Raw genomic sequence first — 113,616 nt, forward strand, 5'->3', positions numbered from 1 at the left:
GAGGCCCCCAAAGCCACTACAAAATCTGCCTATACCACTATCACCGGCTTTTGCCCCAACGCCACAGAACCTTCGCACAGCCTGCCTAGCATGGCCCCCATCGCTTCGATGAGGACTCGCCATGAACCACGTCACCCCGGGCGCACAGATGAAAGTGCGCGGCATCCACAAACGCTTCGGTGCCTTCACCGCGCTCAACGACGTGTCCCTGGACATCGCCGCTGGCGAGCTGGTGTGCCTGCTCGGCCCCTCGGGCTGCGGCAAGACCACCCTGCTGCGCTGCATCGCCGGCCTGGAACGCCAGGACCGCGGCACCCTGTACATCGGCGACCGCGACATCTCCGAGCTGCCGCCCCAGGCCCGTGACTACGGCATCCTGTTCCAGTCCTACGCGCTGTTCCCCAACCTTACCGTCGAAGCCAACATCGCCTACGGCCTGACCGCCAGCAGCCGTGACCAGGTGCGCCAGCGTGTCAGCGAGATGCTCGAACTGGTCGGCCTGTCGGGTAGCGAAAAGAAATACCCCGGCCAACTCTCCGGCGGCCAGCAGCAACGCGTGGCCCTGGCTCGCGCCCTGGCACCCAAGCCATCGCTGCTGCTGCTCGACGAGCCGATGTCGGCACTCGACGCCCGGGTGCGCGAACACCTGTGCACCGAGCTGCGCCAGCTGCAGCGCCAACTGGGCATCACCACGCTGATGGTGACCCACAACCAGGACGAAGCCATGCTGATGGCCGACCGCATCGCCGTGATGAACAACGGCCAGGTCGAGCAGTACGCCACCCCGCAGGCAATCTACGACCAGCCGGCCACGCCGTTCGTCGCCGAGTTCGTCGGCCAGGGCAACTGGCTGCCGTTCCAGCGCAGCAGCGACAGCCATGCCCAGGTCGGCAGCATGAACATGCGCCTGGCGGCCAACGCCGGCCATGCCAGCAGCGGCCGTTTGTTCTGTCGCCCCGAGGCGATCACCGTGAACCCGGTGGTGCACGAGGAAAACCTGTTCCCGGCCAAGGTCCGCGAGATCACGTTCCTCGGCAACCGCTGCCGCATGAGCTTCGAGCTCAAGGCCCTGCCGGGCCATGCCCTGCTCGCCGAGCTTGCGCCAGAAGCCATGCCGCGCCTGGGCTCGCAGGACATCTGGGTGGCCCTGCCACCGCAGAGCCTGCAGGTGTTTGCCTGAGATGGCCGCGCCCATGACCCTGCCCCTGAACAGCGCCAAGGCCGCGCCGCGCAGTGGCGTCGCCTTCGGTGACCGGCTGTTCGTCGTTGGCGGCAAGAGCCTGCTGCTGATCCTGCTGGTGCTGGCGGTGCTGATGCCGTTGCTGGCGATCTTCTGGAAAGGCTTCAGTGCCGATGCCGGCCAGGGCGGCGGCCTGGTGGCGGCCCGCGAGCTGTTCGCCAGCGCCAACTTCCACTGGCTGCTCGGCAACAGCCTGTCGGTGGCCTTCACCGTCGCGGCCATCGTCGTGCCGCTGGCCTACCTGTTCGCCTATGCCCTGCAACGCACGCTGATCCCGGCCAAGGGCCTGTGGCGCGGCATTTCCTTGCTGCCGCTGCTGGCGCCGTCGATGCTGCCGGCCATCGCCCTGGTGTACCTGTTCGGCAACCAGGGCCTGCTGCGCGGGCTGCTCAGCGACAACATCTACGGCTTCTGGGGCATCGTCCTCGGCGAGGCCATCTACACCTTCCCCCATGCCCTGATGATCCTGCTGTCGGCGCTGTCGCTGGCCGATGCCCGGCTGTTCGATGCCGCCTCAAGCATGGGTGCCGGGCCAGCCCGGGCCTTCTTCAGCATCACCTGGCCGGCCACCCGCCAGGCGGTATTCGCCGCGTTCTGCCTGGTGTTCACCCTGACCATCACCGACTTCGGCGTGCCCGTGGTGGTCGGTGGCGACTATCAGGTGCTGGCGCTGGAAGCCTACAAGGCGGTGGTCGGCCAGCAACAGTTCGGCCGCGGCGCGCTGATCGGCATGGTGCTGCTGGTGCCGGCCTTGTTGAGCTTTGCGGTCGATGCCTGGCTGCGCCGCCGCCAGGGCGATGCCATGAGCGGCCGGGCCCAGGTGTTCGAGCCCAAGCCTTCGAGGCTGCGCGATGCCTGCTTCCTGGCCCTGGTGTTGCTGGTGTGCGCGGCGTTGCTGGCGGTGATCGGCATGGCGGTGTACTCCTCGCTGGTCAAGTTCTGGCCCTACAACCTGTCGCTGTCGCTGAACCACTACCAGTTCGACGACACCGCCGGCGGCGGCTGGCTGGCCTACCGCAACAGCGTGACCATGGCCCTGTGCACCGCGCTGATCGGCAGCGTGATCATCTTCAGCGGCGCCTACCTGATGGAGAAGACCCAAGGCCAACGCCTGCTCAACCAGGCCCTGCGCCTGCTCAGCTTCATCCCCATGGCCGTGCCTGGCTTGGTACTGGGCCTGGGCTACGTGTTCTTCTTCAACCTCAACGGCAACCCGCTGCATGTGTTCTACGGCAGCATGGCGCTGTTGGTGGTGTGCACCATCGCCCACTACCTGACCACCGCGCAGATGACCGCCACCACCGCGCTGCGCCAGCTCGACGGTGAGTTCGAAGCCGCCGCGCTGTCGCTCAAGGCGCCGCTGTACAAGCACTTCATGCGCGTCACCGTACCGATCTGCCTGCCGGCGCTGCTGGACATCATCCGCTACCTGTTCGTCTCGGGCATGACCACCGTGTCGGCGGCGATCTTCCTCTACAGCCCCGACACCATCCTCGCTGCCGTCGCCGTGCTGAACATGGATGACGCCGGCAACGTCGGCGGCGCCGCCGCCATGTCCACCCTGATCCTGCTCACCAGCGCCGCCGCTTCGCTGCTGCTGGCCGCGGCTTCACGCGGCCTGCTGCGCCGCTCCCAGGCCTGGCGCCAACGCGCCCCCGGCCATTGACCGACTGCCCACAACGATAGGAACCGCACCATGTTCAAGCCCCTCGCACTTGCCGCTGCCGTATCCGCCGTGTTCAGCCTGCAGGCCTCGGCTGCCGCCACCCAGCTGACCGTCTACACGGCCCTTGAGGCCGAGCAGCTCAAGAGCTACAAGCAGGCCTTCGAGAAGGCCAACCCGGACATCGAGATCAAGTGGGTGCGTGACTCCACCGGCATCATCACCGCCAAGCTGCTGGCCGAAAAAGACCGCCCGCAGGCCGACGCGGTGTGGGGCCTGGCGGCCTCCAGCCTGGCCATCCTCGACCAGAACGGCATGCTCGATGCCTATGCGCCCAAGGACCTGGGCAAGATCTCGCCGAATTACCGCGACGCCGCCAACCCGCCGGCCTGGGTCGGCATGGACGTGTGGGCTGCGACCATCTGCTTCAACACGGTTGAAGCCGAGAAGCAGGGCCTGAGCAAGCCGCTGAGCTGGCAGGACCTGACCAAGCCCGAGTACAAGGGCAAGATCGTCATGCCCAACCCGGCCTCGTCCGGCACCGGCTTCCTGGATGTAAGCGCCTGGCTGCAGACCTTCGGCGAGCCCCAGGGCTGGGCCTACATGGACGCCCTGCACCAGAACATCGGCCAGTACGTTCATTCCGGTTCCAAACCGTGCAAGCTGGCCGCTGCCGGCGAGTTCCCGATCGGCATCTCGTTCGAGTACCCGGCCGTGCAGCTCAAGCGCCAGGGCGCGCCGCTGGACATCGTGCTGCCGAAGGAAGGCCTGGGTTGGGAGATCGAGGCCACCGCCGTGATCAAGGGCTCGCCGAAGGCCGATGCGGCCCGGCGCCTGGCAGATTTTTCCGCCAGCCCCGCGGCGATGGAGCTATACAAAGAGAACTTCGCCGTGCTCGCCGCACCGGGCATCGCCAAGCCTCAGACCGAGTTGCCGGCGGACTACGAGCAGCGCCTAATCAAGAACGACTTCGCCTGGGCCTCGAAGAACCGCGACGAGATCCTCAGCGAATGGCGCAAGCGCTATGACGGCAAGTCGGAGAAAGTCGCCCAGCAGTAAGTCTGGTGGGGCCTCTTCGCGGGTGAACCCGCTCCCACAGGTAAAGCGCGACCCCTGTGGGAGCGGGTTTACCCGCGAATGCGTCATGACAGGCAGCGTTGAATTCAGCCGGAGCAAAGTTTGATGCCTTCGATCGACCAGATCTTCGCCCTCTACCAACACCACGGCAGCGCCGACTACATCGGCGAAGCCATCACCCAGCTCGAACACATGTCCCAGGCCGCGCAACTGGCCATGGCCGAAGGCTACGACGACGAAGTGGTGCTGGCGGCGTTCTTCCACGACATCGGCCACTTGCTGGGTGAAGGCGAAGCCAGCATGGGCGGCTTTGGTGTGGCCAGCCACGAACGCCTGGGCGCCGAGTACCTGCGCCGTGCCGGCTTTGGCGAGCGCATGGCGCGCCTGGTGGAGTACCACGTCGAGGCCAAGCGCTACCTGACCCTGCGTAAGCCGGGGTATTACGACCGGTTGAGCGAGGCCAGCCGGCGCACGCTGGGGTATCAGGGCGGGGTGATGAGCGATGCCGAGGCGGATGCGTTCGAGGGGGATCCGTTGTTTGCGCTGAGCCTGCGGATGCGCGAGTGGGATGAGTTGGCCAAGGAGGTCGGGGTGGAGGTGATGGACCTGATGGTGCTGAAGCAGAAGGCCTTGGCATTGCTCTGAGATTTTGATGGCCTCACCGGCCTCTTCGCGGGTAAACCCGCTCCCACAAGTTTATGTGCAAGCCCTGTGGGAGCGGGTTTACCCGCGAAGAGGCCAGCCCTGCTGACTCAAATTTGTAAAACCAACGCCTCCAGCTGCTCCTGGCACTCCGGCTGATTCACCTTGGCCCCCGGATTAAGCGTCGACCACTGCGGATGTGCCCGCGCCTTGCTCAGCGCCTCGGGCAGCTTGCCTTCGCGCCAGGCCTTCTGGTCCAGTGCACCCAGGCGAATGCTGTCCTGCGCCGCATGCCCGCGGCGCTCCAGCGCCACCATCAACTGCTGCTGACGCAGCGCCAGCAGGCGCAGCACGGTGTCATCCACCGTCAATTCCCGTTGGCCCTTGAGCTTGCCCATCAACCGCGCGCCATAGTTGCGCGCCGTTTGCAGCGCGCCGCCGGCAATGGCCCCGGCCAGCGCCGCGGCGCCCAGGGTCAGGCCGCCGACCAGCAGATCGACGCCGGCGCCGGCCGCGGCACCTGCCGCCACCCCACTGCCCAGGCGCACGCCCAGCAACTTCAAGGTTTCCGGGTTGAACAGGTCATCGCCCCAGCGGCCATCCAGCAATGGCAGGTCACCGGCATCGGCATCTTCGCGGCGGAAGGCATAGAGCTTGAGCAGCGCCTCGACACAGCGCTGCTCGCGCTGGCGTACGTCACGGCGCAGGGCTTCGATGGCATGGGCTTCGTCGGCGGGCTCGACACTGCGCCGGCAGGCAGCGCAATCGAGCAGCAATTCGGCGATCAGGCGTTTGCCGCTGTGCTGGCGGGCCAGGCGCTGCGCCTGCTGGTCGTCGATCAGCCGCTGCAGGGCCGGGCGGGCCTCTTCCAGCAGCAGGGCGAGGCTTTCGTAGAGGCGCCGTTCGCCGTCTTCCGGTGGGGCCACGCTGTCAAACCGCACCAGCGCGTGCAGGCCCAGCCGCGCCAGGGCCTCGCGCCACTCCGGCTCGCGGTGCTGCTGGCTTGCGACGAAGTTGAGCACCGGCAGCAGTGGCTTGCCGCAACCGGCCAGCACCTCAAGCTCGTCGCGGTACTTGGCCAGCACCGGCTCGCGGGCGTCGATCACATACAGCCCGGCGTTGCTCGCCAGTAACTGGCGCAGCACCTTGGCTTCCTGTTCAAAGCGTTGGCGCGCCTCGCTGCCCTGGAGGAAGCGCTCCAGCCGGGCCGGGCCGTCCAGCCGCTCGCCAGGCCGCTCAAGGCGTTCGAGGTAGTCGAGCAGGGCGATGGCGTCTTCCAGGCCGGGAGTGTCGTACAGCTCCAGCAGCGGCTCGCCGTCCACCGACAGGCGCGCGCCTTCGACATGGCGGGTGGTGCTGGGGCGGTGCGAGACCTCGCCAAAGCCGACATCGCGGGTCAGGGTGCGCAGCAGCGAGGTTTTGCCGACGTTGGTGTGGCCGACCACGGCCAGTTTCAGGGGCTCAGTCATGGCCATGCTCCAGCCAGGTCAGCGGCGAGGTGTCGGCGTGGGGCAGGCCCAGGCGGTCGAGGGCGTCGTGCCAGTCGCCCAGGCGTGCGGCATCCAGCGCCTGGCCGGGTTGTGGCTGGAGCAGCCAGATGCGCGTGGCGCCGGCATTGCGCGCCAGCTCCGCGAGCAGCGCCAGGCTGCCACGGTCCGGTGAGCGGCGCGGGTCACAGGCGATGGCCAGGCGCGCCGGGGGGAAGCGGCCAAGCTGTTCGAGCAGTTTGTTGCGCGATTCGCGGCTGTCGAGCACGCCGGCGTTGGTCACGCCCTGTGGCAGGGCCGGTGGCCAGGGCTGCCGGTCGTCCAGCTCCAGGCCCACCAGCAGGGCGCCGCTGCTGCCGCTGTCCAGTTGCCCGGCTTCGAACTGCGGGAGCGCTTCTGGGGCTGCGTCCTGTACGCCGATCCGCTCGCTGCGTGGCATCAGCGCTTCACGCAACTGCGCATAGCCGGGCAGGTTGAGGTCCAGGGTCAGCCGCCCGCGGCCCTGGCGCCAGCGCCACAGGCACAGCGCGGCCAGCACCAGGCGCGGCAACAGGCCGTACACCAGCACCACGCCGAGCAGCCAGCTGGCCCAGGCCTGGCGGGCCAGGTCGAGGGCCGGCAGGGTGTCGCCGCTGGCGCGGATCATTGCCTCGTCCGGCACGGCGAAGCCCAGCAACGAGGGCAGGGCGCCGAGGGCGTGGGTGAGGGCGATGAAGGGTTCGGCGGCAAGCAGCGTGGTTTCCCAGACGAAGCCGTAGCGCCGGGTCGCCAGCAACGCCAGCAACATGCCCAGCGCCGCCAGCATCGCCAACAGCCACAGGCCATGCACCAGGGCACCGAGCAGCCAGCGGTTCAGGCGCTGGCGCTGCAACAGCACCAGCAGCGCCGGGGCCAGTTGCGCGGCCTTGGCATCACGGGCCAGGCGTTCGCTCAGCCACAACCACAGGCGGCCCAGCGTTGCGCCCTGTTCGCCGGCGTAGCAAAAGCCGATGGCCCAACCGACCAATAGCACCAGGTTGAGGCCGAGCAGGCTGCCCAGGGCCCAGAACACGTTCACCGGGCGCTGGCCGTCGCCCAGCGCCGCCAGGCCCAGGCCGGCGCCGCTGAACACGGCCAGCACCATCAACGCCATCAAGGCCAGGCGGGCGCCTTGCTTCCAGTGGCGCAGGGCCTCGGCCATACGATCGCGTTCGGCCAGCCACAGGGCGCGGGTTTTGACGCGGGTGGCCAGGTCGCCACCCTGCTGGCGGGCGCGGCGGTTGGCTTCCTGGTCCTCCAGGGGGCCGGCGTGTTCTTCGCGCAGGCGCACCGCTTCGGTGAGCCAGTGTTTGTCCAGTTCAGTCAGTGCAGTCACAAGCTCGTCCATTGCACAGGTCAGGGCGCAAGCATAACCCACGTGCCCGGTGCTATCCTCGCCGCCATGACTACCTCACTCCCCCTCAGCCTGATCGCGGCCCTCGCCGAGAACCGTGTGATCGGCATCGACAACACCATGCCCTGGCACCTGCCGGGGGACTTCAAGTACTTCAAGGCCACCACCCTGGGCAAGCCGATCATCATGGGGCGCAAGACCTGGGATTCGCTGGGCCGGCCGTTGCCGGGGCGGTTGAACATCGTGGTCAGCCGCCAGCCTGGGTTGCAGCTGGCCGGTGCCGAAGTGTTCGCGTCGCTGGAAGCCGCGCTGGTCCGCGCCGAGCAGTGGGCCCGGGAGCAGGGCGTCGAGGAGCTGATGCTGATCGGCGGCGCGCAGCTTTACGGCCAGGCGCTGGAAAAAGGGTTGGTGAGCCGCATGTACCTGACCCGGGTCGAGCTGTCGCCCCAGGGCGATGCCTGGTTCCCCGAGTACGACCCGGGGCAGTGGCAGCTGGCATCGAGCCAGGCCCAGGCCGCCGAGGGCGATGGCCCGGCCTACCATTTCGAGGTCTGGGATAAACGCTGATCAGCAGCAATTGCGAATTCGTCTCATCTTCTGCTAGCGTGCGCACCTCTTGAGACCTAGAGCCAGGATGCGCCGTGTCTTCATGGAACAAGCAGATCGCCCGGCTGTTCACCGAGCACAAGAAGGCCCTTGAGGCCTTCGTGGCCCGGCGCACCGGCAATGCGCAGGTGGCCGCCGACTTGACCCAGGAGTCCTTCCTGCGGTTGGCGCGGCTGCCTGCCGACAAGCAGATCGACAACCTTTCGGCTTTTCTGTTCACCATCGCCAGCAACCTGGTGCGCGACCACCAGCGCCAGGCCATTCGCCGTGAGCGCCTGGACGCCGGCGAGCCGAGCGAGGAGCTGGCCAGCGAAGCCCCCGCTGCCGAAGACCAGTTGGCCGCACAGCAGGAGCAAGCCTTGATGCAGGCCGCCATCCAGGCCTTGCCCGAGGCGACCCGGCACATCTTCCTGCTCTATCATGTCGACGGTTGCACCTACCGCGAAATCGGCGAGCGCATGAACACCACGCCACGCAGCGTCGAGTACCAGCTGCGCAAGGCGCTGCTCGACTGCCGTGCCTTCATCAAGGCGCAGCTGGCCGGTGACCGGGGGAGGCAACGCCCATGAGCCAAGATCCCGAGAGCACGATTGCCCCCATGAGCGACATGCCCGACAGCGAGCAACTGTTCGCCGAAGCCACCGCCTGGTACTACCGCCTGCAAGCCGAGGATGTCACCGCGGCCGAACGGCAGGCGTTTGCCGACTGGCACCTGCAGGGGCCGGAGCAGGCCCAGGCCTGGGCCGAGGTGATCGCCTTGCTGGGCGCCCTGCAGGCCCCGGCCAGGCGCGTGCGCGAGCAGCAGCGCGGGCAATGGCGCACAGCGCCACGGCGTGCCTGGCCCAGGGTGGCAAGTGCTGCCGCCGCCGTGCTGACGCTGGGGCTGCTGCTCAGCCAGACGCCCTGGCTGGACCGCTGGCGCGCCGACTACGCCACCGCCACCGGCGAGTCGCGCAGTGTCCAGCTGGCCGATGGCTCGCGTATCCAGTTGAACACCGACAGCGCGCTGCAGGTGGAGCTGGCCCATGGCGAGCGGCGTGTGCACCTGTTGCGTGGCGAGGCCTGGTTCGAGGTGGCCCGTGACCCCGACCGGCCCTTCGTGGTGCGCGCCGGCGACGGTTGGGTGAAGGTGGTCGGCACGCAATTCAGTGTTGCCCTCGAGGGCGAACAAACCCGTGTGCAATTGGCCCAGGGCAAGGTGCAGGTGCGTGCGGGGGAAAGCCCCGGGGTGTTCCTGGCGCCGGGGCAGGCGGTGGAATACGCGGCCAATGGGCCGGGGGCCATTCACCCGTTCGAGCCGGGCCGGGCGTTCGCCTGGCGGCAACGGCAACTGGTGTTCAGCCAGCAGCCCCTGGCTGAAGTGGTGGCCGAGCTGAACCGCTATTGGCCGGGCCAGACCCTGGTGCTGGGCGATGCCCTGCGCCAGCGCAAGGTGTCCGGGGTGTTCGAGATCGACAAGCCGGAAGCCGTGCTCAGGGCCCTGACCCACACCCTGGGTGTCCACGCCGAGCAATACACCCCTTACCTGCGCATCCTGCGCGAGGGTTGAAAAAAGTTTCGGGGATTCCCGCGAGTCCGTCGTCCTTGAATGAGCAGGCGCAAATAATAAGCACTCTCAGATAGTGCAGCGCCATTCAATGACTTGGACGATTTCGGGGAGCTCCACTGATGAAGATTACCGCCACTCGGACCGTGCTCGGCCTGGCCATCGCGCTGGGCAGCGCAGGCCTGGCCGTGCCGTTGCAGGCGCAGGCCGCAGCGCAGGCACAGGTTTACCGTTTCGAGATCCCGGCGCAGTCGCTGGACTCGGCGCTGGCGGCCTTCAGTGCAGTCACCCGGGTGCAGGTGCTGGTGCCGGGCGAGTTCACCCAGGGCCTGCGTTCGTCGGGCCTGAATGGCAGTTATCCACAGGACCAGGCACTGGCCAGGCTGCTGCAGGGCACCGGGCTCAGCGCCAGCGTCATCGACGCCGACAGCGTCACCCTGGAGCGCCAGCGCGCGGCAGGCGACACCTCGATGCAACTGGGCGCAGTCAAGATCGACAGCAGCGCGCTGGGGGCCACCACCGAGGGCAGCGGCTCCTACACCACGGGTGCGCTGACCATCGGCAAGGGTGAGCAGAAACTCAAGGACATTCCCCAGTCGGTCTCGGTGGTTACCCGCCAGCGCCTGAACGACCAGAACATGAACAGCCTGCAGGACGCCATGCGCCAGGTGACCGGGGCGACGATCAAGAGCTACAACAGCGGCTCCAACCTCAACGATGTGTACATGCGCGGCTTCCTGGTCGACCAGGTGCAGGTGGACGGCGTTTCGCAGCTGACCGGGCAGGGCGACATGGCCACCAGCTTCGACCTGGCGATGTTCGACCGGGTCGAAGTACTGCGCGGCCCCTCCGGCCTGTACCAGGGCGCAGGGGAGCCGGGCGGCACCATCAACCTGGTGCGCAAGAGTGCGCTCGGCACCTTCGGCCTGAGCGGCGAGCTGTCGGCCGGCAGCTGGGACCGCTACCACTCCACCGTCGATGTCACCGGCCCGCTGAACAGCGACGGCAGCCTGCGCGGGCGTTTCGTGACCGCCTACGAGAACAACCAGTCGTTCGTCGACCATGCGCAGAACGAGCGGCCCATGGTCTATGGCCGCCTGGAATACGACGTGACCCCGGCCACCACGCTGTCCCTGGGCGGTGCCTATCAGCGCAACAATTCGACGCCGGCGTTCGGCCTGCCGGCCTATGCCGACGGCAAGCTGCTCGATGTGAGCCGCTCGAGCTTCGTCGACGCCAAGTGGAACGAGCTGGACGAACGCGTTTGGGAGGGCTTCTTCGAGGTGGACCACGCGCTGGACGATGGCGGCCAGTTCAAGACCTCGCTGACCTACCGCGATGCCGAGACCCCGACCCGCAACTTCACCTGGACCGATGGCGCGGTGGACAGGGCGACCGGCGCCAGCTCCGCAGTGGCCTACGCCTACTACACCCACATCAAGACCCTCGGCCTGGACAGCTTCGTGACCTTGCCGGTGGAGGCCTTCGGGCGCAGCCACGAACTGACCGTGGGCGCCGAATACCAGCACCTGGACAAGGACTTCACCTACGGCGGCCAGGAGTACTTCGACATCAATGTGTACGACCCGGGCAGCATCAACATCCCCAAGCGCAACTACGAGATGGTCAACGGCAACTGGGTCAAGTCGCAGCAGTACGGTGTCTATGGGCGCACCAAGATCAGCGCCACCGACTGGCTGGACGTGATCCTCGGCAGCCGGGTGACCTGGTTCGAGAGCGAAGGGCGTAACGCCAATGCCTTCTTCGACAACTTCACCAACACCGAGACCAACATCGACCGCAAGGTGATCCCGTACGCGGCGCTGGTGGCCAAGCTCACCCCTGAGCTTTCGGCCTACGCCAGCTACACCAGCGTGTTCAAGCCGCAGACCGACGTGGACGCCAGCGGCAAGCCGATCGACCCGCGCGAGGGCGAACAGTACGAGCTGGGGCTCAAGCGTGAGTTTCTCGATGGCCGCCTGAACGGCAGCGTGGCGTTGTTCCGCATCTATGACGAGAACCGTGCGCAGGCGGTGGAGCGCAGCACCTACTTCGAGGCGCAGGGCAGGGTCCGTAGCCAGGGTTGGGAAACCGAGCTGTCCGGCAACCTGACCGACAACTGGAGTATCAGCACCGGCTACGCCTTCACCATGCTCAAGTCGATGAACGAAGAGAACTACCAGGGCATCAGCATCACCCCCAAGCACAACTTCAACCTGTGGACGCGTTACGAGTTCAAGGATGGGCCGTTGGACGGTTTCAGCGTGGGTGGCGGTGTGCGGGCGGTCAGCCAGACCTATTACAAGCGTGACGTGGACTTCGTCCAGGGCGGTTACAGCGTGGCCACGGCGCAGCTGGGGTATCGTTTCAACAAGCACCTGTCGTCCACGCTCACGGCCAACAACCTGTTCGACCGCAAGTATTACGAGCGGGTGGACAGTGCCTGGGGGTCGAACTTCTATGGCGAGCCGCGCAACCTGACGTTGACGTTGCGGGCCAGTTACTGACTTGAAGCCTGGGGCTGCTACGCAGCCCTATCGCCGGCAAGCCGGCTCCCACAAGAAAATGCATGACCCTGTGGGAGCTGGCTTGCCAGCGAAAGGGGCGCAAAGCGCCCCCGGCGATGTCAGCTGTGACTCAGCTCGGCATGCTCATCCCCGCCCAGCACCTGCTGGTCAGTCTGTTTGAGCAACTGGCTGGTCACCACGCCCGCGGTCATCGAGCCGCTCACGTTCAAGGCCGTGCGGCCCATGTCGATCAGCGGCTCCACCGAGATCAGCAGTGCCACCAGCTCCACCGGCAGGCCCATGGCCGGCAGCACGATCAGCGCGGCGAAGGTTGCACCACCCCCCACGCCGGCCACACCGGCCGAGCTCAGGGTGACGATGGCCACCAGGGTGGCGATCCACAGTGGGTCGAAGGTGTCGATGCCCACCGCCGGGGCGACCATCACCGCGAGCATCGCCGGGTACAGGCCGGCGCAACCGTTCTGGCCGATGGTGGTGCCGAACGAGGCGCTGAAGCTGGCGATCGACTGCGGCACGCCCAGGCGCTGGGTTTGCGCCTCGATGTTCAGCGGGATGCTGGCGGCGCTGGAGCGGCTGGTGAAGGCGAAGGTCAGTACCGGCCACACTTTGCGGAAGAAGCGCAGCGGGCTGACGCCGGTCAGCGCCAGGATCACCCCGTGCACCACGAACATCAGGCCCAGGCCGATGTACGACACCACCACGAAGCTGCCCAGCTTGAGGATGTCGTCGAGGTTGGAGCTGGCCACCACCTTGGTCATCAGCGCCAGCACGCCATAGGGGGTGAGCTTCATCACCAGGCGCACCAGGCGCATCACCCAGGCTTGCAGCACGTCGATGGCCGACAGCGCGCGTTCGCCTTTGTCCTTGTCGTCCTTGATCAGTTGCAAGGCGGCCAGGCCCAGGAACACGGCGAAGATCACCACGCTGATGATCGAGGTCGGCTTGGCCCGCGCCAGGTCGGCCACCGGGTTGGTGGGGACGAACGACAGCAGCAGCTGCGGGATGTTGAGGTCGGCAACCTTGCCCGCGTAGTCGCTGTGGATCGCCTGCAGCCGCGCGCTTTCCTGCACGCCGGCCACCAGGCCCTCGGCACTGAGGCCGAACAGGTTGGTCAGGACGATGCCGATCAGCGCGGCGATGGCGGTGGTCAGCAGCAGGGTGCCGATGCTCAGCACGCTGATGCGACCCAGGCTCGATGCATTGTGCAGGCGGGCCACGGCGCTGAGGATCGAGGCGAAGATCAGCGGCATGACGATCATCTGCAGCAGGCCGACATAGCCGTTGCCGACCAGGTCGAGCCAGGCAATGGTGGCTTTGAGTACCGGGTGGCCGGCGCCGTAGACCGTGTGCAGGACCAGGCCGAAGCCCACGCCCAGGGCCAGGCCCAGCAGGACTTTCTTGGCCAGGCTCCAGTCGGTGCGGCGGGTTTGCGCCAGGCCCAGCAGCAGGGCCAGGAACGCCAGCAGGTTGAGAGACAGCGGCAGGTTCATTGAAGCTCCAGAAAAAGCAGAAGAGGCATCGCCTCTGATGAGCGATTGCGAACGGAAATGCTAACAGCCTGAAAACAAACGAATTTATATCTAAAAGGAATTTGCATAGTCGTTTATGGAATAACGCTGCGTCGTTATTGGCAATGCACATGGCGTTTGCGGCTGCGTCGGGGTCGGTCGCGAGCGTCCGGCTATCACAAAACGGGTCTAGGGTTGAGCGGCCACGTCTTTGGGAGAACTGCACATGATGACTGCTGCGAAACGGCTCGCCGGCGGGTTGGCCCTGTTGCTCAGTGCCAGCAGCTGGGCGGCCACCGAGCTCAAGCACTGGCCCGCCGAGGCGGCCAGCAAGCTGGACGCGATGATCGCCGCCAATGCCAACAAGGGTAACTACGCGGTGTTCGACATGGACAACACCAGCTACCGCTTCGACCTCGAAGAGTCGCTGTTGCCGTACATGGAGAACAAGGGCCTGCTGACCCGCGACAAGCTCGACCCCTCGCTCAAGCTGATCCCGTTCAAGGACACCGCCGAGCACAAGGAGAGCCTGTTCAGCTACTACTACCGCCTGTGCGAAATCGACGACATGGTCTGCTACCCGTGGGTGGCCCAGGTGTTCTCGGGCTTCACCCTCAAGGAGCTGAAGCAGCAGGTCGACGAGTTGATGGCCTCGGGCAAGCCGATCCCCAGCACTTATTACGAAGGGGATCAGGTCAAGAACATCGAGGTGCAGCCGCCCAAGGTCTTCACCGGCCAGGCCGAGCTGTACAACAAGCTGATGGAGAACGGCATCGAGGTGTACGTGATCTCGGCGGCGTCGGAAGAGCTGGTGCGCATGGTCGCCGCCGATCCCAAGTACGGCTACAACGTCAAACCCGAGAACGTGATTGGCGTCAGCCTGCTGCTCAAGGACCGCGCCACGGGCCAGTTGACCACCGCGCGCAAGCAGATCAGCGCCGGGCACTATGACCCCAAGGCCAACGAAGGCCTGGAACTGACCCCGTACCTGTGGACCCCGGCGACCTGGATGGCCGGCAAGCAGGCGGCGATCCTGACCTATATCGACGAATGGAAGAAACCGGTGCTGGTGGGCGGCGACACACCGACCAGCGATGGCTACATGCAGTTCCACAGCGTCGATGTGAGCAAGGGCGGCATCCACCTGTGGATCAACCGCAAGGCCAAGTACATGGACCAGTTGAACGGCATGATCGCCAAGCATGCGGCGGCCCAGGCCAAGGAAGGGTTGGCGGTGACGGCGGACAAGAACTGGGTGATCGTGACGCCGGAGCAGATTCAGTAACAGGTGGGTTGCCTGTTCCGGCCCCATCGCCGGCAAGCCGGCTCCCACAGGGTGATCACAGCCCTGGGGATCGCGCTGTATCTGTGGGAGCCGGCTTGCCGGCGATAGGGCCATCACAGGCATAAAAAAACCGGCGCACCAGGCGCCGGTTTTTTCATGCCATCAAAGCCTCACAGCCCTTCAAGCATCGCCTTGTTGCGCACCGCACCCTTGTCGGCACTGGTGGCCAGCAGGGCGTAGGCCTTCAGCGCGGTGGTCACTTTGCGTGGGCGTACTTCGGCCGGCTTCCAGCCTTTCTTGTCCTGCTCGACGCGACGCGCGGCCAGCTCTTCGTCGCTGACCAGCAGGTTGATCGAACGGTTGGGGATGTCGATCAGCACCTTGTCGCCGTCGCGCACCAGGCCGATGGCACCGCCTGCGGCGGCTTCCGGCGAGGCGTGGCCGATCGACAGGCCCGAAGTGCCGCCAGAGAAGCGGCCGTCGGTGAGCAGGGCGCAGGCTTTGCCCAGGCCTTTGGATTTCAGGTACGAGGTCGGGTACAGCATCTCCTGCATGCCCGGGCCGCCTTTCGGGCCTTCGTAGCGGATGATGACGATGTCACCGGCCTGCACTTCGTCGGCAAGGATGCCGCGCACGGCGCTGTCCTGGCTTTCGAAGATCTTCGCGTTGCCTTCGAACACATGGATCGACTCATCCACGCCGGCGGTCTTCACCACGCAGCCGTCCAGGGCGATGTTGCCGTACAGCACGGCCAGGCCGCCTTCTTGCGAGTAGGCGTGCTCGAAGCTGCGGATGCAGCCGTTTTCGCGGTCGTCGTCGAGGGTTTCCCAGCGGGTCGACTGGCTGAACGCGGTCTGCGTCGGGATGCCGGCCGGGCCTGCCTTGAAGAAGGTGTGCACGGCTTCGTCATCGGTCTGGGTGATGTCCCACTTGGCGATGGCCTCTTCCATGCTGGCGCTGTGCACGGTCGGCAGGTCGGTGTGCAGCAGGCCGCCACGGGCGAGCGAGCCGAGGATGCTGAAGATGCCGCCGGCGCGGTGCACGTCTTCCATGTGGTACTTCTGGATGTTCGGCGCCACCTTGCACAGCTGCGGCACCTTGCGCGACAGGCGATCGATGTCGCGCAGGTCGAAGTCCACCTCGCCTTCCTGGGCTGCGGCCAGCAGGTGCAGGATGGTGTTGGTCGAACCGCCCATGGCGATGTCGAGCATCATGGCGTTCTCGAACGCCTTGAAGTTGGCGATGCTGCGCGGCAGGACCGAGGTGTCGTTGTCGCCGTAGTAGCGTTTGCACAGTTCGACGATGGTGCGGCCAGCGGTGAGGAACAGCTGCTCGCGGTCCGAGTGGGTGGCCAGGGTCGAGCCGTTGCCCGGCAGGGCCAGGCCCAAGGCTTCGGTCAGGCAGTTCATCGAGTTGGCGGTGAACATGCCGGAGCAGGAACCGCAGGTCGGGCAGGCGCTGCGCTCGTACTCGGCGACTTTCTCGTCGGAAGCGCTGGAGTCGGCGGCGATGACCATGGCGTCGACCAGGTCCAGGCCGTGGCTGGCCAGCTTGGTCTTGCCGGCTTCCATCGGGCCGCCGGAGACGAAGATCACCGGGATGTTCAGGCGCAGGGCGGCCATCAGCATGCCGGGGGTGATCTTGTCGCAGTTGGAGATGCAGACGATGGCGTCGGCGCAGTGAGCGTTGACCATGTACTCGACGGCGTCGGCGATGATCTCGCGGCTGGGCAGCGAATAGAGCATGCCGTCGTGGCCCATGGCGATGCCGTCATCGACTGCGATGGTGTTGAATTCCTTGGCCACGCCACCGGCGCGTTCGATCTCGCGGGCGACCAGCTGGCCCAGGTCCTTCAGGTGCACGTGCCCCGGGACGAACTGGGTGAACGAGTTGGCGATGGCGATGATCGGTTTCTTGAAATCGTCGTCCTTCATCCCGGTGGCGCGCCACAGGGCACGGGCGCCGGCCATGTTGCGGCCGTGGGTGGAGGTCTTGGAACGGTAATCAGGCATGGAGCGCTCCTGGCGGCTAAATCACATCACGTAAATAGGGAGTGAGCTTCTCTTGTCCTGAAACGCCGAAGGCCGGTTGCCGCTGGCAAGGATGGGGGCCGAAGACCGCGCGGGATCGCCGCAGGCTCGACCAGAGCTCATAAACCCGCCGGGGATGACTGGCGATGAATAGGCCCGATTCTACACCGCCGCGTCCTTGAAGGAAGGTGTTGTGATAATTGGCCGCTGGTCCGAGCCGTAAGGTTGTGGCCTGGACGGGGAGGTTCGATCTACCCACACTGGCTGGGGACAGTCAGATCGAGCCTCTACCCGTAGATCGAGAGATCTCTGCTTAACGTAAATGCTTATGTTTGTAAGCGATGGCTCGTCGCGACCAGATAAATTCAATCAATTGCTTCGTGGTGCTGCGGGTTTCCGTATCCGTTGTGATCATAAGAATGGAATGTATAAGAGTTTTGCTAGATAGCTCGTGGGTTGGGATCTTGAATGTAATGTAGGGGGGATTTGCTTGTATGGATTGCTCAATAACTGTGCCCCATACGCTGCCTGCATCAAATAGCACTAAGTAAGCCGTGCTGCCAGGCGGCGGAGTAAAGTAAAGCGTGCTGTTAAACTCAAGATAGCCGCTCTCGTCAATGCGCTCGTAAAGTGAGTTTACTGGAAATCCTTCTCGTAAGATGTAAGTGGGGGTAGGCGGATTGGCCAGGGCTTCACACCAGAAGTTTATATGTCTTGAAGTGTGAAGGCTATTGTCCTTGTAAACGGTATACAGGACATGGGTCTCACCGCCTTGCATTCGAAGTGATTGGCTTGCAGGAATATTCGCGATGAGAGGCTGCTCAGAGTTTTCAACTTCCAGTGGTACCATTTGGCTTGCGTCGATATTTGCTGCGGCCACGAACAGGCGTACCTTATCCCCGGCAGCCATGTTTTCGTAAGGCGGGATCTGGACAGTGAAGCCCGATTCGATGAGCTTCAATGGCATTACGCCTTCAAGGATGCCATCCACGATGGGGAAGTAGAAGTCAGCTTCAAGTGTGTAGTGCACTGGAGGGCCATAAACAGGGCCGGTCATATTCACGTAGCCGAGTGTCACTTCGGTGCCCATGAAATGAGCGAGCTCATCGAATCGGAGTGTGCGTTCGAAATCATCCTTCGAGTCGGTAACAGTGAATATGAAATTTACTCCTGACATGCTTGGAGGTTCTAGCCAGACGATAATATTAGAGCCGGGGACGAATGTGTTTGACCAAGGGACGCGAATGGTGATTCCCTCGCGAAGTTTCGCCAAGGAGACCGTTTCGCCCGGTTCGATTCCAACGATCTCAGCCGCTTTTAAATTTTTGCCATTGTTATTTTTTTGTGTTGGCTTTGCCTTGGTCATGGTTTTTTCCTCAGGGGTGTAACATCTGTTATCTTTGGGCGCAAGAGTGGATGCGCATAGGCTGGTTGCCCTGCTCTCTTGGCAAAGATATGAATCGCGGTGACGACGAAGTTATAAACTAAGAGGCATTTGGGGACGTGACAACTGGCAGAATTAACAGTTGACGATAGAGGGAAGGTTAATGGGGCGCTGAACTGGCCGAGATACGTTTGTTGTTCTTCCTGGTGTCATGGCTATGGATGCGATGTCGCGTATGGGCAACCCTGAGAGGGTTACCCATACGGCGGGTTTCAGCTGTTAGGCACCAGCTGGCTGGTGATGCTCTTGATTTAACGGGTCTTGCTGACCGCCGGGTGCACCGGGTGGTCCGGGCCCTGGCCGCCGCGCTCGAGAAACTGCAGGTTGCGGCCCTGGTGGCAGTCGGCCCAGCCCGCACGTTAAAGCCCTTGGCATCGGTTGCGCAGGGTTCGGTAGACTGGCGCGCTTTGTACCCCACTGGCCAAAAGGATTTGCCATGCCGGCGCCTAATCGCTCGTTGTTGTATTACGTTGTCATCGGCCTGACTCAGGGCCTGATATTGCTTGCCACCGTGCTGGGGCGCGGTGAAGTGCTCGGCTTCGGCCTGTCGGTCGCGGTCTGTGTCGCGGTGGCGGTGGCGGGCCTCAACCTGCAGTTGCTCGGCAGCGCTGTGCGCCAGCGCGGTACGGGCTGGCTGGTACTGGGCCTGACCTTGTTGGTCAGCGGGATCAGCGCCTGGGTGTTCGCCGCCGAGCCCAGCGGCTGGCTGCAGATGACTTGGTGCCTGGCGGCGGTGGTACTGGGCTATATCGGCACCGCGTTCATTCTTGCCTGGCCGACCCGCGAAGGGCTGCGGCTACGCTACGAAGACCTGTTCCGGCATGCCTGGAACAATGTGTTCATCCTGTTCCTGGCGCAGATGCTGACCGGCCTGTTCTGGCAGTTGCTGTGGCTGTGTGCGTTGCTGTTCAGCATGCTGGGCATCCCGCAGGTGAAGGAGGCGCTGGAATCGCCGGTGTTCCTCTGGCTGGTGCTGCCGGTGGTGTTCTCCCTGGGGATGCGCATGGGCCGGGAGAACGAGAAGGTCATCGGCCTGCTGCGCGGCATCCTGCTGACGCTGTGCCGCTTCCTGCTGCCGCTCGGTGCGCTGATTACCCTGCTGTTCACCCTGACGCTGCCGTTCACCGGGCTGCAGCCGGTGTGGGACACAGGCTATTCGACGACCCTGTTGCTGATGCTGGCGATCATCAATCTGTTCCTGGTCAATGGTGTGTTCCAGGAGGGGCATCAGGGCAGCGTCTATCCCGTTGCGCTCAAGCGCCTGGTAAACGCCAGCCTGTTGTGCCTGCCGGTGCTGGTGGGCCTGGCGGCCTACGCCAGCTGGATGCGCATCGATCAGTACGGGCTGACACCATCGCGCATCCTGGCGCTGTTGCTGGTGGGTGTAATGCTGGCCCACGGTCTGGCGGCGACCTGGGCGGTGCTGGCGTCGCGCCAGGGCTGGCTGAACAGCCTGCGGGTGAGCAACCCGTGGATCGCCCTGCTCAGCGCGGCGCTGGTGGTGCTGTTCTACACGCCATTGCTCGCGCCACAGGCGCTGAGTGCGAAAAACCAGGTCGAGCGCCTGGTCAGTGGGCGTACGCCGGTCAGTGAGTTCGATGCGCGAAACCTGTACCACGGCCTGGGCCAGCCGGGGCGTAACGCCTTCGAGCAGCTTGAAAAACGGCTGCAAACGGATGAGTTGTTCGATGCGCCAGGGCGCGCGCAACTGCTGGCGACGCTGGAGGAAGTGCGACGCCCGGCAGCGGCCGAGGAACGCGGGCCAAAACTGGAGTGGCTGGGGCCGGTGCAGTCCAGTAGCGAAGCCTTGGCTGACTCGACCCTGGCCGAAAGCCAGTGCGGCGGCAAGGGGTGCTACCTGTGGGCGGTCGACCTGGATGGCGACGGCCACAACGAAGTGCTGATGATTCCGCGGCACACATACGCATCACGCCTGTTCGTGCTCACCTGGGACAACCGGGAATGGCGCGAAGTGGGGAGTTTGAGCGGCAAAATGGACAACCTGGAGGGGGTGGCCAAGGGCATTCGCGAAGGGGCAGTGAAGCTGGTCACGCCGCGCTACAAGACCTTGAGCATCGACGGGCAGGAGCTGATGCAGGACTTCAGGCGGTAACAGGGGTAGCAGCGCGGTCCCATGCTGTCAGGCCACCGGGTAACTATCTAACGCCTGGTCGTTCGCCTGCTTGATAGCGTGGCCGCACTACTCATAGTCCAAGGAGGACACCCCATGGGACCTTTGCGCTGCCTTGCTGGGCTGCTCTGCTGCCTGGCCAGCTCGGCCTTCGCTCACCTTGACGATGCCTACTCCCACGATGCCCACGATCCATTCACCGACAAGCACGCGTGGATGAGCATGATCCGTGACGATGTGCGGCTGAGCGAAATGGCACTTCCGGGCACCCACGATTCGGCGACCTTCGATGTCAGCCTGTTTCCGATCGTCACGGACATCGTCAGCACCCAGACCCTCGATTTCGACGAGCAGCTGCGCTACGGCATCCGCGTGCTCGATCTACGCATCCGGCAAACGGGAGATGCATTGGCCTTGCACCATGGCCCGGTCTATCTCGACAAGATGTTCGGCAGTGCGCTTGAGTCGATTCGACGCTTTCTCGAGGCCAATCCCAGCGAAACCGTGTTATTTCGCATCAAGCAGGAGCATACCCCCGACAGCAATGTGACCCTGAGCCTGGCGCAGGTCTTCGCGCAGTACATGGTGCAGTTCTCGGATATCTACCTGAAAGCGCCGGGTGCTGGTGTCACGCTGGGCGAGGCGCGAGGGAAGTTCGTCGTGCTGTCCAATATCGCCGAGCTCAACAACCAAGGGCTCGACTATGCCAGTTTCGACATCCAGGATGATTCAACCCTGAAAACCAACTGGGACCTGCACGAGAAGTACCTCAAGGTCCGGCGCCACCTGCACCGGGCTGCCGCGGGCAGCCCGGATACGTTCTATGTGAACTACCTGTCGGGCAGTGTCGGTTCGTTTCCCTACTTCGTTGCCAGTGGCCATGTCAGCCCGGGGACGGATGCCGCGCGGTTATTCACCGGGCTGATCGCGCTGGGGGACGTCGACTGGTACCCGTTCTTTCCCCGGACAACCTGTGCCATGCGGGTCTGCTCGATTTCCTTCGAGGGCACCAACACCCTGGCCCGCGACGACATCAAGGACATGAACGGCCCAGGGCCGACGCAAAGGACGGTCGGCATCATCATGGCCGACTTCCCGGGCGAGTCGTTGATTGCCAACATCATCGCCAACAACCACAACCCGACCCATGACTTGGGACGATGAGTCGGTCTGTGTTTCTACCGCTGCCTGGGCCATGCAGTGGCCCAGGCAGGGATTTGATCAGCTGTTCGGCAGCAGGCGGCAGGTAATGCTCTTGATGTAACGGGTCTCGCTGATCGCCGGGTGCACCGGGTGGTCCGGGCCCTGGCCGCCGCGCTCGAGCAGCTGCAGGTTGCGGTCCAGGTGGCGGGCGCTGGTCAGCAGGATGTTGTTCAGGTCGTCCTCGGGCAGGTGCATCGAGCACGAGGCGCTGACCAGGATGCCGTCCTTGTTGAGCATGCGCATGGCCTGTTCGTTGAGGCGGCGGTAGGCGGCCTCGCCGTTTTTCAGGTCTTTCTTGCGCTTGATGAAGGCGGGCGGGTCGGCAACGATCACGTCGAAGCGTTCTTCGGCGGCTTTGAGCTCGCGCAGGGCTTCGAACACATCGCCTTCGATGCAGGTGACTTTCTCGCTGATGCCGTTCAGTGCGGCATTGCGCTCGACGCCGTCGAGGGCGAAGCCCGAGGCGTCCACGCAGAACACTTCGCTGGCGCCGAATGCGCCGGCCTGCACACCCCAGCCACCGATGTAGCTGAACAGGTCGAGTACGCGCTTGCCTTTGACGTAGGGCGCCAGGCGCGCGCGGTTCATGCGGTGGTCGTAGAACCAGCCGGTCTTCTGCCCTTCACGTACCGGCGCTTCGAACTTGACGCCGTTCTCTTCCAGGGCGACCCAGTCCGGCACTTCGCCGTAGACGGTGTCGACGTAACGCTCGAGGCCTTCGGCGTCACGGGCGGCGGAGTCGTTCTTGAACAGGATGCCGCTGGGCTTGAGCACCTGGACCAGGGCGGCGATCACTTCGTCCTTGTGCGCTTCCATGGTGGCCGAGGCCAGTTGCACCACGAGAATGTCGAAGAAGCGGTCGACCACCAGGCCCGGCAGCAGGTCGGAGTCGCCGTAGACCAGGCGGTAGCACGGCTTGTCGAACAACCGCTCGCGCAGCGACAGGGCCACGTTCAGGCGGTGCACCAGCAGCGACTTGTCCAGCGGCAGCTTGGCGTCGCGCGACAGCAGGCGGGCGCAGATCAGGTTGTTCGGGCTCATGGCCACCACGCCCAGCGGCTTGCCGTTGGCGGCTTCGAGGATGGCCTGCTGGCCGGCCTTCAGGCCCTGCAGCGGGGTGGCGGCAACGTCGACTTCATTGCTGTAGACCCACAGGTGGCCGGCGCGCAGGCGGCGGTCGGCATTGGCTTTGAGACGAAGGCTGGGCAGGGACATGACGTCGCTCCGGGAAAAAAGAGCGGGAGTATACCGTGTCGGCCCCGAATTCGCTGGTAGCTGCGACCAAGTGGCCCGCTCCTGCGGTTAAAGAAATTCCTGAACTCAACGATCCACTAATTGGTGCCCTGCCGGCGTACAGGGTTAGAATCCCCCGTCCCCAGCGAGTGTGCACTTATGTCCCAGGAACTTACCGCCGAACAGATCCAGCAAGCCTTGCAAGGCATCACCATTCCGCCGCAGCCGCAGATCATGGTCGACCTGCAGTTCGAGCAGTACATGCCCGACCCGGACCTGGAGACCATTGCCAAGCTGATTTCCCAGGACCCTGGCCTTGCCGGCGCCCTGCTCAAGCTGGTCAATTCGGCGCAGTTCGGCCTGACGAACAAGATCGGTTCGATCCAGCGCGCCGTGAACCTGCTGGGCAGCCGCTCGATCATCAACCTGATCAACGCCCAGTCGATCAAGGGCGAGATGAGCGACGAGACCATCGTCACCCTCAACCCGTTCTGGGACACCGCCCAGGACGTGGCCATGACCTGCCTCACCCTGGCCAAGCGCACCGGCATCCAGGCGGCGGACGAGGCCTACACCCTGGGCCTGTTCCACGACTGCGGCGTGCCGTTGATGCACAAGCGCTTCCCCAACTACATGGAAGTGCTGGAAGAGTCCTACGCCAAGACCAATGACGAAGTCCGTGTGGTGGACACCGAGAACCGCGTGTTCAACACCAACCACTCGGTGGTCGGCTACTTCACCGCCAAGTCGTGGCGCCTGCCGGAGCACATCAGCGCCGCCATCGCCAACCACCACAACGCCCTGGCGGTGTTCCGCGACGAGTCCTCGCGCAACGCCCAGACCCAGCTGAAGAACCTGTTGGCGGTGCTGAAGATGTCCGAGCACATCTGCGCCTCGTACCGTGTGCTGGGCAATCAGAGTGTCGACCACGAGTGGAACATGGTTGGCCCGCTGGTGCTGGAATACATCGGGCTGTCGGAGTACGACTTCGAGCAGCTCAAGCAGGACATCCGCGAACTGGGCGGGCGCTGAACCATGCCGGAATTGCCAGAGGTCGAAACCACCCGGCGCGGTATTGCGCCGCACCTGGTGGGCCAGCGGGTCAGCCGTGTGGTGGTGCGTGACCGGCGCCTGCGCTGGCCGATCCCGGAAGACCTCGACGTGCGCCTGTCGGGGCAACGCATCGTCAGCGTCGAGCGCCGCGCCAAGTACCTGTTGATCAACGCCGAGGTGGGCACGCTGATCAGCCACCTGGGCATGTCGGGCAACCTGCGCCTGGTCGAACTGGGCCTGCCGGCAGCCAAGCATGAGCATGTGGACATCGAGCTGGAGTCGGGGCTGATGCTGCGCTACACCGACCCACGGCGCTTCGGCGCCATGCTCTGGAGCCTCGACCCGCTCAACCACGAACTGCTGCTGCGCCTGGGGCCGGAGCCCTTGACCGACCTGTTCGATGGCGAGCGGCTGTTCCAGCTGTCCCGTGGCCGCTCGATGGCGGTCAAGCCGTTCATCATGGACAACGCGGTGGTGGTCGGGGTGGGCAACATCTATGCGACCGAAGCGTTGTTCGCCGCCGGCATCGACCCGCGCCGCGAGGCGGGCGGGATTTCCCGGGCGCGCTATCTGCGGCTGGCGATCGAGATCAAGCGGGTGTTGGCGGCGGCGATCGAGCAAGGCGGCACGACCTTGCGCGACTTTATCGGTGGTGACGGGCAGCCGGGGTATTTCCAGCAGGAGTTGTTCGTTTACGGGCGCGGTGGGCAGCCGTGCAAGGTGTGTGGCACCGAGTTGCGTGAGGTGAAGCTGGGGCAGCGGGCGAGCGTGTTCTGCCCGAAATGCCAGCGTTGACCTCTGGAGGGGCCGCTGCGCGGCCCTATCGCTGGCAAGCCAGCTCCCACAGGTTACCGCGTGACCCTCTGTGGGAGCCGGCTTGCCGGCGATAGGGCCGGATCAGTCGACTACCGCCGCCTGCCCTACACCCCTGGGATCACTGGCCGCCTCGACAGTCCCGCCAGCCTTGTCCCAATACAGCACCTGCTGGTTGCCGTAGTTACGCCCCACATCCTTCAACCGATACCCGCGCGCCTGCAGCTCGGCTTTTTGTGCGTCGCTGAACGTCCCCGGCTCATGCTCCACCACATCCGGCAGGTACTGGTGGTGATAGCGCGGCGTCGCCGGCCACTCGGCCACGGGGCGGCCTTCCAGGAACCCCAGCACCGACAGCAGCACCATGCTCGGGATCCGGCTGCCGCCCGGGGTGCCGAAGCTGGCGAACTGGCTTGGGCTTTCGATGAAGGTCGGGCTCATGCTCGACAGTGGCCGCTTGCCCGCCGCCACGGCATTGGCCTGGCTGCCGGCCAGGCCGTAGCTGTTGCTGCCGCTGGGGTCGGCGGCGAAATCGTCCATCTCGTTGTTCAGCACCACGCCCGTGCCGGGCACGCTGAACGCCGCGCCGAACGGCAGGTTGACCGACAGTGTGGCGGACACCGCGTTGCCGTCGGCGTCGATCACCGCGAAGTGGGTGGTGTGGTCGCCTTCACGCCAGGCCGGTGACGGCGGCAGGGCGCTGCTGGGGGTGGCCTGGCGCACGTCGATGCTGTCGGCCAAGCCGGTGAGGTAGTGGCGCGCCAACAGGCGGTTGATGGGGTTGGCGACGTAGTCCGGGTCGCCCAGCAGGCCACGGTCGCGATACGCCCGGCGCAGCACCTCGATCACGTAATGGCTGCGCTGTACCGGCTCGGCGCTCTGCCAGGGCAGGCGCTGGAGCATCGCCAGGCTCTGGGCCAGGGCCACGCCGCCGGCGGACGGCGGCGGGCTGCTGATCAGTTCGCGCTGTTCGGCCAGCTTATAGCGCAGCGGCTCGCGCCAGGCGGAGTGGTAACCGGCCAGGTCCTCGAGGCTCCAGAGGCCGCCGGCCTGACGTACGCCATCGACCAGGCGCTGCGCGGTGGGGCCACGGTAGAAGCCATCGCGGCCATGCTCGGCGAGGGTTTGCAGGGTGGCGGCCAGCTCCGGCTGGCGGATCACTGTGCCCAGGGCCGGTACGTCATTGGCGCTGAGGAACAGCCGGGCGCTTTCGGGGTCATCACGCAGCGCCGCCAGGCGCATGGTGGCACGGTCGCGGTAGATGCGGTCGACGGCAAAGCCCTGGTTGGCCAGGCGGATTGCCGGAGCCAGGCTGTCCTTGAGCGGCAGTTTGCCGTGGCTGGCGGCGAGATCGGCCAGGGCCTGGGGCAGGCCGGGGATGGCCGCCGCCAGCGGGCCGTTGATCGACAGGCCGGGCTGGACCTTGCCGTCCTTGAGGTACATGTCTGCGCGGGCGGCGGCAGGTGCACGCTCACGGGCGTCGAGGAAGGCGTAGCGTGGGCTGGCCGCTTGTTCGCGCAGCAGGAAGAAACCACCGCCGCCAAGGCCCGAGCCGTAGGGCTCTACCACAGCCAGTGCGGCGCCGATGGCCACGGCGGCATCGAAGGCGTTGCCGCCTTGTTCGAGCACCTGCCGGGCGGCGGCGGTGGCTTCGGCATGCGGGCTGGCGATGGCGGCGCGGCCCGGGCCGTCGGCCTGGGCTGCCGTGGCCAGCAGCGCCAGGGCGGCGCCAAGCGCGGCGCGGCGTATCGCGGCGACGAACGGCATCAGGCCTTGCCGGTGATCCGGCGGTATTTGGCCATCAGCTCGTCTTCGGTTTCCGGGTGGGCTTCATCCAGCGGGATGCAGTCGACCGGGCAGACTTGCTGGCATTGCGGCTCGTCGTAGTGGCCAACGCACTGGGTGCACAGGTTCGGGTCGATCACGTAGATCTCTTCGCCTTGCGAGATGGCAGCGTTCGGGCACTCGGGTTCGCAGACGTCGCAGTTGATGCAATCGTCGGTGATGATCAGGGACATGGGGACTCCGGCCGGGGCGTCGGGCCCGGGCATGTTTCAATGCGATAGGCGCAATTGTGCCGGATTCGCGCCCGCAGTGCACGCGGGCGCGTCAGCGGGACGCGCCCCGGGCACACAGGTTACTTGCGAAAGCGCTCGGTCAGCGCGTCGGCCACCGCCGGGTGGACGAACTTGGTGATATCACCGCCCAACGCGGCGATTTCCCGGACCAGCGTCGAGGAAATGAACGAATAACGCTCGGAAGGCGTGAGGAACAGGCTCTCGACGTCCGGCGCCAACTGGCGGTTCATGTTGGCCAGCTGGAACTCGTATTCGAAATCCGAAACCGCGCGCAGGCCACGCAGGAACACATTGGCGTTCTGCTCCTTGGCGAAATGCGCCAGCAACGAGGAGAAGCCGATGACTTCGACATTGGGCAGGTGCTTGGTGACCTCGCGGGCCAGCTCTACCCGCTGTTCCAGCGGGAACAGTGGGTTTTTCTTCGGGCTGGCGGCCACGGCGATGATCACGTGATCGAACAGCCGCGAGGCACGCTCGACCAGGTCGCCATGGCCTTTGGTAATGGGGTCGAAAGTACCCGGGTACAACACTCGGTTCATCGCGTCATCCTGGCTGGAGTGCGTTGGGGAGTCGGATGGTAGCGCAGCGATTGCGCCCGGCCAAGTCGCGCGGCCGGCTGATGGCACTATAGACAGGGCGTGTAAGGCCTGTCATGCCCCCTGTGCCAGGCGCCCGACCAGTGCTTCGCTGAGCCGCGCAGCCAGGGCGTACACCGACAGCTGCGGGTTGGCGCCGATGCTGGTGGGGAACAGCGAGCCGTCGTGGATCGACAGGTTTTCCAGCTGATGATGCCGGCCCAGGCTGTCGCATACCGCCTGGCGCGGGTCTTCGCCCAGGGCGCAGCCGCCCATGACGTGGGCGCTGCCCAGGCGCATGCGGAACAGTTCCAGGGGCAGGCCGTCGATCATCGCGGCCGCTTGCGCGAGTTTGTCGACGTAGCGGGCATCGCCATGCACGGGCATCACCTGGCGGGCCCCGGCGGCGAACTGGATCTGCGCCATGCTGTGCCAGGCCCGGCGCAGCCCGTCGCGCAGGTAGTCGGTGACGGGGTAGTCGAGCACCGGCGAGCCATCGCTGCGCAGTTCCACCTGGCCGCCCGGGCTGTCCGGGTGGAAACCGTCGCGCAGCAGCGCCAGCATCACATGGGTGTGCGGTAGCTCGGCCATGCGCAGGGCGTTGTCCTGGCCATGGCCCCCGAGCAGGGTGCTGGCCAGGGCCGGGTGCAGCGGCGGCACCTCGAGCTTGTAGCCGACCGGCCCGTCGACGCCGCCCTGCCATTGGAACTGGTCGCTGTAGATCGACTGCGGCGCGCCGTAGTACGGGTCGATCCTGTCGGCGAATTGCGCGGCGCTGAAGTTGACCAGGTGCAGGAAGGTGCGTTTGCCCAGGCGCTGGTGCGGGTCGGGGGCCTCGGAGCGCAGCAGCAGGGCCGGGCTGTTGATGCCGCCACCGGCCAGCACGTAATGGCGGGCGCGCACCTGGATCTGCCGGCCGGTCGGGTGTACGCCCCGTGCATCCAGGGCCTGGCACAGCAGGTGGTCGATACGTTGGCCGTCATGGCTGAAGCGCTCGGCGCGGGCCAGGTAGAGCAGCGTGCCGCCCTTTTCCAGCAGGGCCGGGATGCAGGTGACCAGCATCGATTGCTTGGCATTGACCGGGCAGCCCATGCCGCAGTAACCCAGGTTCCAGCAGCCGCGCACATTGCGTGGGATCACCGCCCAGCGGTGGCCGAGCGCCTCGCAGCCACGGCGCAGCACGTCGTTGTTGGCGTTGGCTGGCAGCGCCCAGGGGCTGATGCCCAGGCGCTGCTCCATGCGTTCGAACCAGGGCGCCAGGGTGGCGCTGTCCAGGCCTTTGACGGCGTGCTCCCGGGCCCAGTGTTCCAGGGTTTGCGGTGGGGTGCGAAAGCTCGAGGTCCAGTTGACCAGGGTGGTGCCGCCTACCGCGCGGCCCTGGAGGATGGTGATGGCGCCCTCTTTGCTCAGCCGGCCCAGGCCTTCCTGGTAGAGCTCGGCGTAGGCTTCGTGCTCCAGCAGGTGGAAGTCGCTGCTGGTCTTCAGCGGCCCTTCCTCGATCAGCAGCACGTTCAGGCCGGCGGCACTCAGCGCCTCGGCCGTGGTGGCGCCGCCTGCGCCGCTGCCGATCACGGCGACGTCGGCTTCGAAGGTCAGGTCCTGCTCCAGGCGCGAGGCATCGTGGGTGATCCAGCCTCGTTCGAGGCCTTGGCGAAACGGGTCGGGGACGGGCATGGCGCGGCCTTTGTTGTTGTGTTGGGGGTTGCCGGTGCCGCGAAGCGGCCCCGGCAACCTGGTAAAACTCAAATTTTCGGTGGCCCCGGATAGCCACACGCAGCCCAGGCTTCCGGCCGCTCATACCAAGCCATCGACAACAATTGCAGCAACGACGCATGCCCCTGGCGCAGCAGGTTCAGCGAACTACCGCCCCAGCGTGCGAGAAAGGCCTCCACAGCAGTGTTGCTGGCCTCGCTCCAACTGCCCCAGATGCCGGTCAGCGGCCCCCGGGTCAGCGGTAGGCTGAGCACGTCGAACAACTGCCGGGTGAGCTTGAGCATGGCCGGCGACAGCGCCGCCAACTTGCCGTCGAGGCTGTGCAGCACCAGCGTTTCAGTGGCCTGGGTGCCGGCCAGCACCACGGGGATCAGGGCCCGCAACAGCGGCAGGTCGTCATCGCGCAGCACCTGGTAATCCGCTGAGGGCGTTTGTTTCGAGCAGCCAATCAGGCTGGCGGTGCCGAGGAACACGCTGGCGCCCAGGCTGAACTTGAGCAGGTCGCGACGGTGCATGCGCAGCCTTCCTCGCTCAACGGATGAACAGTTTGTAGACCAGGCGCTGCAAGGCTTTGCCATAGGGCGGATAAATCAGCCGGGCAGCGTTCAGGCGCTGCTTGGCCAGCACCCCTTTGGCTTTGCTGAACGTCTGGAAGCCTTCATGGCCGTGGTAGTGGCCCATGCCGGAGGGGCCGACACCGCCGAATGGCAGGTCGTCCTGGGCCACGTGCAGCAGGGTGTCGTTGAGGCACACCCCGCCGGAATGGGTGTCGCGCAGCACCCGGGCTTGCTGGCCACGGTCGTAACCGAAGTAGTACAGCGCCAACGGGCGCGGGCGTTGGTTGATGTAGGCCAGCGCCTGGTCTAGGTGGTCGTAGGGCACCAGCGGCAGCAAGGGCCCGAAGATCTCGTCCTGCATCACCTGCATGCTGTCGTTCACCTCCAGTACCAGGTGCGGCGGCAGGCGGCGGCCCAGGCGCGGTTCGTCGGGGTAGAGGTCGCGCACTTGCGCGCCCTGCGCGCGGGCATCGGCCAGCAGGCGCTCCAGGCGCTCAAGCTGGCGCGGGTTGATGATCGCGCTGTAGTCGGGGTTGTCGGCGATGCGCGGGTAGAGCCTGTGCACCGCGCGCTGGTAGGCATCGGCAAAGGCATCCAGGCGTTCGCGTGGCACCAGCACGTAGTCGGGGGCGACGCAGGTTTGCCCGGCGTTGAGGGTCTTGCCGAAGGCGATGCGCTCGGCGGCGGTGTCCAGTGGCACATCCGCCGAGACGATGGCGGGCGATTTGCCGCCCAGCTCTAGGGTGACCGGGGTGAGATTGTGCGCCGCCGCCAGCATCACCTGGCGGCCGATGCTGGTGGCGCCGGTGAACAGCAGGTGGTCGAAGGGCAGGCGGGCGAAGGCCTGGCCGACTTCCACCTCGCCCAGCACCACGCTGACCAGGTCGCTGGGGAACACCCGTTCCAGCAGGGCCTTGAGTAGCAACCCTGTGGCTGGCGTGGCTTCGCTGAGCTTGAGCATGACCCGGTTGCCGGCCGCCAGGGCGCAGGTCAGGGGCCCGATGGCAAGGAACAGCGGGTAGTTCCACGGCACGATGATCCCCACCACGCCCAGCGGCTGGTACTGCACGTTGGCGCTGGCGGGCTGGAAGGCCAGGCCGACGCGCCGGCGCGATGGCCGCATCCAGCGTTGCAGGTGGCGTTCTGCATGGCGCAGGCCTTGCACCGAGGGCATCAACTCGGCGAGCAGGGTCTCGTCGCGGCTGCGCCCGGCAAAGTCGCTGTCGATGGCCGCGATCAGGGCCTCCTGTTCACGTAGCAGTGCTTCGCGCAGGCTTTTCAGCCACTGCCGGCGTTGTGCCGCCGGTGGCATGGGGTTGCCGGAAAATGCCTGGCGCTGGGCGGCGAACATCGCCTCGAGCGTGCTGTCGCAAGTAACAGGGGGTGAGGTGATGATCGAGGTCATAGCGCAGGCACCCGTGGGAAAGAGTGAGTAGAGCCTATACTCTAATTCCTGCCAGGGTGAGTGATTTATCTGCCAGATCAGCGGACATTTGCGCTGCTGTGCCCTGACGCCACGAGGCTATAGCCCGTAAGATGCCCCATCACTTGAACGCACGGAGACTGGAGCTGAGCATGGCCCCGCGCATGAAGACCCGAGAACGCATCGTGCAGAACAGCCTGGAGCTGTTCAACCAGCAGGGCGAGCGCAGCGTCAGCACCAACCACATTGCCGCGCACATGGAAATATCGCCCGGCAACCTGTACTACCACTTCCCCAACAAGCAGGCGATCATCGCCGTGCTGTTCAGCCAGTACGAAGAACTGGTCGACAGCTTCCTGCGCCCGCCCCAGGGCCGCGTCGCCACGGTCGAGGACAAACGCTTCTACCTCAAGGCACTGCTGGCGGCGATGTGGAACTATCGCTTCCTGCACCGCGACCTTGAACACCTGCTCGAAAGCGACCCGGAGCTGGCCGCCCGCTACCGGCGCTTTTCGCAGCGCTGCCTGCAGCAGGGCCAGGCAATCTACCGTGGCTTCGTCGAGGCCGGCATCCTGGCCATGAATGCCGCGCAGATCGAATCGCTGACCATCAATGCCTGGATCGTGTTGACCTCGTGGGTGCGTTTTCTCAGCACTACCCGCGAACATTCCGCGCACTTGGGTGAAGAAGCCTTCAAGCGCGGCGTCTATCAGGTGCTGGTGCTGGAACTGGGCTTCGTCACGCCCGGCTCGCGCGCCGTTGTGGACACCTTGTGCGACGAATTCCATGTACCGTTCAACCAGGCCCTGGAGCACTGAACCAGCGCCTTCGAGCCCTTCATCAGGAGACTGTCATGCCCCTTGCGCAACTGATCACCCCACAGCAGCTGGCCGAGCAACTGGACGCGCCCGGCCTGGTGATCCTCGACTGCCGCTTTGCCCTGGAAGATGTCGATTACGGCCAACGCAGCTATGCCCAGGGGCATATCGCCGGGGCGCATTTCGCCGACCTTGAGCGTGACCTGAGCGGGCCGGTGGTCAAGGGCCGCACCGGCCGCCACCCGTTGCCGGATGCACAGCGGCTGGTCGAGCGCCTGCGTGAATGGGGTGTGGACGATGACAGCCGGGTGGTGCTGTACGACGACGGCCCTGGTGCGTTCGCCGCCCGCGCCTGGTGGTTGCTGGCCTGGCTCGGCAAGCGCGAATCGGTGTACCTGCTCGATGGCGGCCTCAAGGCCTGGCACGCGGCGCATCTGCCGCTGAGCCTGGATCCGCCGGTCAAGCGTGAAGGCCAGTTCAGCGGCGAGCCGGACATGAAGCTGCTGATCGATGCCGGGCATCTGCTCAAGCGTCTGGGTGAGCCTGCGCTCACGCTGATCGATGCGCGCGCCTTGCCGCGTTTTCGCGGCGAAATGGAGCCGATCGACCCGGTGGCCGGGCATATCCCGGGCGCCCAGTGCGCGGCGTTCACCGACAACCTTGGAGCGGATGGGCGATTCCTGCCGGCCGAGCAACTCAAGCAGCGGTTCGCCGAGAAGCTCGGCGGGCGCTCGCCGGAGCAACTGGTGGCCTATTGCGGGTCTGGGGTGACGGCCTGCCACAACCTGTTCGCCCTGGCGCTGGCCGGGTACCCGCTGGGGCGCTTGTATGCTGGGTCATGGAGCGAGTGGATCAATGATCCGCAGCGTGGGGTCGCGACTGGCGATTGACTGAAGCAACCATCGCGGGGCAAGTCGCAGCGACGAGGTCTTATCTGCCGTCCACCAGCCACTGCGGAATCCGCCGCTCCAGGTAATACCCCGGGTTGCGCAGGCTGCCGTCGACGAACCCCACATGCCCACCGCGGCTGTGCAGCTCGAACTGCGTCTGTGGCGCCAGCTCATCGGCGCTCGGCAGGCTGTGGCCGAACACGAACGGATCGTCGCTGGCGTGGATGATCAGCGTCGGCGTGCGGTTTTCTCTCAGGTAATAACGGCTTGAGGCGCGCCGGTAATAATCGTGCACGTCGTTGAAGCCGTTGAGTGGCGCGGTCACCTTGCCGTCGAAATCCCAGAAGGTGCGCAGGTTGCGCAGCGAGCCCAGGCGTTCGATCTCGGCCAGCCGGTCATGGTGGCCCTTGTCTCGAAAATGCCGCTGTTTGTTCTGCACGTACGCCAGCATCTCGCGCATGAAATGCGCCTGGTAGACCTTGGAGAAGCCCAGGCCTATGCGGTCGGCGCACTGGTCCAGGCGAAACGGCACCGACACCGCTACCGCAGCTTCCAGCAGGCTGTCTGCGCCGTGTTCGCCCAGGTACTTGAGCAGCACATTGCCCCCCAGCGAGTAACCGACCGCATACAGCGGTGCCAGCGGCCTGCGGGCACGCAGGTGGCGGATGGTTTCGGCGAGGTCTTCGCTGGCGCCGGAATGGTAGCTGCGCGCCAACAGGTTGGGTTCCCCCGAGCAGCCGCGCCAGTTGAGCGCCACGCTGGCCCAGCCGCGCGCCTGCAGCGCCTGCTGCAGGCCTTTGACGTAAGGCGAGTTGGAAGAGCCGGTCAACCCGTGCAGCACCAGCACCAGCGGCGCATCGGCCTGGTGCGGGCCGTGCCAGTCGAGGTCGAGGAAGTCGCCGTCGGCCAGCCACAGGCGCTCGCGTTCGCGGGGCAGTTCAGGGAGTTTGCGCCACAGCGGACCCCACAGGGTCTGCAGGTGCGGATTGGCCAGACCGGTGGCTGGGCGGAACGTGGCGGTGAGGCTGGGCATGCTGGGCGACTCGTGATGTGCCCGCCTAGAGTGCCATGAAACACCGCCACTGTAATTGCGCTATTGGTCGATTGCGGTCACGGCTGGCAGGGCTTTCTGCCCAGTGCGCGGGCCGATGCTGAGGCACACGCAGCGCTCGATGGCCAGCAAGCGCCTGGCCGCAGCCTGCACGGCCGCTGGGGTCAGTTGGGCAAGCTGTCGCAGGTGGACGGCATGGTGGTCTGTGGTAACCGTACCGGCGCCAAGGTCGGCCAGTTGCGATGCCAGCGCATTGTTGTCGGAAAGTGCGCGGAGCAGGCCACCTCCCAGTTGGTTGACGGCAAGTTCCAGTTCGTCCTGGCTCGGCCCGTGCTCGATGAAGCACTGGATGACCTGCTTCACCAATTCCACAGAGGCATCCAGGTAGGCGGGGTCGATGTCCCAACTGATGTACAAAAAGGTAGCCGCCCGGTAAGTGCGCAAATGGCTGTCGATGCTGTAGGTCAGGTTGCGGCGCTCACGGAGTTCGGCAACCAGGCGCGACTCGAAGCCGGCGCCGAGTAGCTCGTTGGTCACGACCATGGCCGTGTACTCGGCGTCAGAGCGCGTTACATCGAGGGGCAGGGCCAAGGCCACGTCGCAATTGCTGCCGGATTGCTCCAGGTGGACGGCGATGGCCTTGTCCAGCGGGGTTGCGGGTTGTGGTGGCGCAAGCGCGGGGCTGTTGCTTGGCAGTGCCTCGGTCAGCGTGTCGAGCATTTGCCTGGCCTCTGTCAGGCTCAGGTCGCCCACCAATGTGATCTCCAGGTTTGCGGCGGTATAGGCGCGTTGATGGAATGCCCTGACCTTGTCCACGTCGATATCGGCAACGCTGGCGCTGGTGCCTGCATAGTCGCGGCCATAGGCATGCTGCGGGAACAGACGGCTGAGCATTGCCACGTCGATGCGTTGCGCGGGGCTGCTTTCGCGCCGCTGCAGGTATCGCAGCACACGCGCCTGGATGCCGGAATAAGCGTCTGCTGCCAGGGCTGGCCGGGCAATCATCGCGGTGAACAGTTCGAGCGCCGCTTCGCGCAGCGGCGCCGCGCAGTGAGCGCTCAGGCCAATTCGCGCGTGGTCGTGGCTGATGTCTCGTTGCACGCTTGCCCCGAGGCCGCTGAGCCCCGCCGCGAAGCTCTGGGCGTCCAGGCTTTCGATGCCTTGATCGAGCGTATACAGCGTAAGCGCCGCAAGGCCCGGGGTGTCGCCGTCCTGGCAGGCGCCAGCGTTGAAGCGCAGGCGCAGTTCGAACAGTGGTGAGCCTTGCCTGGCGATGAAGGCCACGCGGCTGCCATTGGCAGTGTCCCAGGTGTGGACTGACTGGGCCGGAGCAAGCAGGCGGTGGGTGTCGATGCTGGCAGCCGACTGCAGTGCGGAGAAATCGGCCGCGGTAAGACGGCCGGCAAGGTCCGCGCAGGTCAATGGCTGGTGCTCGCTTGCTTCCGGGGCAGTGACTTGCGGTGCGAGCATGTGGGTAACCGCCATGCGATCGTCGGCCAGGAACCGCTGTGCGGCCAACTGGATATCTTCAGGCGTGAGTGCGATCAGCGCCTGCAGGACCTGGGCATGCAACTCGGGCTTCAACCTGCTGAGGGCATACGAAGCGATGGATTGGGCCTGTTTTTGCGGTGTATCCCTGGCGATGAGCTGCGCGGTCAGCAGCCGGAACTTGAGTGCGTCGAGTGTCTGAGCCCTGGGCGGCGTCTGTCGGACTGCATCGAGGATGTGCCGTATCTGCTCGATGGCCTGTTGTGGCGTGCCCTTGTCGGGGTTGCTGTAGGCATACAGCGTCAGCAATGTGTCGCCGCGGGTCAGGTGGTCATAGAAAGCTTCGATGCCTGTGAGCACTTGCCGCTCACGGACCAGGCTGGCGTACAGCATCGAATCGGCACCATTGGCCAGCAGTTCCGGCAGTAGCATCAAGGCCGCTGCCGTGGCAGTCGATTCGGCGGTCGCAAGGCTCGGCACATTGAAGGACAGATACAGGCCATCGCGCAGCCCTGGCAGCGTGATGGCTTGCTGGCGGGCCCGATGGCCTGCCGTCTGGCCCGGACCGGGCAAGGCCGGCAGCGCTGCTGCACTCCAAGGTCCGAAGTAGCGCTCGGCCCAGCCCTGCAAGCGCACCCGGTCGACGTTGCCAACCACCACCAGCGTCGCATTGTTGGGGTGGTACCAGGTGCGGTACCAGGTGCGTACGGTGTCGGGCCTCATGTATTGAAGGTCCACGGCATCACCGAAACTGGGCGCGGCGTAGGGGCTGCTGCCGTGGGCCAGGCGCTTATGGTGTTCGAACGCCTGTTGTTCGGGGTCGTTGTCGAATTTGAGCCGGCGTTCATCGTTGATGGCCTTGACGGCCCGCTCGAAGCCGTCCGCTGTGAGGCTGGCGTTGGCCATGCTGTCACCCAGGATCTCCAGTGCGATTTCCAGGCGCTCAGCCGGCAGCGTCACTTCGTAGACGGTGCCGTCATCCTGGGTCGAGGCATTGGCCACGCCACCCAGTCGGGCGATGACTCTCGAAAACTGTCCGGGTGCGAGCTTGGCGCTACCCTCGAACAGCATGTGTTCGAGCAGGTGGGCCAGGTTGGTATGCCCCAAGGGGTCGTGGCTGGCGCCGACGTGATAGCAGAGTTGGACACAGGCCAGGGGGCTGCGCGGGTCTTCTTGTAGATAAACGTTCAAGCCATTGTCGAGAACGAAATGTTGCAGCGGCGGCGTTGCCGCAGGGATCAGCGAAGAAAGGCTGACTGTCGGGGAGAGGGCCATGCTCGAAGTGCTCCGTCACGAGTGATGAGCGGAGCAGCTTCTGGCACTTCGGCTGGTGGGCGGTGTTACTTAAATCTGGGTGCGCTGCCAGAGCGCGTAGTGCACCTGGCCAGTCTTTTTCTCGCGGTGCAGGCGCCAGTTGCCGGGCATCGGCAGGCTCGATGGCGCCGCCTCGCTTTCGGTGTAGATCCACGCCTGTTCGCGCAGCCACTGGCCCTGCTCCAGCAGGTTGCAGGTGTTGGCCAGCAGGTCCTGGTGGAAGGGCGGGTCGAGGAACACCAGGTCGAACTGCTGCTTGGCCGGGCCTTGCAGGTAGCGCAGGGCGTCGGTTTGCAGGATCTGCCCGCGTGGGCAGCGCAGCAGTTCGAGGTTGTGCTTGAGGTTGGCGATGGCGGCCGGGTTGCTGTCCAGCGCCACGGCGTCTTGCGCGCCGCGGGACAGGGCTTCGAGCACCAGTGCGCCGCTGCCGGTGAAGGCATCCAGCACGCGGGCGCCCTCGATGTACGGCGCCAGCCAGTTGAACAGGGTTTCGCGCACGCGGTCGGGCGTTGGCCGCAGGCCGTCGCCTTCTGGGACAGCGAGGCGACGGCTGCGCCATTCGCCAGCGATGATGCGCAACTGGCCGGGGCCTTTGCTGGCGCCAGGGGCGCTGCGCGCGGGGGAGTTGGGGCGTGCCATTAATGCTCCGGTACGCCGAGCGGCTGCTCGGCGGGTTTGTCAGTGGGGGCCGGCAGCGGCTGCTGCGCCACCTTCGGGCCGACGGTGACGATCACCAGCTTGTCCGCCGCCAGGTGCTTGTTCATGGCGGCCTTGACCTGCTCGACGGTCAGCGCCTGGGACTGCTGCATGAAGTCCTCCAGCCAGCTCAGCGGTAGGTTGTAGAAGCCGATCGCGCCCAGCTGGCCGACGATACTGGCGTTGCTGGCATTGGACAGCGGGAAGCTGCCGGCCAGTTCGCGCTTGGCGTCGTCCAGCTCCTGTTGCGTCGGGCCGCTCTTGAGGTAGTCGGCCAGCAGGTCCTGGACCAGCTTGAGCGTGCCTTCGCTGAGCTCGGCACGGGTTTGCAGGTTGATCATGAACGGGCCGCGTACCTGCATCGGGCTGAACACCGAGTACACCCCGTAGGTAAGGCCGCGCTTTTCACGCACTTCGCTCATCAGCCGGGTACCAAAGGCGCCGCCGCCGAGGATCTGGTTGCCCAGCGACAGTGCGGGCCAGTCCGGGTCGTTACGGTCGATGCCAAGTTCGGCCAGCATCAGGTGGGTCTGCTTGGACGCAAAGTCGATGTGGGTCAGGCCTGGCTTGGGTTCAACCGGCTGCTCGGGCTTGGCCAGGGCCGGGCCCTTGGGCAGGCCGGCGGAAACCTGGGCGGCGATGGCCTCGGCTTCGCTGCGGCTGAGGTCGCCGACCAGCGCGATCACCGCGTTGCCGGCGGCATAGGCCTTGGCGTGGAAGGCGCGCAGTTGATCGAGGGTGATGGCGGTGACTGTCTGGGCCGTGCCGTCGCTGGGGTGAGCGTAGGGGTGGCTGCCGTACAGGTTGGCGAACAGGGTCTTGCCGGCGATTTTGCCGGGGTTCTGCTTTTCATACTCGAAGCCGGCCAGCATCTGGTTTCTGATGCGCTTGAGGGCGTCATCGGGGAAGGTCGGCTTGCCCACCACCTCGGTGAACAGCTTGAGTGCCGGCTCGCGCTTGTCGGCGGCGCTGAGGCTGCGCAGCGAGGCCACGGCCATGTCGCGGTAGGAGCCGTTGCCGAAGTCTGCGCCCAGGCCCTCGAAGCCTTCGGCGATGGCGGTGACGTCCTTGCCGGCCACACCCTCGTTGAGCATGGCGTTGGTCAGCGTGGCCACGCCTGGCGTCGTGCCGTCCTGGCTGCTGCCGGCGGCGAAGGTCAGGCGCAGGTCGAACATCGGCAGCTCGCGGGCTTCGACGAACAATACGCGGGTGCCTTCGGCGGTGGTCCAGTGCTGGATGTTCAACTGGCGGCGGCTTGGGGCCTTGCCGTCCAGTTCGGCCAGCGATTGCAGCGAGTTGGCCGGGCGGGCCGCGGTAGCGGGCTGGCTGGCGCTGTCGGACTGGGCCGGGCGGGCCAGCAGCAGGGCGGTGGCCACCACCAGCACGATGATGCCAAGGCCCAACAGGGTGTAGCGGGGTGCGCTGCGGTCACTCATGAGCGGACTCCTCGGGCAGTACATGGGCAACGCTCAGGCGTTCGCGGGTGAAATAGGTGCGGGCAGCGGCCTGGATGTCTTGCGGGGTCACGCGCTTGAGGTCGTCGAGTTCGCTGTCGATCAGCTTCCAGGACAGGCCGACGGTTTCCAGCTGGCCGATGGTGGTGGCCTGGCTGCTGATGGAGTCGCGGTCGTAGACCAGGCCGGCGATCACCTGGGCGCGCACGCGCTCGAGTTCTTCGGCGGTCGGTGGGGTGGTCTTGAGTTCGTCGAGCAGTTGCCAGACGCCTTTCTCGACCTCGGCCAGGGTCTTTTGCTTTTGCACGTTGGGGGTGGCCGAGATCAGGAACAGGCTGTCGCCCCGGGTGAAGGCGTTGTAGCTGGACGAGGCGCCGGCCACCAGCTCCTGGCCGCGCTCCAGGCGCGCCGGCATGCGGGCGCTGTAGCCGCCGTCGAGCAGTGCGGAGATCAGCCGCAGCGCGTTGACCGTGCGCGGGTCCTTGGCGGTGGCCAGGGCCGGCACGTTGAAGCCGTAGATCAGGCTCGGCAACTGCGTCTGCACGTGCAGGGTCAGCTTGCGCAGGCCGGGTTCGGCCAACTCCAGCGGCAGCTTGCTGGGGGGCACGGCGCGCTTGGGGATGGGGCCGAAGTATTTTTGTGCGAGGGTTTTCACTTCGTCGGGGGTGACGTCGCCGACGACCACCAGGGTGGCGTTGTTCGGCGCGTACCAGGATTCGTACCAGTGGCGCAGCTCTTCGACCTTCATGCGCTCGAGGTCGGCCATCCAGCCGATGGTCGGGGTGTGGTAGCCGCTGGCCGGGTAGGCCATGGCACGGAACAGCTCGAAGGCTTTGGAGCTGGGCTGATCGTCGGTGCGCAGGCGGCGCTCTTCCTTGATCACCTCGATCTCGCGGCTGAACTCGTCGGCCGGCAGGCGCAGGCTGGCCAGGCGGTCGGCTTCCAGTTCGAAGGCCACCGGCAGGCGGTCGCGGGCCAGCACCTGGTAATAGGCGGTGTAGTCGTCGCTGGTGAAGGCGTTCTCTTCGGCGCCCAGGTCACGCAGGATGCGCGATGCTTCGCCAGGGCCGAGCTTGGCGCTGCCCTTGAACATCATGTGCTCCAGGGCGTGGGACAGGCCTGTCTGGCCTGGGGTTTCGTAGCTGGAACCGACTTTGTACCAGATCTGCGAAACCACCACCGGGGCACGGTGGTCCTCGCGCACGACCACTTTCAGGCCGTTGTCGAGGATGAATTCGTGGGTGGGTTGCACATCGGCGGCGAAGGCCGCAAGCGGCAGGCACAGCGTGCCGAGCAACAGGCCAGCGGCGCGGCGGGCTAGAGCATTCATACGGTGTTTAACCTGTTCTGCGGCCCGCTTGGGTTTAGCGTCGGCGGGCCAGGAGGTGCTAGGATACTGATCCGGTTGCCTGGCGACCATGCCTGTCGCCGTTCTGGCCCGCAGGCCCTAAAGACAAAACGTTGCGCATGAACCAGTCGGTTACAAAATAGTCTGTTCTGCGTGACTCAAGAATTCCCGATGCGCCACTGCTGGCGCATCGCTACCCTGAGATAGCCGTCTTCCATGTTTGGTTCCAACGACGACAAAAAAGCGCCGGCTGCGGCTGGCGAGAAGAAAGGCCTGTTCAGCTGGTTCCGCAAGAAGCCGGAACAACCTGTCGCCGAACAGCCGCAAACCCCAGAACCGCAGGCCACAGAGCCGGCCGCACTGCAGGTGCCTGCTGCCGAGCCGCTACCGGTGGCAGTGTCCGAGCCCGTAGTGGTCGAGCCTGTGCTGGAGCCGGTGGTTGCCGCGCCTCAGGCTGTGCCTGAACCAGTGGTTGAGACACCGCAGCCAGTGTCGGTGCCGGAGCCGGTAGTTGTCGCGCCTCAGGCTGTGCCTGAGCCAGTGGTTATCACACCGCAGCCAGCGTCGGTGCCCGAGCCAGTGGTCGCCACGCCGCAATATGCGCCTGCCGCTGCCCCCGTGGTTGTTCAGCCTGAGCCTGTGGTTGCCGCACCTGTAGAGCCAACACCGGTCGAAGTGCCTGCGGCCCCGGTCAGCAACCTGGTACTGCCTGTCGCCGAAGAACCGGTGGCATTGGTTGAGGACCTTGAGCCCAAGGCGCCGCCTGCCATTCCCGCTCGCCCGCTCGTCGAGCCGGCTGCCACTGTCGCAGCGGCCCCGGCGCCGGTTGTCGAAGCCCAACCGGTCATCGCGCCGGCCCCGGTCGAGCCCGAGCCCGTTGCCGCGGCTGCCGCCGAACCGTCCAAGCCCGGTTTCTTCGCCCGTCTCAAGCAGGGCCTGTCGAAGACCAGCGCCAGCATTGGCGAGGGCATGGCCAGCCTGTTCATGGGCAAGAAGGTCATCGATGACGACCTGCTCGACGAAATCGAAACCCGCCTGCTGACCGCCGACGTCGGCGTCGAGGCCACCTCGGCCATCGTCCAGAACCTCACCCAGAAAGTCGCCCGCAAGCAGCTGGCCGACGCCGACGCGCTGTACAAGTCGCTGCAGGAAGAACTGGCCGCGCTGCTGCGCCCGGTCGAGCAGCCGCTGAAGATCGAGGCGCAGAACAAGCCGTACGTGATCCTGGTAGTCGGCGTGAACGGCGCCGGCAAGACCACCACCATCGGCAAACTGGCGAAAAAGCTGCAGCTCGAAGGCAAGAAGGTCATGCTCGCCGCCGGCGACACCTTCCGTGCCGCCGCCGTGGAGCAGCTGCAGGTGTGGGGCGAGCGCAACCAGATCCCGGTGATCGCCCAGCACACCGGCGCCGACTCGGCTTCGGTGATCTTCGACGCCGTGCAGGCCGCCAAGGCGCGCAACGTCGATGTGCTGATCGCCGACACCGCCGGGCGCCTGCACACCAAGGACAACCTGATGGAAGAGCTGAAGAAGGTCCGTCGGGTGATCGGCAAGCTCGACGCCGAGGCGCCCCACGAGGTGCTGCTGGTGCTCGACGCCGGTACCGGGCAGAACGCCATCAGCCAGGCCAAGTACTTCAACCAGAGCGTGGAACTGACCGGCCTGGCCCTGACCAAGCTGGACGGCACCGCCAAGGGTGGGGTGATCTTCGCCCTGGCCAAGCAGTTCAACATTCCGATCCGCTTCATTGGTGTGGGCGAGGGTATCGATGACCTGCGCACCTTCGAGGCTGAACCTTTCGTCAAGGCACTGTTTGCCGAGCGGGAACCTGCATGATCCGATTCGAACAGGTCGCCAAACGCTACCCCAACGGCCACGTCGGCCTGCATGAGCTGAGCTTCCGGGCGCGGCGTGGCGAGTTCCTGTTCGTCACCGGCCACTCCGGCGCCGGCAAGAGCACCTTGTTGCGCCTGTTGTTGGCCATGGAACGCCCGACCAGCGGCAAGCTGCTGCTGGCGGGGCAGGACCTGGGGCAGATCAGCAACGCGCAGATCCCGTTCCTGCGCCGGCAGATCGGCGTGGTGTTCCAGAACCACCAGTTGCTGTTCGACCGCACCGTGTTCAACAACATCGCCTTGCCGCTGCAGATCCTCGGGCTGTCCAAGGCCGAAATCGCCAAGCGCGTCGACTCGGCGCTGGAGCGCGTGTCGTTGAGCGACAAGGGCGAGCTGTTCCCGGCCGACCTGTCCACCGGCCAGCAACAACGCGTCGGTATCGCCCGGGCGATCGTCCACCAGCCGGCATTGCTGCTGGCGGACGAGCCCACCGGTAACCTCGACCCGCGCCTGGCCGCCGAGATCATGGGCGTGTTCGAAGACATCAACCGCCTGGGCACCACCGTATTGATCGCCAGCCACGACCTGGCGCTGATCGCGCGCATGCGCCACCGCATGCTGACGCTGCAACGCGGCCGCTTGATCGGCGATGGGGAGGCCGGGCAATGAGCACCACACGTACACCAAAGGTTTCCGAGCGGGTCGCACCCAAGCCAGCCGACCCACAACCTGCAAAGAAAAAGCGCGGTGACCACGACGACGATGGTCCGGACTTCAGCACCTTGCTGCACGCCTGGCTGGAAAGCCACCGTGCCAGCCTGGCCGACAGCCTGCGCCGCCTGGCCAAGCAGCCGATCGGCAGCTTCTTCACCTGCCTGGTGATGGCCGTGGCGTTGAGCATGCCCATGGGCCTGTCGCTGCTGCTCAAGAACGTCGAGAAGCTCGGCGGTTCGTGGCAGCGCGCGGCGCAGATTTCGCTGTACCTCAAGCTCGACGCCAGCAGTCGCGATGGCGAAGCATTGCGTGACGAGATCAAGGGCATGCCGGGCGTTGCCGAGGCCCAGTACGTCAGCCGCGAGCAGGCGCTGGAAGAGTTCCAGCAGCAGTCTGGCCTGGGCGAGGCCCTGCGCGAGTTGCCGGACAACCCGCTGCCCGGCGTGGTGGTCGTGACCCCGAGCGAAGTCGACAAACCGGCCCTGGAAGCGCTGCGCCAGCGCCTGGCAGAGCTGCCACGGGTGGAAGCGGCACAGCTGGACCTGGTCTGGGTCGAGCGCCTGGCGGCGATCCTCAAGCTGGGTGATCGCTTTGTCTTCGGCCTCGCGGTGATGCTTATTTCCGCCTTGCTGTTAGTAATCGGTAACACAATTCGTCTACATATCGAGAACCGCCGTGTCGAGATCGAAGTGATCAAGCTGGTGGGCGGCACCGACAGCTACGTGCGTCGGCCTTTCCTCTACATGGGGGCGCTGTATGGCCTCGGTGCCGGGGTGCTGGCCTGGGGGATCCTGGCGTTCGGCCTGAACTGGCTCAACGACGCGGTCGTCGGGCTTTCCGGCCTGTATGGCAGCGATTTCGCCCTGGGCGGGGTGCCGGCTGCCGATGGTCTTTCCCTCTTGATCGGCGCGGTGCTGTTGGGGTATATCGGTGCATGGATCGCGGTGGCTCGGCATCTGAACGAGCTGGCACCACGATAATGTTTCATCGCCAGCATTGACTTTTTTTCATCCAGGAACTTGTCTCGCGGTTCCGGGTCTATGCTGGCAGTGCCCACAAGGCACGAGTCTGTAAGTCGGAGGTACTTGAATGACCACATCGTTGCAACCTGCCTATGCCCTGGTGCCCGGTGCAAACCTGGAAGCCTACGTGCACACGGTCAACAGCATCCCGCTGCTGACGGTCGAGCAGGAGCGTGATCTGGGCGAGCGTCTCTATTACGAACAGGATGTCGAGGCCGCCCGGCAAATGGTGATGGCCCACCTGCGTTTCGTCGTCCATATCGCCCGTAGCTATGCTGGCTATGGTCTGGCCCAGGCCGACCTGATCCAGGAAGGCAACGTCGGCCTGATGAAGGCGGTAAAACGGTTCAACCCGGAAATGGGCGTACGTCTGGTGTCCTTCGCGGTGCACTGGATCAAGGCCGAGATCCACGAGTTCATCTTGCGCAACTGGCGCATCGTCAAGGTGGCTACCACCAAGGCCCAGCGCAAACTGTTCTTCAACCTGCGCAGCCAGAAAAAACGCCTGGCCTGGCTGAACAATGACGAAGTGCATCGCGTGGCTGAAAGCCTGGGCGTAGAGCCCCGCGAAGTGCGTGAAATGGAAAGCCGCCTGAGTGGCCAGGACATGGCCTTCGACCCGGCAGCCGAAGCCGATGACGACAGCGCCTTCCAGTCGCCCGCGCATTACCTGGAAGACCACCGCTACGACCCGGCTGTGCAGCTGGAGGACGCTGACTGGAGCGACAACTCCACCAGCAACCTGCATGAAGCCCTGCAAGGCCTGGACGATCGCAGCCGCGACATTCTCTACCAGCGCTGGCTGGCTGAAGAGAAGGCCACGCTGCATGAGCTGGCGGACAAGTACAGCGTTTCGGCCGAGCGTATTCGCCAGCTGGAGAAGAACGCAATGAACAAGGTCAAGGCACTGATCGCCATCTGATCGGCGCCCTGGCTGAATAAAAAAACCGCTGCTCTCGCAAGAGGCAGCGGTTTTTTATTGGGCATGGCGCTGCGCGCATCCAGCTGGAGCGCAGGCCCCTGTGGGAGCGGCTTTAGCCGCGAACGCCAGCGAAGCTGGCGCCGTCCACCGCGTTGCCTCTTTCGCGGCTGAAGCCGCTCCCACAGGTTACTTGATGCCCTTGCGAGCGCAGCTTAGAGCCTGCGCGAAGGATCCAGCTGCATCAGGTAGCTCGGCCCACCCAACTGGCTCATTTGCCGGCGAATCCACCCCGCGCGGCTGGCCACATAGGTACTTGGCCGGCTGGCGCTCCATTTGATCGGGCTTGGCAGCACGGCAGCGAGCTGTGCGGCCTGTTGTCGCGTCAGGCGGCTGGCATCCACGCCAAAGTGATAGCGTGCCGCCGCCTGGGCGCCGAACACGCCCTTGCCCCACTCGGCGCTGTTCAGATACACCTCGAGAATCCGTTCCTTCGACCAGAACAGCTCGATCAGCGCAGTGAACCAGGCCTCCAGGCCCTTGCGCAGCCAACTACGGCCGGACCACAGGAACATGTTCTTGGCCACCTGCTGGGTCAGGGTGCTGGCGCCACGGACCTTGCCGCCCCGTTCGTTGTAGGCCAGCGCCGCCTGGATGGCCGGGATGTCGAACCCCCAATGGTTGGCGAACTTCTGGTCTTCACCGGCGATGACCGCCACCTTGAGCTCGTCCGAGATCTCTTCCCAGGGTGTCCAGTCGCGCTGCAGGTCGATGGGCTCGCCACTGAACCATGACTCCACCTTGCGCTCGACCATCAGCGCCGTGCCGGGCGGCGGTACCCAGCGCAGTACCAGCACCACGGCAATGCTTGCGACAGCGAACCAGAGCAGGCCGCGGGTGAAGTGGCGCAGGAAGGATGACAGCATGGTGATGGCTTGGCCGGACCGTTGGAACGGGCCATTATACAGACCCCTTTCGAGGAGTCGTCCCATGCTTCGCAGCTTCCTGATGCTCGCCGCCTTCTTCGGGTTCACCGGTGTCGCGCTCGGCGCCTTTGCCGCCCATGGCCTGAAGAACCGCCTCAGTGCCGATTACCTGGCAGTCTTCCACACCGGTGTTACCTACCAGTTGGTGCATGCCCTGGCGATCCTCGCCGTGGCCGTGCTCTCGGTGCACCTGCCCGGGCGCCTGGTAGGCTGGGCCGGCGGTTTGTTCGCCCTGGGTATCGTGCTGTTTTCCGGCAGCCTCTACGTGCTCACGCTGACGGGCCTGGGCAAGCTCGGCATGATCACCCCGCTGGGTGGCCTGTGCTTCTTGGCCGGCTGGTTGTGCCTGGGCCTGGCCGCCTGGCGCCTGGGCTGACCGAGTGGTCCACAATCGCGACTAATGGCGCGCGCCACCCTTGGGTTGCAAGGCTGATCGGGGCTAGAATGCCTGCCCCAACGAACAATGGTGGCCGTGCGCATGCGCATTCAACTGAACGGTGAACCTTACGAACTGCCCGCGAGCGAGAGCGTCGCGGCCCTGCTCGGCCGGCTCGAGCTGGCTGGCCGCCGGGTGGCGGTGGAACTGAACCTGGACATCGTGCCGCGCAGTCAGCACGAGAGCACGCTGCTGAGCGAGGGCGACCAGGTTGAAGTGGTCCACGCCATCGGCGGTGGTTGAGCAAGCCCGGCGTTTCACCCGTAAGCCCCGTAACCTTTCCTGAGGAACATCGATGAGCAACGTTCGCAGCGACAAGCCCTTCATCCTGGCCGGGCGCACTTTCCAGTCGCGCCTGCTGGTCGGTACCGGCAAGTACCGTGACATGGAAGAAACCCGCCTGGCCACCGAGGCCTCGGGTGCCGAAATTGTCACAGTCGCCGTGCGCCGCACCAACCTGGGTCAGAATGCGGGCGAGCCGAACCTGCTCGACGTGCTGTCGCCGGACAAGTACACCATCCTGCCGAACACCGCTGGCTGCTTCGATGCGGTGGAAGCCGTGCGCACCTGCCGCCTGGCCCGTGAGCTGCTCGATGGTCGCAAGTCCCATGAGTCCCGCACGCTGGTCAAGCTGGAAGTGCTGGCTGACCAGAAAACCTTGTTCCCCAACGTCATTGAAACCCTCAAGGCCGCCGAAGTGCTGGTCAAGGAAGGTTTCGACGTGATGGTCTACACCAGCGACGATCCGATCATCGCCCGTCAGCTGGCCGAAGCCGGGTGCATCGCGGTGATGCCCCTGGCCGGCCTGATCGGTACGGGCCTTGGCATCTGCAACCCGTACAACCTGCAGATCATCCTCGAGGAATCCAAGGTGCCGGTGCTGGTCGATGCCGGCGTGGGTACCGCCTCCGACGCTACCATCGCCATGGAGATGGGTTGCGAGGCGGTACTGATGAACTCGGCCATCGCCCACGCGCAACAGCCGGTGCTGATGGCCGAAGCCATGAAGCACGGCATCCTGGCCGGGCGCATGGCCTACCTGGCCGGGCGCATGCCCAAGAAACTCTACGCCAGCGCCTCTTCGCCGCTGGATGGTCTGATCAAGTAAGAGCCCCAGATGACTGAATCGCAAGAAACGCCGATCACCGCCGACGGCGAAGATCGTCCGCACCGTCGCATCAAGAGCTTCGTGATGCGCGCCGGGCGCATGACCGAAGGCCAGCAACGTGGCCTGGAGCAGGGCGGCCCGCTGTTCGTCCTGCCGCTGGCTGACAGCCCGGTGGACTACGACCAGGTGTTCGGCCGTTCGGCGCCGCGCACCCTGGAGATCGGCTTTGGCATGGGCCATTCGCTGCTGGAGATGGCCGCCGCCTCGCCCGAGCTGGACTTTATCGGCGTCGAAGTGCACCGCCCAGGTGTCGGCGCTTTGCTGAACGGCGTGCTCACCCAAGGCCTGAAGAACCTGCGGGTGTACGACTGCGACGCCATCGAAGTGCTCAACCGCTGCGTGGCCGACAACAGCCTCGACCGCTTGATGCTGTTCTTCCCCGACCCGTGGCACAAGGCGCGTCACCACAAGCGCCGGATCGTCCAGCTGGAGTTCGCCGAGCTGGTGCGTCGCAAGTTGAAGCCCGGTGGTGTGTTCCACATGGCGACCGACTGGGAGCCCTATGCCGAATACATGCTGGAAGTGATGAGCGCAGCACCGGGCTATCGCAACCAGGCGGCTGATGGCGCCTACGTGCCACGCCCTGAAGAGCGCCCGATCACCAAGTTCGAGCGTCGTGGTGAGCGCCTTGGGCACGGTGTGTGGGACCTGAAGTTCGAAAAACTGGCTTGACCCTCTCCCTGCCAGAGGCGCCGGTGCGCCTCTGGCCCCTCATCACATCGCGTAAAGGATTGCGCCTTGAAGCCTCGGGTTCTGTTACCGCTGATAGGCCTGGTCGTTGCCGTCTGCCTTGTGCTCGTCGCGTTACTGCGTGAACCTCTTTCGCCCTCTGAGCAACACCTCGAGCGTGCCGTGGCCTTGGTACAACAGGCCAACGTGAATTTGCAGGCGCTTGCCGAAATCGAGGCCGGCGGCGAAGCCATCAGTACTGAACAGTTGATGCCGATGAGCGAATTGATGGATGAAGCGCGCGCGCACATCGAGCTGGCAGCGCAGGCGGGCAACACCTTGGCGCTGTTCTGGCAGTCCAACATGCAAACCTCTGCGGACCGGCGCGACATGGCACGCAGGCAGGCCTCCTGTGCGCGTTTGCATCAGGCTGTAGAGCAAGGGTTTCTGGCGGCAGCGGTCGCCTATTACTACCGTTGCGCGTCAGCCTCCGACAGCTTCGACTTCATGGGCGCAGAGCAAGTCGCCTTGCTTGAGGTGTTGAAAGCGGCGTTGCATCGGGATGATCCGCACCAGTCGCTCTATCCGCAGCTTTTGCGTGAGGTGCATTGTTTCAGGCCGGCTACCGACATTGCTTCGGCCCTGCCCTCGGTGTCACTTACAGTGGGCGAGATGCTGGAGAAGTCCAGACAAGTGTTTTCATACGACCAGTTCAAAGCCGAGGCGCTTTATTTGTTGGCCACTCATCCCGCCATCTGGCAGCAGACACCAATGGCCGAGCGGCTGGCGATGTTACGCGAGGCTGAGTCTTTGGGGTGCGGGCGTGCATCCGGCTGGAGGCAAAGGCTAGAAGCGAATGCGGCGCAGACACCAAAAGGGCGCTGAGCATGATGGGGGGCGCGCAGTGCTGGCGTTGCCAAGTGTTGGGGGCAAGCGAAAGACGAAAAAACCGCCTTACGAAAGGCGGTTTTTTTATGCGGGCTTCGGGTTACGAATCCTTGGCCTGCGTACTTCACTGGAGACAACCACAGCTGGATCTTAGGTTTGCCGGCAAAACGCGTCAATCAAGGAAATATCCGGCATTAGGTGTGACAACGCTGGAAACAGCTCTTGGCGATCGGCTCACGTAAGCTCGCTGGGCTCCCATGTGATTCATCCAGTGGCGGGCCGGGAACACCAACGGTTTCTCGGCCCCTTCGACGCGGCCTACGACCCGCGCCGGTGATGTTATCGAAGGGCCATCAACCTGGCCACTTCACTGGAGGCAACCACAGGGTCTCTGAAGGTGTCGAAGTGCCGGTTAGATACTGGAAGATTGGCCTGGCCAGTACGGAGGCCAAGGCATATGAAGCATCTGCTGAAAATGCTGAGCCACGCCTGGAAGTTCGCCCGGCTCTTGATCCTGTTCAAGACCGCAAGGGACTTCCTGCGTGATCACTTCGATGATGCCCGCTGAGGGCTAGTGGAGTGAGGGGCCGCCCTGGTTCGCCAGGGTGGTTTTTGGCCGCCGCTCACCCCCGCCGCTCAGCCACCACGGCAACCAACATCAGCAGCCAGCCCACCAGGCATGCTTCGAAGCCTGGTTAACTGCAGGCGAAAAAAAACCGCCTTGCGAAGGGCGGTTTTTTTATGCGGGCTTCGGGTTACGAATCCTTGGCCTGCGTACTTCGGTTTCACTGGAGATAGCCCACAAACGAAATACTAGGGCTGCCTGAAAATGGCGTCAATCGCAGAAATATCCAGCAGTATGTGTGACTGAATGGTTAACAGCGTTCAAGCCTTGGCTGACGTAAGATCACCCCGCTCTGATGTGAATTTTTCCAGTGGCGGGCCGGGAAACGGATTTTTAGTTGTCTCGGCCCCTTCGACGCGGCCTGCGAACCGTGCCGGTGTATTTTTCGAAGGGCCATCCACCTGGCCACTTCACTGGAGATAGCTCACATGATCTCTGAAGGTGTCGAAGTGCCGGTTAGATACTGGAAGATTGGCCTGGCCAGTACGGAGGCCAAGGCATATGAAGCATCTGCTGAAAATGCTGAGCCACGCCTGGAAGCTCGTCCGGCTCTTGATCCTGTTCAAGACCGCGAGAGACTTCCTGCGTGATCACTTCGATGATGCCCGCTAAGGGCTAGTGGAGTGAGGGGCTGCCCTGGTTCGCCAGGGTGGCTTTTAGCCGCCGCTCACCCCCGCCGGTCAGCCACCACCCCAATCAACACCAGCACCACCAGCAACACCGGTGCCAGCGCATAGTTGTTGAACTGCCCCAACCCCTTGACGATCCACGGTGTGGCATAGATCAGCGCCGCGCCGCTGCCGATCATCACCAGCAGCGCCATGAACGGCACGCGCAGGGCGCCGGCCAGGCCGCCCAGGCGCCCCTCGACCCAGCCCTTGATATCGGTGCCGAACAGCACCAGCAGGCAGCCCACCAGGGCCAGCGAGATCTCCGACAGGTTGCTGCGGCTCCAGCGGGAGACGGTCGAGAGCAGGTCAAGTACCAGGTCCATGGGTCATCCTTAATTCAAGAAGTACTGCAGCAGGTCATTGAGGAACAGCTGGCCGCGCGGCGTAGCCGCCAGTCGATCCGCTTCGACCTGCAAAAGGCCCTTTTGTTCGGCGGCGCGGCGGGCTTGCGCGAGTTGCGCCAGGGGCAGCCCCGTGCGTTGCGTGAACAGCTCGGCTTCCACGCCCTGGGTCAGGCGCAGCGCGTTCATCAGGAACTCGAAGGGCAGTTCATCGACCGGCAGCAGCTTCTCGCCTGCCTTGAAGGGCTTGGCCGGGTTCAGGTAGTCCTTGGGCAGGCGGGTCTTCCAGGTGCGCAGGATGCGCCCGTCGGGGAACGACAGCTTGCCGTGGGCACCGGCACCGATGCCGATGAAGTCGCCAAAGCGCCAGTAATTGAGGTTGTGCCGAGCGGCGCGCCCTGGCTGGGCGTAGGCCGACACTTCGTATTGCTGGTAGCCGTGATCGGCCATCAGCGCCTGGCCGGCTTCCTGGATATCCCAGAGGATGTCGTCCTCGGGCAGCTCGGGCGGCTGGTTCCAGAACACGGTGTTGGGCTCGACCGTCAGCTGATACCAGGACAGGTGCGTCGGCGCCAGTTCGATGGCCTGGCGCAGGTCGCCAAGCGCGTCGTCCAGCGACTGGTCCGGCAGGCCGTGCATCAGGTCCATGTTGAAGTTGTCGAAGCCGGCCGCGCGGGCCATGTCGGCGGCGCGCACCGCTTCAGCGCCGTTGTGGATGCGCCCGAGCTTCTCAAGCTTGGCTGGCTGGAAACTCTGCACGCCGATGGACAGCCGGTTGATGCCGGTCTGCCGATAGGCCTTGAACTTTTCCTGCTCGAACGTGCCCGGGTTGGCTTCGAGGGTGATCTCGATGTCGGCGGCAAACGGGATGCGCTGCTCGACACCCCGCAACAGGCGGCCAAGCGCAGCCGCGCTGAACAGGCTGGGGGTCCCGCCGCCGAAGAAGATCGTGCTGATCGGCCGGCCCTGAACGGCATGCATGTCCTGGTCGAGGTCGGCCAGCAAGGCATCGATATATTCGTCTTCGGGCAATGTGGGCCCGGCCTGGTGCGAGTTGAAGTCGCAATAAGGGCATTTGCGCACGCACCAGGGGATGTGGATGTACAGCGACAGCGGCGGGAGTTCGGAGAGGATCAGGCCCGCCGGCCGTACCAACAGCTTTTCGCTCATGCCAGGCCCAGACGCTGACGCAGCAAGGCCATGGCGCGGGCGCGGTGGCTGAGCTGGTTCTTGTCGACGGGCGCCAGGTCGGCGCTGGAGCACTTGCGCTCCGGGACCCAGAACAGCGGGTCGTAGCCGAAACCATGCTCACCGCTGGCCTCGAACAGGATGCTGCCATGCCACAGGCCTTCGCAGAGGATCGGCAGCGGGTCGTCGGCATGGCGCACCAGCGCCAGTACGCAGACGAACTGCGCGCCACGCTGTTCCTTGGGCACATCCTTCAGCGCTTCAAGCAGCTTGGCGTTGTTGGCCGCGTCGCCCTTGCCGTCGGCGTAGCGTGCCGAATAGATGCCCGGCGCGCCGCCGAGGAAGTCCACCGCCAGGCCCGAGTCGTCGGCCAGGGCCGGCAGGCCGGAAATGCGTGCGGCGTTGCGCGCCTTGAGGATGGCGTTCTCGACGAACGACAGGCCGGTTTCTTCCGGCTCTACCTGGCTGAACTCACCGATCGAGCGCAGATGCACGGAGTCGCCGAGCATGGCCTGCAGTTCCTTGAGCTTGCCGGCGTTATGGCTGGCCAATACGAGTTGCTGGAAATTCATCATTCGCCTGGGAACACTTCCTGGTTGAAGCTGAGTTGATTGCTGACGCCACCGGTTTCGACATTCAGGTCGAAGGTCAGGGTTTCAGCCTGGTCGATCTTGAACTGGGCGATGTAGTACACCGCGCCCTGGTCGGTGATTTGCTTGAACGACAGCGGGCTGCTGCGCCCGGTCAGGTCCTTGACCGTGCCGCTGACCACCGAGGTGGCCGCCTTGCCGCCCTTGAGCACGGCGATATTGAGCACGCCCTGGTTCTTGCTGCGGGTAAGGCCGGTGGCGGCGGCGATGTCCGGCTGCAGCATGCTCGAGGTGAAGGCGCTGTAATGGACCGTCACGTCGCCGAACACTTCCTTGCGATCGGGCTTGGCGGCATCGGCAGCCAGCACCGGCAGGGCCAGGCACAGGCTGATCAGAAACAGTGCTAGTCGACGCATGATCCCATTCCTCCGTTCGCGAGCGTCAGACGGCGAGCTGGTGCTCCTGCAGGCCCGGGCTGCTGACGCGATAAATACCGATTTCACCTAGAAGATTAGGCCAAAGCCGGCCGCCCAACCCATTACGGTGCAAGTGGTCGACGGCCAGGCGGTCGAGCACCTTGGCGTGGCGTTCGTGGCACAGGTTCTCGAAGTCTTCGAACGTGCAGAAGTGAATGTTCGGCGTGTTGTACCAGGTGTATGGCATGAAGTCCGACACCGGCATGCGGCCTTTGGTCGCCAGGTACCAACGGCAGCGCCAGTGGCCGAAGTTGGGGAACGTAATGATGCACTGGCGGCCCACCCGCAGCATTTCGTCGAGAATCCGGTCGGGGTACTCCACGGCCTGCAGGGCCTGGGTCATGACCACCACGTCGAAGCTGTTGCTGGCGAAGTTGCCCAGGCCTTTGTCCAGGTCCTGCTCGATCACGTTGACGCCCTTGGCCACGCACTCGGCGATGTTGTCGGCGTCGATCTCCAGGCCGTAGCCGGTTACGTTCTTGTGCTCGCGCAGCGAAGCCAGCAGCTCGCCGTTGCCGCAGCCCAGGTCGAGTACCCGGCTGCCGGCGGGGATCCAGTCTTGGATGATTTCCAGGTCGGCTCTCATGGGGTCCTCACAGGGCGATGCGGTTCATGTAGTTGGCGAAACCCTGCATGTAGCGAGGCGTGGGGATCAGGAAGGCGTCGTGGCCGTAGGGCGAGTCGATATCCAGATAGCAGACGTTCTTGCGTGCGGCCATGAGGGCATCGACGATCTCCCGCGAACGGGCCGGCGAGAAGCGCCAGTCGGTAGTGAACGACATGATGCAGAAATCAGCCGTGACATGCGCCAGGGTCGCCGCCAGGTCGCCGTCGTGGGCCGCCGCCGGGTCGTAGTAGTCCAGCGCCTTGGTCATCAGCAGGTAGGTGTTGGCGTCGAAACGCCCGGAGAACTCCTCGCCCTGATAGCGCAGGTAGCTCTCGACCTGGAATTCGACGCTGTGGAAGTCGTAGTTGAGCTTGTCGCTCTTGAGCTCGCGGCCGAATTTCTCGCCCATCGAGTCGTCGGACAGGTAGGTGATATGGCCGACCATCCGCGCCAGCATCAGGCCGCGCTTGGGGATCACGCCCTGGTCCTGGAACGAACCGCCGTGGAATTCGGGGTCGGTGAGGATGGCCTGGCGCGCCACTTCGTTGAAGGCGATGTTCTGCGCCGACAGCTTGGGTGCCGAAGCGATGTCCACGCAATGGCGTACCCGGTCCGGGTAGGTGATGGTCCACTGCAGCGCCTGCATGCCGCCGAGGCTGCCGCCGACGATGGCGGCCCAGGTGTGGATGCCGAGGCGATCGGCCAGGCGCGCCTGGCTGTGCACCCAGTCTTCCACCGTCAGCACCGGGAAATCGGCGCCGTAGGGCTTGCCGGTGGCCGGGTTGAGGCTACTGGGGCCGGTGCTGCCGTTGCAACCGCCGAGGTTGTTCAGGCTGACCACGAAGAAGCGGTTGGTGTCGATCGGCTTGCCGGGGCCGATGCAGCTGTCCCACCAGCCCGGCTTGCGGTCGGTGGCGGCGTGGTAGCCGGCAGCATGGTGGTGGCCGGACAACGCGTGGCAGATGAGCACGGCGTTGCTGGCGTTGCTGTTGAGCTCGCCATAGGTTTCGTAGATGAGTTCGTACGAGGCCAGGGCGCGGCCACAGGCCAGGGCCAACGGTTCATCGAACCGGGCGATCTGCGGTGTTACCAGACCGACGGAATCTTCGGGAAAGACAGTGGACATCGACCCTGCTCACGCTTGACGGAGGCGTAAGTCTAAAGAGCGCTACCCCCAGCGGCAAGCAATGGCTTGCCGCAGGAGATATCGTGGGTCAGATCATCCGCCACAGCTCTTGTGGCATGCCGGCATAGGCCGCCAGCTGGGGCATGAGGAACGACTGGATCACCTGGATGGCGATGAAGGCGAAGATCGGCGAAATGTCCATGCCGCCCAGGTTCGGCACCAGGCGACGGAACGGCGCCAGCACCGGCTCGCTGATCTGGTAGGCCAGCTCGGCAGCAGGGTTGTGGCTGTTGGGCGCGACCCACGAGACGATCACCATGACGATCATCGCCACCCAGAAAATCTTCAGGAACAGCGAGGTGATGCCGATGATCGCCCACATCAGCAGGTGCAGGACGTCGCCGAAGGTACCGTAGGTGACCATCAGCACGAAGGCCATCAGCAGCGCCTGGATCAGCACCGACAGCAGCAGCGACGAGGTATCCAGGCCGGCAATGCTCGGGACTACCCGGCGCAGCGGCTTGAGCAGCGGCTGGGTGGCGCGCACGGCGAACTGGCTGAGCGGGTTGTAGAAGTCGGCCTTGACCAGTTGCAGCACGAAGCGCAGCAGGACGATCGCCAGGTACAGGCTGACCAGGGTTTGCACCACGAAGATCGCGGCGCCGGACAGTGCATTCATTGAAAAAGGCTCCTTATTTGCCCAGTTGTTCGGCCAGTTCCGCGGAGCGCTTGGCCGCGGCTTCCAGTGCCTGCTCGACGATGGCCTCGAAGCCATTGGCCTGGAACGACTTGATTGCCGCTTCCGTGGTGCCGGCGGGCGAGGTGACCCGGCGGCGCAGCTCGGCGGCATCGACGTCACTGGCCACGGCCATGCGTGCGGCGCCCAGGGCGGTTTGCAGGGTCAGTTGCGAAGCGGTTTCACGCGGCAGGCCGAGCTTTTCGCCAGCGGCGGTCATGGCTTCGATCAGCAGGAAGAAGTACGCCGGGCCGCTGCCGGAAACAGCAGTGACGGCATCCAGTTGCTGTTCCTGGTCCAGCCACAGGGCGGTGCCGACGGCGGACAGCAACTGTTCGGCCTGCTCGCGCTGTTCGGCCGACACTTGCTGGGTGGCGTACAGGCCACTGACGCCCTGGCGCAGCAGTGCCGGGGTGTTGGGCATGCAGCGCACCACCGGGATCGCGCCCAGCCAGGCCTGCAGGCTGGCACAGGTGATGCCGGCGGCGATGGAGACGATCAACTGGCCAGGCTTGAGGTTCGGCTTCAGGGTTTCGCAGACGGCTTTCATCACCTGCGGCTTGACCGCCAGGACGATCACATCCACGCCGTCGATGGCCTGGGCGTTGTCGGCGAATGCTTCGATGCCGTGCTCGGCCTGGATGCGCGCGCGGGTGTCTGCACCCGGGTCGCTGGCGCGGATCTGCGAGGCGTCCAGGCCCTGGGCGCGCAGGCCGCCGATCAGGCTGGCGGCCATGTTGCCGGCGCCGATAAAGGCAATACGAGTCTTGCTCATGTCAGGTCCTTGAGGGAAAGAGTGAGTTTAAGCATGGATTCAGGGCTGGCCGTAGTCGCGTGCACCGAACAGGGCGGTGCCGATGCGGACCCAGGTCGCACCTTGGGCGATTGCGGCCTCAAGGTCATGGCTCATGCCCATCGACAGGGTGTCCAGGCCCAGGCCGAGTTGCGCTTGCAACTGGCGCAGGGTGGCAAAGGCGGCCTCTTGTTCGGCACGGTCTTCGGTCGGCTCCGGGATCGCCATCAGCCCGCGCAGGCGCAGGCCGGGGAGGGCGCTGACGGCCTGGGCCAGCGCCGGCAGGTCGGCGGGCGCGCAGCCGGACTTGCTGTCTTCACCGCTGACGTTCACCTGCAGGCAGATGTTCAGCGGCGGCAGATGGCCCGGGCGTTGCTCGGACAGGCGTTGGGCGATCTTCAGGCGGTCCACGGAATGTACCCAGTCGAAGTGCTCGGCGATGGCTTTGGTCTTGTTCGACTGAATGGGGCCGATGAAGTGCCAGATCAAGGGCAGGTCGGAAAGCGCCTGTTGTTTTGTCAGGGCTTCCTGAAGGTAGTTTTCGCCCACATCGCGCAGCCCGGCCGCAAAGGCCTCGCGAACGGCGCTGGCGGGCTTGGTCTTGCTGACCGCCAGCAACTGGACGCTGGCCGGGTCGCGCCCGGCGGCCTTGGCCGCGCTGTCGATACGGCTGGCAATGGCGGAAATGTTGTCTGCTAGGGTGGACATGGATCGTCGCCGGCGGCTGTGAGGTCTGCGGCATTCTACCTGCTTGATGGCCGTTGGGGAGTCTCATGGATGTGACCGACCTGCTGGCCCGGGCTGTGGCTGCGGGCGCCAGTGACCTGCACCTGGCCGCGGGCGAGCCACCGCTGTTGCGCCTGGATGGCGCGTTGCAACGCATGGCGCTGCCGGTGCTGACGTGCACGGCGCTGGAACAGGGAATGGCCGGCCTGCTCGATGAAGGGCTGCGGCGGCAGTGGCTGTGCGGTGATGAACTGGACCTGGCGCTGAGCCTGCCCGGCGTGGGGCGCCTGCGCTTGAACCTGTTCCGTCAGCGCAATGGCTTGGGCGCAAGCGTGCGGCTGATCCCGGCGCGGGTCCCCAGCCTCGACGAACTTGACCTGAACGATGTGTATCAAGCCGTTGCGCAGTGCCGGGATGGCCTGGTGCTGGTGGGTGGGCCGACGGGCAGCGGCAAGTCCAGCACCCTGGCGGCGCTGCTCGATCAGCTCAATCGCGAACGCGCGCTGCAGGTCATCACCCTTGAAGACCCCATCGAATTCATTCACAGCGGCCAGGGTTGCCTGGTCAATCAGCGGGAGATCGGTGTGCACAGCCGCGACTTCGCCCAAGGGCTGCGCAGTGCCTTGCGTCAGGACCCGGATGTGATCATGGTCGGTGAATTACGTGATCTGGAAAGTATCCGCCTGGCGTTGCGCGCAGCGGAAACCGGGCATCTGGTGCTGGCAACGGTGCACACCCGCTCGGCGGTGAACAGCATCGACCGGCTGGTGGAGGTGTTCGCGGCCGAGGAGAAGCCGCTGGTGCGCATGATGCTTGCCGAGTCGCTGCGCCTGGTGGTGGCTCAGGTGCTGCTAAGGCGGAAGGGGGGCGGCAGGGTGGCTGCAAGGGAGGTGTTGGTGGCTACACCAGCGGTGCGCAACTTGATTCGCGAGGGGCGTATGGCGCAGGTGCAGTCGTTGATGCAGGCGGGGGCGGCCTTGGGGATGCGCACGATGGAGGGGGCGTTGCAGGCGCTCAAGCACAAAGGGCTGGTCGACTAGCGCTGTTGCCTGCTCGAGCGAAATCGCGGGGGTAGTGCATTCCCCAGGATTGCACAGTACCTGTGGGAGCGGGTTTACCCGCGAAGATGGCACCTCGGCGCCTGGCACGGGCTCTGCCCGTGTTCGCGGGTGAACCCGCTCCCACAGGCAGAGTGCAACTGTTTGAATGGCGAGCAAGACAGTTACTCCCACGCCAGCTTTGCTGCTGGTCGTGGGGGCGGCGGCGCGCCGATGCGGCTTGCCCCGCGATTGACGGCTTAGCGCTTGGCCAGGGCCAGCGCCTGCTGGTCCTTGGGCAAAACGCGCTTGGCCACGACGTAATGCTTCTGCCAGTAAGGTTTCTCCAGGCTGTCGATGCTCACCCGTTTGCCGGTGCGCGGCGCGTGGATGAAGCGGTCGTTACCCAGGTAGATGGCCACATGATTGACCCGGCGGCTCTTGATGTTGAAGAAAATCAGGTCGCCCGGCTTGAGGTCACTCTTGGCCACCTTCACACCCTGGCCCTGGGCCATGGCATTGGAGGTGCGCGGCAGGTCGACATCAGCCACGTCGTTGAAGGCGTACTTGACCAGGCCGCTGCAGTCGAAACCCTTCTTCGGGCTGCTGCCGCCCCAGCGGTACGGCGTGCCGAGCACGTTCACGGCGCGGCTGAGCACTTCGCTGCTCTGCTTGGGCGACATGGCCACGGCCTGCAGCGCCTGGCGCTGGGTGGCGTTGCTCGGGCGGGCACTGAGGGTGGCCTTGCGGTACTGCACAGGTGCGCGTTTCACCGAGCTGTCGGCATTGCTCGTGTAACCGGTGAAACCGCTTGGAAGACGTTGCTCACGATTGGTGGCGTGGGCGGCCAGGGGTAATAAAAGGCAGAGGGTCAGCCATGTCTTGATGAAAGGCGGCATAGTTGATGCTCTTATAAGGTGTTGGCGCGCAACTTTATAACAGCTTTTTGATCAAATTCTGATCCGTTGGTCGATTGGCCACGTACCATATGTCGGGTCAACACGGAAAAGTCACATTTTCCGTTAGAAAATTTTCGGCTAACCCACGAGGGCTTCGAATGAATGGTTATCAACAGAGTGCGCCCGCGCACGACACCCACAGCAAGGTCCTCGGCTACCTGTTGTGGATTTTCGGCTTCACCGGCGCGCACCGTTTCTACTACGGCAAGCCGATTACCGGGACGATCTGGTTCTTCACCCTGGGGCTGCTGGGAATTGGCTGGCTGATCGACCTGTTCCTGATCCCGTCGATGGACCGCGAGGCGGATCTGCGGTTCGAGTCCGGCGGCGTGGACTACAACCTGGCGTGGATCTTCCTGACCTTCCTCGGGGTGTTCGGTGTGCACCGCCTGTATCAGGGCAAGTGGATCAGTGCACTGATCTACCTGTTCACCGGCGGCCTGTTCCTGCTGGGTGTGCTGTACGACTTCTGGACACTCAACAGCCAGGTTTCCCAGGTCAACGCCGAGCGTCGCCGGGTATGAAAAAAGGCCTTGTCGCGGTGAGCGGCAAGGCCTTTTTCATTACTGGCGCCGTTGCTGCAACAGCAGGTTGCTGAAGCCTGCCCCGGCCAGTTGCTTCTGCGCCACGGTGAGCTGTTCGCGGTTGCTGAATGGCCCGACCATCACGCGGTACCAGGTTTCTTCCTTCACCGTCCCCGATTCCACCTTGACCGCCTGGCCCAGCAGGATGATCTGCGCCCGAACCTTGTCGGCATCCGCCTGCTTGCGGAACGAGCCGGCCTGCAGGAAGAACTGAGTGGTCGGTGCCGGCTTGATCACCGGTGGTGCCGGCGGCGGCGTTTGCCCCAGCAGTGCGGCCTGGGCACGGGCGGTGTCGATTTTGGCCGCTTCCGCCGGAGTGACCGGCGTGGTTGGCACGGCCGGCACCGGCGGCGTCTTCTCGGGCACCGCTTCCGGCGGCACGATCACTTCCGACTCCGGCAGCAGGGTGTAGAAGTCGTACTTCGGCTTCACCGGTTGCTGCGGCGTGGGTGTGGTGGTCTTGCTCGCCTCGGCGACCTTCTCCGGCTTCTGCTGTTCGGGCTTGGTGCGCTTGATGTCGCCGCCACCCGGTTCGAGTTTCATCAGGAAGACGATGAAGGCGCCGACCGTCAGGCCGACCGCCAGCCACACCCAGCCTGGGATCGGCTGCTTGGCGGCGGGCTGGTGGCGGCTGGCGCCGCGCTTGGGCGCGGGCTTTTTCTTTGCTGCAGCCAAGTTACATACGCTCCAGGGTTTCCAGGCCGAGCAGCTCCAGGCCCTGCTTGAGGGTGCGGCCGGTCAGGGCTGCCAGGCGCAGACGGCTCTGCTGCTGCTCCGGGGTCTCGGCGCTGAGGATCGGGCAGTTCTCGTAGAAGCTGGAGAACAGGCCGGCGAGGTCGTACAGGTAGCTGCACAGGACGTGCGGGGTACCTTTGTCGGCGACGTTGTTGAGAATTTCGCCGAACTGCGCCAGGCGCGCGGCCAGGTCCTGCTCGTGGGCAGCCTGCAGCACGATCTTGCCGTCCACCTCGTCGAAGCCCTTGCCGAGCTTGCGGAACACGCCGGCCACACGGGTGTAGGCGTACAGCAGGTAGGGCGCGGTGTTGCCCTCGAAGTTGAGCATCAGCTCGAAGTTGAAGCTGTAGTCGCTGGTGCGGTGCTTGGACAGGTCGGCGTATTTCACCGCGCCGATACCTACCACTTCACCGATCTTGCGCAGCTCATCCTCGGCCAGGCCCGGGTTCTTCTCCTTGACCAGCGCATAGGCGCGCTCCTTGGCCTCGTTGAGCAGGTCGATCAGCTTGACGGTGCCGCCATCGCGGGTCTTGAACGGGCGGCCGTCGGCGCCGTTCATGGTGCCGAAGCCCATGTGCTCCATCTGCATCGGGTGGCCGACGAAGCCGGCGCGGCGGGCCACTTCGAACACCTGGTTGAAGTGCAGGGCCTGGCGCTGGTCGACGAAGTACAGGGCGCGATCAGCCTGAAGCTTGTTGCTGCGGTAGCGCACGGCGGCCAGGTCGGTGGTGGCGTACAGGTAGCCGCCGTCGGCCTTCTGCACGATCACCGGCAGCGGGTCGCCCTCGGCGTTCTTGAATTCGTCGAGGAACACGCACTGGGCGCCCTGGTTCTCCACCAGCAGGCCCTTGGCCTTGAGGTCGGCGACCACGTTCGCCAGGTCGTCGTTGTAGGCGCTCTCGCCCATCACGTCGGCCATGGTCAGCTTGACGTTGAGCAGTTCGTAGGTCTTCTGGCAGTGGGACAGCGAGATGTCCTTGAAGCGTGTCCACAGCGCCAGGCACTCGGGGTCGCCGGCCTGCAGCTTGACCACCAGGCCACGGGCGCGGGTGGCGAACTCTTCGGACTCGTCGAAGCGCTTCTTCGCCGCACGGTAGAAGTTCTCCAGGTCCGACAGCTCGTCGCTGGTGATCGGGTTTTCCTGCAGGTAGGCCATCAGCATGCCGAACTGGGTGCCCCAGTCGCCGACGTGGTTCTGGCGGATGACGTTGTCGCCGAGGAACTCCAGCACACGGGCGACGCTGTCGCCGATGATGGTCGAGCGCAGGTGGCCGACGTGCATCTCCTTGGCCAGGTTCGGCGCCGACATGTCGATCACGACTTTCTCGAGCGGGCCGGCCTTGCGCACGCCCAGGTGGTCGTCGGCCAGGGCGGCGTCGAGGCGGTTGGCCAGGGCTTCGGTGTTCTGGAAGAAGTTCAGGAAGCCGGGGCCGGCAATCTCGGCCTTGCTGATGTCGGCGCTGGCCGGCAGGGCTGCAATGATTTTTTCAGCCAGATCGCGCGGCTTCATGCCGGCCGGCTTGGCCAGCATCATGGCGATGTTGCTGGCGAAGTCGCCGTGGGTCTTGTCCCGGGCGTTTTCCACCTGGATCGCCGGCGTCAGCCCTTCAGGCAGCACACCGTCGGCGACGAGTTGGGTGAGGGCTTGCTGGATCAGCTGGCGAATGGTGTCTTTCATGGGGATCTCTTTTCGACCGCAAGCGCGGTGGGGCGCTTCGATGCGCAGGTGGAAAAACTGGGCATTATCCGTTGCCGGGGGCGGGTTGCCAACCTTTGGGCGGTTGCCAGGTGCTTTGGAGCACTGCCCAATCGCTGGCAAGCCAGCTCCCACAGGCACAGCGCAAACCCTGTGGGAGCTGGCTTGCCAGCGATTAGGGCGGTCGAATCAGTAGAGATCGACCGGGTCGACATCCAGCGACCAGCGCACTTGCCGCCCGGACGGCATCTGCTCCAACACTAGCAACCAGGCACTGATCAGTCGATGCAACTGAGCCCGGGCATTGGCCTGGAGCAATAGTTGCGCACGGAATCGTCCCGCCCGTCGCTCCATGGGCGCCGGCACCGGGCCCAGCAGCTCGATGCCATGCAGGCCCTGTTCGGCCAGCACGCGCTCGGCGGCGGCGCAGGCTTCGTCGAGGAAGCCTTCGGCCTGGCCGGGCTTGTGCGCATCGGCGCGTAGCAGGGCCAGGTGGGCAAACGGCGGCAGGCCGGCGGCGCGGCGTTCGCTCAGGGCCTGTTCGGCAAAGGCGAAGTAGCCCTGTTCGGTCAGTTGCACCAGCAACGGATGGTCGGCCAGGTGGGTCTGCACGATGACCTTGCCCGGCTCTTCGGCGCGTCCGGCGCGGCCCGCCACTTGCACGATCAGCTGGGCCATGCGCTCGCTGGCGCGGAAGTCGCCGGAGAACAGCCCGCCGTCGGCATCGAGGATCGCCACCAGGGTCACCCGCGGGAAGTGGTGCCCCTTGGCCAGCATCTGGGTGCCGACCAGGATGCTCGGCTGGCCGCGCTGGATGGTGGTGAACAGGTTATGCATGGCGTCCTTGCGCGAGGTGCTGTCGCGGTCCACGCGCAGGATCGGGTAGTCGGGGAACAGCACCTTCAGGCGTTCTTCGGCACGTTCGGTGCCGGCGCCTACCGGGCGCAGGTCGACGTGGGCGCATTGCGGGCACTGCAGCGGCAGGCGCTCGTCGTAACCGCAGTGGTGGCAGCGCAGCACGGCCGAGCGCTGGTGCACGGTCATGCGCGCGTCGCAGCGCGGGCATTCCGAAAGCCAGCCGCAGTCGTGGCACAGCAGGGTTGGGGCGAAGCCGCGGCGGTTTAGGAACACCAGCACCTGTTGGCCGGCTTCCAGGGTCTGGCGAATCGCTTGCTGCAGTGGGCCGCTGATGCCGCTGTCCAGTGGCAGGCTGCGCACGTCCAGGCGCAGGAAGCGCGGTGCGCGGGCACCGCCGGCGCGCTGGTTCATGCGCAGCAGGCCGTAGCGGCCGCTGTGGGCGTTGTGCAGGCTCTCCAGCGACGGGGTGGCCGAGCCCAGCAGGATCGGGATGTTCTCCTGGTGCGCGCGCACCACCGCCAGGTCGCGGGCGTGGTAGCGCAGGCCTTCCTGCTGTTTATAGGAGCCGTCGTGCTCCTCGTCGATGATGATCAGCCCTGGGTTCTTCATCGGCGTGAACAGCGCCGAACGGGTGCCGATGATGATGTCCGCCTCGCCATCGCGCGCCGCCAGCCAGGCGTCCAGGCGCTCGCGGTCGCCCACGGCCGAGTGCAGCAGGGCGATGCGTGCGTTGAAGCGTTGCTCGAAGCGCTGCAAGGTCTGTGGGCCGAGGTTGATCTCGGGGATCAGGATCAACGCCTGTTTGCCGGCCTCCAGGGTTTCGCGGATCAGTTGCAGGTAGACCTCGGTCTTGCCGCTGCCGGTGACGCCCGCCAGCAGGAACGCGTGGAAGGCGCCGAAGCCTGAGCGCACGGCCTCGAAGGCGGCGCGCTGTTCTTCGTTGAGCGGCAGCTCCGGCTGGGCCAGCCAGTGCTCGTGACGGGCGGCAGGCAGGTGGCGGCGAGTCTCAACCTCGACCAGGTCCTTGGCCAGCAGCAGGTCGAGGCTGTCCTTGTTCAGGCCGAGCTTGCTCAGCAGGCTGTGGGCCACGCCGTGTGGGTGCTGCGAAAGCGTCTTCAGGGCCTCGCGCTGGCGCGGCGCGCGGGCAATGCGTGGGTCTTCCAGGCGCGCCCCGGCGGCGACATGCCAGAAGCGCTCCTGCCGCACTTCGGCCGGCTCGCCCTGGCGCAACAGGGTGGGCAGCGCCCAGTTCAGGGTGTCGCCCAGGCTGTGCTGGTAGTACTGCGCTGTCCACAGGCACAGCTTGAACAGCGCCGGTGGCAGTGGCGAGACCGGGTCGAGCAAGGCACTGGCGGGTTTGAGCTTGTCCGCCGGCACTTCACTTTTGTCGGCCACCTCCACCAGCACGCCGATCATTTCCCGGCGGCCGAACGGCACGCGAATACGCATGCCGGGGGTCAGCGCCTGGCGCGCCATGCTTGCGGTGGCCCGGTAGTCGAACAGGCGACGCAGGGGCGAGGGCAGGGCAAGGCGCAGGATGACGTCGGACACGCGGAAGGTCTCTGGAGGGCGTTTCACAAATCAGGCGAGCCTAGCAGACGACGGTCGGTGCAAGCGACAACTTGCGCTGGCCCCGTGCTCTGGTATTATTCGCCGCCTAATTACGTGCGGTATTCAACAATAGGTGTTGGGTGGCGGCACGCAGCTCGAGGAAGTGACCATGAAAGCAGATATTCATCCGAACTACGAAGTAGTTGCAGTCACCTGCAGCTGCGGCAACAAGTTTGAAACCCGTTCGACCATGGGCAGCGTCCTGGCGATCGACGTTTGCAACCTGTGCCACCCGTTCTACACCGGTAAGCAGAAAGTCCTGGACACCGGTGGCCGCGTACAGAAGTTCGCCGACCGCTTCGGCATGTTCGGTGCCAAGAAGTAAGATGCGCATGGCGAAGCCTTCGGGGTTCGCACTGTTGCAGAAGAAGGCGTCCCTTGTGGGCGCCTTTTTTGTGGGCGCGATGTGGCATTTCCCGGCCCTGGCCTTCTGTCCGTTGCCTGACCGGCCGCAGCAGGTTGCGGTGCGCTACGTGGTCGATGGCGATACCGTTCGCCTGGTTGATGGCCGCAGTGTTCGCCTGATTGGCATCAATGCCCCGGAAGTCGCAGGTAAAGGGCGGCCCAGCGAGCCCTATGCCGAAGCGGCCAAGCGCCGCCTGCAGGCGTTGATCAAGGCCAGCGATGGCCGGGTCGGGCTGGTGCCTGGGGCTGAAAGCAAAGACAAGTACGGGCGCACCCTGGCGCATATCTACAGCCGTACTGGCCACAATCTGGAAGCACAACTGCTCAGCGAAGGCTTGGCCTACCGCATCGCATTTGCGCCCAACACACGCCTTGCCGGGTGTCAGCAGCAAGCTGAACAGGTCGCGCGCAAGGCGCGACTAGGGCTCTGGCGGCAATCGCCGGTGCTGCGTGCACGGGAGGTACGGCAATCCGGTTTTGCACTGATCAGCGGCAAAATCAATGGCATCGAGCGCAATCGCGGCGGTGTCTGGCTGGAGTTGGACAATAACCTGGTAGTGCGGATTCCCGCTCGTCTGCAGCGCAACTTCCCCGCCAGCTTCTTCGCTAACCTCAAGGGACGCCAGGTCGAGGTGCGGGGTTGGGTGCTGGACCGTTCCCGCAAGGGAGCGCTCAAGCCCGGGCAGCGACGCTGGGTGGTGCCATTGACCGATCCGAGTATGTTGCAGCCTGCTTCTGGCTAAATAGTTGTAGACATTTTGCTATTGGATTGTACACACTAGGCTTTCGCAAGCCCCGTGGGTTATAGCGTAAAGTCGTAGGCCAAAGGCCTTGACACTAGTGACCGGGCAGTCTTGTCGCCCCCCGGCACTTTGCGTATCCTCGGCGGTCCGTCAGAACAGTAAATAGCGGAATGCCCATCATGTCAGACCTGAAAACCGCCGCTCTCGAATACCACGCCCAGCCCCGTCCGGGGAAACTGAGCGTCGAGCTCTCCAAGCCTACCGCCACTGCCCGTGACCTCGCCCTGGCCTACAGCCCAGGCGTCGCCGAACCGGTGCGCGAGATTGGTCGTGATCCAGAGCTGGCCTACAAATACACCGGCAAGGGCAACCTGGTTGCGGTGATTTCCGACGGTACCGCGATCCTCGGTCTGGGTGACCTGGGCCCGCTGGCCTCGAAGCCGGTCATGGAAGGCAAGGGTGTTCTGTTCAAGCGTTTCGCCGGTATCGACGTGTTCGACATCGAAGTCGAATCGGAAAGCCCGCAGGCCTTCATCGACACCGTACGCCGCATCTCCATCACCTTCGGTGGCATCAACCTCGAGGACATCAAGGCACCTGAGTGCTTCGAGATCGAGCGCACCCTGATCGAACAGTGCGACATCCCGGTGTTCCACGATGACCAGCACGGCACCGCGATCGTTACCGCGGCCGGCATGATCAACGCCCTGGAAATCGCCGGTAAAAAGCTCGAAGAAGCCAAGATCGTCTGCCTGGGCGCCGGCGCTGCCGCCATCTCCTGCATGAAACTGCTGGTGAGCATGGGCGCCAAGGTCGAGAACATCTTCATGATCGACCGCAGCGGTGTGATCCACGCCGGCCGTGACGACCTGAACCAGTACAAGGCGCAGTTCGCCCACGCCACCGACAAGCGCACCCTGGCTGACGCGCTGGACGGTGCCGACGTGTTCGTTGGCCTGTCCGGCCCGAACCTGCTGAGCGCAGAAGGCCTGAAGTCGATGGCTGCCAACCCGATCGTGTTCGCTTGCTCGAACCCCGATCCAGAGATCTCCCCGGAGCTGGCTCACGCCACCCGCAGCGACGTGATCATGGCCACCGGTCGTTCCGACTACCCGAACCAGGTCAACAACGTACTGGGCTTCCCGTTCATCTTCCGCGGTGCCCTGGACGTTCGCGCCAAGCGCATCAACGAAGAAATGAAGATCGCTGCCGCCATCGCCCTGAAGGACCTGGCCAAGCTGCCGGTGCCCAAGGAAGTCTGCGACGCCTACGGCGTACAGGCACTGGAGTTCGGTCGTGAGTACATCATCCCGAAACCACTGGATGCACGCCTGATCACTGTCGTTTCTGATGCCGTGGCCAAGGCCGCCATCGAGTCCGGCGTGGCAACCCTGCCGTATCCGAAGCACTACCCGCTGAAGAGCGTGGATGACGTGTTCAACGGCTGATTCAGCCGTAGCGTCATGAAAAAGCCCCGGCTCGTGAGAGTCGGGGCTTTTTTGTTTGACGTTGTCCGGCTGGCACGGCCCCGTGTAGGAGCGGCCCTGGGCCTAATGCCAGTCAGTTAGTGCTTCATCGCCACTAATGGGGCTGCCTTGCAGCCCTTCGCGGGTAAACCCGCTCCCACAGGTACAGCGCTAGCTTGAGATTTTGCGCAATCATGTGGGAGCGGGTTTACCCGCGAAGGGTCGCGGAGCGACCCCAATTGGCTTAACTGACTGGCATCACCCCAGGGCCTGTGTTGTGCATCAGTAGGTACTGCTGGGGCCGCTTGGCGGCCCTTTCCGGCCAGTCCGGCGCCCCGGCAAGGCCGCTCCTACACTGGCGCTGTCTGTTAGAACAGATCCATCGGCGCCGCTTCATCCGCTGGCAGCGGGCTGCCAGGCGCTGCACCGTTGCCCAACTCATCCACCGATGGCGGCGAGTCCTCGGCCTTGAACAGCTCGAAGTAGGCATTTGGCGTGCTCGGGGTGGCGGCGCGGCCGCTGATCGGGTCGACCCGCAGGCTGAGAATGCCTTCCGGCTCGGCCGGGGTGTGTTCGGGTTTGCCCTTGAGCGCTGGGCCCATGAAGCCCATCCAGATCGGCAAGGCCACGGTGCCGCCGTACTCGCGGCGGCCGAGAGTTTCCGGTTGGTCGAAGCCTACCCACACGGTGGTGACGTAGTCGCCGTTGTAACCCGAGAACCACGCGTCCTTGGATTCGTTGGTGGTGCCGGTCTTGCCCGCCAGATCATTGCGGCCCAGGGCCAGGGCGCGGCGGCCGGTACCCCGCTTGATCACGTCCTGCAGCATGCTGGTGAGGATGTAGGTGGTGCGGCCATCGATGATGCGCTCGGCGACTGCCGGGGCTTGCGGTGCTGGCGCTACCTGGCCAAAGGCGGAAGGGGCCTCGCCCGGCATGGCGGTCACGCTGATCGGCTGTTCGGGTGCGGCGAGGCCAGCCTGGTCTTCGTTGCCTTGCGGCACGCGCGGCGGGTTGGCGGTGAACAGCGTTTCGCCGCTGCGGCTGTCGATGCGCTCGATCAGGTACGGGCTGATCTTGTAGCCGCCGTTGGCGAAGGTACTCCAGCCGGTGGCGATCTCCATCGGGGTCAGGGTGGCGGTGCCCAGCGCCAGCGACAGGTTGCGCGGCAGGTCCTGCTTGTTGAAGCCGAACTTGGCGATGTAGTCGATGGTGCGGTCCACGCCCATGGCCTGCAGCAGGCGGATCGACACCAGGTTGCGCGACTTGTACAGCGCCTCGCGCATGCGGATCGGGCCGAGGAAGGTGTTGGTGTCGTTCTTCGGCCGCCAGACCTTGTCCAGGTATTCGTCGACGAACACGATAGGCGCGTCGTTGACCAGGCTGGCGGCGGTGTAGCCACTGTCCAGCGCGGCGCTGTAGACGAACGGCTTGAAGCTCGAGCCCGGCTGGCGCTTGGCCTGCATGGCGCGGTTGTAGTTGCTCTGCTCGAAGGAGAAACCGCCGACCAGGGCGCGGATCGCGCCGTTATACGGGTCGAGGGTTACCAGTGCGCTCTGGGCGCCAGGCACCTGGCTGAACTTGAGCTTGCCGTGCTCCAGGCGCTGCAGGCGCACCAGGTCGCCTACCTGCGCAACATCCGCCGGCGATTGCGGCGTGCGGCCCTGGGCGTTGTTGTTGAGGTACGGGCGCGCCCACTTCATGGTGTCCCAGGCAACGTCCTCTTCCAGGCCGCTGCGGGTCATCACCTTCAGGCCGCTCTTCTCGACCTGGGTGACGATGGCCGGCTCCAGGCCACCAAGCGTGCGCTGTTTGCCGAGTTCCTGCAGCCAGGCGGCGCGGGTCTTGCCCGGGAAGCGCGCTTCGGGGCCGCGATAGCCGTGGCGTTCGTCGTACTCGGAGAGGCCGTTGAGCACAGCGCTGTTGGCCATCTGCTGCATGTCGCTAGGGACGGTGGTGTAGACGCGGAAGCCTTCCGTGTAGGCATCGCTGCCGTAGCGGCCGACCATTTCGGCGCGGGCCATTTCGGCGACGTACGGGGCATTCACCTCCGGTGTCGGCACGTGGTAGCTGGCGTTGAGGGGCTCGGCCAGGGCGGCCTGGTAGCTGGCGTCGTCGATCTTGCCAAGCTTGTACATACGCCCGAGGATCCAGTCGCGGCGTTCCTTGGCGCGCACCGGGTTGGCCAGCGGGTTGAAGCGTGACGGTGCCTTGGGCAGGCCGGCGATCATGGCCATCTGCGCCAGGCTGACGTCGCGGATCGACTTGCCGTAGTACACCTGCGCGGCGGCATCGATGCCGTAGGCGCGGTTACCCAGGTAGATCTTGTTGACGTACAGCTCGAGAATTTCGTCCTTGGTCAGCTCGCGTTCGATCTGCAGGGCCAGCAGGATTTCGTTGGTCTTGCGCGAGAAGCTGCGTTCGCTGCTGAGGAAGAAGTTCTTCGCCACCTGCATGGTGATGGTGCTGCCACCACTCTGGATGTGCCCGGATTTGACCAGCTGCGTGGCCGCGCGCATCAGGCTGCTGGGGTCGACGCCGTAGTGGTTGAGGAAATTATCGTCCTCGGCCGACAGCAATGCCTGAATGAACTGTGGGGGAATTTCCTGGAACTTGATTGGCGAGCGGCGCATCTCGCCGAATTCGGCAATCAGCTTTTCATCGCTGCTGTACACCCTCAGGGGGATTTGCAACTGGACGCTTCGCAGCGAATCGACCGACGGCAGGCTGGGGCTAAGATACAGAAACGCACCGCTCACACCGAGCACGAGCGCGCAGATGACTGCGACGAAAGACCACCAGAAGAACTTCAGCAGGCGTATCAAGGCTTTTGGGTGTCCAGGTTGAGGAGTGGAGGGCGCGGGGCCGGCGGACAGGAAAAACGCTGGGCATTATAAGCATTTTTCGCCCCTTCGGGTGACCGGCCGGGGTACTGCGATGACCGCCTGCGCTGCAATGGCGCGGGCTTTGCTGACAGGGAAGGAACAGCCATGCTTGGACGCTTTGGCAAGGACGCAGGTTCACTGCTGGGGGTGGAAATCGCCGTCGACTCCATACGAATGCTGCAAGTACGCGGTCAGCGGGGGCGTTGTCGGGTCGTGGGCTGGGCCCGGGAACGGATCGATCCGCCTTTGCACGGCCCCCACTTGCTCGAGGAGGAGGAGCGATTGGTGAGTGCTTTGCGCCAGGCCCATGGTCGCTGCGCCACACGCCAGCGCCAGGTTGCCCTGGCGTTGCCGGCGTCGCAGGTGATCTGCAAGGTCATGCGCTTGCCTGTCGTTGTGTCCGACGTCGACGCCGAGGTGCAGTTGCTTGACCAGGCCGACCAACTCTTCCCCTTTCCGTTGGATGACCTGGCCCTGGACTTTCAAGTGTTGGGGCCGTCCGCCGAGCACCCAGGGCACAACGATGTGCTGGTCGCCGCTTGCAGGCAAAGCCAGATCGACCCCCTTGAGCAATTGCTCGCCCAGGCAGGCCTGCAGGTGCAGGCCATGGAAGTCGACAGCATCGCCCTGCGCCGGGCCATGCCATCGGTGTCGCTAGGCGTGACTGTGCTTTTGCAATTGGAGAGGAACGAGGCCGTGTTGCATCGGTGGCAGGACAATCTGCTCCCACACCGCCAGCAGATCGCGCTGGCGTCGCCAGAACGGTGGCTCGAACCTGTCGAGCGCCTTTGCACGCAAGCCGGTATCGGTGAGGTGGTGTTGGTGGGCGGGGCCGCTGACGGAGATCGGGCTTGCGCATTGGGAGAGCGCCTGAAAGTGGCATGCAGAATGGCAGGCGATTCGGACTTTACGGGCCTGGCCAAGGGCTGTGAGGCCAAGGCGCTCGATGCCTCGATGGCCTTGGTGTGCGGCCTGGCGCTCGGTGGGCTGCAATGAAGTTGCGGCTAAATCTGATGCCGTGGCGTGAGCGGCGCAGGGCACGGGACGCGTATTGCTTTCGGGTGCTGGTGATCGCCGGCCTGGTACTGGCTTTACTGGGTGTGATGCTGCTCGATCACCTGGCGCGGTCGCGCCTGGCACGGCAGATCGACGCCGTCACCGCGCAACAAGACGAAGTGCAGCGTATCGATGCCATCGTGGCGCAGGTCGAGCAGTTGCGTGAGGCGCGCGTTGCCCTGTTGGCAGAGCAGGCGCAGTTGCTTGGGTTGCGGGCTCGCCAGGCGTCTCTGCCCGGCTTTTTTCTCGATTTGGAGCGTGCCCTGCCAGAGGGCGCCAGGCTAACTGAGCTCAAGGCGCTGGACGGGCAGTTGCGGCTGACCGGCCAGGCGGCCTCGCCTGCAGTCGTCGCCCGGTTCATGCGTGATCTGCAGGCAGCGCAGGGGCTACAGGACCTGCAACTGGTTCATCTGCGTAATCTCGAAACGGGCGATGAGTTTGTCTTGACGGCGCGCCTGGCGGTGCACGGCTCATGAGGCGCGCTTCTCTCGCTGACTGGCAGGCGATGCTGCAGCGCTCGGCAGCGCTCAGGGCTGTGCTGGTATTTGCACTGGCGGCGACAGTGGTGGCCGTGGGCTACCAGGTGCGCCTGCGCGAGCTGTATGAACATCATCAGGCGTACACCCTGCTTGGGCAGGAGCTCCAGGCGACGCTTGTGGCGAAGGAGGGGCAGGCTGGCGAGCTTGATCCGCAGCGCCAGGTGCTCCACGACGACGAGCAGCGCTTGTTCCGGGAGCGCTGGCGGTTGGCGGCAGGAGAGGGGGTGAGCGAGTTGCTCGACCAGTTGGCGGTTTCGGGGCACCAGCACGGCTTGCTGGTCGAGCGCCTCGATGTGCTGGAAGAGCGTCAGCAAGCCGGGTATCGCGTAATGCCTCTGGACATCAGCGTGGTGGGCCGTTACCCGGCGTTGCGAGCGTGGCTGGAGCAGTGGCTGCAGCAGGTGCGCCTGTTGAATGTGGCTCGGTTGGAGCTGCTCGCGGTGGATGAGCGTTCCGGGTTGGTCAGGGCGAAGCTGCAAGTGCATGCGTACGCCGCCGCGCAGAGCCTGGCGGTGCCGATTTCACTGGCAGATGAGCCCGCCCGGCAGGCGGTACCCACTCGCCACTTCGATCCGTTCCTGGCTTGGACATCCCAGGTTGCGCCCCGAGGGATTGGCCGCGTGCCGCTGGAGCAACTCGAGATGGTCGGCAGCCTTTCGCGGGCGGGGCAGCGCCATGCGCTGTTGCGTTCGGCAGGTCATCTGTACCGGGTCGCAGTGGGGGATCGGCTGGGGCGTGATGAAGGGGTCGTGGTGCGGATCGATGCCCATCAGGTCGAGGTGCACGAACGGCTGTACATTGCCGGTGGCTGGCAGGAGCGCTCCCGGTTTCTGGCACTCGGGAAGGGTGCCCATGGAGAGGTCAGGGATGAAGATGAAAGGGTGGTCGAGCGGGATTCTGATGCTCCTGCTGGGCTTGAAGCCGACGCTGGCGCCGGCGTTTGAGAACGAGCCTATTTCGCTGAACTTCCAGGACGTGGAAGTGCGCGCAGTGCTGCAGGTCATGGCCGACTACGTGGGGATCAACCTGGTGGCCAGTGATACGGTTCAGGGCCGCATCAGCCTGCGCCTTGACGATGTGCCGTGGCAGCAGGCGCTGGACCTGGTGCTGCGCAGCAAAGGGCTGGGGCGGCGCCAGGAGGGTAATGTGCTGCTGGTCGCGCCGGTTGCCGAGCTTGCCGAGCAGTCGCGCGACGCCCATTTGGAACAGGCGTTGGAGGCGCAACTGGAACCCTTGCAGCGCGAGCTGATTCCGGTCCATCACGCCCGGGCTGCGGAGCTGGCCGAGTTGCTACTGGCCAGCCTTGCCGATGACGGCATCCTGGCCGGGCGCGGCAGCCTCAGCGTGGATGCACGGACCAATACCCTGGTGCTGGCCCAGCCGCCAGAGCGGCTCGCCGAGCTGCGCAAGCTGGTGGCGCAGCTCGATGTGCCCGTGCGCCAGGTGATGATCGAGGCACGCATCGTCGAGGCCGGCGTCGATTACGAAAAGGCACTGGGTGTGCGCTGGGGAGGCCCCTTGTACGGGCAGAGCAGCCGGTTGGGCAGCGAGCTGTTCGTCGACCTGGGGGTGGATCGGGGTACGTCCGGGCTGGGTGTGGGCCTGCTGCGCAGTGACATCCTGCTGGACCTGGAGCTCAGTGCCATGGAAAAGAGCGGCAACGGCGAGATCATCTCGCAGCCCAAGGTGGTCACCGCCGACAAAGAGACCGCGCGCATCATCAAGGGTACCGAGGTGCCCTACCAGGAGACGACCAAGAGTGGTGCCACCTCCATCTCGTTCCGCGAGGCCTCGCTGTCGCTGGAAGTAACGCCGCAGATCACCCCGGATGGCCAGGTGGTGATGGAGGTACGGGTGACCAAGGATGAGCCGGATTTCGTCAATGCCCTGAACAATGTGCCGCCGATCCGCAAGAACGAGGTCAATGCCAAGGTGCGGGTGGCCGATGGCCAGACCATTGTGATTGGCGGCGTCTACTCGACGTCGCAGAACAATGTGGTCGACAAGGTGCCATTTTTCGGCGATCTGCCGTATGTTGGGCGGCTGTTTCGACGCGATGCATTACAAGAGAAAAAATCCGAGCTGCTGGTCTTCCTGACTCCGCGTATCATGAGTGACCAGGCGATTGCTGTGAGTCGTTGATTCTGTGCGAAATTTGATACTTGTAGGGCCCATGGGCGCTGGAAAGAGCACCATCGGGCGCCTGTTGGCCAAAGAGCTGCGCCTGCTGTTCAAAGATTCCGACAAGGAAATCGAACTGCGAACCGGCGCCAATATCCCGTGGATCTTCGACAAAGAAGGCGAGCCGGGCTTTCGTGATCGTGAGCAGGCGATGATCGCCGAGCTCTGCGAGCTCGATGGCGTGGTCCTGGCCACCGGTGGTGGCGCGGTGATGCGCGATGCCAACCGCGCCGCGCTGCATGCCGGAGGCCGGGTGATCTACCTGCATGCCTCGGTGGAGCAGCAGGTCGGGCGTACCGCCCGTGACCGCAACCGGCCGCTATTGCGCACCGCCAACCCGGAAGCCACGCTGCGCGCCCTGCTGGAGGCACGCGACCCGCTCTATCGCGAGATCGCCGACATCGTGGTGGAAACCGACGAGCGGCCACCGCGCATGGTGGTGCTCGATATTCTCGAGCGTTTGCATCAGTTGCCGCCCCGATAAGTCAGGACTATCCTCGGCCACCAACGCCGAGGCGGGGTTGAACGTCATCGCGCGGAGCCGCACAGCCGTCACCGCGCCCAAGCACATTGTGGGGATACATGCAGACACTTAAGGTCGACCTGGGCGAACGTAGCTACCCGATCTACATTGGCGAGGGCCTGCTGGACCAGCCCGAGCTGCTGGCGCCGCACATTGCCGGGCGCCAGGTGGCCATCGTTTCCAACGAGACCGTCGCGCCCCTGTACCTCGAACGCCTGAGCAAGACCCTGGGTGCCTACAAGGTCCTGCCAGTGGTGTTGCCCGATGGCGAGGCCCACAAGAACTGGGAAACCCTGCAACTGATCTTCGATGCGCTGCTGACTGCCCGTCATGACCGTCGCACCACCGTGGTCGCCCTCGGTGGCGGCGTGATCGGCGACATGGCCGGCTTCGCCGCAGCCTGCTACCAGCGTGGCGTCGACTTCATCCAGGTGCCTACCACCCTGCTGTCGCAGGTGGATTCTTCGGTCGGCGGCAAGACCGGCATCAACCACCCGCTGGGCAAGAACATGGTGGGTGCGTTCTATCAGCCCAACGCGGTGCTGATCGACACCACCAGCCTCAAGACCTTGCCTGCGCGCGAACTGTCCGCCGGGCTCGCCGAAGTCATCAAGTACGGCCTGATCTGCGATGAACCTTTCCTGGGTTGGCTCGAACAGAACATCAAGGCCCTGCGCGCCCTGGACCCCAAGGCCCTGACCGAAGCCATCGGCCGTTCCTGCGCCGCCAAGGCCGCCGTGGTCGGTGCCGACGAGCGCGAATCAGGCGTGCGCGCCACGCTCAACCTTGGCCACACCTTCGGACACGCCATCGAAACCCACATGGGCTACGGCGTCTGGCTGCATGGCGAGGCCGTGGCGGCGGGTACGGTGATGGCCCTGGAGATGTCCATGCGCCTTGGCTGGATCGACCAGCCTGCTCGAGATCGCGGTATTCGCCTGTTGCAGGACGCAGGATTGCCGGTGGTGCCACCACAGGAAATGACCCCGGCGCATTTCATGGAGCACATGGCGGTCGACAAGAAAGTGCTCGACGGGCGCCTGCGCCTGGTGCTGCTGCGCCAGATGGGCGAGGCCGTCGTCACCGACGACTATCCGACAGAGATTCTTCAGGCCACGCTGGCGGCGGATTACCGCGCGATCGTGGCCCAGCTTTGAGGTTGTGACAACGCAATGACCAGTCTGCATGCCGATGAGGCGTTCCTCGATCATTACCAGTTGAGCCACGATCCGTTCGCACCCCGTGTGCCCGGTTTCAAGTTCTTCCCCGCCCAGCGCAAACCGGTGCTGGGCCAGCTGCACCACCTGGCGCGTTACAGCCAGTTGATGCTGGTGGTCACGGGCCCCGTGGGCAGCGGCAAGACCCTGCTGCGTCAGGCGCTGGTGGCCAGCACCAACAAACAGTCGGTGCAAAGCGTGGTGGTGTCCGCCCGCGGTGCCTCCGACGCCGCCAGCGTGCTCGGCCAGGTGGCCCAGTCGCTCAACGTGGCGCAGCCAGAAGTGCAGGCGATCCTGTCGCAGGTGGTGCAACTGGCGCTGACCGGCCAGGAAGTCTATCTGCTGGTGGACGATGCGGAACAACTCGACGAGTCGGCACTCCAAGCCTTGCTGGAGTTGGCGGCGGGTGTTGCCGAAGGGCGTCCGCATGTATTCCTGTTCGGCGAACCGTCGCTGATCGCCGGGCTGGATGAGCTCAGTATCGATGAGGAGCGTTTCCACATCATCGAGCTGGCCCCCTACAGCGAGGAAGAAACCCGCGAATACCTGGAGCAGCGCCTGGACGGTGCTGGGCGGGGTATCGACGTGTTCACCCGCGAGCAGATCGCCGACATCCACGAAAATGCCGATGGGTGGCCTGGGACCATCAACCAGGTTGCCCGCGATACCTTGATCGAAGCCATGATCGCCAGCCGTACCACGGTGAAGCGACCAACCATGGGGTTCAAAATGCCTAAGAAACACGTGCTTGCGCTGTCCGCTGTGGTCGTGGTCGCCGTTGGTGCGGCGGTCCTGATGCCGAAGAAGAGCGACAAGGCCCCGACCGAGGCGCCGAGTGCCCAGGCTCAGTTGCCGCTGGGTCAAGGCGGCAATGGCGCGCCGGCCATCGAGTTCGCCGGTTCCTCGCAGCCAATGCCGCTGCCGCTGGTCGGCCAGTCGCAGCCAGTCATGCGCGAGCCATTGGCCCAGGCCGCCGGCATGGGTGACGGCGAAGAAGCCGGGCCTGCCGGCAACACCGCGCTGCAGCCAGCCGCGCCTTCCGCAGCGGTGCCGCCGACTGTCACCACCATTGCCCCACCGCAAGGCGCTACTGCTGGCCCAGCACCGGCACCTGCACAACCGGTCCAGCCGGTTGCACCTGCGCAGAAGCCGGTAGCAACCCAGGCGCCAAAACCGGTTGCACCGGCCAAGCCCGTGCCGGCACCAACCCAGGTCGCCAGCGCCAAGCCCGCAGCCAAGCCTGTCGAGAAACCGGCAGCCGGTGGCGCCGGCGGCAGCAGCTGGTATGCCGGCCAGAAAGCCGGTAACTATGTGGTGCAGATCTTCGGCACCAGCTCCGAGGCGTCGGCCCAGTCGTTCGTCAAAGAGCAGGGTGGCGACTATCGCTACTTCAAGAAAAACCTGCAGGGCAAACCCCTGTATGTGGTCACCTACGGCAACTTCGCCAGCCGTGACGCCGCCGCTGCGGCAATCAAGAACTTGCCAGCCAAGGTCCAGGCTGGTAAACCTTGGCCACGTACCGTCGGCAGCGTCCAACAAGAGCTGGCCACGGCCCGCTGACACCTTCCGGGCGGCATCACCCCCGCCGCCCAGTTGCTGAGCGACTTCTAGCTTTCGACTAGCCTGCTGCACTTCAAGTGCGGCAGGCTTTTCTGTCCCAGACTGCCGGCCACAAGCCCCGTGTTGCAGTCATGGCTGAAACGCTTCAGACTCGAGCCAAGCCGCTATCACGGCGCATGGCGCAAAAACATTCAAAATTGCGACATAAATTTTCAATGGTGAGACATGAAAATTTGTGAGCATCGCTGTCGCTGTGCAACAATGGTTTTCCATGACCACCGCAAAAAAGCTGGCGTTTGATCGGCGTGGATGGTAAGTGGTTGTTAAAAAAGAGATTTGCCTCCGGTTGAGAGGTGAACCTGGTGAGAAAGTGTCTATGAAAACAGGTCTGTACCATCCCGAAGAATTCAAGGACAACTGTGGTTTTGGCCTGATCGCCCATATGACGGGCGAACCCAGCCACCACCTTCTGCAAACCGCCATGCAGGCATTGACCTGCATGACCCACCGCGGTGGCATCAACGCCGACGGCAAGACCGGTGACGGTTGCGGTCTGCTCATGCAGAAGCCCGATCGATTCCTGCGCGCCAAGGCCCAGGAACACTTCGCCGTCGAGCTGCCCAAGCAGTACGCCGTCGGTATGGTGTTCTTCAACCAGGACCCGGTCAAAGCCCAAGCCGCGCGCGCCAACATGGACCGCGAAATCGTCAATGCCGGCCTCACCCTGGTTGGCTGGCGCAAAGTGCCGATCGACACCAGCGTGCTCGGCCGCCTGGCCCTGGAGCGCCTGCCGCAGATCGAACAGGTGTTCATCGGCGGCGAAGGCCTGAGCGATCAGGAATTCGCCATCAAGCTGTTCAGTGCCCGTCGCCGTTCGTCCGTGGCCAACGCCCACGACGCCGACCACTACATCTGCAGCTTTTCGCACAAGACCATCATCTACAAAGGCCTGATGATGCCGCGCGATCTCGCGGCGTTCTATCCAGACCTGGGTGACGAGCGCCTGCAAACCGCGATCTGCGTGTTCCACCAGCGCTTCTCCACCAACACCCTGCCGAAGTGGCCGCTGGCGCAGCCCTTCCGCTTCCTCGCCCACAACGGCGAGATCAACACCATCACCGGCAACCGCAACTGGGCCATGGCTCGTCGCACCAAGTTCGCCAACGACCTGATCCCCGACCTCGAAGAGCTCGGCCCGCTGGTCAACCGCGTCGGTTCCGACTCCTCGAGCATGGACAACATGCTCGAGCTGATGGTCACCGGCGGCATCGACCTGTTCCGCGGCGTGCGCATGCTGGTACCGCCAGCCTGGCAGAACGTCGAGACCATGGACGCCGACCTGCGCGCCTTCTACGAATACAACTCCATGCACATGGAGCCGTGGGATGGCCCGGCCGGTATCGTCATGACCGAAGGCCGCCACGCGGTGTGCCTGCTCGACCGCAACGGCCTGCGCCCGGCGCGCTGGGTGACCACCACCAACGGCTACATCACCATCGCCTCGGAAATCGGCGTATGGGGCTACCAGCCTGAGGAAGTCCTGGCCAAGGGCCGTGTCGGCCCGGGCCAGATCCTGGCCGTCGACACCGAAACCGGCCAGATCCTCGACACCGATGCCATCGACAACCGCCTGAAGTCGCGCCACCCGTACAAGCGCTGGCTGCGTCAGCACGCCACGCGCATCCAGGCGACGCTGACCGACGACCAGGGCGCGGCCAGCTACGACGCTGACCAGCTCAAGCAATACATGAAGATGTTCCAGGTCACCTTCGAGGAGCGTGACCAGGTGCTGCGCCCGCTCGGCGAGCAGGGCCAGGAAGCGGTCGGCTCGATGGGCGACGACACGCCGATGGCCGTGCTGTCCCAGCGCGTGCGTTCGCCGTACGACTTCTTCCGCCAGCAGTTCGCCCAGGTGACCAACCCGCCGATCGACCCGCTGCGCGAAGCGATCGTCATGTCCTTGGAAATCTGCCTGGGTGCCGAGCGCAACATCTTCCAGGAGTCCCCCGAGCACGCCTCGCGGGTGATCCTCAGTTCGCCGGTCATCTCGCCCGCCAAGTGGCGCTCGCTGATGAACCTGGAGCGCGAAGGTTTCGACCGCCAGCTGATCGACCTCAACTATGCCGAGAGCGTCGGCCTGGAAGCGGCCATCCGTAACATCGCCGACCAGGCCGAGGAAGCGGTGCGCAGCGGCAAGACCCAGTTGGTGCTCAGCGACCGCTACATCGCCCCGGGCAAGCTGCCGGTGCACGCCTCGCTGGCCGTTGGCGCGGTGCACCACCGCCTGACCGAACAGGGCCTGCGTTGCGACAGCAACATCCTGGTCGAGACCGCCACCGCCCGCGACCCGCACCACTTCGCCGTGCTGCTGGGCTTCGGTGCCTCGGCCGTGTACCCGTACCTGGCCTACGAAGTGCTGGCCGACCTGATCCGCACCGGCGAAGTGCTGGGCGATCTGGACGAAGTGTTCAAGTACTACCGCAAAGGCATCTCCAAGGGCCTGCTGAAGATCCTGTCGAAGATGGGCATCTCGACCATCACCTCGTACCGTGGCGCCCAGCTGTTCGAAGCCATCGGCCTGTCCGAGGAAGTGGTCGGCCTGAGCTTCAAGGGTGTGTCGAGCCGCATCAAGGGTGCGCGTTTCGAAGACCTGGAGAGCGACCAGAAGCTGCTCGCCGCCGAAGCCTGGAGCGCGCGCAAGCCGATCCAGCAAGGTGGCCTGCTGAAGTTCGTCCACGGTGGCGAGTACCACGCCTACAACCCGGACGTGGTCAACACCCTGCAGGCTGCCGTGCAGCAGGGCGACTACGCCAAGTTCAAGGAATACACCACGCTGGTCGACCAGCGCCCGGTGTCGATGATCCGCGACCTGCTGAAAGTGAAAGTGGCCGACCAGGCCCTGGCACTGGATGAAGTCGAGCCGCTGGAGGCCATCCTCAAGCGCTTCGACTCCGCCGGCATCTCCCTGGGCGCGCTGTCGCCAGAGGCTCACGAAGCCCTGGCCGAGGCCATGAACCGCCTGGGCGCGCGCTCCAACTCCGGTGAGGGCGGCGAAGACCCGGCCCGCTACGGCACCATCAAGAGCTCGAAGATCAAGCAGGTGGCCACCGGCCGCTTTGGCGTGACCCCGGAATACCTGGTCAACGCCGAAGTGCTGCAGATCAAGGTGGCCCAGGGCGCCAAGCCTGGCGAGGGCGGCCAGCTGCCTGGCGGCAAGGTCAACGGCCTGATCGCCAAGCTGCGCTATGCGGTACCGGGCGTGACCTTGATCTCGCCACCACCGCACCACGATATCTACTCGATCGAAGACCTGGCCCAGCTGATCTACGACCTCAAGCAGGTCAACCCGCAGGCCCTGGTCTCGGTCAAGCTGGTCGCCGAAGCCGGTGTGGGCACCATCGCCGCCGGCGTGGCCAAGGCCTATGCCGACCTGATCACCATCTCCGGCTACGACGGTGGTACCGGCGCTTCGCCGCTGACCTCGATCAAATACGCCGGCGCCCCATGGGAGCTGGGCCTGGCCGAAACCCACCAGACCCTGCGCGGCAACGACCTGCGCGGCAAGGTGCGGGTACAGACCGACGGCGGCCTGAAAACCGGCCTGGACGTGATCAAGGCCGCGATTCTCGGCGCCGAGAGCTTCGGCTTCGGCACCGCGCCGATGATCGCCCTGGGCTGCAAGTACCTGCGCATCTGCCACCTGAACAACTGCGCCACCGGCGTGGCCACCCAGAACGACAAGCTGCGCAAGGACCACTACATCGGCACCGTCGACATGGTGATCAACTTCTTCACCTTCGTCGCCGAGGAAACCCGTGAATGGCTGGCCAAGCTGGGCGTGCGCAGCCTCGGCGAGCTGATCGGCCGTACCGACCTGCTCGACGTGCTGCCGGGCGACACCGAACGCCAGGGCCACCTCGACTTGACGCCGCTGCTGGGCAGCTCGCACATCCCGGCCGACAAGCCGCAGTTCTGCGAAGTCGACAAGAACCCGCCGTTCGACCAGGGCGAGCTGGCCGAGAAGATGGTGGCCATGGCCTTGCCGGCGATTCGCGACCTGGCCGGTGGCGAGTTCAGCCTCGACATCTGCAACTGCGACCGCTCCATCGGTGCGCGCATCTCCGGCGAAATCGCCAAGCTGCACGGCAACCAGGGCATGGCTGGCGCGCCGATCACCTTCCGCTTCAAGGGCACTGCGGGCCAGAGCTTCGGCGTGTGGAACGCCGGGGGCCTTAACCTGCACCTGGAAGGCGACGCCAACGACTACGTCGGCAAGGGCATGACCGGCGGCAAGGTGACCATCGTGCCACCGGCCGGCAGCCCGTTCGAAACCCAGCACAGCGCCATTGTCGGCAACACCTGCCTGTACGGCGCCACGGGCGGCAAGCTGTTCGCCGCCGGCACCGCGGGCGAGCGCTTCGCTGTGCGTAACTCCGGCGCCCACGCTGTGGTCGAGGGCACCGGCGATCACTGCTGTGAATACATGACCGGCGGCTTTGTCTGCGTCCTGGGCAAGACCGGTTACAACTTCGGCTCTGGCATGACCGGCGGCTTCGCCTACGTGCTCGACATGGACAACACCTTCGTCGACAAACTCAACCACGAGCTGGTGGAAATCCAGCGCATCAGTGGTGAGGCGATGGAGGCCTACCGCAGCCACCTGGCGCGGGTCCTGGGCGAGTACGTGGAAGAGACCGGCAGCGAGTGGGGGCGTGAGCTCTCGGAGAACCTGGACGACTACGTGCGTCGCTTCTGGCTGGTCAAGCCGAAGGCGGCCACGCTCAAGCAACTGCTGTCCAGCACCCGCGCCAACCCGCAGTAAAAGCAGCTGCAAGTGGCAAGCCTCAAGTTGCAAGTAAAGGCAGCTAGAGGTTTGCCCGGCTTAAGTGATCGTCTTGCGGCTTGCAGCTTGTAGCTTGCAGCTGCTGTTAAGAGGTTTTGAAAAATGGCTGAACGTCTGAACAACGACTTCCAGTTCATCGAAGTGGGCCGCAAGGACCCGAAGAAGAAACTGCTGCGCCAGCGCAAGAAGGAGTTCGTCGAAATCTACGAACCCTTCAAGCCCGCGCAGTCCGTGGAGCAGGCACACCGCTGCCTGGGCTGCGGCAACCCGTATTGCGAGTGGAAGTGCCCGGTCCACAACTTCATCCCCAACTGGTTGAAGCTGGTCGCCGAAGGCAACATCCTCGCCGCCGCTGAACTGTCTCACCAGACCAACACCCTGCCGGAAGTGTGCGGTCGCGTGTGCCCGCAAGACCGTCTGTGCGAAGGTGCCTGCACCCTCAACGACGGTTTCGGCGCGGTGACCATCGGCTCGGTGGAGAAGTACATCACCGACACCGCCTTCGCCATGGGCTGGCGCCCGGACATGTCCAAGGTCAAACCCACCGGCAAGCGCGTCGCCATCATCGGCGCCGGCCCCGCTGGCCTGGGCTGTGCCGACGTGCTGGTGCGCGCTGGCGTGACCCCGGTGGTGTTCGACAAGAACCCCGAGATCGGTGGCCTGCTGACCTTCGGCATCCCCGAGTTCAAGCTGGAAAAGACCGTGCTGAGCAATCGCCGCGAAGTCTTCACCGGCATGGGCATCGAGTTCCGCCTGAACACCGAGGTGGGCAAGGACGTCACCATGGAGCAGTTGCTCGCCGAGTACGACGCCGTATTCATGGGCATGGGCACCTACACCTACATGAAGGGCGGCTTCCCCGGCGAAGACCTGCCAGGCGTGCACGACGCACTGGACTTCCTGATCGCCAACGTCAACCGCAACCTGGGCTTTGAAAAGTCGCCGGAAGATTTCGTCGACATGCAGGGCAAGAAGGTCGTGGTGCTGGGCGGTGGCGACACCGCGATGGACTGCAACCGCACCTCGATCCGCCAGGGCGCCAAGGCAGTGACCTGCGCTTATCGCCGTGACGAAGCCAACATGCCGGGTTCGCGCAAAGAGGTGAAGAACGCCAAGGAAGAAGGCGTGAAGTTCCTCTACAACCGCCAGCCCATCGCCATCGTCGGCGAAGACAAGGTCGAAGGTGTGAAGGTGGTCGAGACCCGTCTCGGCGAGCCGGACGCCCGTGGCCGCCGCAGCCCCGAGCCGATCCCCGGCTCCGAGGAGATCCTCCCGGCCGACGCCGTGGTGATCGCCTTCGGCTTCCGCCCGAGCCCGGCACCGTGGTTCGAGCAGCATGGCATCCAGATGGACAGCCAGGGCCGCGTGGTGGCACCGGAGAAAGGCAAGTTCAAGCACCAGACCAGCAACCCGAAAGTGTTCGCCGGTGGCGATATGGTGCGCGGTTCGGACCTGGTGGTGACGGCGATCTTCGAAGGCCGCACGGCTGCTGAAGGGATCCTGGACTACCTCGAAGTCTGATCCGGCCCATTCGCGGGGCAAGTCGGAGCGGCGGTACGGCGATCCGACTTGCCCCGCGATGCTTTTTGTATACAAAAATGCTTGATCCATGGCACCCAATAGACAAAACGCATGGCCATGCCCGTGCCTTTTGCGTCCGCGTCTGAGAAAATGCCCGCACTTTTTTTCCGGATGCCGACATGACTGCCCTGAAGAACGATCGTTTCCTGCGTGCTCTGCTCAAGCAACCCGTAGACGTCACCCCGGTGTGGATGATGCGCCAGGCCGGCCGCTACCTGCCGGAGTACCGCGCCAGCCGCGCCAAGGCCGGCGACTTCATGAGCCTGTGCATGAACCCGCAGTTCGCCTGCGAGGTTACCCTGCAGCCGCTGGACCGCTACCCGCTGGACGCGGCGATCCTGTTCTCGGACATCCTCACCATCCCCGATGCCATGGGCCTGGGCCTGTACTTCGAAACCGGCGAAGGCCCGCGTTTCAAGAAGGTCATCAGCACCCCGGCCGACATCGAGGCGCTGCCGATCCCCGACCCGCAGAAAGACCTGGGTTACGTGATGGACGCGGTCAGCACCATCCGTCGCGAGCTCAACGGCCGTGTGCCGCTGATCGGCTTCTCCGGCAGCCCCTGGACCCTGGCCACCTACATGGTCGAAGGCGGCTCGTCGAAAGACTTCCGCAAGACCAAGGCCATGGCCTATGACAACCCGCAAGCCCTGCACCTGCTGCTGGACAAGCTGGCCCAGTCGGTCACCAGCTACCTCAACGGCCAGATCCTCGCCGGTGCCCAGGCCGTGCAGATCTTCGACACCTGGGGCGGTAACCTGTCGGCGGCGGCCTACCAGGAGTTCTCCCTGGCCTATATGCGCAAGATCGTCAGCGGCCTGATCCGCGAGCACGAAGGGCGCAAGGTGCCGGTGATTCTCTTCACCAAGAACGGCGGCCTGTGGCTGGAAAGCATCGCCGAGGCCGGTGCCGACGCACTGGGCCTGGACTGGACCTGCGAGATCGGCGACGCCCGCCGCCGCGTCGGTGACAAGGTGGCCCTGCAGGGCAACATGGACCCGACCGTGCTGTACGCCAAGCCCGAGGCTATCCGCAACGAAGTGGCGCGTATCCTCGCCAGCTACGGCAAGGGCAGTGGTCATGTGTTCAACCTGGGCCATGGCATCACCCCGGAAGTCGACCCGGAGCACGCCGGCGTATTCATCAACGCCGTGCACGAGCTGTCGGCGCAGTACCACCAGTAATCGGTGGCGCATGAAAAGCCCGGCCAAGTGCCGGGCTTTTTTTTTGCATTAAGTTTCAATTCAGCGATCGTCGGTAATCTGGTCCCATCAAAACGCAAACAGGACCCGATCATCATGAAAGCCCGCTACCTGCCCCTGATCCTCGCCCCACTGTTCAGCACTGCTGCCCTGGCCACCAGCTACACCGGCCCCGGTGCCCAAGCTGTGACCACCGTCGCCGCAGCCAAAGAAGCCGCCGACGACACCCCGGTTGTGCTGCAAGGCTTCGTGACCAAGAAGATCAACAACGACGACCGCTACGAGTTCAAGGACAACACCGGCACCATCACCGTCGAGATCGACAACGAAGACCTGCCGCCGACGCCGTTCAACGACAAGACCAAGGTCAAGCTGACCGGCGAGGTGGAGAAGCACCTGATGAGCCGTGAAGTGGATGTGGATATCGTCGAGATCATCAACTGATCTGCTGGCCTTTTCGCGGGTAAACCCGCTCCCACAGGGATCGCGCCTCACCCGAGGTCGGCGCCGTACCTGTGGGAGCGGGTTTACCCGCGAAGGCTTCACACCGATTTCGGCGGTAACTTGCTCAAATGCACCGCCACCAGCAGCGCCACCGCCAGCAGGCTGCCGATGAACAGCCCGATCCCATTCCAGCCCCACTGGTGCCAGAACACCCCGCCCGCCGTCCCCGCCACGCTCGACCCCGCGTAATAACAGAACAGGTACAGCGACGACGCCTGCCCCTTGGCCTTCAGCGCCCGCCGGCCAATCCAGCTGCTGGCCACCGAATGCGCGCCGAAGAAACCGAAGGTGAACACCAGCATGCCGACGATGATCAGCGCCAGCGGGCTGGCCAGGGTCAGCAGCAGGCCGCCGGCCATCACCAGGATGCTGGCCCAGAACACGTTGCGCCGGCCCAGTTTGTCGGCCAGCGCGCCGACCTGCGCCGAGCTGTAGATCCCCGACAGGTAAACCACCGAGAGCAAGCCGACCAGCGCCTGGTTCATGTGATAAGGGCCGGCCAGCAGGCGGTAGCCGATGTAGTTGAACAGGGTGACGAAAGCGCCCATCAGCAGGAAGGCTTCGAGGAACAGCCAGGGCAGCCCGGCGTCCTTGAAATGCATGACGAAGCCGTCCAGCAGGCTGCGCGGGTTCATGGCCTGGGGGCGGAAGTTGCGCGACTCGGGCAGCACCTTCCAGAACACCACGGCCGCCGCCAATGCTAGGCCACCGATCACCAGCATCGCCGTGTGCCAGCTGACGAAGTCGATCAGCACCCCGGTGATCAGCCGCCCGCTCATGCCACCAATGGCGTTGCCGCCAATGTACAGGCCCATGGCCAGGCCGATGTGCTGGGGGTGGATCTCCTCGCTCAGGTAGGTCATCGCCACCGCCGCCAGGCCACTCAGCGCCAGGCCCACCAGCGCGCGGCTGGCCAGCACCAGCTCCCAGCTCGGCATCACCGCGCTGGCGAGGGTCGCCAGCGCCGCGCAGAGCAGGGCGCAGACCATCACCGGCTTGCGCCCGATACGGTCGGAAATCGGCCCGGTCACCAGCAGCCCGACGGCCAGCATGGCGGTAGACACCGACAGCACCAGGCTGCTCTGCGCCGCGTTGATGGCGAACTCCTGGGACAGCAGCGGCATCATCGGCTGCACGCAATACAGCAGGGCAAAGGTGGCGAAGCCGCCGCTGAACAGCGCCAGCACGGTTTTCATGAAGGCGGGCGTGCCTTTCTCGATCCAGATGTCGTTGACGGCAGGTTCGGGTTCGACGGGCAGGGGGGCGACGGCGGATCTCACGGAGGGTACCTCGGGGCGTTGCGATGGAAAAATCATATAGCTGGCTAATGATTAGATCCAATATATTGTTCGACCTGTTTAAGACGTTTAACGACCTGTTCGGAGCCGATCATGGAGCTGCGTCACCTGCGTTATTTCATCGCCGTGGCCGAAGAGCTGCACTTCGGCCGCGCCGCCCAGCAACTGGGCATCTCGCAACCGCCGCTGAGCCAGCAGATCCAGGCCCTGGAACAGGAGTTGGGCGCGCGGCTGTTCGAGCGCACCAACCGTCGGGTCGAGCTCAGCGAGGCCGGGCGGCTGTTCCTCGACGAAGCCCGCCAGGTGCTGGCCCAGGTGGAAAAGGCCGCCGACGTGGCCCGGCGTGCGCAACTGGGGGAACTGGGGGAGCTGAAGATCGGCTTCACCTCCTCGGCGCCCTTCACCTCGAAGCTGCCCAAGGCGCTGCACGCGTTCCGCCAGCAGTTCCCGGCGGTGCACCTGAACCTCAAGGAAATGAGCAGCCGCGATGTCGCCGAAGCGGTGCTCGACGAGTCCATCGAAGTCGGCCTGATGCGGCCGATGCCCTTGCCCCAGGGGCTGGAGGTCAACGAATTGCTGCGCGAGCCGTTGGTGGCGGTGATCAACGCCTCGCACCCGCTGGCCGCAGGCAGCGAGCAGGGCCTGTACATGCAGGCGCTGGCCGACCAGCCGTTCGTGTTCTTTCCGCGCAGCTACGGCAGCGGACTGCACGCCCAACTGCTGAGCCTGGCGCGTCAGGCCGGCTTCAGCCCGCACTTCGCCCAGGAAGCGGGCGAGGCGATGACCATCATCGGCCTGGTGTCGGCGGGGTTGGGGGTGTCGGTGCTGCCAGCGTCGTTCCAGCGCATGCGCATCGACGGGGTGGTCTACAGGACCCTGCTGGATGAGGGCGCCGACACCGCCGTCTGGCTGGTGCGGCGTGTCGGCGAAGGCTCGGCAATGGCGCGCGCCTTTGCCGAACTGCTGGGCGGGCAGCGGATCACGCCACCCGCCTGAGCCGGTCAGTCGACGTGGGCCAGCTCGCCGCGCAGGGCCACCGCGCTGACCAGCGTGCCGGCGCGGCACTGGAACTTCTCCGGGTCCTTGTACAGGTCGCGCTGGTCGACGCTGGCGATGTTCACCACGGCGTTGGCGTCAGCCTCCTGGGCAGCACGCTGCAGGGTTGCCAGCGCCGATTGCAGGGCCCAGAAGCAGGCCTCGCTGTCGCTCTTGTTGCTGCCGTTGGTCTTGCGGCTGCTGCTCACCGTGCGCAGGGTGCGCACCGAAGTCGGCAGTGCTTCGCCGGCCAGGTAGAACTTCACGCTGCCGTCGAGCAGGCCGGCTTCGGTGGCGCGTTTCACACCCTCGCGAAAGCTCAGGTAGGTTGGCCCGTCTACGCCCTGGTTGATGATGCCCAGGGCGTTGACCGCCTCGATGTCCGGGTTGAACGACAGCTCCTTGAGCACGTTGTCGCGCAGGCGGTTGATCCAGCGGTTGTAGTTGCCGTGGATCTTGCCGTCCTTGTAGTCCAGGCCCCAGCTACTGCGGTAGACGATCTGGAACTCGGTGGGGCTGTAGGGGATGTCGACCTCGGCGTGGTGGCGACCGCGCACGGTGATGGCCGCCTTGACCATGCCCGGGCGCACCGACTGGACGATCCACTGGCGGTCGTTGAGCGCGGTGACGATCGCCCGTTTCATCTGGTCGTCGCTGAAATTCAGGCTGCTGGCGAAGTCTTCCTTGGCGTTGTACACCGGCTTGCTGGTGCACCCGCTGAAGACCAGGGCCATGGCCAGCAAGGCGAGGGTGCGGTGGATCCGAGTCATTCCTTTCACTCCATGGTTTTGCAGGTCAGGGCCAGCGGCGGAAGATCAACGAGGTGTTGACCCCGCCGAAGGCGAAGTTGTTGTTCATCACGTATTCGTGGCTCATGGCGCGGAAGGCGCCTTGCAGGTAGTCGAGTTCGCCGCACTGCGGGTCGACATTGTCGAGGTTGAGCGTGGGGGCGTACTGCCCGCGGTTCATCATCTCGATGCTGAACCACGATTCCAGGGCGCCGCAGGCACCCAGGGTGTGGCCCAGGTAGCTCTTCTGCGAGCTGATCGGCATGTGCGGCCCGAACAGGCTGCTGGTGGCCAGGGTCTCGGCGATATCGCCTTGCTCGGTGGCGGTGCCATGGCCATTCACATAACCGATCGCCTCGGGCGCCAGGCCCGCGTCTTCCAGCGCCAGCTCCATGGCCCGGCGCATGGTCACCTGCTCTGGCCGGGTGATGTGCTGGCCGTCGGCATTGCTGCCAAAGCCCACCACTTCGGCGTGGATCCGCGCGCCGCGGGCCAAGGCATGCTCCAGCTCTTCGAGCACCAGCATGCCGCCGCCCTCGCCGATCACCAGGCCGTCGCGGTCCAGGTCGTAGGGGCGGGGGCTCAGGTGCGGGGTATCGTTCTTCAGGCTGGTGGCATAGAGCGCGTCGAACACCATGGCCTCGGTGGGGCACAGCTCTTCGGCGCCACCGGCGAGCATCAGCGGCAGGCGCCCGAACTTGATCGCTTCATAGGCGTAGCCGACGCCCTGGCTGCCGCTGGTGCAGGCGCTGGACGTAGGGATCAGGCGCCCGGTCAGGCCGAAGTAGATGCTGATATTGGCCGCTGTGGTGTGCGGCATCATGCGCACGTAGGAGTTGGCGTTGAGGCCTTCCGAGGTGGAGTTGAGCAGCATGTTGCCGAAGGTCTTGATCTCGTCGGTGCTGCCGGTGGACGAACCGCAGGCCACGCCCATGCGCCCATCACGGATGCTCGGGTCGTCGAGCAGCCCGGCGTCGGCCAGTGCCCGCTCGGCGGCGGCCACCGCCAGGCGCGACACCCGGCCCATGCTGCGCAACTGCTTGCGGGTCCAGTGCGCGGGCACCTGGAAGTCATCGATGGGGCCGCCCAGGCGAGTGTTGAGTTCGCTGTAGCGGTCCCACTCGTCCATGCGCCGGATGCCGCTGCGCCCGGCGGCGAAGTGCGCGGCGATGCTGGCCCAGTCGTTGCCCAGGGCGGTAATGCCGGCCATGCCGGTGACCACGACGCGGCGCATCAGCACAGCCCTCCGTTGACCGCCAGCACCTGGCGGGTGATATACGCCGCCTCGGGCGACATCAGGAAATTCACCGCGCCGGCCACTTCTTCCGGGGTGCCCATGCGCCCGGCCGGGATCATCTTCAGCAGTTCATCGACCGGCACGTTTTCGTCGAGCATGGCCGTGTCGATCAGGCCAGGGGCCACGCAGTTGACCGTGATGCGGCGCTTGCCCAGCTCGATCGCCAGGGCCTTCGCGGCACCGATCAGGCCGGCCTTGGAGGCGCTGTAGTTGACCTGGCCACGGTTGCCGATCAGCCCCGACACCGAGGTGATGCAGACGATACGGCCCGGCGCGCGGCGGCGGATCATCGGCATCGTCAGCGGGTGCAGGACGTTGTAGAAACCGTCGAGGTTGGTGCGCATCACCTGGTCCCAGTCGTCGTCGCTCAGCGCCGGGAAGGCGCCGTCGCGGGTCAGCCCGGCATTGCACACCACGCCGTAGTAGGCACCGTGGGCTTCGACATCGGCTTCCAGTACCGCCTTGCAGCTGGCGCGGTCGGCCACGTCGAACTGCAGCACCCGGGCCTGCTGGCCGAGTGCGCGCACTTCGGCGGCCACGGCGTCGGCCTCGGCACGGCCGCTGCGGCAGTGCAGCACCAGGTCGAAGCCGGCCTGTGCCAGGCGCAGGGCAACGGCCCGACCGATGCCACGGCTGGAGCCGGTAACGAGAATGCTGTCAGTCATGCTGGGGTTCCTCTGGGCCGGCTTCGGCCAGGTAGCGGTCGGGCTGTGGCGGGCGGTACACATTCAGGCGGGCCGTGGCATGGATGCCGGGGCCGCGCAGGTGGCATTCGAACACGCCCATGCCGTTGTCGTCTTCCAGCGAGCGCTGCGCGTGGATCAACAGTTCGGCGCCGGCAGGGAAGTGCTCGACGGCGCATTCGAACTTGCGCGTGCCCAGCAGAAAGCCCAGCTCCACCGGCAGGCCCTGGCGACGGGCGCGGCAGCCGGCGAAGGCGGCCACGCTCTGGGCCATCAGCTCCAGGCCCAGCCAGGCCGGCAGGCTGCCGTCGGCGCGGTTGAACAGGCCGCCTGGGCGCACCGTGGTGCGGGTGTGGATCTGCTCGTCGTCGCAGCTGTCGATCTGCTCGATGAGGATCATGTCACCGGCATGGGGCAGCAGCTCGGCCAGGGGCCAGGGGATCATGGGGCGTCTCCGAGAATCAGGCTGACATTGTTGCCGCCAAAGGCGAACGAGTTGCTCATCAGGTACCGCGGGTGTTGCGCGGTCAGCCGCTGGCTGCCATCGACCAACGCCAGGGCCGGCAATGCCGGGTCCTGCTGGCCATCCCAGGCATGTGGCGGCAGCAGGCCCTGCGGGTTGTGCCCGCTCAGGGCCAGCCAGCAGAACGCGGCTTCCAGCGCCCCGGCGGCGCCCAGGGTGTGGCCGGTCATGGGCTTGCTCGACGAACAAGGCAAGCCGGCGCCGAACAGGCTGTGCACGGCCAGGGCTTCCATGGCGTCGTTGTGCACGGTGGCGGTGCCGTGCAGGTTCAGGTAGCCGATCTGCGCGGGCGCAAGGCCGGCATTGTCCAAGGCTTTGCCCATGGCCTGCAAGGCGCCTTTGCCGGTGGGCTCCGGCGCCGAGATATGGTGGGCGTCGGAGCTGGCGCCAGCACCCAGCAGGGCGATGCGCGGGCCTTGTGGGTTGGCCTCGCGGGTCATCAGCAACAACGCCGCGCCTTCGCCGATGTTGATCCCGGCGCGGTTGCGCGAAAACGGGTTGCAGCGGGCGTCGCTGACCGCCTCCAGGGCACTGAAACCGTTGAGGGTCAGGCCGCACAGGCTGTCGACGCCACCGCACAGCACGGCATCGCACAGCCCCAGGTCGAGCAGGCGCCGCGCGCTCATCAGCGCCCGGGCGCTGGAGGTGCAGGCGGTGGAAATCACATAGGCCGGGCCGCTCAGTTGCAGCCAGTCGGCGAGGAAGTTGGCCGGGGCACTGAGCTCTTGCTGGGCGTACTGGTAGCCCTCGGGAAAGCGCTGCTCGCGCAGGTAGTGGGCGATGCCGTCGCTGGCCTCGGCGATCCCCGAGGTGCTGGTGCCCAGCACCACGCCGAGCCGATGGGCGCCGTGGCGATCGATCGCTTCACGGATGGCCGGCTCGATCTGCAGCGCGGCGCTGTACAGCAGCTGGTTGTTGCGGCTGTGGTGCTCGGGCAGCGGCAGCTCGGGCAGCGGGGTGCTGACGGCGCCCACCGGCAGGCTGCGCTCGGGCACCCAGCCCGCTTGCGCCAGCATGCCCGAACAGTCGCCGGCCAACAGCCGGCGGGCGATGTCAGCCTGGCCGTGGCCGAGGGCACAGACCAGGCCCAGGGCATTGAGATAGGCGCTCATGGAGTGTTCTCGTCGGGCAAGGGGCTGACGTGATAACGCAGCCCTTGGCCCAGGTTCAAGGTAAAGGTATCGGCGCCCTGGTAGCGCACCTGCCAGCGCTCGCCGAGCCAGCGTCGGTCATCCTGCTGGCGGGCCTGGGGGTAAGCCTGTTGCAGCTGCTGCGCCGGGGTCAGGGCGAACAGCACGGCGGCGAACAGTTCGCGCGCCGCCGGGTTCGGCGGCAGCAGCCCGTCGGCCTGCCACTGCTGGCCATCGAGTAACTGGCGGGCCTGGGGGATGCCCAGCAGATCCAGCAGCGACCAGCGCAGGCGGGTGTCTTCGCGCTGGATCACCAGCAGCCAGTCCTGGCGTTGCCCGGCCTGCTCCCGTTCGACGTGCAACTGGCGTGGCAGTTCCAGCGCGGGCGCTTGCTCAGGCAAGGGCGGCCGCGCGGCGCAGGCGCCGAGCAGCAGGCAGCAGAGCATGGCCAGCAAGGCTTTCATGGCGTCTCCAGCGCTTTGCGCGCGACCACGTTGAGCAAGGTCTCTTCGCGTTGCCCGACCGGCGGCGGGTTACGCAGCCCCAAGCGTTCGAGCAGGCCGAAGTCCTTGGCGCGGCTCCACCACAGGTAGGGGTACGAGACATGCCGTGGGGCAAACTCGAAGCCTTGGGCGCTGAGCATCTGCAGATAGCCCTCGGCGCTCTTCTGCACGTGCATCGGGTGGCGGAACAGCCAGCGGATCACCCAGGTATCGATATACGCCTCGGTGGACTCGGCGAACAGCAGGTATCCGCCCGGCTTGAGCACCCGGTGGAATTCGGCCAGGGCTTTTTCCTGCTCCACCAGGTGGTGGAAGGTCTGGTGGCAGAACAGGATATCGACGCTGGCGTCGGCGTAGGGCAGCGCGGCGCAGTCGCTGCCATGCAGTTCCACCGTGATGCCCAGGCGTTCGGCCTCGGCGGCGCTGAGCGCCAGGCTGTGCGGGTCGGCGTCGGTGCCCAGCAGGCGCGAAGGGGCGAACACCTGGTGCAGGTGGCGGAACGACTTGCCCTGGCCGCAGCCGACATCCAGCAGCACCGGCGCGGCCGGCGGGTTGCCGTCGAACAGCCGGCGCAGGTCGTTGATCGCCACCCGCAGCACATGGTGCTGCCAGGTGTGGCTGCGCAGGAACCAGAAGCCGAAACGGGTTTCCTCGACATAGGTGTCGCTGAAAAAAGCCTTGGGCGTGCTGCTGTTCATGGCGGTGGATGCGCTCCTTCGCGGGTGGCGGCCCAGGGGGCCAGCAGGAAACTGAAAGCCAGGCCCAGGCTTACCGCCAGGCCGAAGTTGCTGACTGCCGGGGTGCTCGACAACGCCAGCAGGCCGAAGGACAGCCAGGTGGTCATTGCCGCCAGCAGGGTGCCCAGCAGGCTCACGGCGGCGCCGCCGATGCGCTCGTGCATGAGGATGGCGTAGTCGACGCTGATGGCCGTCACCAGCAGCAGGCCGAACAGGCTGAACAGGGTCAGCGGCTGGCCCAGCCAGCCGAGGCTGGCCAGGCTGCACAGCGCCGCCAGCAGCGGCAGGGCGACGATGCGCAGGGCACCGCGCAGGCCGAACGGCAGCACCAGCAGCACCACGATCAGCAGGCACGACAGCAGCTTGAGTTCGGCGGCGCTGAGCTGGGTGGCGGCGAACAGCTGGTTCAGCTCGCCGAGGCGGTCGACCAGTTGCACGCCGGGCAGGTCATCGGTCTGCAGGCGCAGCAAGGCGGTGTCGCCCAGGCCTTGCAGGCTGACGATGGCCGCCACGCCGTCGCCGTCCGGGCCCAGCCACAAGGGCCGCCAGGCTTCGCCCAGCGGGCCGGCCAGCATTTCGTCGATGCTTTGCGGCGGCAGTTGTTGCAGGCGCTGCAGCTCCTCTGCCAGCGCGGCTTCGGGCACGCCCAGTGCCAGTAAGGGTTGCCAATGGGCTGGCAACTGGCCAAGGGCCTGTTGCAGTTGGGTCTGTTGCGCAGGGCTGGCAACCAGCTGGCTGAGGCTCATGTAGCCCTTGAGCTTGCCCAGCTCGACCAGTTCGCCCAGCTTGCCGCTCAGCGCCTGCAGGCGTTCGAGCAGTTGCTGCGGGTCGTTGCCGCGCACCAGGTAGAACTGGCTGGTGGGCTGGTAGCCGGTGATGCGCGCCACGGCCTGGGCCTCTTGCAGCAACTGCGGCGGGCTGCCGACCCACTGGCGGATGTCGTTGCGGCTGTCCAGGCGCCACAGGCCGGCGGCGCAGAACAGCAACACGAGGATCAGCAGCACCCCGCTCGGCACCTTGGCCAGCAGGCGTTCACGCAGCGTGGTCAGGGTTTGCGCGATGCGCAGCGGCCACTGCGCCGGGCGCAACTCGACGCCCGCCAGCAGCGCGGGCAGCAGGCACACCGCGCTGAGGTAGGCGCCCAGCAGCCCGGCGGCGGAAAACGCGGCGATCTGGGTCAGCGCCGGGAACGGCGTGAACGCCAGGGCCAGGTAGCCGATGGCGCTGGTCGCCAGGCTCAGGCTCAGCCCCGGCAGGGTCAGGCGCAGGGCCGGCCAGCTGTGCCAGGGCTTGAGGCTCCAGCTCTTGGACAGGTAGTGCAGCGGGTAGTCCACCGCCACGCCGATCAGGCTCGAACCCAGCACCAGGGTCATCACGTGCATCTGCCCGAACAGCGCCACGCACACCACCGCGCCGAACAGCATGCCCACCAGCACCGGCACGAAGGCCAGCAGCACGCGCCAGCGGCGGAAGGCCAACAGCAACAGCAGCAGGATGCCCAGCGTGGCGCCACCGCCGACCCAGGTGATCTCGCGGCTGGCCTGCTGCTGGCCGGCGGCGGCGTACAGCAGGCCGCTGGCCGCCAGCAGCCGGGCGCCGTGCTGGTCGGCGTCGAGGCGGCTGGCGGCGAGCAGCTCGGCCACCTGCAACGGCAGGTGCATGTCGAAGGCGTTGCCCTGGGTGCGGGCCCGCAGCAGCACCCACTGCTGGCCGTCGGCTTCGGCGACCAGCGCACCACTGGCGGTGTCCAGATGCACGTTGACCGGCATCGGCTGGCTGTTCTGGATGCGCCCGGTCAGGCCCAGCCAGTCGTCCTGGCTGGGCACCAGGCTGAAACCGGCGAAGGGGTCGAACAGGCTTTGCACGCGCTGTTCGATGAAGGCCTGCGGTTGGGTGATCAACTGTTCGCGGTCGTTCGCCGAGAGCAGCGCCAGGCGCCCTTGCAGCAGTTGCGCGCGCAACGCCGACAGGTCGGTCTGCAGGCTCCACTGGACCTTTTCGAACAGGCCACTGCCTTGCCAGCGCGTGGCCAGGCGCTCGGCCAGGGCCAGCGCCTGTTCACGCTCGGGGTGGCCGACCAGCACCAGCATTTCGCGGTTGAGCGGCTCCTGCATGCGCTGTTCGGCCCGCAAGACCTGCGGGTCCTGGGTGGCGCCGGGCACCAGGGTCATCAAGTCGGCCGACAGCGGCGCGCCGCGGTGCCACTGCCAGCCGGCGATGGCCAGCATCACCAGCAACAGCCCGAGGAACAGGCGCGGCAGCAGGCGTTCAGTCGGCAAAATCGCTGCGCTCCGTGTCGCTCAGGGCCGCTGCCGCCGTGCTGGCCGGCATGCGCAGCACGGTGCTGTCGCCCTGGGTTTCGCTCAGCTCGATGCGCTCCACGTACTGGCCGCCGGCGATATCGATGCGCGTGAACACTTGCTTGAGCAGCAGCGAGCGCGGCGTCAGGCGCAGTTGCCAGTGCCCGGCGTCGCCGGACAGGGCCATTTCGAAATCACGTTGCAGGCCACTGCTGTCGCCCTGCAGCACGGCGAAGAACAGACGGTTCTGCTCGGCCCCGGCGCTGCGGCTGGGCAGGGTTTGCCAGCCGTTCGGGTCGCGTCGGGCGATGCCTTGGGCGTCGATGCGGTAGTCCTGGCGCAGCGGGGTGTCCAGCAGCCACAGCAGGCCGTGGTCACGGGCGAGGACGAAGCGGCCCTTGCTCAGCAGCGGCTGGGGCAGGGCGCGCAGGTGTTTTTCCTGGATGAACGGGCCCTTGACCACGGCGGGCTGGCTGAGCTGCTTTTGCAGGTCGTCGAGGCTGAAGGCCAGGGTCAAGGTGCTGGTGAGCAGCAGGCCGAGCGTGATGAGCAGGCGGGCCGCGTTGCGGCCCATCGCCGGCAAGCCGGCTCCCACAGGATCCAGGCGCCCACCCCTGTGGGAGCTGGCTTGCCGTGGCGACGAACCGCAGCGATGAGGCCGGAACAGGCGATTCATGGCAACACCTTGGCAACGGCATCGAGCATCACCTGCGGCGACGCCAGTTGCATCTCGCCGCTGTCGATATGCACGGCTACCTGCACGGTGCTGGCACGGGTCATGCGCTCGCCGGTTTCGGCATCGCTGATCAGGTAATGGATCTTCAAGCGGTTCTCCCACTCCACCAGGCTGGCACGTACGGTCAGGCGTTGGCCGAAGGTGGCACCGCGGATGTAGCGCAGCTGCAGGTCGATCACCGGCCAGTGGTAACCGGAGGCCTGCATGCCTCGGTAATCGTGCTGCAGGCGCTCGAGCAAGGCGCAGCGGGCGACTTCCAGGTACTTGACGTAATGCCCGTGCCAGACGATGTGCATGCTGTCCACATCGAAAAACGGCACGACGATTTCGCTGTCGACGTGAAACACCCCGGGGTTACGCATGCAGCCTCCAGTGGCGCTGGCCGATACGGGTCAGGCACAGGCGCAGGTCATGTTCCAGGGCGCGGTCCTCGATGACCGGGGCGAAGTCGGCCAGCAGCAGCTGGTGCATCTGTTCCAGCGCTGGCGGCAACGGCCGGGCGTCGGCCTGACGGGCCCGCAGCCAGACGCCCTGGTTGGCCGCCAGTAAGGTGGCGGCGGCGACCTGCTCGGTCAGCTCCAGCACCCGCAGGGCATCGCGCGCGGCAATGGTGCCCATGCTCACCTTGTCCTGGTTGTGGCATTCGGTGGAGCGCGAGAACACGCTGGCCGGCATGGTCTGCTTGAGGGCTTCGGCGGTCCAGGCGCTGGCGCCGATCTGCACGGCCTTGAAACCGTGGTTGAGCATGGCCCGCTCAGCCTCGGCGCCGGACAGGTTGCTCGGCAGGCCGTGGTTGTAGCGCACGTCCACCAGCAGCGCGAGCTGGCGGTCGAGCAGGTCGGCGACGTTGGCCACCAGGGTTTTCAGGCTGTCCATGGCGAAGGCGATATGCCCGCCGTAGAAGTGCCCACCGTGCAGCACGCGCTCGGCGTCGCCGTCGATGATCGGGTTGTCGTTGGCGCTGTTCAGCTCGGTTTCGATGAAGCCGCGCAGCCAGCCCAGGCTGTCGGCCAGCACGCCGAGCACATGGGGCGCGCAGCGCAGCGAGTAGCGGTCCTGCAGGCGGTGCAGCGACGGCAGCGGCGCATCGATGGCCAGGTCCTGGCGCAGCCAGGCGGCCACCTGGGTCTGGCCCGGGTGCGGCTTGGCGGCGAACAGGCGCTCGTCGAAGTGCTCCGGGTTGCCCTGCAGGGCAATCACGTTGAGCGCGGTGATGCGCGTGGCCAGTTGCAGCAGGTAGTCGGCGCGGGCGAAGGCCAGGCAGGCCAGGCCGGTCATCACCGCGGTGCCGTTCATCAGCGCCAGCGCTTCCTTGGGGCGCAGCACCAGCGGCTGCCAGCCCAGCTCGCGGTGCACTTCGGCACTGCTGCGGCGCTCGCCTTGGTACAGCACCTCGCGCTCTCCGGACAGGGTGGCGGCCACGTAGGACAGCGGCGTCAGGTCGCCGCTGGCGCCCACCGAGCCTTCTTCGGGGATCAGCGGCAGGATGTCGTGTGCGAGGAACAGTTGCAGGCGCTCCAGCAGCTCCATGCGCACCCCCGACACGCCATGGCTCAACGAGCGCAGGCGCGCCGCCAGCACGGCGCGGGTGGCCGCTGCATCGAGCAGGCGGCCCAGGCCGCAGCCGTGGAAGGTGTACAGGTGACGCGGCAGGCTTTCGACATGCTCCAGCGGCACGGCCACCACGCAGGAGTCGCCGTAACCGGTGGTGACCCCGTAGATCACCCCTTCCTGGTCGAGCAAGGTGTCGAGAAAGCGCGCGCCACGGGCGATGCGTTCGCGGTACGCGGCGTCGTCCTGCAGGCGGCTGGCGGCACGGCGCTCGGCCACTGCCAGCACGTCCTCGATGGCCAGCGGCGCTTCGCCGAAGGTGACAGGCTCATGGGGTTGCATCGTCATCGCTCTTCCAGAAAGGGTAGAAATTGAACCACTGCAGGGGCGCCTGGCGGCAGTAATGGGCCAGGCGCTCGGCGTAGCGGGCCGTCCATTGCTGGATCACCTGGTCACGCTCGGCACGCCGCCATTGCAGCTGTTCGGCGAAAGGTTCCAGGGTGATTTGATAGCGGCCGTTTAGCCTGAGGCAGAACAGCAGGTTGACCGGGCAGCCAAGCAACCCGGCCAGCAGCCACGGGCCTTGCGGGAACGCGGCCGGCTGGCCGAGAAAGTCCACGGTGGCGGTGCGCGCGCCATGCAGCGGCACGCGGTCGCCGGCGATCGCCAGCCACTCGCCGCGCTCCAGGCGTTGCGAGAGCTGCAGCATGATGGCCGGGTCCAGCTCGCTGACCTGAATCAGCCGCAGGTGGGTGGCCCCGGCCTCGCCGAGCAGGCGGTTGAACTGCTCGGCATGGCGGGTGTGCACCAGCACGTTCATGGTCACCTGCTCGCCCAGTTCGGCCAACGCCCGGCATACCTCCAGGTTGCCCAGGTGGGCGCCCACCAGCAGTTGCCCGCGCTCGCCGCGCAGCTGCCCGCGCAATCCGGCCGGGTCGACGATATCGATGTCTTCAAGGCGCAGACGGCCGTTCCACACGTCGAGCTTGTCCAGCAGGGCGTCGGCGAAGGCCATGAACTGGCGAAACACCTGCCACTGGCTGGGCGCTGGCGTCTGCCCGGCGCTGTACCGGTGCAGGTGCTGCTGATACTGCCAGGCGCTGCGCCGGGCGCGCCGGCCAAACAGGAAGAAATAGGCGACGATCACATGGATCAGCGGGCTGAGCAGCCGGCGCCCGAGCAGGCGTGTCAGCAGCGCGGTCAGCTGCATCAGCCGAAAGCTGCCGCGCTCGCGTTGCGCGGCCCAGTGCTGCTCGCTCATCGCCGCCACCGCCGCCAGAGAATCAGTGGGCTGCGCAGGAGCATGCCGAAGAACAGCTTGGCGTGCATCTTCGAGATCAGCGCGTTGTCGTGCACCAGGCGAAAGTGCGACAGGCCGTCCTGCGGGTAGTGCACCCGGGTCGGCAGCCAGCGCATCGGCTGGTTGCGCCAGGCCAGGCGCACCAGGATCTCGGGATCGAAGTCCATGCGCCGGCCCAGCTTGACGCTGTCGATCAGCGCGATGGTGGGCGGCAGCGGATAGACGCGAAAACCGCACATGGAGTCGGGGATGGCCAGTGACAGGCTGTTGATCCACACCCACACGTGGGTGAGGTAGCGGGCATACAGGCGCCCCTTGGGCACGCTGTCGTCGTACTGGGGATAACCGCACACCAGCGCCTGTGGATAAACCTGCGACTGGGCCAGGAAATGGCCGACATCGGCCAGGTCGTGCTGGCCGTCGGCGTCCACCTGCAGGGCGTGGCTGAAGCCCAGCCGCGCGGCCTCGCGCAGGCCGGCCATCACCGCGCCGCCCTTGCCCTGGTTGACCGCCAGTTGCACCAGGTGCACATCCGCGCGCTCGGCCAGCTGGCGCAGCACCTCGGCGCACGGGGCATGGCTGGCGTCATCCACCAGCACACAGGGCAGGCCGGCGCGCAGCAGGTCGTCGACCACCTTGGGCACGGCCTGTTCGTGGTTGTACACCGGGATCACCGCGCAGGGATTATGCACTGGCGGCCTCCAGCAGGATGCGGCCGCTGGCGCAGGCTTGGCCGGCACGGGTGTAGCTGAAGTACAGCTTGCCGCGCTCCGGCTCGAAGCGCAGGTCCAGCTGCAGCGCGTCACCGGGGCGCACCAGTTGCTGGAACTTCAGCACTTCCATGCCGGCGAAGCGCAGGTTGGCGGCCAGCAGCGGTGCAGCGAGGGCGATGGCCCAGTCGAGCTGGACCACGCCGGGCAATACCGGGGTCTGCGGAAAATGGCCGGTGAAGCAGGGCAAGTCCAGCGGCACGGCCAGGCGCAGTTGCAGCTGGTTGTCTTCGCGGGCCTGTGCCAGCACCTCGGGGGCCTGGCTGCGAGCGGCCAGCAGCAACGCCGAGACCTCGGCCTGGGGCAGCTTGCCCTGGGCGTTGTACGGCAGCTGGCGCAGCAGGCGCCAGCGCCGGGGCAGGGCGATGGCCTCGCAGTGTTCGGCCAGGTGCGCACGCAGGCCCTCCAGCAGTGCGCGGCGCCCCTGGTTGCGCAGCGCATGCAGGCCTTCGGCGCTTGGCACCAGCAGGGCACCGAGGAAGGCGCGGCCTTCTTCGATCACCCCCAGGCGCGCCTCGGCGACCCAGGCGTGGGCGCACAAGGCCTGTTCGAGCATGGGCAGGGAGATGCGTTTTTCTTCCAGCTTGACGGTGCGGTCGAGGCGGCCGAGCAGGCGGAAGCGCCCGTCGCTGGCGAACTCGGCGGCATCGGCGCTTTGCTCGACGTGGCCGGCGGGCAGGTAGGGCGAGGCGATGCGCAGGGCGCCGTCGCCATCCTGGCTGAGTACCACGTCGGCGAACGGCTGCCACAGGGCTTCACCCTGGCGCCAGGCGATGCCGCCGGTTTCCGAGCTGCCGAGGATTTCCGTCGGCCACTGGCCGAGGCGCTGGTGCAGGCGTTCGGCGGCTTCGGCGGGCAGTTCGCCGCCGGAGGAAAATACCCGCCGCACCGCGCTCAGCCCGGGCCAGTCGAGGTTGTCGCCCATGCGCTTGAGCAGCGCCGGGCTGGCCACCCAGGCGAACGCCGGGTGTTCGCGGCTGGCGCGTTGCAGGTCTTCGGGGAACGGCTGGGCCCTGCGGGCGAAGCCGCGCCCGGCGCACAGCGGCCACAGCACACGGAACAGCAGGCCGTAGATGTGCTGGGTGGCGACGCTGCCGAGGATGTGCGCATCGCCCAACGATGGGCCCCACAACTGCTCCAGGGCGATGACTTCGTTGCCCAGTTGGCGCAGGCATTTGTCGATGCGCTTGGGCTCGCCGCTGGAGCCCGAGGTGCACAGGCTGATGCGGCACTGCTCGGGGTCGAGGTCGGCGCTGGCCAGTGGCTCGCCCAGCAGGTCGTCGAGCTGTGGGTCGCCCGGCTGGTCGCTGAGCCACAGGTCAACCTGGGCCTGCCAGCGGGCGCGGGTCTGCGCTTGCAGGTCGGCGGTCAACAGCACCTGCGCCCCGGCGCGCCAGGCGCCGAGCAGGGCGATGGCCAGCGTCGCGGCGTCGTCCACATGCACCGCCAGGCGGCGCACGCCCCGGGCTTGCAGGCCGCCGGCCAGGCGCAGGGCTTGCTGGCACAGCGCGGCGTGGTCCAGGGCCGGCGCCTCGGTGACCGGGCGTGGTATGGCCAGCGGGCGCAGCAGGTGTTCGAGGTTGATCCAGTTCATGAGCGTCCTCGCACACGTTGACGTATCAGCCATTCCACGGCGAACAGCAGGCCCATCGCGGCGTAGGCGATCAGGCCGTTGTACAGGGTCCACCAGGCCAGCGGCGCCCACAGGGTCAGGCCGGCGGCGATCAGGCCGTTGACCAGGAAGAACAGGCACCAGGCCTGGGTCACCCGCCGTGTGTAGCGCACCGCTGCCGGTGGCAGTTCGGGTTCGCGCAGCCGCGCCAGGCGCTCGGCCATCGGCATGCCTTGCATCAGGCTGGTGCCGAACAGGCCGAGCATGAAGCTGCTGATCAGCACCGGGTACCAGCGCAGCAGTTGCGCGCTGTCGGACAGCGCCAGCAGCGCGCAGAAACCCAGCGCCGCCAGGGCCATCCACAGGCCGCCGGGGCGTTGTGGCGCGCTCAGTGCGCGGGCCAGCCACAGGCCGCCGAGCAGCAGGGCGAACTGCCACGGGGCGAAGTGGCCCAGGCCGTAGTGCACGGCAAACGGATATAGCACGCCGGCCAGCAGCAGGCCGAGGCCGACCAGGCGTTTCATGCCGCGCTGTTTACCAGGCGATGAACCGCTTCGACCACATCGTTGACGGTGCGTACCGACTTGAAGTCCTCGGCGCTGATCTTCTTGCCGGTCTTGCGCTTGATGTGGTCGAGCAGGTCGATGGCGTCGATGCTGTCGATTTCCAGGTCCTGGTACAGGTGCGATTGCAGGCTGATGCGTTCGGGCTCGAGCTCGAACAGCTCGACCAGGGCGTCACGGAGGGTGTTGAAGATGTCTTCGCGGGTTTGCATGGTGCGGTCTCAGGCGGCCTGGCGGGCGGTGATGAACGCCGCGAGGGTGGCGACGTTGGTGAAATGGCTGCGGGTGTCCTTGGCATCGGCGTCGATCTTGATGCCGTAGCGCTTCTGGATCGCCAGGGCCAGTTCGAGGGCGTCCACCGAGTCCAGGCCCAGGCCTTCGCCGAACAGTGTCTGCGCGTCGTCGATGTCCTGCACGCTGATGTCTTCCAGGCCCAGGGCGTCGATGATCAGTTGCTTGATGTCACGGTTCAGGTCGTGTTGTGCATCGCTCATCGGTGGCGAGCTCCTTGTTGTAGTACTGGTGCAGGTAATCATTGAGTTTGCGCGACGCCAGGGGCGCCGGGCCAAGGCTGGCGAAGGCCTGGGGGTCGATGTCGGCGCCGACGCGCAGGCTGAAGTGCACGCGCCGCCGGGGGATGCGGTACCAGGGCTCGTGCTTGGTCAGGGTGGTGGGGCTGACCTGGATGATCACCGGTGTGATGATTTTCGCACCGCGCAGGGCGATCGCGGCGGCGCCACGATGGAAGGCCGGGGCCTGGCCGGGCGGGGTGCGGGTGCCTTCGGGGAAGATCACCAGCGGCTGGCCTTGCTGCAGCGAGGCGGCGGCGCTGTCGAGCATGTCCAGGCTGCCATCGTTGCCGATGTACTGCGCCTCGCGCACCGGCCCTCGGGTGAAGGGGTTGCCGAACAGGCTGTGCTTGACCACGCAGTTGGCGTCGCGCACCCGCCCGAGCAGGAACACCACGTCGATCAATGAAGGGTGGTTGGCGATGATCATCTGCCCGCGCCGGCCCAGGCGATCGGCGCCTTTGATCTCGAAGGTGAGCACACCGAGGCCGCGCATGATCAGGATGAACCGCCAGAACAGCCAGCCGATGGTGCGCCGTGCGCGTTGGCGATGCTGTTCGCCATTGCCCGGCAGGCAGGCCAGCAGCGGGAACACCAGCAGGCGCAGGCACAGCCCGCCCAGGCCGAACAGCAAAAAGCTCAGGGCGGTGGCCACCAGGCGCCACAGGTAGGCGTCGCGGGGGCGGTTCATGGCTGACGTTGCCAGTTCCATGTGCGACGGCTCCAGGTGTGGGAAAAGGCGTTCTGGCCGTTGAGCGAGGCGTGCAGCCAGGCCAGGGCATGGGGCAGCTCGGCGGCTGGCGCTGTCAGTGTCGGCCCAAGGGACAACTGCCATTGCTGGCCGGGGGTGAGCAGCAGCGCCACGGCGTAGGCGAACGGCACATCGCTGATGCAGGGCGCGTAGGCGGCCGGGGGTTGTTCTTCGGTGACGATCAGCAGCACCGCCGGTGCGCCTTCGGCGAGCAGCGCGGCGGCTTCCACGGCGCCTTGCTCGAAACCGTCGCCGGCGGCGGCCAGGGCGGTCATCTCGCAGGTTTGCCCGCGCATGATCGACCATAGGCCGATCATCGCGTTGTGCACTGACAGGCTGAACTGGGTCGGCGACAAGGGCTGCTGACTGGCCAGTTCGCTGAGAATCGAGAAGGTGCGTGGGGTTTCACCATGCCGCGAGACGAACACCAGTGGCAGGTTGGCGTGACCTTCGGCCAACGGCCAGCCGACGGCAAAGGCCATGCGTGCCATATGGCTCAGGCGGCGGCGCTGCAATGCCGGCAGGAACGCCACGTCCGGCGCCTGTTCGGCGCAGGGCTCGTGTTCGGCGCCGTCCGCCCAGGCCTGCCAGTCGGCAGCGCTCTGCAGGCCTGGGGCCCAGGCACGCCATTGGCTGATGTCGAAGGTGATCATGATGAGTGTGACGATTCCGCCCTGAGGGAGTTCCTGCCCGTGGGAATGACTCGGAGCACGCGCCGTGCGGGCTTGGCGCACGGGAAGGTGGCGCGCATTATCCCGGTGCACGGGGCCTGTATCAATCCACATGATGGCTATCGGACAACATCCACACTCATATGCGTCATGTCCTCTTGCATGGCTGCACAGTTTCCGACGGTCGGTTACTCGCAGGTTGTCAGGCTGCCTACCGTCCACTTGAGCGAACAACGCTGGCCAATGGCGCAGTGTCGCCACATACTCGGGCATTCGTTGATACACGGAGGTCTGACATGCGGCGCGTGGTGTTCAATCAGAAAGGTGGCGTGGGCAAATCGAGCATTGCCTGCAATCTCGCGGCCGTGAGTGCCAGCGAAGGCTACCGGACCCTGCTGATCGACCTGGATGCCCAGGCCAACTCGACCCAGTACCTGACCGGCCTGACCGGCGACGATATCCCCATGGGCATCGCCGACTTCTTCAAGCAGTCGCTGTCCAGCGGCCCGTTCGCCAAGAAGAACAAGGTCGATATCTACGAAACACCGTTCGACAACCTGCATGTGGTCACCGCCACGGCAGAGCTGGCCGACCTGCAGCCCAAGCTCGAGGCCAAGCACAAGATCAACAAGCTGCGCAAACTGCTCGAAGAGCTGGATGAGGACTACGAGCGGATCTACATCGATACCCCGCCGGCTCTCAATTTTTACGCCGTTTCCGCGCTGATCGCCGCTGATCGCGTATTGATCCCCTTTGACTGCGACAGCTTCTCGCGCCAGGCCCTGTATGGCCTGCTGGCCGAGATCGAGGATTTGAAGGAAGACCACAACGACGAGCTGGTGGTGGAAGGCATCGTGGTCAACCAGTTCCAGTCACGCGCCAGCCTGCCGCAGCAGATGCTCGACGAACTGCTGGCCGAGGGGTTGCCGGTGCTGCCGGTGTATCTGAGCAGCTCGGTGAAGATGCGTGAGTCCCACCATGCCAGTTTGCCGCTGATTCATTTGGAGCCACGGCACAAGCTGACTCAGCAGTTTGTTGAGTTGCATGATTTGCTGGAGCGCAGTGCGTGAGGGCTAACAGGGGTTCGCCGAAGGTTTTTTGGCGCCTGTGAGATCGAGCGCCGCCCGCGCGGCGCATCGCTGGCAAGCCAGCTCCCACATTTGTTTCGGGCCAATTATGCCTGTGAAGGTACCGCTGCCCGCCTTGGTGCATGTCTTGAGTCAGGCGAGGCGCCAGTGATGCCCACCTCAATATCGAGTCGAACCAACAAGGCGGACAGTGATGAACCTGCAGGAGTAACTGGCCCGAAACAGATGTGGGAGCTGGCTTGCCAGCGATGCGCCGCGCGGGCGGCGCTCGATCTGATAGGCGCTGCAAATCTTTCGCCGAACACCTGTCAGCCCTGACGCAACCCCCTCAAACCCCTTGCCCGCGCAACCATTCCAGCAACGATTGGAGTGGAAACGCCCCAGCCTGGCGCGCCACTTCACGCCCATTCCTGAACAGAATCAAACTGGGGATCGAGCGAATGCCCAGTTGCCCGGCAAGGTTGCGGTTGGCTTCGCTGTCCAGCTTGGCCAGGCGGCAACGGCCAGCCAGCTGGCGGGCGGCCTGTTCGAAGGTGGGTGCGAAGCTCTTGCACGGCCCACACCAGTCGGCCCAGACATCCAGCAGCAGCGGCAGGTCGCCCTTGATCTGGGCGGCGTAGTTGCTTTCGCTCAGCTCGAACGGGGTGCTCAACAGCACATCCTGTTTGCAGCGGCCGCATTTCGGGCTGTCACCCAGGCGGTCGGCGGGGATGCGGTTGAGGCCGTTGCAGTGGGGGCAGGGGATTACCAGCGGATTGGACATTGGGGTCTCCAGTCGAAAGATTCAGGGGCCGCTATACGGCCCAATCGCCGGCAAGCCGGCTCCCACAGGGTAGGCGCGATCATTGTGGGAGCCGGCTTGCCGGCGATCGAGGGCGAAGCCCTCGCAGGGTTTCACATGCAGCGATGAAATCAGGAAGAGCAACTGATCTCCAGGTGCTTGCCCCACTCCGGTGGGCGCTCGGCATAAGCCTGCATTCCAGCCTGCTCCTCGAACGGCGTGCTCAACACCTGATGCAGCCGCCGCACCTCACTGTAGTCACCCGCCTCAGCCGCTTCGATGGCCTTCTGCGCCAGGTAATTGCGCAGCAGATACAACGGATTGACCGCATGCATCCGCTCGCGCCGCCCTTCGGCATTGCCCGGCTCACGCTGGCAGCGCGCCAGGTACTCGGCGCCCCAGGCGTCGAAACCGGCCAGGTCGATGAAGTCGTCGCGCACCACCTGCAGCGCTTCGGCCACCGGCCGCTCGCCGAGCCTGCGGAAGAACAAGGTGTAGTCCACGCCACCGCTCTGCATGCGCTGCAGCAGGCGTTCGACCAGCGCCATGTCGTCATCTTCGGCCGTGGTCAGGCCCAGGCGGCGGCGCATCAGGTCGAGGTAGTGGGCCTGGTACAGCGGCAGGAACAGCGCCAGCACTTCCTTGAGCGGCTCGACCTCGATCACCGTGGTCAGGGCCTGGGCCAGGGCGCTGAGGTTCCAGTGGGCAATCGGTACCTGGTTGGCGTAGCTGTAGCGGCCACGGTCGTCGGAGTGGTTGCAGATGAAGTTGGCGTCGAAGTCGTCGAGGAAGGCGTAGGGGCCGAAGTCGAAGGTGATGCCGAGGATCGACATGTTGTCGGTGTTCATCACCCCATGGCAGAAGCCATAGGCCTGCCAGCGGGCGATCAGCTCGGCGTTGCGCTCGACGATGGTGCGGAACATGGCCAGGTAGGGCTGCTCGGCGTCGCGGCATTCGGGGTAGTGCTGCTCCAGTACATGGTCGATCAGCACCCGCTGCTGCTCGGGCTGTTTGGTGTAGTAGAAGTATTCGAAGTGGCCGAAGCGCACGTGGCTCTGGGCCAGGCGCAGCAGCATGGCGGCACTTTCGCGGGTTTCGCGCCACACCGGGGTGCTCGAGCCGATCACGCACAGTGCGCGGCTGCTGGGGATGCCCAGGGCGTGAAGGGCTTCGGAGGCGAGGAACTCACGGATCGACGAGCGCAGTACCGCGCGGCCGTCGCCCATGCGCGAGTAGGGGGTCTGGCCGGCGCCCTTGAGGTGCAGGTCCCAGTGCTCACCGGCGTCGTTGACTACTTCGCCCAGCAGCAGGCCGCGGCCATCGCCCAGGCGCGGGTTGTACGAGCCGAACTGGTGGCCGGAATAGACCATCGCCCGCGGGTCGGCCTGCTCCCACAGCTTGTGGCCGCCGAACAGCTCGGCGAACACCGGCAGTTCGGCCTGGGCCGGGTCGAGGTCGAGCAGGGCCATGGCCGATGTGCTGGCGACGACCAGGCGCGGCTCGGCGATCGGCTCGGGCAGGACCTGGGTGGAGAAGGCGTCGCCGAGCTGGGCGAAGCGGTTGTCGAAGCTGAGGTGGTCGAGGGACTTCACGGGGCCTGCTCCTGGATTCGGTGCGATTGGGGCCGCCTTGCGGCCCTTCGCGGGTAAACCCGCTCCCACAGGGATCGCGTTGGCTCTGTGGGAGCGGGTTTACCCGCGAACGAGGGCGTAGCCCTCGCAACGATTCTCGACAGGATAAAGGATCTGAGTCCGGTCAGGCGCCCGGCGTGCCATCCGGCTTCGGCTGCTCCATCGGGATCAGTTGCTGCTTGCCGCCTTTGGTATCCATCACGAACACCTCCACCTGGCGTACCGAGATCTTGATGCCGTGCGCCTTGAACTCGCGGTTGATGTAGCGGTTGAGCTCATCCAGCGTCGGGTTGCGGTCGCCCAGGTCGCGCACATGCATGCGCAGCTCATGGTCCAGCGAGCTCTCGCCGAAGTTGAGGAAGTACACGATCGGCTCCGGGTCCTTGAGCACCCGCGGGTTCTCGTGGGCGCCCTTGAGCAGGATGTCGCGCACCAGGTCCAGGTCCGAGCCGTAGTCGATGCCCAGTTTCAGCGTCACCCGGGTGACCGTGTCGGTCAGCGACCAGTTGATCAGCTGGCCGGTGATGAAGGTCTTGTTGGGGACGATGATGTCCTTGCGGTCGAAGTCGGTGATGGTGGTGGCGCGGATGCGGATCTTGCTCACCGTGCCGGACAGGTTGCCGATTGTGATGGTGTCGCCGATCCGTACCGGGCGCTCGAAGAGGATCATGATGCCGGAGATGAAGTTGGCGAAGATCTCCTGCATGCCGAAGCCAAGGCCCACCGACAACGCCGCCACCAGCCATTGCAGCTTGTCCCAGCTGACCCCGAGGGTCGACAGGGTACTGACGATGCCGACCCCGACGATGATGTACGACAGCAGCGTGGTGGTGGCGTAGGCGCTGCCCTGGGCCAGGTTCAGCCGCGACAGCACCAGCACTTCGAGCAGGCCCGGCAAGTTGCCGGCCAGGGCGAAGGTGATGCCGACGATCACCAGCGCCCCCAGCAGGTCGCCGAGGCTGATCGGCACCATGCTGGCGGCGGCGCCAGTGCCGCTGGTGTATTCGTAGAGGGTGAAGTTGTTGAGGTAGGAGAACACCGAAATCAGGTCTGCCCACACCCAGTACAGGCCGGCGATGAAACCACCCAGCAGGGCCAGGCGGATCAGGCGCAGGGACTGCTGGTTGACCTGTTCGATGTCCAGGGTCGGCTCTTCGACCGGTACTTCGCCGTCCAGGCCTTCCTTGACCGCCTGGCGTTTGCTCAGGGCGCGCTGGTAGGCCAGGCGCCGTGCCGCCACCGACAGGCCACGCACGAAGGCGGCCTCGATCACCAGCCAGAACAGCAGCAGGTAGAGGGTGTAGATCAGGCGGTCGGTGAGTTTGAGCGCGGTGTAGTAGTAGCCGAAGCACACCGCCACGAACAGGGCGATGGGCAGGGCGGTGAAGGCCACCCCGACCGCGCGGCGGAACAGCGAGGTGTCGCGGTGCGCCGGGCTGCTCAGCAGCAGGCGGCTGAGCAGCCAGGCCATCAGTGCATAGCAGGCCAGCACCACGCCGATGCCCAGCACGTCGTCGGCCAGTGCCGAGGGCTGGTGCTCGGCCACTGCCACCACGCCCACCAGGGCCAGTACCACGGTGCCCAGCCGGCGCACCCAGCCACGCAGGAACTCGACCTGCGGCTTGTGCCAGCGGAAGTGGATCTCGGCCACGCCGCCTGGGGCGAGGATGCGGTAGGCGGTGTAGAACACCAGCCAGGCCTGGGCCAGTTGCCAGAGCGCGGCGCCGAGGTTGGCGTTCTGCCCGCGGGCGTCGATCTGCAGGGCGTAGCTGCCCAGCGCCAGGGCCAGGGCCACCGGCATGGCCAGGAGGATGTTGATCAGGATCGCCTGGGGCGTGTGCCACTGGCTGTCACGCTTGAAGTGGCCTATGTCCTGATGAACCTTGCCCAGGCGCTGGTACAGGTACTTGCGTCGCCACAGCAGGGCGCCGATCACCAGCAGCAGCGGCAGGAACAGCAGCGGGCGCTGGCTGAGGCCGTCGGCCAGCTCCTTGATCCCCGAGCCCCAGGGCAGGCTGGCGACCTGTTCGGCCAGGCGCTCCGGCACGAAGCGCAGCCATTCCCAGTCCAGCGGCTTGTTGCTGGGGATCCAGAACATCTGCTCATCCAGGGTGGTGCGCAGGTTCTGGGCGGTGCTGAGCAGTTGCTTCTGGTTCAGTTGCAGGGTGATCGATTCGTTGAGCAGCGCGGAGAGTTCGCGGTTCAGGCGTTCGAGCAGGTCGCCACGGGTGATCGCCACTTCCAGCAGGGCCTTGCGCAATTGCGGTGTGGCGTCTTCCTGCGGCTGGTTGGCCAGCAGCTTGTCCACGTAGCTGGACGGGCTGCTCATCTGCTCGCGTTGCTGGTTGATCTCGAATTGGTACAGGCGGATATCGGCGATCTGGTCGGCCAGGTCACGGTCGACTTTCAGGTGCGGCAGGGCCTGTTTCTGTTTGTAGAGGATCTTCGACAGCAGCAGGCTGCCCTTGAGCACGTTGATCTGCTCGTCCAGCGCCTGGTCGGCCTGGGTCAGGCTGTCCAGCTGCTGCTTGGTCCTGAGGTTCTGCTGGGTCAGCTCGTTCAGGCGGTCGGTGCTTTTAAGCAGGTAATCCGACAGCTTGAGGTTGGCGGTGCTCTCGTTGGCCAGCACGGTACTGCCGCCGGCCTTCTGCGCTTCGATCGACTGCTGGGTGACGGCCTGCTGGGATTGGGCCAGGCGCTTGTCGTTGATCAGCGTCTGCAGGTCCTGGATCTCTTGCTCCAGCCGCGCGGCGCGGGCGATCAGCAGGTCGTGACGGGCGTTGCCCAGGTCTTGCAGCTGGCTGTTGGCAGCCAGTTCCTGGCGGCGCAGCAGGGTCAGGGCGTTGAGCGAGGCCAGCTCGGCGTTGAGCTGGTTGCGCAGGTCGCTGGTCAGCGCCTTGCCGCCGTCCTTGCCGCTCTTCAGGCTGTTGTTGATCTGCTGGGCGCGGGTCTGGTTGCTGCTGATCTCGGCCTGGGCCCGTTCAGGCCGGGTCTGCGAGTTGATGATCAGGCTGTTGGCTTCGGACAGGGCTTTTTGCAGCTCGCCCTGCTGGGTGCTGCGCTCGCTGAGCATCTGTTCGAGCTGCGGCACCGTGAGGTTGGCGTAGCGTTGGGCCACGGGTATGGCGCTGGCGCCCTTGAGCTTGATCAGCTCGCGCTGGCTGTCGCGGGTTTCCTGGGGGGCAGTGGCCAGTTGCTGCTTGAGGGCTTCAAGCTTCTGCTCGCTGTCCTCCTTGCTGGCCAGCAGCGCCAGGGTCTGCTCCAGCACTTGCTGCACGGCCTTCTGTTCGGCTTCGGGCAGCTTGCGCTCGGCGATCTTGTCGAGGCTGTTCTGGATGCCCGAGGTGGTCGGGACTTCCGCCGCGGTGGCCGCGAACGAGAGGGTCAGGCACAGCCCCAGCAGGGCTGCGCGGCAGTAATGGCGCAGGGACATAGGCAGGATTCTTGTGCTACGGGGCAAATCGGAGTTTAGAGGAACAAGCCGGGGCCAGGCCGGGTACCTTCGGGGAATCTGACGCCGACTTTCTGGATCTTGTTCCCGTCCATGACCGCGACGGTCCAGATCGTGCCGTGCCATTCGATCTGGTCGCCTACTACTGGAGCGCCTCCGACCTTCTGTCGGATGAACTGCGCCAGCGGCATTTTCGCGTCCAGGCCGTCGAGTTTCAGGCCATAAAGTGCGGCCACCGCGCCCAGTTCGGCATCGCCTTCGAGCACGAAGTCGCCGAAGAAGCGCAGGTCCAGGCCACGTTGTGGCGCCTGGCTGAACAGCTTACCCAGGGCCGGCAGGTTGTGTTCGTGGCCGATCACGCAGAGCATGTCGCCGACTTCCAGCACGGTACTGCCCGAGGGGTGCAGCAGTTGTTCGCTGCGAAACAGCGCGGCGATGCGCGTGCCCTCGGGCATCTTCAGTTCGCGCAGGGCGGCGCCGATGCACCACTTCTCGGCGCCCAGGCGGTAGACGAACAGCTCCCACTCGCTGGTGATGTGCACTTCCAGCGCCGAGCGCGAAATCGGTGCCGGGTCTGGCGGTACCGTGACCTTGAGCAGCTTTGCCATCCACGGCAGGCTGGTGCCCTGCACCAGCAGCGACACCAGCACGATGAAGAACGCCAGGTTGAAGAACAGCTGCGCGTCCGGCAGGCCGGCCATCAGCGGGAACACCGCGAGGATGATCGGTACCGCGCCGCGCAGGCCGACCCAGCTGATGAAGCCCTTTTCACGGCCGTGGAAGGCCTTAAACGGCAGCAGCGCGGCGACCACCGACAGCGGCCTGGCAACCACGATCATCCACAGCGCCAGGCCCAGTGCCGGCAGGGCGATGGGCAGCAGGTCGTGGGGCGTGACCAACAGGCCCAGCACCAGGAACATGCCGATCTGCGCAAGCCAGGCCATGCCGTCGAGCATGTGCAGGATGCCGTGGCGGCTGCGCACCGGCCTGTTGCCCAGCACCAGCCCGCACAGGTAGACGGCGAGGAAGCCGCTGCCGTGCAGGGCGTTGGTCAGCGAGAACACCGCAAGGCCGCCGGCTATCACCAGGATCGGGTACAGGCCGCCGGCCAGGTTGATGCGGTTGACCAGCTGCAGCATCAGCCAGCCGCCGCCCAGGCCCAGCAGCGTACCGATGCCGAATTCGCGCAGCAGGTGGGTGAGCAGGCTCCAGTGCAGGCCGGTCTGGCCGCTGGCGATCATGTCGATCAGGGTGACGGTGAGGAACACCGCCATCGGGTCGTTGCTGCCCGATTCGATTTCCAGGGTGGCCGTGACCCGTTCGTTGAGGCCCTTGCCGCCGAGCAGCGAGAACACTGCCGCGGCGTCGGTGGAGCCGACGATGGCGCCGATCAGCAGGCCCTGGATCATGCTCAGGTTGAACAGCCAGGCGGCGACCATACCGGTCAGCGCGGTGGTGATCATCACGCCCACCGTGGCCAGCGACAACGCCGGCCACAAGGCTACGCGAAAGCTGGCTACCCGAGTGCGCAGGCCGCCGTCGAGCAGGATCACCGCCAGCGCCAGGTTGCCCACCAGGTAGGCGGTCGGGTAGTTGTTGAAGATGATGCCGCCGCCATCCACGCCAGCGACCATGCCGACGGCGAGGATGATGACCAGGATCGGGATGCCCAGGCGCGATGACAGCGAGCTGACCAGGATACTTGCACCCACCAGCAATGCGCCGATCAAGAACAGGCTGTTGATGGTGCTTGCATCCAAAGGCAGGTACTCCGGGACAGCGGGGGAATGAGGGACGTGCAGCCGTGAACTAGCAGGTCGCGTGCCAATCGATTCTAACCTGATGAATTGGCAGGCTGTAAAGCGTTTCCGCATATGAAAAAAGGCACCTCGAGAGGTGCCTTTTCTTGTGTTGCCTATGCGGGCCCTTTCGCGGGTGAACCCGCTCCCACAGGGATATCACTGGCCTCAAGGGCAGTGTGGTACCTGTGGGAGCGGGTTTACCCGCGAAGAGGCCGGTGCAGGCTTACGCCTGCTTCACTTCACGCATCGGCTTGCCCTTCACCGGTGCATCGCCCGCCACGTAGTACTTGGCGGTGCTGCGCGGCAGTGGCTTGCGGCCACGGATCTTGTCGGAGATTTTCTCGGCGATCATGATCGTGGTGGCGTTGAGGTTGCCGGTGATGATCAGCGGCATGATCGACGCGTCGACCACACGCAGGCCCTGCATGCCATGCACGCGGCCTTCGCCATCCACTACCGCCATGTCGTCGGTGCCCATCTTGCACGAGCAGGACGGGTGGAAGGCGGTTTCGGCGTGCTCGCGGATGAACTTGTCCAGCTCTTCGTCGGTTTGCACGTGGGCGCCCGGGCTGATCTCACGACCGCGGTACGGGTCCAGCGCCGGCTGGGCCATGATTTCGCGGGTCAGGCGGATGCCGTCGCGGAACTCCTGCCAGTCCTGCTCGGTGGCCATGTAGTTGAACAGGATGCTCGGGTGCTGGCGCGGGTTCTTCGACTTGGCCTGGATGCGACCACGGGCGGGCGAGCGCATGGAGCCCATGTGCGCCTGGAAACCGTGCTCTTTCACGCCGTTCGAGCCGTTGTAGTTAATCGCTACCGGCAGGAAGTGGTACTGGATGTTCGGCCACTTGAACTCAGGGCGAGTACGGATGAAACCACCGGCCTCGAACTGGTTGCTGGCGCCGATGCCGGTGCCGTTGAACATCCACTCGGCGCCAATGGCCGGCTGGTTCCACCACAGCAGCGATGGGTACAGCGACACCGGCTGGGTGCAGGCGTACTGCAGGTACAGCTCCAGGTGGTCCTGCAGGTTCTCGCCGACGCCCGGCAGGTCGTGGACCACCGGGATGTCGAGGCTTTCC

The 113,616-nt window shown here is 65.4% G+C and carries 99 protein-coding genes and 1 pseudogene (1 of these 100 only partly in view); 42 read left to right on the forward strand and 58 right to left on the reverse strand.

What is annotated here, in order from left to right; translation table 11 throughout:
* Positions 1-121: 121 nt before the first annotated feature.
* The 4 genes from ACQ4N9_RS04010 (at position 122) to ACQ4N9_RS04025 (ending at position 4,625) form a co-directional block, all read left to right on the forward strand.
* Entirely contained in the window at positions 122-1,180 is a 1,059-nt protein-coding gene (locus tag ACQ4N9_RS04010; RefSeq protein ID WP_390968157.1) for a putative 2-aminoethylphosphonate ABC transporter ATP-binding protein, read from the forward strand.
* Between the two features lies 1 nt (position 1,181).
* Positions 1,182-2,906, forward strand: coding sequence for a putative 2-aminoethylphosphonate ABC transporter permease subunit (locus tag ACQ4N9_RS04015; protein ID WP_390968158.1), 1,725 nt, complete (start codon positions 1,182-1,184; stop codon positions 2,904-2,906).
* Positions 2,907-2,936: 30 nt separating this feature from the next.
* On the forward strand, positions 2,937-3,962 hold the full coding sequence (locus ACQ4N9_RS04020) for a putative 2-aminoethylphosphonate ABC transporter substrate-binding protein (protein ID WP_110992123.1): 1,026 nt from the start codon (positions 2,937-2,939) through the stop codon (positions 3,960-3,962).
* Positions 3,963-4,085: 123 nt separating this feature from the next.
* Positions 4,086-4,625 carry a phosphonate degradation HD-domain oxygenase gene (locus tag ACQ4N9_RS04025; protein WP_390968159.1) on the forward strand — a complete coding sequence of 180 codons (540 nt, stop codon included), beginning with the start codon at positions 4,086-4,088 and terminating at the stop codon, positions 4,623-4,625.
* Positions 4,626-4,732: 107 nt separating this feature from the next.
* Here ACQ4N9_RS04025 and ACQ4N9_RS04030 read toward each other — a convergent pair whose 3' ends face one another.
* Together ACQ4N9_RS04030 and ACQ4N9_RS04035 are read right to left on the reverse strand one after the other, a co-directional pair.
* Positions 4,733-6,091 (reverse strand): GTPase/DUF3482 domain-containing protein, encoded by a 1,359-nt coding sequence (locus tag ACQ4N9_RS04030; protein ID WP_390968160.1) that lies wholly within the window; start codon positions 6,089-6,091, stop codon positions 4,733-4,735.
* A complete protein-coding gene (locus tag ACQ4N9_RS04035) occupies positions 6,084-7,475 on the reverse strand; it encodes a DUF2868 domain-containing protein (RefSeq protein WP_390968161.1) in 1,392 nt (463 codons plus the stop codon). The genes ACQ4N9_RS04030 and ACQ4N9_RS04035 overlap by 8 nt, the downstream gene beginning before the upstream one ends.
* Positions 7,476-7,529: 54 nt before the next feature.
* Between ACQ4N9_RS04035 and ACQ4N9_RS04040 the strand changes: the two genes are divergently transcribed.
* The 4 genes from ACQ4N9_RS04040 to ACQ4N9_RS04055 all read left to right on the forward strand — a co-directional run bounded on the left by ACQ4N9_RS04040 (position 7,530) and on the right by ACQ4N9_RS04055 (position 12,140).
* Entirely contained in the window at positions 7,530-8,048 is a 519-nt protein-coding gene (locus ACQ4N9_RS04040; protein ID WP_390968162.1) for a dihydrofolate reductase, read from the forward strand.
* Between the two features lie 74 nt (positions 8,049-8,122).
* Complete coding sequence (locus tag ACQ4N9_RS04045; RefSeq protein ID WP_125465951.1) at positions 8,123-8,656, forward strand: RNA polymerase sigma factor; 534 nt, start codon at positions 8,123-8,125, stop codon at positions 8,654-8,656.
* Complete coding sequence (locus ACQ4N9_RS04050; RefSeq protein WP_390968163.1) at positions 8,653-9,636, forward strand: FecR family protein; 984 nt, start codon at positions 8,653-8,655, stop codon at positions 9,634-9,636. The genes ACQ4N9_RS04045 and ACQ4N9_RS04050 overlap by 4 nt, the downstream gene beginning before the upstream one ends.
* 119 nt (positions 9,637-9,755) lie before the next feature.
* Positions 9,756-12,140 (forward strand): TonB-dependent siderophore receptor, encoded by a 2,385-nt coding sequence (locus tag ACQ4N9_RS04055; RefSeq protein WP_390968164.1) that lies wholly within the window; start codon positions 9,756-9,758, stop codon positions 12,138-12,140.
* Between the two features lie 119 nt (positions 12,141-12,259).
* Here the strand turns inward: ACQ4N9_RS04055 and ACQ4N9_RS04060 are convergent, their stop codons facing one another.
* The gene (locus tag ACQ4N9_RS04060) at positions 12,260-13,651 is read right to left on the reverse strand and encodes an L-cystine transporter (RefSeq protein WP_110992130.1); all 1,392 of its coding nucleotides are present in this window, start codon (positions 13,649-13,651) and stop codon (positions 12,260-12,262) included.
* Between the two features lie 247 nt (positions 13,652-13,898).
* Between ACQ4N9_RS04060 and ACQ4N9_RS04065 the strand changes: the two genes are divergently transcribed.
* Complete coding sequence (locus tag ACQ4N9_RS04065; RefSeq protein WP_390968241.1) at positions 13,899-14,954, forward strand: haloacid dehalogenase-like hydrolase; 1,056 nt, start codon at positions 13,899-13,901, stop codon at positions 14,952-14,954.
* A gap of 170 nt (positions 14,955-15,124) precedes the next feature.
* On the opposite strand, the gene ilvD is transcribed toward ACQ4N9_RS04065, so the two are convergent.
* The 3 genes and pseudogenes from ilvD to ACQ4N9_RS04080 form a co-directional block, all read right to left on the reverse strand.
* Positions 15,125-16,966, reverse strand: a complete 1,842-nt coding sequence (gene ilvD / locus ACQ4N9_RS04070) for a dihydroxy-acid dehydratase (RefSeq protein WP_125860940.1) — start codon at positions 16,964-16,966, stop codon at positions 15,125-15,127.
* Positions 16,967-17,297: 331 nt separating this feature from the next.
* Complete coding sequence (locus ACQ4N9_RS04075) at positions 17,298-18,350, reverse strand: hypothetical protein (protein WP_390968165.1); 1,053 nt, start codon at positions 18,348-18,350, stop codon at positions 17,298-17,300.
* Between the two features lie 329 nt (positions 18,351-18,679).
* Positions 18,680-18,766: pseudogene (locus tag ACQ4N9_RS04080) on the reverse strand (hypothetical protein); the annotation flags it as partial.
* A gap of 98 nt (positions 18,767-18,864) precedes the next feature.
* On the opposite strand from ACQ4N9_RS04080, the gene ACQ4N9_RS04085 reads away from it, so the two are divergent.
* Both ACQ4N9_RS04085 and ACQ4N9_RS04090 read left to right on the forward strand, forming a co-directional pair.
* On the forward strand, positions 18,865-20,541 hold the full coding sequence (locus ACQ4N9_RS04085) for a DUF4153 domain-containing protein (RefSeq protein ID WP_390968166.1): 1,677 nt from the start codon (positions 18,865-18,867) through the stop codon (positions 20,539-20,541).
* A gap of 114 nt (positions 20,542-20,655) precedes the next feature.
* Positions 20,656-21,723: a phosphatidylinositol-specific phospholipase C gene (locus ACQ4N9_RS04090; protein ID WP_390968167.1), complete on the forward strand. Its 1,068-nt coding sequence runs from the start codon at positions 20,656-20,658 to the stop codon at positions 21,721-21,723.
* Positions 21,724-21,780: 57 nt separating this feature from the next.
* Here the strand turns inward: ACQ4N9_RS04090 and ACQ4N9_RS04095 are convergent, their stop codons facing one another.
* Positions 21,781-22,977 carry a class I SAM-dependent rRNA methyltransferase gene (locus ACQ4N9_RS04095; RefSeq protein ID WP_153785507.1) on the reverse strand — a complete coding sequence of 399 codons (1,197 nt, stop codon included), beginning with the start codon at positions 22,975-22,977 and terminating at the stop codon, positions 21,781-21,783.
* 231 nt (positions 22,978-23,208) lie between these two features.
* Between ACQ4N9_RS04095 and ACQ4N9_RS04100 the strand changes: the two genes are divergently transcribed.
* Complete coding sequence (locus ACQ4N9_RS04100; protein ID WP_390968243.1) at positions 23,209-24,027, forward strand: HDOD domain-containing protein; 819 nt, start codon at positions 23,209-23,211, stop codon at positions 24,025-24,027.
* A gap of 3 nt (positions 24,028-24,030) precedes the next feature.
* Complete coding sequence (gene mutM, locus ACQ4N9_RS04105) at positions 24,031-24,843, forward strand: bifunctional DNA-formamidopyrimidine glycosylase/DNA-(apurinic or apyrimidinic site) lyase (RefSeq protein WP_125860930.1); 813 nt, start codon at positions 24,031-24,033, stop codon at positions 24,841-24,843.
* Positions 24,844-24,945: 102 nt separating this feature from the next.
* Here the strand turns inward: mutM and ggt are convergent, their stop codons facing one another.
* From ggt to ACQ4N9_RS04135, 6 genes are all read right to left on the reverse strand, one after another.
* On the reverse strand, positions 24,946-26,628 hold the full coding sequence (gene ggt / locus ACQ4N9_RS04110; protein WP_390968168.1) for a gamma-glutamyltransferase: 1,683 nt from the start codon (positions 26,626-26,628) through the stop codon (positions 24,946-24,948).
* Positions 26,628-26,879, reverse strand: coding sequence for a YfhL family 4Fe-4S dicluster ferredoxin (locus ACQ4N9_RS04115; protein ID WP_011531711.1), 252 nt, complete (start codon positions 26,877-26,879; stop codon positions 26,628-26,630). The genes ggt and ACQ4N9_RS04115 overlap by 1 nt, the downstream gene beginning before the upstream one ends.
* A gap of 119 nt (positions 26,880-26,998) precedes the next feature.
* Positions 26,999-27,478, reverse strand: a complete 480-nt coding sequence (gene coaD, locus ACQ4N9_RS04120) for a pantetheine-phosphate adenylyltransferase (protein ID WP_110996032.1) — start codon at positions 27,476-27,478, stop codon at positions 26,999-27,001.
* Positions 27,479-27,589: 111 nt separating this feature from the next.
* Positions 27,590-29,188, reverse strand: coding sequence for a GMC family oxidoreductase (locus tag ACQ4N9_RS04125; RefSeq protein ID WP_390968169.1), 1,599 nt, complete (start codon positions 29,186-29,188; stop codon positions 27,590-27,592).
* 68 nt (positions 29,189-29,256) lie between these two features.
* Positions 29,257-29,742 carry a twin-arginine translocation pathway signal protein gene (locus ACQ4N9_RS04130; RefSeq protein WP_390968170.1) on the reverse strand — a complete coding sequence of 162 codons (486 nt, stop codon included), beginning with the start codon at positions 29,740-29,742 and terminating at the stop codon, positions 29,257-29,259.
* A 16-nt stretch (positions 29,743-29,758) separates the two neighbouring features.
* Positions 29,759-31,189 (reverse strand): coniferyl aldehyde dehydrogenase, encoded by a 1,431-nt coding sequence (locus ACQ4N9_RS04135; protein WP_390968171.1) that lies wholly within the window; start codon positions 31,187-31,189, stop codon positions 29,759-29,761.
* Positions 31,190-31,359: 170 nt separating this feature from the next.
* On the opposite strand from ACQ4N9_RS04135, the gene ACQ4N9_RS04140 reads away from it, so the two are divergent.
* A complete protein-coding gene (locus ACQ4N9_RS04140; RefSeq protein WP_390968172.1) occupies positions 31,360-32,025 on the forward strand; it encodes a TetR/AcrR family transcriptional regulator in 666 nt (221 codons plus the stop codon).
* A 35-nt stretch (positions 32,026-32,060) separates the two neighbouring features.
* On the forward strand, positions 32,061-32,915 hold the full coding sequence (locus ACQ4N9_RS04145; RefSeq protein ID WP_390968173.1) for a sulfurtransferase: 855 nt from the start codon (positions 32,061-32,063) through the stop codon (positions 32,913-32,915).
* Positions 32,916-32,955: 40 nt separating this feature from the next.
* Here the strand turns inward: ACQ4N9_RS04145 and ACQ4N9_RS04150 are convergent, their stop codons facing one another.
* The 5 genes from ACQ4N9_RS04150 to ACQ4N9_RS04170 form a co-directional block, all read right to left on the reverse strand.
* Complete coding sequence (locus ACQ4N9_RS04150; protein WP_390968174.1) at positions 32,956-33,948, reverse strand: hydrolase; 993 nt, start codon at positions 33,946-33,948, stop codon at positions 32,956-32,958.
* A gap of 60 nt (positions 33,949-34,008) precedes the next feature.
* Positions 34,009-36,729, reverse strand: a complete 2,721-nt coding sequence (locus tag ACQ4N9_RS04155) for a M16 family metallopeptidase (RefSeq protein WP_390968175.1) — start codon at positions 36,727-36,729, stop codon at positions 34,009-34,011.
* Positions 36,730-36,798: 69 nt separating this feature from the next.
* Entirely contained in the window at positions 36,799-37,407 is a 609-nt protein-coding gene (rsmD, locus tag ACQ4N9_RS04160; protein WP_390968176.1) for a 16S rRNA (guanine(966)-N(2))-methyltransferase RsmD, read from the reverse strand.
* Entirely contained in the window at positions 37,407-38,900 is a 1,494-nt protein-coding gene (locus tag ACQ4N9_RS04165; protein ID WP_390968177.1) for a M16 family metallopeptidase, read from the reverse strand. Before ACQ4N9_RS04165 ends, rsmD begins: the two co-directional genes overlap by 1 nt.
* Positions 38,893-40,248, reverse strand: a complete 1,356-nt coding sequence (locus tag ACQ4N9_RS04170) for a M16 family metallopeptidase (RefSeq protein WP_390968178.1) — start codon at positions 40,246-40,248, stop codon at positions 38,893-38,895. The genes ACQ4N9_RS04165 and ACQ4N9_RS04170 overlap by 8 nt, the downstream gene beginning before the upstream one ends.
* A gap of 234 nt (positions 40,249-40,482) precedes the next feature.
* Between ACQ4N9_RS04170 and ftsY the strand changes: the two genes are divergently transcribed.
* The 4 genes from ftsY (at position 40,483) to rpoH (ending at position 44,759) form a co-directional block, all read left to right on the forward strand.
* Entirely contained in the window at positions 40,483-42,102 is a 1,620-nt protein-coding gene (gene ftsY, locus ACQ4N9_RS04175) for a signal recognition particle-docking protein FtsY (protein ID WP_390968179.1), read from the forward strand.
* Positions 42,099-42,770: a cell division ATP-binding protein FtsE gene (gene ftsE / locus ACQ4N9_RS04180; RefSeq protein WP_011531723.1), complete on the forward strand. Its 672-nt coding sequence runs from the start codon at positions 42,099-42,101 to the stop codon at positions 42,768-42,770. Before ftsY ends, ftsE begins: the two co-directional genes overlap by 4 nt.
* Positions 42,767-43,795 (forward strand): permease-like cell division protein FtsX, encoded by a 1,029-nt coding sequence (ftsX, locus tag ACQ4N9_RS04185; protein ID WP_125465933.1) that lies wholly within the window; start codon positions 42,767-42,769, stop codon positions 43,793-43,795. The genes ftsE and ftsX overlap by 4 nt, the downstream gene beginning before the upstream one ends.
* A 109-nt stretch (positions 43,796-43,904) precedes the next feature.
* Positions 43,905-44,759 (forward strand): RNA polymerase sigma factor RpoH, encoded by an 855-nt coding sequence (gene rpoH, locus ACQ4N9_RS04190; protein WP_110996018.1) that lies wholly within the window; start codon positions 43,905-43,907, stop codon positions 44,757-44,759.
* Positions 44,760-44,971: 212 nt separating this feature from the next.
* On the opposite strand, the gene mtgA is transcribed toward rpoH, so the two are convergent.
* Positions 44,972-45,682, reverse strand: a complete 711-nt coding sequence (gene mtgA, locus ACQ4N9_RS04195; protein ID WP_390968180.1) for a monofunctional biosynthetic peptidoglycan transglycosylase — start codon at positions 45,680-45,682, stop codon at positions 44,972-44,974.
* A gap of 64 nt (positions 45,683-45,746) precedes the next feature.
* Between mtgA and ACQ4N9_RS04200 the strand changes: the two genes are divergently transcribed.
* The 5 genes from ACQ4N9_RS04200 (at position 45,747) to ACQ4N9_RS04220 (ending at position 48,900) form a co-directional block, all read left to right on the forward strand.
* Positions 45,747-46,118 (forward strand): DUF423 domain-containing protein, encoded by a 372-nt coding sequence (locus tag ACQ4N9_RS04200; protein ID WP_390968181.1) that lies wholly within the window; start codon positions 45,747-45,749, stop codon positions 46,116-46,118.
* Between the two features lie 102 nt (positions 46,119-46,220).
* Complete coding sequence (gene thiS, locus ACQ4N9_RS04205; RefSeq protein ID WP_110996034.1) at positions 46,221-46,421, forward strand: sulfur carrier protein ThiS; 201 nt, start codon at positions 46,221-46,223, stop codon at positions 46,419-46,421.
* 52 nt (positions 46,422-46,473) lie between these two features.
* Positions 46,474-47,286, forward strand: a complete 813-nt coding sequence (locus tag ACQ4N9_RS04210) for a thiazole synthase (protein ID WP_125860906.1) — start codon at positions 46,474-46,476, stop codon at positions 47,284-47,286.
* Positions 47,287-47,295: 9 nt separating this feature from the next.
* The gene (gene trmB / locus ACQ4N9_RS04215) at positions 47,296-48,018 is read left to right on the forward strand and encodes a tRNA (guanosine(46)-N7)-methyltransferase TrmB (RefSeq protein WP_110996014.1); all 723 of its coding nucleotides are present in this window, start codon (positions 47,296-47,298) and stop codon (positions 48,016-48,018) included.
* A 66-nt stretch (positions 48,019-48,084) separates the two neighbouring features.
* Entirely contained in the window at positions 48,085-48,900 is an 816-nt protein-coding gene (locus tag ACQ4N9_RS04220) for a hypothetical protein (RefSeq protein ID WP_390968182.1), read from the forward strand.
* 1,295 nt (positions 48,901-50,195) lie between these two features.
* Here the strand turns inward: ACQ4N9_RS04220 and ACQ4N9_RS04225 are convergent.
* The 9 genes from ACQ4N9_RS04225 to ACQ4N9_RS04265 all read right to left on the reverse strand — a co-directional run bounded on the left by ACQ4N9_RS04225 (position 50,196) and on the right by ACQ4N9_RS04265 (position 56,764).
* On the reverse strand, positions 50,196-50,522 hold the full coding sequence (locus tag ACQ4N9_RS04225; RefSeq protein ID WP_011531731.1) for a DUF3392 family protein: 327 nt from the start codon (positions 50,520-50,522) through the stop codon (positions 50,196-50,198).
* Positions 50,523-50,531: 9 nt separating this feature from the next.
* On the reverse strand, positions 50,532-51,710 hold the full coding sequence (gene hemW / locus ACQ4N9_RS04230) for a radical SAM family heme chaperone HemW (protein ID WP_390968183.1): 1,179 nt from the start codon (positions 51,708-51,710) through the stop codon (positions 50,532-50,534).
* Complete coding sequence (gene rdgB, locus ACQ4N9_RS04235; protein ID WP_110996011.1) at positions 51,707-52,303, reverse strand: RdgB/HAM1 family non-canonical purine NTP pyrophosphatase; 597 nt, start codon at positions 52,301-52,303, stop codon at positions 51,707-51,709. Before rdgB ends, hemW begins: the two co-directional genes overlap by 4 nt.
* Complete coding sequence (locus ACQ4N9_RS04240; protein ID WP_390968184.1) at positions 52,300-52,734, reverse strand: DUF4426 domain-containing protein; 435 nt, start codon at positions 52,732-52,734, stop codon at positions 52,300-52,302. The genes rdgB and ACQ4N9_RS04240 overlap by 4 nt, the downstream gene beginning before the upstream one ends.
* Positions 52,735-52,759: 25 nt before the next feature.
* Positions 52,760-53,380, reverse strand: a complete 621-nt coding sequence (metW, locus tag ACQ4N9_RS04245) for a methionine biosynthesis protein MetW (RefSeq protein WP_390968185.1) — start codon at positions 53,378-53,380, stop codon at positions 52,760-52,762.
* Positions 53,381-53,387: 7 nt separating this feature from the next.
* The gene (gene metX, locus ACQ4N9_RS04250) at positions 53,388-54,527 is read right to left on the reverse strand and encodes a homoserine O-succinyltransferase MetX (protein ID WP_110996008.1); all 1,140 of its coding nucleotides are present in this window, start codon (positions 54,525-54,527) and stop codon (positions 53,388-53,390) included.
* An 88-nt stretch (positions 54,528-54,615) separates the two neighbouring features.
* Positions 54,616-55,206, reverse strand: a complete 591-nt coding sequence (locus ACQ4N9_RS04255) for a YggT family protein (RefSeq protein ID WP_390968186.1) — start codon at positions 55,204-55,206, stop codon at positions 54,616-54,618.
* 13 nt (positions 55,207-55,219) lie between these two features.
* Positions 55,220-56,038 carry a pyrroline-5-carboxylate reductase gene (gene proC, locus ACQ4N9_RS04260; RefSeq protein ID WP_347150814.1) on the reverse strand — a complete coding sequence of 273 codons (819 nt, stop codon included), beginning with the start codon at positions 56,036-56,038 and terminating at the stop codon, positions 55,220-55,222.
* Positions 56,039-56,077: 39 nt separating this feature from the next.
* Positions 56,078-56,764 carry a YggS family pyridoxal phosphate-dependent enzyme gene (locus ACQ4N9_RS04265; protein WP_390968187.1) on the reverse strand — a complete coding sequence of 229 codons (687 nt, stop codon included), beginning with the start codon at positions 56,762-56,764 and terminating at the stop codon, positions 56,078-56,080.
* 65 nt (positions 56,765-56,829) lie between these two features.
* On the opposite strand from ACQ4N9_RS04265, the gene ACQ4N9_RS04270 reads away from it, so the two are divergent.
* Positions 56,830-57,822 carry a type IV pilus twitching motility protein PilT gene (locus ACQ4N9_RS04270; RefSeq protein WP_390968188.1) on the forward strand — a complete coding sequence of 331 codons (993 nt, stop codon included), beginning with the start codon at positions 56,830-56,832 and terminating at the stop codon, positions 57,820-57,822.
* A 257-nt stretch (positions 57,823-58,079) separates the two neighbouring features.
* Here the strand turns inward: ACQ4N9_RS04270 and ACQ4N9_RS04275 are convergent, their stop codons facing one another.
* Positions 58,080-58,718 carry a C40 family peptidase gene (locus ACQ4N9_RS04275; protein WP_110996003.1) on the reverse strand — a complete coding sequence of 213 codons (639 nt, stop codon included), beginning with the start codon at positions 58,716-58,718 and terminating at the stop codon, positions 58,080-58,082.
* Positions 58,719-58,876: 158 nt separating this feature from the next.
* Between ACQ4N9_RS04275 and ACQ4N9_RS04280 the strand changes: the two genes are divergently transcribed.
* The gene (locus tag ACQ4N9_RS04280) at positions 58,877-59,302 is read left to right on the forward strand and encodes an NINE protein (protein ID WP_258705290.1); all 426 of its coding nucleotides are present in this window, start codon (positions 58,877-58,879) and stop codon (positions 59,300-59,302) included.
* Positions 59,303-59,341: 39 nt separating this feature from the next.
* Here ACQ4N9_RS04280 and ACQ4N9_RS04285 read toward each other — a convergent pair whose 3' ends face one another.
* The 3 genes from ACQ4N9_RS04285 to ACQ4N9_RS04295 form a co-directional block, all read right to left on the reverse strand.
* Entirely contained in the window at positions 59,342-60,037 is a 696-nt protein-coding gene (locus ACQ4N9_RS04285; protein WP_232882974.1) for an SPOR domain-containing protein, read from the reverse strand.
* Position 60,038: 1 nt separating this feature from the next.
* On the reverse strand, positions 60,039-61,775 hold the full coding sequence (gene argS / locus ACQ4N9_RS04290; RefSeq protein ID WP_390968189.1) for an arginine--tRNA ligase: 1,737 nt from the start codon (positions 61,773-61,775) through the stop codon (positions 60,039-60,041).
* 207 nt (positions 61,776-61,982) lie between these two features.
* Positions 61,983-64,202: a primosomal protein N' gene (locus ACQ4N9_RS04295; protein WP_390968190.1), complete on the reverse strand. Its 2,220-nt coding sequence runs from the start codon at positions 64,200-64,202 to the stop codon at positions 61,983-61,985.
* A gap of 169 nt (positions 64,203-64,371) precedes the next feature.
* Between ACQ4N9_RS04295 and rpmE the strand changes: the two genes are divergently transcribed.
* From rpmE to ACQ4N9_RS04310, 3 genes are all read left to right on the forward strand, one after another.
* Positions 64,372-64,587 carry a 50S ribosomal protein L31 gene (gene rpmE, locus ACQ4N9_RS04300; protein WP_031315083.1) on the forward strand — a complete coding sequence of 72 codons (216 nt, stop codon included), beginning with the start codon at positions 64,372-64,374 and terminating at the stop codon, positions 64,585-64,587.
* Position 64,588: 1 nt separating this feature from the next.
* Positions 64,589-65,410, forward strand: coding sequence for a thermonuclease family protein (locus tag ACQ4N9_RS04305; protein WP_390968191.1), 822 nt, complete (start codon positions 64,589-64,591; stop codon positions 65,408-65,410).
* 179 nt (positions 65,411-65,589) lie between these two features.
* Positions 65,590-66,858: a malic enzyme-like NAD(P)-binding protein gene (locus tag ACQ4N9_RS04310; protein WP_390968192.1), complete on the forward strand. Its 1,269-nt coding sequence runs from the start codon at positions 65,590-65,592 to the stop codon at positions 66,856-66,858.
* 386 nt (positions 66,859-67,244) lie between these two features.
* Here the strand turns inward: ACQ4N9_RS04310 and ACQ4N9_RS04315 are convergent, their stop codons facing one another.
* A complete protein-coding gene (locus ACQ4N9_RS04315) occupies positions 67,245-69,695 on the reverse strand; it encodes a penicillin-binding protein 1A (protein WP_390968245.1) in 2,451 nt (816 codons plus the stop codon).
* 168 nt (positions 69,696-69,863) lie between these two features.
* On the opposite strand from ACQ4N9_RS04315, the gene pilM reads away from it, so the two are divergent.
* The 11 genes from pilM to ACQ4N9_RS04370 all read left to right on the forward strand — a co-directional run bounded on the left by pilM (position 69,864) and on the right by ACQ4N9_RS04370 (position 84,904).
* Entirely contained in the window at positions 69,864-70,754 is an 891-nt protein-coding gene (gene pilM / locus ACQ4N9_RS04320; protein ID WP_390968193.1) for a type IV pilus biogenesis protein PilM, read from the forward strand.
* Positions 70,751-71,290, forward strand: coding sequence for a PilN domain-containing protein (locus ACQ4N9_RS04325; protein ID WP_390968194.1), 540 nt, complete (start codon positions 70,751-70,753; stop codon positions 71,288-71,290). The genes pilM and ACQ4N9_RS04325 overlap by 4 nt, the downstream gene beginning before the upstream one ends.
* Entirely contained in the window at positions 71,287-72,297 is a 1,011-nt protein-coding gene (locus tag ACQ4N9_RS04330; RefSeq protein ID WP_390968195.1) for a pilus assembly protein PilP, read from the forward strand. Before ACQ4N9_RS04325 ends, ACQ4N9_RS04330 begins: the two co-directional genes overlap by 4 nt.
* Complete coding sequence (locus ACQ4N9_RS04335; protein ID WP_390968247.1) at positions 72,254-73,495, forward strand: type IV pilus secretin PilQ; 1,242 nt, start codon at positions 72,254-72,256, stop codon at positions 73,493-73,495. The genes ACQ4N9_RS04330 and ACQ4N9_RS04335 overlap by 44 nt, the downstream gene beginning before the upstream one ends.
* 4 nt (positions 73,496-73,499) lie before the next feature.
* Positions 73,500-74,018 carry a shikimate kinase AroK gene (gene aroK, locus ACQ4N9_RS04340; RefSeq protein WP_110996384.1) on the forward strand — a complete coding sequence of 173 codons (519 nt, stop codon included), beginning with the start codon at positions 73,500-73,502 and terminating at the stop codon, positions 74,016-74,018.
* Between the two features lie 98 nt (positions 74,019-74,116).
* A complete protein-coding gene (aroB, locus tag ACQ4N9_RS04345) occupies positions 74,117-75,214 on the forward strand; it encodes a 3-dehydroquinate synthase (RefSeq protein WP_390968197.1) in 1,098 nt (365 codons plus the stop codon).
* A 15-nt stretch (positions 75,215-75,229) separates the two neighbouring features.
* Complete coding sequence (locus ACQ4N9_RS04350; protein ID WP_125465908.1) at positions 75,230-76,834, forward strand: AAA family ATPase; 1,605 nt, start codon at positions 75,230-75,232, stop codon at positions 76,832-76,834.
* A gap of 376 nt (positions 76,835-77,210) precedes the next feature.
* Complete coding sequence (gltB, locus tag ACQ4N9_RS04355) at positions 77,211-81,656, forward strand: glutamate synthase large subunit (RefSeq protein ID WP_125860875.1); 4,446 nt, start codon at positions 77,211-77,213, stop codon at positions 81,654-81,656.
* Between the two features lie 123 nt (positions 81,657-81,779).
* Entirely contained in the window at positions 81,780-83,198 is a 1,419-nt protein-coding gene (locus ACQ4N9_RS04360) for an FAD-dependent oxidoreductase (protein ID WP_125860873.1), read from the forward strand.
* A gap of 179 nt (positions 83,199-83,377) precedes the next feature.
* Positions 83,378-84,442: a uroporphyrinogen decarboxylase gene (gene hemE / locus ACQ4N9_RS04365; RefSeq protein WP_153788044.1), complete on the forward strand. Its 1,065-nt coding sequence runs from the start codon at positions 83,378-83,380 to the stop codon at positions 84,440-84,442.
* A gap of 114 nt (positions 84,443-84,556) precedes the next feature.
* The gene (locus ACQ4N9_RS04370) at positions 84,557-84,904 is read left to right on the forward strand and encodes a YgiW/YdeI family stress tolerance OB fold protein (protein WP_390968199.1); all 348 of its coding nucleotides are present in this window, start codon (positions 84,557-84,559) and stop codon (positions 84,902-84,904) included.
* Between the two features lie 98 nt (positions 84,905-85,002).
* Here ACQ4N9_RS04370 and ACQ4N9_RS04375 read toward each other — a convergent pair whose 3' ends face one another.
* Positions 85,003-86,244, reverse strand: a complete 1,242-nt coding sequence (locus tag ACQ4N9_RS04375) for an MFS transporter (protein WP_390968200.1) — start codon at positions 86,242-86,244, stop codon at positions 85,003-85,005.
* Positions 86,245-86,355: 111 nt separating this feature from the next.
* Here ACQ4N9_RS04375 and ACQ4N9_RS04380 point away from each other — a divergent pair, with 111 nt between their 5' ends.
* Positions 86,356-87,258 carry a LysR family transcriptional regulator gene (locus ACQ4N9_RS04380; RefSeq protein ID WP_390968202.1) on the forward strand — a complete coding sequence of 301 codons (903 nt, stop codon included), beginning with the start codon at positions 86,356-86,358 and terminating at the stop codon, positions 87,256-87,258.
* A gap of 5 nt (positions 87,259-87,263) precedes the next feature.
* On the opposite strand, the gene ACQ4N9_RS04385 is transcribed toward ACQ4N9_RS04380, so the two are convergent.
* The 19 genes from ACQ4N9_RS04385 to ACQ4N9_RS04475 form a co-directional block, all read right to left on the reverse strand.
* Positions 87,264-88,067 carry a hypothetical protein gene (locus tag ACQ4N9_RS04385; protein WP_390968203.1) on the reverse strand — a complete coding sequence of 268 codons (804 nt, stop codon included), beginning with the start codon at positions 88,065-88,067 and terminating at the stop codon, positions 87,264-87,266.
* Between the two features lie 25 nt (positions 88,068-88,092).
* Positions 88,093-89,319 carry a beta-ketoacyl-ACP synthase gene (locus tag ACQ4N9_RS04390; protein WP_390968204.1) on the reverse strand — a complete coding sequence of 409 codons (1,227 nt, stop codon included), beginning with the start codon at positions 89,317-89,319 and terminating at the stop codon, positions 88,093-88,095.
* On the reverse strand, positions 89,319-90,047 hold the full coding sequence (gene fabG / locus ACQ4N9_RS04395) for a 3-oxoacyl-ACP reductase FabG (protein WP_110995349.1): 729 nt from the start codon (positions 90,045-90,047) through the stop codon (positions 89,319-89,321). Before fabG ends, ACQ4N9_RS04390 begins: the two co-directional genes overlap by 1 nt.
* Complete coding sequence (locus ACQ4N9_RS04400) at positions 90,040-90,510, reverse strand: hotdog family protein (protein WP_258705280.1); 471 nt, start codon at positions 90,508-90,510, stop codon at positions 90,040-90,042. Before ACQ4N9_RS04400 ends, fabG begins: the two co-directional genes overlap by 8 nt.
* Positions 90,507-91,700, reverse strand: a complete 1,194-nt coding sequence (locus ACQ4N9_RS04405; RefSeq protein ID WP_390968206.1) for a beta-ketoacyl-[acyl-carrier-protein] synthase family protein — start codon at positions 91,698-91,700, stop codon at positions 90,507-90,509. Before ACQ4N9_RS04405 ends, ACQ4N9_RS04400 begins: the two co-directional genes overlap by 4 nt.
* The gene (locus ACQ4N9_RS04410) at positions 91,697-92,182 is read right to left on the reverse strand and encodes a DUF3261 domain-containing protein (protein ID WP_390968208.1); all 486 of its coding nucleotides are present in this window, start codon (positions 92,180-92,182) and stop codon (positions 91,697-91,699) included. Before ACQ4N9_RS04410 ends, ACQ4N9_RS04405 begins: the two co-directional genes overlap by 4 nt.
* A complete protein-coding gene (locus ACQ4N9_RS04415; protein ID WP_323830774.1) occupies positions 92,179-92,919 on the reverse strand; it encodes a class I SAM-dependent methyltransferase in 741 nt (246 codons plus the stop codon). The genes ACQ4N9_RS04410 and ACQ4N9_RS04415 overlap by 4 nt, the downstream gene beginning before the upstream one ends.
* The gene (locus ACQ4N9_RS04420) at positions 92,916-95,237 is read right to left on the reverse strand and encodes an MMPL family transporter (protein WP_390968210.1); all 2,322 of its coding nucleotides are present in this window, start codon (positions 95,235-95,237) and stop codon (positions 92,916-92,918) included. Before ACQ4N9_RS04420 ends, ACQ4N9_RS04415 begins: the two co-directional genes overlap by 4 nt.
* Positions 95,227-95,832 (reverse strand): outer membrane lipoprotein carrier protein LolA, encoded by a 606-nt coding sequence (locus tag ACQ4N9_RS04425; protein WP_390968211.1) that lies wholly within the window; start codon positions 95,830-95,832, stop codon positions 95,227-95,229. Before ACQ4N9_RS04425 ends, ACQ4N9_RS04420 begins: the two co-directional genes overlap by 11 nt.
* Before the next feature lie 98 nt (positions 95,833-95,930).
* Positions 95,931-96,356: an acyl-CoA thioesterase gene (locus tag ACQ4N9_RS04430; protein WP_125860855.1), complete on the reverse strand. Its 426-nt coding sequence runs from the start codon at positions 96,354-96,356 to the stop codon at positions 95,931-95,933.
* Complete coding sequence (locus tag ACQ4N9_RS04435; RefSeq protein ID WP_390968213.1) at positions 96,349-97,893, reverse strand: HAL/PAL/TAL family ammonia-lyase; 1,545 nt, start codon at positions 97,891-97,893, stop codon at positions 96,349-96,351. The genes ACQ4N9_RS04430 and ACQ4N9_RS04435 overlap by 8 nt, the downstream gene beginning before the upstream one ends.
* Positions 97,874-98,806 (reverse strand): glycosyl transferase, encoded by a 933-nt coding sequence (locus tag ACQ4N9_RS04440; protein WP_390968215.1) that lies wholly within the window; start codon positions 98,804-98,806, stop codon positions 97,874-97,876. The genes ACQ4N9_RS04435 and ACQ4N9_RS04440 overlap by 20 nt, the downstream gene beginning before the upstream one ends.
* Complete coding sequence (locus ACQ4N9_RS04445) at positions 98,803-99,537, reverse strand: glycosyltransferase family 2 protein (protein WP_390968217.1); 735 nt, start codon at positions 99,535-99,537, stop codon at positions 98,803-98,805. Before ACQ4N9_RS04445 ends, ACQ4N9_RS04440 begins: the two co-directional genes overlap by 4 nt.
* Positions 99,530-101,209 carry an AMP-binding protein gene (locus ACQ4N9_RS04450; RefSeq protein ID WP_390968219.1) on the reverse strand — a complete coding sequence of 560 codons (1,680 nt, stop codon included), beginning with the start codon at positions 101,207-101,209 and terminating at the stop codon, positions 99,530-99,532. The genes ACQ4N9_RS04445 and ACQ4N9_RS04450 overlap by 8 nt, the downstream gene beginning before the upstream one ends.
* Complete coding sequence (locus ACQ4N9_RS04455; RefSeq protein WP_390968221.1) at positions 101,206-101,751, reverse strand: hypothetical protein; 546 nt, start codon at positions 101,749-101,751, stop codon at positions 101,206-101,208. The genes ACQ4N9_RS04450 and ACQ4N9_RS04455 overlap by 4 nt, the downstream gene beginning before the upstream one ends.
* Positions 101,748-102,002, reverse strand: coding sequence for an acyl carrier protein (locus ACQ4N9_RS04460; RefSeq protein ID WP_110995337.1), 255 nt, complete (start codon positions 102,000-102,002; stop codon positions 101,748-101,750). The genes ACQ4N9_RS04455 and ACQ4N9_RS04460 overlap by 4 nt, the downstream gene beginning before the upstream one ends.
* 9 nt (positions 102,003-102,011) lie before the next feature.
* Positions 102,012-102,284: a phosphopantetheine-binding protein gene (locus ACQ4N9_RS04465; protein WP_390968223.1), complete on the reverse strand. Its 273-nt coding sequence runs from the start codon at positions 102,282-102,284 to the stop codon at positions 102,012-102,014.
* Entirely contained in the window at positions 102,253-103,071 is an 819-nt protein-coding gene (locus ACQ4N9_RS04470; RefSeq protein ID WP_390968225.1) for a lysophospholipid acyltransferase family protein, read from the reverse strand. The genes ACQ4N9_RS04465 and ACQ4N9_RS04470 overlap by 32 nt, the downstream gene beginning before the upstream one ends.
* Positions 103,047-103,763 (reverse strand): beta-ketoacyl synthase chain length factor, encoded by a 717-nt coding sequence (locus tag ACQ4N9_RS04475; protein WP_390968227.1) that lies wholly within the window; start codon positions 103,761-103,763, stop codon positions 103,047-103,049. The genes ACQ4N9_RS04470 and ACQ4N9_RS04475 overlap by 25 nt, the downstream gene beginning before the upstream one ends.
* Before the next feature lie 314 nt (positions 103,764-104,077).
* Between ACQ4N9_RS04475 and ACQ4N9_RS04480 the strand changes: the two genes are divergently transcribed.
* Complete coding sequence (locus ACQ4N9_RS04480) at positions 104,078-104,851, forward strand: ParA family protein (protein ID WP_390968229.1); 774 nt, start codon at positions 104,078-104,080, stop codon at positions 104,849-104,851.
* A 346-nt stretch (positions 104,852-105,197) separates the two neighbouring features.
* On the opposite strand, the gene trxC is transcribed toward ACQ4N9_RS04480, so the two are convergent.
* The 5 genes from trxC to betA form a co-directional block, all read right to left on the reverse strand.
* The gene (trxC, locus tag ACQ4N9_RS04485; protein WP_390965706.1) at positions 105,198-105,632 is read right to left on the reverse strand and encodes a thioredoxin TrxC; all 435 of its coding nucleotides are present in this window, start codon (positions 105,630-105,632) and stop codon (positions 105,198-105,200) included.
* 149 nt (positions 105,633-105,781) lie between these two features.
* Entirely contained in the window at positions 105,782-107,242 is a 1,461-nt protein-coding gene (gene selO / locus ACQ4N9_RS04490) for a protein adenylyltransferase SelO (protein WP_390965708.1), read from the reverse strand.
* A 163-nt stretch (positions 107,243-107,405) separates the two neighbouring features.
* A complete protein-coding gene (gene mscK, locus ACQ4N9_RS04495) occupies positions 107,406-110,714 on the reverse strand; it encodes a mechanosensitive channel MscK (RefSeq protein ID WP_390965710.1) in 3,309 nt (1,102 codons plus the stop codon).
* A 35-nt stretch (positions 110,715-110,749) separates the two neighbouring features.
* Positions 110,750-112,492, reverse strand: coding sequence for a potassium/proton antiporter (locus tag ACQ4N9_RS04500; RefSeq protein WP_316905688.1), 1,743 nt, complete (start codon positions 112,490-112,492; stop codon positions 110,750-110,752).
* 265 nt (positions 112,493-112,757) lie between these two features.
* A protein-coding gene (gene betA / locus ACQ4N9_RS04505) for a choline dehydrogenase (RefSeq protein ID WP_390965712.1) crosses the window boundary here: on the reverse strand, positions 112,758-113,616 show its 3' portion. 833 nt of this gene lie beyond the right edge of the window; the window shows 859 of its 1,692 coding nt (coding positions 834-1,692); its start codon lies beyond the right edge, outside the window; its stop codon occupies positions 112,758-112,760.

It is taken from the genome of Pseudomonas sp. ES1 (assembly GCF_050586605.1).
Lineage (GTDB): Bacteria > Pseudomonadota > Gammaproteobacteria > Pseudomonadales > Pseudomonadaceae > Aquipseudomonas > Aquipseudomonas sichuanensis.

Coding starts and splice junctions, on each gene's coding strand:
- ACQ4N9_RS04165 (WP_390968177.1), bottom strand. CDS start 38,900: ATGAGTGACCGCAGCGCACCCCGCTACACCCTGTTGGGCCTTGGCATC.
- ACQ4N9_RS04050 (WP_390968163.1), top strand. CDS start 8,653: ATGAGCCAAGATCCCGAGAGCACGATTGCCCCCATGAGCGACATGCCC.
- ACQ4N9_RS04060 (WP_110992130.1), bottom strand. CDS start 13,651: ATGAACCTGCCGCTGTCTCTCAACCTGCTGGCGTTCCTGGCCCTGCTG.
- ACQ4N9_RS04425 (WP_390968211.1), bottom strand. CDS start 95,832: ATGGGCCGCAACGCGGCCCGCCTGCTCATCACGCTCGGCCTGCTGCTC.
- ilvD (WP_125860940.1), bottom strand. CDS start 16,966: ATGCCTGATTACCGTTCCAAGACCTCCACCCACGGCCGCAACATGGCC.
- ACQ4N9_RS04305 (WP_390968191.1), top strand. CDS start 64,589: ATGCGCATGGCGAAGCCTTCGGGGTTCGCACTGTTGCAGAAGAAGGCG.
- metW (WP_390968185.1), bottom strand. CDS start 53,380: ATGAGAGCCGACCTGGAAATCATCCAAGACTGGATCCCCGCCGGCAGC.
- ACQ4N9_RS04015 (WP_390968158.1), top strand. CDS start 1,182: ATGGCCGCGCCCATGACCCTGCCCCTGAACAGCGCCAAGGCCGCGCCG.
- trxC (WP_390965706.1), bottom strand. CDS start 105,632: ATGTCCAATCCGCTGGTAATCCCCTGCCCCCACTGCAACGGCCTCAAC.
- ACQ4N9_RS04140 (WP_390968172.1), top strand. CDS start 31,360: ATGGCCCCGCGCATGAAGACCCGAGAACGCATCGTGCAGAACAGCCTG.
- ftsE (WP_011531723.1), top strand. CDS start 42,099: ATGATCCGATTCGAACAGGTCGCCAAACGCTACCCCAACGGCCACGTC.
- ACQ4N9_RS04410 (WP_390968208.1), bottom strand. CDS start 92,182: ATGAAAGCCTTGCTGGCCATGCTCTGCTGCCTGCTGCTCGGCGCCTGC.
- ACQ4N9_RS04130 (WP_390968170.1), bottom strand. CDS start 29,742: ATGCACCGTCGCGACCTGCTCAAGTTCAGCCTGGGCGCCAGCGTGTTC.
- ACQ4N9_RS04085 (WP_390968166.1), top strand. CDS start 18,865: ATGCCGGCGCCTAATCGCTCGTTGTTGTATTACGTTGTCATCGGCCTG.
- ACQ4N9_RS04270 (WP_390968188.1), top strand. CDS start 56,830: ATGGATGTGACCGACCTGCTGGCCCGGGCTGTGGCTGCGGGCGCCAGT.
- ACQ4N9_RS04025 (WP_390968159.1), top strand. CDS start 4,086: ATGCCTTCGATCGACCAGATCTTCGCCCTCTACCAACACCACGGCAGC.
- ACQ4N9_RS04275 (WP_110996003.1), bottom strand. CDS start 58,718: ATGCCGCCTTTCATCAAGACATGGCTGACCCTCTGCCTTTTATTACCC.
- rdgB (WP_110996011.1), bottom strand. CDS start 52,303: ATGATGAATTTCCAGCAACTCGTATTGGCCAGCCATAACGCCGGCAAG.
- hemW (WP_390968183.1), bottom strand. CDS start 51,710: ATGAGCGAAAAGCTGTTGGTACGGCCGGCGGGCCTGATCCTCTCCGAA.
- ACQ4N9_RS04405 (WP_390968206.1), bottom strand. CDS start 91,700: ATGAGCGCCTATCTCAATGCCCTGGGCCTGGTCTGTGCCCTCGGCCAC.
- ACQ4N9_RS04480 (WP_390968229.1), top strand. CDS start 104,078: ATGCGGCGCGTGGTGTTCAATCAGAAAGGTGGCGTGGGCAAATCGAGC.
- ACQ4N9_RS04370 (WP_390968199.1), top strand. CDS start 84,557: ATGAAAGCCCGCTACCTGCCCCTGATCCTCGCCCCACTGTTCAGCACT.
- mutM (WP_125860930.1), top strand. CDS start 24,031: ATGCCGGAATTGCCAGAGGTCGAAACCACCCGGCGCGGTATTGCGCCG.
- fabG (WP_110995349.1), bottom strand. CDS start 90,047: ATGACTGACAGCATTCTCGTTACCGGCTCCAGCCGTGGCATCGGTCGG.
- rpmE (WP_031315083.1), top strand. CDS start 64,372: ATGAAAGCAGATATTCATCCGAACTACGAAGTAGTTGCAGTCACCTGC.
- ACQ4N9_RS04265 (WP_390968187.1), bottom strand. CDS start 56,764: ATGTCCACCCTAGCAGACAACATTTCCGCCATTGCCAGCCGTATCGAC.
- ACQ4N9_RS04455 (WP_390968221.1), bottom strand. CDS start 101,751: ATGAAACGCCTGGTCGGCCTCGGCCTGCTGCTGGCCGGCGTGCTATAT.
- proC (WP_347150814.1), bottom strand. CDS start 56,038: ATGAGCAAGACTCGTATTGCCTTTATCGGCGCCGGCAACATGGCCGCC.
- ACQ4N9_RS04155 (WP_390968175.1), bottom strand. CDS start 36,729: ATGGCCCTCTCCCCGACAGTCAGCCTTTCTTCGCTGATCCCTGCGGCA.
- ACQ4N9_RS04400 (WP_258705280.1), bottom strand. CDS start 90,510: ATGATCCCCTGGCCCCTGGCCGAGCTGCTGCCCCATGCCGGTGACATG.
- rsmD (WP_390968176.1), bottom strand. CDS start 37,407: ATGGCACGCCCCAACTCCCCCGCGCGCAGCGCCCCTGGCGCCAGCAAA.
- ACQ4N9_RS04010 (WP_390968157.1), top strand. CDS start 122: ATGAACCACGTCACCCCGGGCGCACAGATGAAAGTGCGCGGCATCCAC.
- ACQ4N9_RS04125 (WP_390968169.1), bottom strand. CDS start 29,188: ATGCCCGTCCCCGACCCGTTTCGCCAAGGCCTCGAACGAGGCTGGATC.
- ACQ4N9_RS04335 (WP_390968247.1), top strand. CDS start 72,254: ATGCTCCTGCTGGGCTTGAAGCCGACGCTGGCGCCGGCGTTTGAGAAC.
- ACQ4N9_RS04325 (WP_390968194.1), top strand. CDS start 70,751: ATGAAGTTGCGGCTAAATCTGATGCCGTGGCGTGAGCGGCGCAGGGCA.
- hemE (WP_153788044.1), top strand. CDS start 83,378: ATGACTGCCCTGAAGAACGATCGTTTCCTGCGTGCTCTGCTCAAGCAA.
- ACQ4N9_RS04465 (WP_390968223.1), bottom strand. CDS start 102,284: ATGAGCGATGCACAACACGACCTGAACCGTGACATCAAGCAACTGATC.
- ACQ4N9_RS04380 (WP_390968202.1), top strand. CDS start 86,356: ATGGAGCTGCGTCACCTGCGTTATTTCATCGCCGTGGCCGAAGAGCTG.
- ACQ4N9_RS04385 (WP_390968203.1), bottom strand. CDS start 88,067: ATGACTCGGATCCACCGCACCCTCGCCTTGCTGGCCATGGCCCTGGTC.
- ACQ4N9_RS04065 (WP_390968241.1), top strand. CDS start 13,899: ATGACTGCTGCGAAACGGCTCGCCGGCGGGTTGGCCCTGTTGCTCAGT.
- argS (WP_390968189.1), bottom strand. CDS start 61,775: ATGAAAGACACCATTCGCCAGCTGATCCAGCAAGCCCTCACCCAACTC.
- ACQ4N9_RS04200 (WP_390968181.1), top strand. CDS start 45,747: ATGCTTCGCAGCTTCCTGATGCTCGCCGCCTTCTTCGGGTTCACCGGT.
- ftsY (WP_390968179.1), top strand. CDS start 40,483: ATGTTTGGTTCCAACGACGACAAAAAAGCGCCGGCTGCGGCTGGCGAG.
- ACQ4N9_RS04350 (WP_125465908.1), top strand. CDS start 75,230: ATGACCAGTCTGCATGCCGATGAGGCGTTCCTCGATCATTACCAGTTG.
- metX (WP_110996008.1), bottom strand. CDS start 54,527: ATGTCCACTGTCTTTCCCGAAGATTCCGTCGGTCTGGTAACACCGCAG.
- ACQ4N9_RS04135 (WP_390968171.1), bottom strand. CDS start 31,189: ATGACCTCGATCATCACCTCACCCCCTGTTACTTGCGACAGCACGCTC.
- ACQ4N9_RS04255 (WP_390968186.1), bottom strand. CDS start 55,206: ATGAATGCACTGTCCGGCGCCGCGATCTTCGTGGTGCAAACCCTGGTC.
- rpoH (WP_110996018.1), top strand. CDS start 43,905: ATGACCACATCGTTGCAACCTGCCTATGCCCTGGTGCCCGGTGCAAAC.
- ACQ4N9_RS04225 (WP_011531731.1), bottom strand. CDS start 50,522: ATGGACCTGGTACTTGACCTGCTCTCGACCGTCTCCCGCTGGAGCCGC.
- ACQ4N9_RS04020 (WP_110992123.1), top strand. CDS start 2,937: ATGTTCAAGCCCCTCGCACTTGCCGCTGCCGTATCCGCCGTGTTCAGC.
- ACQ4N9_RS04170 (WP_390968178.1), bottom strand. CDS start 40,248: ATGAATGCTCTAGCCCGCCGCGCCGCTGGCCTGTTGCTCGGCACGCTG.
- ACQ4N9_RS04390 (WP_390968204.1), bottom strand. CDS start 89,319: ATGCGCCGCGTCGTGGTCACCGGCATGGCCGGCATTACCGCCCTGGGC.
- ACQ4N9_RS04035 (WP_390968161.1), bottom strand. CDS start 7,475: ATGGACGAGCTTGTGACTGCACTGACTGAACTGGACAAACACTGGCTC.
- ACQ4N9_RS04430 (WP_125860855.1), bottom strand. CDS start 96,356: ATGCGTAACCCCGGGGTGTTTCACGTCGACAGCGAAATCGTCGTGCCG.
- ACQ4N9_RS04450 (WP_390968219.1), bottom strand. CDS start 101,209: ATGAACTGGATCAACCTCGAACACCTGCTGCGCCCGCTGGCCATACCA.
- ACQ4N9_RS04030 (WP_390968160.1), bottom strand. CDS start 6,091: ATGACTGAGCCCCTGAAACTGGCCGTGGTCGGCCACACCAACGTCGGC.
- gltB (WP_125860875.1), top strand. CDS start 77,211: ATGAAAACAGGTCTGTACCATCCCGAAGAATTCAAGGACAACTGTGGT.
- ACQ4N9_RS04040 (WP_390968162.1), top strand. CDS start 7,530: ATGACTACCTCACTCCCCCTCAGCCTGATCGCGGCCCTCGCCGAGAAC.
- ACQ4N9_RS04150 (WP_390968174.1), bottom strand. CDS start 33,948: ATGCCCAGCCTCACCGCCACGTTCCGCCCAGCCACCGGTCTGGCCAAT.
- ftsX (WP_125465933.1), top strand. CDS start 42,767: ATGAGCACCACACGTACACCAAAGGTTTCCGAGCGGGTCGCACCCAAG.
- ACQ4N9_RS04440 (WP_390968215.1), bottom strand. CDS start 98,806: ATGAGCGAGCAGCACTGGGCCGCGCAACGCGAGCGCGGCAGCTTTCGG.
- pilM (WP_390968193.1), top strand. CDS start 69,864: ATGCTTGGACGCTTTGGCAAGGACGCAGGTTCACTGCTGGGGGTGGAA.
- ACQ4N9_RS04470 (WP_390968225.1), bottom strand. CDS start 103,071: ATGGAACTGGCAACGTCAGCCATGAACCGCCCCCGCGACGCCTACCTG.
- mscK (WP_390965710.1), bottom strand. CDS start 110,714: ATGTCCCTGCGCCATTACTGCCGCGCAGCCCTGCTGGGGCTGTGCCTG.
- coaD (WP_110996032.1), bottom strand. CDS start 27,478: ATGAACCGAGTGTTGTACCCGGGTACTTTCGACCCCATTACCAAAGGC.
- ACQ4N9_RS04090 (WP_390968167.1), top strand. CDS start 20,656: ATGGGACCTTTGCGCTGCCTTGCTGGGCTGCTCTGCTGCCTGGCCAGC.
- ACQ4N9_RS04415 (WP_323830774.1), bottom strand. CDS start 92,919: ATGAACAGCAGCACGCCCAAGGCTTTTTTCAGCGACACCTATGTCGAG.
- ACQ4N9_RS04460 (WP_110995337.1), bottom strand. CDS start 102,002: ATGCAAACCCGCGAAGACATCTTCAACACCCTCCGTGACGCCCTGGTC.
- ggt (WP_390968168.1), bottom strand. CDS start 26,628: ATGCCGTTCGTCGCCGCGATACGCCGCGCCGCGCTTGGCGCCGCCCTG.
- ACQ4N9_RS04075 (WP_390968165.1), bottom strand. CDS start 18,350: ATGACCAAGGCAAAGCCAACACAAAAAAATAACAATGGCAAAAATTTA.
- ACQ4N9_RS04435 (WP_390968213.1), bottom strand. CDS start 97,893: ATGACGATGCAACCCCATGAGCCTGTCACCTTCGGCGAAGCGCCGCTG.
- ACQ4N9_RS04475 (WP_390968227.1), bottom strand. CDS start 103,763: ATGATCACCTTCGACATCAGCCAATGGCGTGCCTGGGCCCCAGGCCTG.
- trmB (WP_110996014.1), top strand. CDS start 47,296: ATGACTGAATCGCAAGAAACGCCGATCACCGCCGACGGCGAAGATCGT.
- ACQ4N9_RS04280 (WP_258705290.1), top strand. CDS start 58,877: ATGAATGGTTATCAACAGAGTGCGCCCGCGCACGACACCCACAGCAAG.
- mtgA (WP_390968180.1), bottom strand. CDS start 45,682: ATGCTGTCATCCTTCCTGCGCCACTTCACCCGCGGCCTGCTCTGGTTC.
- aroB (WP_390968197.1), top strand. CDS start 74,117: ATGCAGACACTTAAGGTCGACCTGGGCGAACGTAGCTACCCGATCTAC.
- ACQ4N9_RS04240 (WP_390968184.1), bottom strand. CDS start 52,734: ATGCGTCGACTAGCACTGTTTCTGATCAGCCTGTGCCTGGCCCTGCCG.
- ACQ4N9_RS04310 (WP_390968192.1), top strand. CDS start 65,590: ATGTCAGACCTGAAAACCGCCGCTCTCGAATACCACGCCCAGCCCCGT.
- ACQ4N9_RS04330 (WP_390968195.1), top strand. CDS start 71,287: ATGAGGCGCGCTTCTCTCGCTGACTGGCAGGCGATGCTGCAGCGCTCG.
- ACQ4N9_RS04145 (WP_390968173.1), top strand. CDS start 32,061: ATGCCCCTTGCGCAACTGATCACCCCACAGCAGCTGGCCGAGCAACTG.
- ACQ4N9_RS04055 (WP_390968164.1), top strand. CDS start 9,756: ATGAAGATTACCGCCACTCGGACCGTGCTCGGCCTGGCCATCGCGCTG.
- thiS (WP_110996034.1), top strand. CDS start 46,221: ATGCGCATTCAACTGAACGGTGAACCTTACGAACTGCCCGCGAGCGAG.
- ACQ4N9_RS04360 (WP_125860873.1), top strand. CDS start 81,780: ATGGCTGAACGTCTGAACAACGACTTCCAGTTCATCGAAGTGGGCCGC.
- ACQ4N9_RS04115 (WP_011531711.1), bottom strand. CDS start 26,879: ATGTCCCTGATCATCACCGACGATTGCATCAACTGCGACGTCTGCGAA.
- ACQ4N9_RS04095 (WP_153785507.1), bottom strand. CDS start 22,977: ATGTCCCTGCCCAGCCTTCGTCTCAAAGCCAATGCCGACCGCCGCCTG.
- ACQ4N9_RS04210 (WP_125860906.1), top strand. CDS start 46,474: ATGAGCAACGTTCGCAGCGACAAGCCCTTCATCCTGGCCGGGCGCACT.